The organism is Streptomyces sp. NPDC047000, from assembly GCF_040644295.1.
GTDB lineage: Bacteria > Actinomycetota > Actinomycetes > Streptomycetales > Streptomycetaceae > Streptomyces.
Window position 1 is genome coordinate 1 of sequence record NZ_JBEYWE010000019.1, and the last position, 115,343, is coordinate 115,343.

The 115,343-nt window shown below is 71.6% G+C and carries 92 protein-coding genes, 1 tRNA gene, 1 rRNA gene and 1 other RNA gene; 59 read left to right on the plus strand and 36 right to left on the minus strand.

The genetic code is table 11. The features are described from left to right. Positions 1-80 (plus strand): 5S ribosomal RNA (rrf, locus tag ABZ862_RS25965); the annotation flags it as partial. A 117-nt stretch (positions 81-197) separates the two neighbouring features. Here the strand turns inward: rrf and ABZ862_RS25970 are convergent. The 5 genes from ABZ862_RS25970 to ABZ862_RS25990 are packed head-to-tail and all read right to left on the minus strand — an operon-like array spanning position 198 to position 5,847. Then, entirely contained in the window at positions 198-1,508 is a 1,311-nt protein-coding gene (locus ABZ862_RS25970; protein WP_360962473.1) for a DUF58 domain-containing protein, read from the minus strand. Beyond that, positions 1,508-2,497: a MoxR family ATPase gene (locus tag ABZ862_RS25975; protein ID WP_360962476.1), complete on the minus strand. Its 990-nt coding sequence runs from the start codon at positions 2,495-2,497 to the stop codon at positions 1,508-1,510. Before ABZ862_RS25975 ends, ABZ862_RS25970 begins: the two co-directional genes overlap by 1 nt. Continuing rightward, a complete protein-coding gene (locus tag ABZ862_RS25980) occupies positions 2,497-3,720 on the minus strand; it encodes a DUF4350 domain-containing protein (protein ID WP_360962479.1) in 1,224 nt (407 codons plus the stop codon). Before ABZ862_RS25980 ends, ABZ862_RS25975 begins: the two co-directional genes overlap by 1 nt. Then, complete coding sequence (locus ABZ862_RS25985; RefSeq protein ID WP_360962482.1) at positions 3,717-4,508, minus strand: DUF4129 domain-containing protein; 792 nt, start codon at positions 4,506-4,508, stop codon at positions 3,717-3,719. The genes ABZ862_RS25980 and ABZ862_RS25985 overlap by 4 nt, the downstream gene beginning before the upstream one ends. A 4-nt stretch (positions 4,509-4,512) precedes the next feature. Continuing rightward, complete coding sequence (locus ABZ862_RS25990; RefSeq protein ID WP_360962485.1) at positions 4,513-5,847, minus strand: glycerophosphoryl diester phosphodiesterase membrane domain-containing protein; 1,335 nt, start codon at positions 5,845-5,847, stop codon at positions 4,513-4,515. A 141-nt stretch (positions 5,848-5,988) separates the two neighbouring features. Here ABZ862_RS25990 and mtnA point away from each other — a divergent pair, with 141 nt between their 5' ends. The 7 genes from mtnA to ABZ862_RS26025 all read left to right on the plus strand — a co-directional run bounded on the left by mtnA (position 5,989) and on the right by ABZ862_RS26025 (position 14,759). Next, positions 5,989-7,128, plus strand: a complete 1,140-nt coding sequence (gene mtnA, locus ABZ862_RS25995; RefSeq protein ID WP_360962487.1) for an S-methyl-5-thioribose-1-phosphate isomerase — start codon at positions 5,989-5,991, stop codon at positions 7,126-7,128. Positions 7,129-7,136: 8 nt separating this feature from the next. Continuing rightward, entirely contained in the window at positions 7,137-7,826 is a 690-nt protein-coding gene (gene mtrA / locus ABZ862_RS26000) for a two-component system response regulator MtrA (protein ID WP_360962489.1), read from the plus strand. A gap of 1 nt (position 7,827) precedes the next feature. Further along, positions 7,828-9,918: an MtrAB system histidine kinase MtrB gene (gene mtrB, locus ABZ862_RS26005; protein ID WP_360962492.1), complete on the plus strand. Its 2,091-nt coding sequence runs from the start codon at positions 7,828-7,830 to the stop codon at positions 9,916-9,918. Further along, positions 9,908-11,746, plus strand: a complete 1,839-nt coding sequence (locus tag ABZ862_RS26010) for an LpqB family beta-propeller domain-containing protein (RefSeq protein WP_360962495.1) — start codon at positions 9,908-9,910, stop codon at positions 11,744-11,746. The genes mtrB and ABZ862_RS26010 overlap by 11 nt, the downstream gene beginning before the upstream one ends. 101 nt (positions 11,747-11,847) lie before the next feature. Continuing rightward, positions 11,848-12,801 carry a phosphoribosyltransferase family protein gene (locus ABZ862_RS26015; protein ID WP_360962498.1) on the plus strand — a complete coding sequence of 318 codons (954 nt, stop codon included), beginning with the start codon at positions 11,848-11,850 and terminating at the stop codon, positions 12,799-12,801. A 314-nt stretch (positions 12,802-13,115) separates the two neighbouring features. Then, the gene (gene raiA / locus ABZ862_RS26020) at positions 13,116-13,805 is read left to right on the plus strand and encodes a ribosome-associated translation inhibitor RaiA (RefSeq protein ID WP_360962501.1); all 690 of its coding nucleotides are present in this window, start codon (positions 13,116-13,118) and stop codon (positions 13,803-13,805) included. 207 nt (positions 13,806-14,012) lie between these two features. Further along, positions 14,013-14,759 (plus strand): response regulator transcription factor, encoded by a 747-nt coding sequence (locus ABZ862_RS26025; RefSeq protein WP_360962504.1) that lies wholly within the window; start codon positions 14,013-14,015, stop codon positions 14,757-14,759. A gap of 29 nt (positions 14,760-14,788) precedes the next feature. Here ABZ862_RS26025 and ABZ862_RS26030 read toward each other — a convergent pair whose 3' ends face one another. Both ABZ862_RS26030 and ABZ862_RS26035 read right to left on the minus strand, forming a co-directional pair. Continuing rightward, positions 14,789-15,976 carry a crosslink repair DNA glycosylase YcaQ family protein gene (locus ABZ862_RS26030; protein WP_360962507.1) on the minus strand — a complete coding sequence of 396 codons (1,188 nt, stop codon included), beginning with the start codon at positions 15,974-15,976 and terminating at the stop codon, positions 14,789-14,791. Positions 15,977-16,096: 120 nt separating this feature from the next. Beyond that, the gene (locus ABZ862_RS26035) at positions 16,097-16,678 is read right to left on the minus strand and encodes a GNAT family N-acetyltransferase (protein WP_360962510.1); all 582 of its coding nucleotides are present in this window, start codon (positions 16,676-16,678) and stop codon (positions 16,097-16,099) included. 276 nt (positions 16,679-16,954) lie between these two features. Here ABZ862_RS26035 and secA point away from each other — a divergent pair, with 276 nt between their 5' ends. Further along, positions 16,955-19,771, plus strand: coding sequence for a preprotein translocase subunit SecA (gene secA, locus ABZ862_RS26040; RefSeq protein ID WP_360962513.1), 2,817 nt, complete (start codon positions 16,955-16,957; stop codon positions 19,769-19,771). 410 nt (positions 19,772-20,181) lie between these two features. Here the strand turns inward: secA and ABZ862_RS26045 are convergent, their stop codons facing one another. Then, positions 20,182-20,652, minus strand: coding sequence for an Rv3235 family protein (locus ABZ862_RS26045; protein ID WP_360962516.1), 471 nt, complete (start codon positions 20,650-20,652; stop codon positions 20,182-20,184). 308 nt (positions 20,653-20,960) lie between these two features. Here ABZ862_RS26045 and ABZ862_RS26050 point away from each other — a divergent pair, with 308 nt between their 5' ends. Both ABZ862_RS26050 and ABZ862_RS26055 read left to right on the plus strand, forming a co-directional pair. Beyond that, positions 20,961-21,476 (plus strand): hypothetical protein, encoded by a 516-nt coding sequence (locus ABZ862_RS26050; protein ID WP_360962518.1) that lies wholly within the window; start codon positions 20,961-20,963, stop codon positions 21,474-21,476. A 79-nt stretch (positions 21,477-21,555) separates the two neighbouring features. Continuing rightward, positions 21,556-22,221, plus strand: coding sequence for an HAD family hydrolase (locus ABZ862_RS26055; protein ID WP_360962521.1), 666 nt, complete (start codon positions 21,556-21,558; stop codon positions 22,219-22,221). Between the two features lie 46 nt (positions 22,222-22,267). Here ABZ862_RS26055 and ABZ862_RS26060 read toward each other — a convergent pair whose 3' ends face one another. Continuing rightward, positions 22,268-22,834: a DJ-1/PfpI family protein gene (locus ABZ862_RS26060; protein WP_360962524.1), complete on the minus strand. Its 567-nt coding sequence runs from the start codon at positions 22,832-22,834 to the stop codon at positions 22,268-22,270. 587 nt (positions 22,835-23,421) lie between these two features. Between ABZ862_RS26060 and ABZ862_RS26065 the strand changes: the two genes are divergently transcribed. Both ABZ862_RS26065 and ABZ862_RS26070 read left to right on the plus strand, forming a co-directional pair. Continuing rightward, positions 23,422-28,356, plus strand: coding sequence for an NAD-glutamate dehydrogenase (locus tag ABZ862_RS26065; protein ID WP_360962527.1), 4,935 nt, complete (start codon positions 23,422-23,424; stop codon positions 28,354-28,356). 143 nt (positions 28,357-28,499) lie between these two features. Next, on the plus strand, positions 28,500-29,018 hold the full coding sequence (locus ABZ862_RS26070) for a GtrA family protein (RefSeq protein WP_360962529.1): 519 nt from the start codon (positions 28,500-28,502) through the stop codon (positions 29,016-29,018). A gap of 55 nt (positions 29,019-29,073) precedes the next feature. Here ABZ862_RS26070 and ABZ862_RS26075 read toward each other — a convergent pair whose 3' ends face one another. After that, positions 29,074-29,907 (minus strand): ABC transporter ATP-binding protein, encoded by an 834-nt coding sequence (locus tag ABZ862_RS26075; RefSeq protein WP_360962532.1) that lies wholly within the window; start codon positions 29,905-29,907, stop codon positions 29,074-29,076. Next, on the minus strand, positions 29,900-30,820 hold the full coding sequence (locus ABZ862_RS26080; RefSeq protein ID WP_360962535.1) for an ABC transporter permease: 921 nt from the start codon (positions 30,818-30,820) through the stop codon (positions 29,900-29,902). The genes ABZ862_RS26075 and ABZ862_RS26080 overlap by 8 nt, the downstream gene beginning before the upstream one ends. A 209-nt stretch (positions 30,821-31,029) precedes the next feature. On the opposite strand from ABZ862_RS26080, the gene ABZ862_RS26085 reads away from it, so the two are divergent. Continuing rightward, positions 31,030-31,656 carry a TetR/AcrR family transcriptional regulator gene (locus tag ABZ862_RS26085; protein WP_360962538.1) on the plus strand — a complete coding sequence of 209 codons (627 nt, stop codon included), beginning with the start codon at positions 31,030-31,032 and terminating at the stop codon, positions 31,654-31,656. A 53-nt stretch (positions 31,657-31,709) separates the two neighbouring features. Here ABZ862_RS26085 and ABZ862_RS26090 read toward each other — a convergent pair whose 3' ends face one another. Then, positions 31,710-32,912: a glycosyltransferase 87 family protein gene (locus ABZ862_RS26090; RefSeq protein WP_360962848.1), complete on the minus strand. Its 1,203-nt coding sequence runs from the start codon at positions 32,910-32,912 to the stop codon at positions 31,710-31,712. A gap of 208 nt (positions 32,913-33,120) precedes the next feature. Between ABZ862_RS26090 and ABZ862_RS26095 the strand changes: the two genes are divergently transcribed. Beyond that, positions 33,121-35,286 carry a glycosyltransferase family 39 protein gene (locus ABZ862_RS26095; RefSeq protein WP_360962541.1) on the plus strand — a complete coding sequence of 722 codons (2,166 nt, stop codon included), beginning with the start codon at positions 33,121-33,123 and terminating at the stop codon, positions 35,284-35,286. Here ABZ862_RS26095 and ABZ862_RS26100 read toward each other — a convergent pair. After that, positions 35,234-35,731 (minus strand): MarR family transcriptional regulator, encoded by a 498-nt coding sequence (locus ABZ862_RS26100; protein ID WP_360962544.1) that lies wholly within the window; start codon positions 35,729-35,731, stop codon positions 35,234-35,236. The two genes, ABZ862_RS26095 and ABZ862_RS26100, sit on opposite strands and share 53 nt — an antisense overlap. Before the next feature lie 121 nt (positions 35,732-35,852). Here ABZ862_RS26100 and ABZ862_RS26105 point away from each other — a divergent pair, with 121 nt between their 5' ends. After that, complete coding sequence (locus ABZ862_RS26105) at positions 35,853-36,266, plus strand: organic hydroperoxide resistance protein (RefSeq protein ID WP_360962547.1); 414 nt, start codon at positions 35,853-35,855, stop codon at positions 36,264-36,266. 82 nt (positions 36,267-36,348) lie between these two features. Here the strand turns inward: ABZ862_RS26105 and ABZ862_RS26110 are convergent, their stop codons facing one another. From ABZ862_RS26110 to ABZ862_RS26135, 6 genes are all read right to left on the minus strand, one after another. Beyond that, positions 36,349-38,571 (minus strand): CDP-glycerol glycerophosphotransferase family protein, encoded by a 2,223-nt coding sequence (locus tag ABZ862_RS26110; RefSeq protein ID WP_360962550.1) that lies wholly within the window; start codon positions 38,569-38,571, stop codon positions 36,349-36,351. A gap of 11 nt (positions 38,572-38,582) precedes the next feature. Beyond that, on the minus strand, positions 38,583-40,781 hold the full coding sequence (locus tag ABZ862_RS26115; protein WP_360962553.1) for a CDP-glycerol glycerophosphotransferase family protein: 2,199 nt from the start codon (positions 40,779-40,781) through the stop codon (positions 38,583-38,585). Positions 40,782-41,098: 317 nt separating this feature from the next. Continuing rightward, positions 41,099-42,028 carry a carbohydrate ABC transporter permease gene (locus tag ABZ862_RS26120; RefSeq protein WP_360962556.1) on the minus strand — a complete coding sequence of 310 codons (930 nt, stop codon included), beginning with the start codon at positions 42,026-42,028 and terminating at the stop codon, positions 41,099-41,101. Further along, positions 42,025-43,383 (minus strand): sugar ABC transporter permease, encoded by a 1,359-nt coding sequence (locus ABZ862_RS26125; RefSeq protein WP_360962558.1) that lies wholly within the window; start codon positions 43,381-43,383, stop codon positions 42,025-42,027. The genes ABZ862_RS26120 and ABZ862_RS26125 overlap by 4 nt, the downstream gene beginning before the upstream one ends. 7 nt (positions 43,384-43,390) lie before the next feature. Beyond that, positions 43,391-44,812, minus strand: a complete 1,422-nt coding sequence (locus tag ABZ862_RS26130) for an ABC transporter substrate-binding protein (RefSeq protein WP_360962561.1) — start codon at positions 44,810-44,812, stop codon at positions 43,391-43,393. A gap of 426 nt (positions 44,813-45,238) precedes the next feature. Beyond that, the gene (locus tag ABZ862_RS26135) at positions 45,239-49,561 is read right to left on the minus strand and encodes an FHA domain-containing protein (protein ID WP_360962565.1); all 4,323 of its coding nucleotides are present in this window, start codon (positions 49,559-49,561) and stop codon (positions 45,239-45,241) included. 491 nt (positions 49,562-50,052) lie between these two features. Here ABZ862_RS26135 and ABZ862_RS26140 point away from each other — a divergent pair, with 491 nt between their 5' ends. The 4 genes from ABZ862_RS26140 to ABZ862_RS26155 all read left to right on the plus strand — a co-directional run bounded on the left by ABZ862_RS26140 (position 50,053) and on the right by ABZ862_RS26155 (position 55,739). After that, entirely contained in the window at positions 50,053-51,825 is a 1,773-nt protein-coding gene (locus tag ABZ862_RS26140) for a serine/threonine-protein kinase (RefSeq protein WP_360962851.1), read from the plus strand. Positions 51,826-52,010: 185 nt separating this feature from the next. Continuing rightward, on the plus strand, positions 52,011-53,255 hold the full coding sequence (locus ABZ862_RS26145; protein WP_360962568.1) for a serine/threonine-protein kinase: 1,245 nt from the start codon (positions 52,011-52,013) through the stop codon (positions 53,253-53,255). Positions 53,256-53,680: 425 nt separating this feature from the next. After that, on the plus strand, positions 53,681-54,787 hold the full coding sequence (prfB, locus tag ABZ862_RS26150) for a peptide chain release factor 2 (RefSeq protein ID WP_360962570.1): 1,107 nt from the start codon (positions 53,681-53,683) through the stop codon (positions 54,785-54,787). A 334-nt stretch (positions 54,788-55,121) separates the two neighbouring features. Continuing rightward, positions 55,122-55,739 carry a hypothetical protein gene (locus ABZ862_RS26155; protein WP_360962573.1) on the plus strand — a complete coding sequence of 206 codons (618 nt, stop codon included), beginning with the start codon at positions 55,122-55,124 and terminating at the stop codon, positions 55,737-55,739. 203 nt (positions 55,740-55,942) lie between these two features. Here ABZ862_RS26155 and ABZ862_RS26160 read toward each other — a convergent pair whose 3' ends face one another. After that, a complete protein-coding gene (locus ABZ862_RS26160) occupies positions 55,943-56,134 on the minus strand; it encodes a hypothetical protein (RefSeq protein ID WP_316753993.1) in 192 nt (63 codons plus the stop codon). 265 nt (positions 56,135-56,399) lie between these two features. On the opposite strand from ABZ862_RS26160, the gene ftsE reads away from it, so the two are divergent. From ftsE to ssrA, 5 genes are all read left to right on the plus strand, one after another. Continuing rightward, a complete protein-coding gene (gene ftsE, locus ABZ862_RS26165) occupies positions 56,400-57,089 on the plus strand; it encodes a cell division ATP-binding protein FtsE (protein WP_360962576.1) in 690 nt (229 codons plus the stop codon). A gap of 28 nt (positions 57,090-57,117) precedes the next feature. Continuing rightward, positions 57,118-58,035 (plus strand): permease-like cell division protein FtsX, encoded by a 918-nt coding sequence (ftsX, locus tag ABZ862_RS26170; RefSeq protein WP_360962579.1) that lies wholly within the window; start codon positions 57,118-57,120, stop codon positions 58,033-58,035. A gap of 68 nt (positions 58,036-58,103) precedes the next feature. After that, positions 58,104-59,321, plus strand: coding sequence for a S41 family peptidase (locus tag ABZ862_RS26175; RefSeq protein WP_360962582.1), 1,218 nt, complete (start codon positions 58,104-58,106; stop codon positions 59,319-59,321). 45 nt (positions 59,322-59,366) lie between these two features. Then, positions 59,367-59,846, plus strand: a complete 480-nt coding sequence (gene smpB / locus ABZ862_RS26180) for an SsrA-binding protein SmpB (RefSeq protein ID WP_360962585.1) — start codon at positions 59,367-59,369, stop codon at positions 59,844-59,846. Between the two features lie 132 nt (positions 59,847-59,978). Continuing rightward, positions 59,979-60,378, plus strand: a transfer-messenger RNA (tmRNA) gene (gene ssrA, locus ABZ862_RS26185). 123 nt (positions 60,379-60,501) lie between these two features. On the opposite strand, the gene ABZ862_RS26190 is transcribed toward ssrA, so the two are convergent. From ABZ862_RS26190 to ABZ862_RS26220, 7 genes are all read right to left on the minus strand, one after another. Then, entirely contained in the window at positions 60,502-60,756 is a 255-nt protein-coding gene (locus ABZ862_RS26190; RefSeq protein ID WP_360962588.1) for a hypothetical protein, read from the minus strand. Then, positions 60,753-61,109: a hypothetical protein gene (locus tag ABZ862_RS26195; protein WP_360962591.1), complete on the minus strand. Its 357-nt coding sequence runs from the start codon at positions 61,107-61,109 to the stop codon at positions 60,753-60,755. Before ABZ862_RS26195 ends, ABZ862_RS26190 begins: the two co-directional genes overlap by 4 nt. A gap of 187 nt (positions 61,110-61,296) precedes the next feature. Next, the gene (locus ABZ862_RS26200) at positions 61,297-62,307 is read right to left on the minus strand and encodes a LacI family DNA-binding transcriptional regulator (protein WP_360962594.1); all 1,011 of its coding nucleotides are present in this window, start codon (positions 62,305-62,307) and stop codon (positions 61,297-61,299) included. Next, a complete protein-coding gene (yicI, locus tag ABZ862_RS26205) occupies positions 62,307-64,556 on the minus strand; it encodes an alpha-xylosidase (RefSeq protein ID WP_360962597.1) in 2,250 nt (749 codons plus the stop codon). Before yicI ends, ABZ862_RS26200 begins: the two co-directional genes overlap by 1 nt. Before the next feature lie 11 nt (positions 64,557-64,567). After that, positions 64,568-65,392, minus strand: a complete 825-nt coding sequence (locus tag ABZ862_RS26210) for a carbohydrate ABC transporter permease (RefSeq protein WP_360962600.1) — start codon at positions 65,390-65,392, stop codon at positions 64,568-64,570. Then, a complete protein-coding gene (locus ABZ862_RS26215; RefSeq protein ID WP_360962603.1) occupies positions 65,389-66,357 on the minus strand; it encodes a sugar ABC transporter permease in 969 nt (322 codons plus the stop codon). The genes ABZ862_RS26210 and ABZ862_RS26215 overlap by 4 nt, the downstream gene beginning before the upstream one ends. Continuing rightward, on the minus strand, positions 66,354-67,649 hold the full coding sequence (locus tag ABZ862_RS26220; RefSeq protein WP_360962606.1) for an extracellular solute-binding protein: 1,296 nt from the start codon (positions 67,647-67,649) through the stop codon (positions 66,354-66,356). The genes ABZ862_RS26215 and ABZ862_RS26220 overlap by 4 nt, the downstream gene beginning before the upstream one ends. A 506-nt stretch (positions 67,650-68,155) precedes the next feature. Between ABZ862_RS26220 and ABZ862_RS26225 the strand changes: the two genes are divergently transcribed. Genes ABZ862_RS26225 through ABZ862_RS26240 form a run of 4 tightly spaced genes read left to right on the plus strand, consistent with a single transcriptional unit; the run spans position 68,156 to position 72,798 of the window. Continuing rightward, positions 68,156-69,067, plus strand: coding sequence for a hypothetical protein (locus ABZ862_RS26225; RefSeq protein ID WP_360962609.1), 912 nt, complete (start codon positions 68,156-68,158; stop codon positions 69,065-69,067). Then, a complete protein-coding gene (locus ABZ862_RS26230; RefSeq protein WP_360962612.1) occupies positions 69,067-71,298 on the plus strand; it encodes a glycosyltransferase in 2,232 nt (743 codons plus the stop codon). Before ABZ862_RS26225 ends, ABZ862_RS26230 begins: the two co-directional genes overlap by 1 nt. After that, on the plus strand, positions 71,295-72,461 hold the full coding sequence (locus tag ABZ862_RS26235; protein ID WP_360962615.1) for an acyltransferase: 1,167 nt from the start codon (positions 71,295-71,297) through the stop codon (positions 72,459-72,461). The genes ABZ862_RS26230 and ABZ862_RS26235 overlap by 4 nt, the downstream gene beginning before the upstream one ends. Positions 72,462-72,507: 46 nt before the next feature. Then, a complete protein-coding gene (locus tag ABZ862_RS26240) occupies positions 72,508-72,798 on the plus strand; it encodes a hypothetical protein (protein WP_360962618.1) in 291 nt (96 codons plus the stop codon). Positions 72,799-72,825: 27 nt separating this feature from the next. Here the strand turns inward: ABZ862_RS26240 and ABZ862_RS26245 are convergent, their stop codons facing one another. From ABZ862_RS26245 to ABZ862_RS26255, 3 genes are read right to left on the minus strand one after another with little or no spacing between them, the layout of a single operon-like run. Next, positions 72,826-73,020, minus strand: a complete 195-nt coding sequence (locus tag ABZ862_RS26245; protein WP_360962621.1) for a hypothetical protein — start codon at positions 73,018-73,020, stop codon at positions 72,826-72,828. Between the two features lie 24 nt (positions 73,021-73,044). Continuing rightward, positions 73,045-73,227: a DUF397 domain-containing protein gene (locus tag ABZ862_RS26250; protein ID WP_360962623.1), complete on the minus strand. Its 183-nt coding sequence runs from the start codon at positions 73,225-73,227 to the stop codon at positions 73,045-73,047. 11 nt (positions 73,228-73,238) lie between these two features. Continuing rightward, complete coding sequence (locus ABZ862_RS26255; RefSeq protein WP_360962854.1) at positions 73,239-74,093, minus strand: helix-turn-helix transcriptional regulator; 855 nt, start codon at positions 74,091-74,093, stop codon at positions 73,239-73,241. Between the two features lie 223 nt (positions 74,094-74,316). Between ABZ862_RS26255 and ABZ862_RS26260 the strand changes: the two genes are divergently transcribed. The 9 genes from ABZ862_RS26260 to ABZ862_RS26300 all read left to right on the plus strand — a co-directional run bounded on the left by ABZ862_RS26260 (position 74,317) and on the right by ABZ862_RS26300 (position 85,659). Beyond that, positions 74,317-74,778 (plus strand): ATP-binding protein, encoded by a 462-nt coding sequence (locus ABZ862_RS26260; RefSeq protein WP_360962626.1) that lies wholly within the window; start codon positions 74,317-74,319, stop codon positions 74,776-74,778. Positions 74,779-75,010: 232 nt separating this feature from the next. Next, positions 75,011-76,408 (plus strand): nitrate/nitrite transporter, encoded by a 1,398-nt coding sequence (locus tag ABZ862_RS26265; protein WP_360962629.1) that lies wholly within the window; start codon positions 75,011-75,013, stop codon positions 76,406-76,408. A 132-nt stretch (positions 76,409-76,540) separates the two neighbouring features. Continuing rightward, entirely contained in the window at positions 76,541-77,707 is a 1,167-nt protein-coding gene (locus tag ABZ862_RS26270) for a uroporphyrinogen-III synthase (protein ID WP_360962857.1), read from the plus strand. Positions 77,708-77,874: 167 nt separating this feature from the next. Continuing rightward, positions 77,875-78,501 (plus strand): CGNR zinc finger domain-containing protein, encoded by a 627-nt coding sequence (locus ABZ862_RS26275; protein ID WP_360962632.1) that lies wholly within the window; start codon positions 77,875-77,877, stop codon positions 78,499-78,501. A gap of 420 nt (positions 78,502-78,921) precedes the next feature. After that, positions 78,922-79,443 (plus strand): sigma-70 family RNA polymerase sigma factor, encoded by a 522-nt coding sequence (locus ABZ862_RS26280; RefSeq protein ID WP_010039908.1) that lies wholly within the window; start codon positions 78,922-78,924, stop codon positions 79,441-79,443. After that, entirely contained in the window at positions 79,440-80,252 is an 813-nt protein-coding gene (locus tag ABZ862_RS26285) for a zf-HC2 domain-containing protein (RefSeq protein WP_360962635.1), read from the plus strand. Before ABZ862_RS26280 ends, ABZ862_RS26285 begins: the two co-directional genes overlap by 4 nt. Positions 80,253-80,529: 277 nt before the next feature. Beyond that, positions 80,530-82,890: a UvrD-helicase domain-containing protein gene (locus ABZ862_RS26290; RefSeq protein ID WP_360962638.1), complete on the plus strand. Its 2,361-nt coding sequence runs from the start codon at positions 80,530-80,532 to the stop codon at positions 82,888-82,890. A 533-nt stretch (positions 82,891-83,423) separates the two neighbouring features. Next, entirely contained in the window at positions 83,424-84,893 is a 1,470-nt protein-coding gene (locus ABZ862_RS26295) for an NAD-dependent malic enzyme (RefSeq protein WP_360962641.1), read from the plus strand. A 484-nt stretch (positions 84,894-85,377) separates the two neighbouring features. Continuing rightward, entirely contained in the window at positions 85,378-85,659 is a 282-nt protein-coding gene (locus ABZ862_RS26300; RefSeq protein WP_360962644.1) for an HU family DNA-binding protein, read from the plus strand. 174 nt (positions 85,660-85,833) lie between these two features. Here the strand turns inward: ABZ862_RS26300 and murA are convergent, their stop codons facing one another. Continuing rightward, entirely contained in the window at positions 85,834-87,174 is a 1,341-nt protein-coding gene (gene murA, locus ABZ862_RS26305; protein ID WP_360962647.1) for a UDP-N-acetylglucosamine 1-carboxyvinyltransferase, read from the minus strand. A 248-nt stretch (positions 87,175-87,422) separates the two neighbouring features. On the opposite strand from murA, the gene ABZ862_RS26310 reads away from it, so the two are divergent. The 8 genes from ABZ862_RS26310 to ABZ862_RS26345 all read left to right on the plus strand — a co-directional run bounded on the left by ABZ862_RS26310 (position 87,423) and on the right by ABZ862_RS26345 (position 97,806). Beyond that, on the plus strand, positions 87,423-87,995 hold the full coding sequence (locus ABZ862_RS26310; RefSeq protein ID WP_360962650.1) for a YqgE/AlgH family protein: 573 nt from the start codon (positions 87,423-87,425) through the stop codon (positions 87,993-87,995). Positions 87,996-88,025: 30 nt separating this feature from the next. Then, positions 88,026-88,307 (plus strand): DUF3039 domain-containing protein, encoded by a 282-nt coding sequence (locus ABZ862_RS26315; RefSeq protein ID WP_360962653.1) that lies wholly within the window; start codon positions 88,026-88,028, stop codon positions 88,305-88,307. Positions 88,308-88,606: 299 nt separating this feature from the next. Continuing rightward, entirely contained in the window at positions 88,607-90,277 is a 1,671-nt protein-coding gene (locus ABZ862_RS26320) for a beta-N-acetylhexosaminidase (RefSeq protein WP_360962656.1), read from the plus strand. A gap of 526 nt (positions 90,278-90,803) precedes the next feature. Next, positions 90,804-91,697 carry an FAD binding domain-containing protein gene (locus ABZ862_RS26325; protein ID WP_360962659.1) on the plus strand — a complete coding sequence of 298 codons (894 nt, stop codon included), beginning with the start codon at positions 90,804-90,806 and terminating at the stop codon, positions 91,695-91,697. Next, positions 91,694-93,946, plus strand: coding sequence for a 2Fe-2S iron-sulfur cluster-binding protein (locus tag ABZ862_RS26330; RefSeq protein ID WP_360962662.1), 2,253 nt, complete (start codon positions 91,694-91,696; stop codon positions 93,944-93,946). The genes ABZ862_RS26325 and ABZ862_RS26330 overlap by 4 nt, the downstream gene beginning before the upstream one ends. 29 nt (positions 93,947-93,975) lie before the next feature. Then, positions 93,976-96,267, plus strand: a complete 2,292-nt coding sequence (locus ABZ862_RS26335; RefSeq protein WP_360962860.1) for a molybdopterin cofactor-binding domain-containing protein — start codon at positions 93,976-93,978, stop codon at positions 96,265-96,267. After that, positions 96,264-96,458 carry a hypothetical protein gene (locus ABZ862_RS26340; RefSeq protein ID WP_360962665.1) on the plus strand — a complete coding sequence of 65 codons (195 nt, stop codon included), beginning with the start codon at positions 96,264-96,266 and terminating at the stop codon, positions 96,456-96,458. Before ABZ862_RS26335 ends, ABZ862_RS26340 begins: the two co-directional genes overlap by 4 nt. Before the next feature lie 160 nt (positions 96,459-96,618). Next, a complete protein-coding gene (locus tag ABZ862_RS26345) occupies positions 96,619-97,806 on the plus strand; it encodes an SUKH-4 family immunity protein (protein WP_360962667.1) in 1,188 nt (395 codons plus the stop codon). A gap of 31 nt (positions 97,807-97,837) precedes the next feature. Here the strand turns inward: ABZ862_RS26345 and ABZ862_RS26350 are convergent, their stop codons facing one another. Then, on the minus strand, positions 97,838-99,187 hold the full coding sequence (locus ABZ862_RS26350) for a tetratricopeptide repeat protein (RefSeq protein ID WP_360962670.1): 1,350 nt from the start codon (positions 99,185-99,187) through the stop codon (positions 97,838-97,840). A gap of 150 nt (positions 99,188-99,337) precedes the next feature. Between ABZ862_RS26350 and ABZ862_RS26355 the strand changes: the two genes are divergently transcribed. From ABZ862_RS26355 to ABZ862_RS26365, 3 genes are all read left to right on the plus strand, one after another. Next, positions 99,338-99,565: a hypothetical protein gene (locus ABZ862_RS26355; RefSeq protein WP_360962673.1), complete on the plus strand. Its 228-nt coding sequence runs from the start codon at positions 99,338-99,340 to the stop codon at positions 99,563-99,565. Positions 99,566-99,957: 392 nt separating this feature from the next. Further along, positions 99,958-101,430 carry an asparagine synthase gene (locus tag ABZ862_RS26360; protein WP_360962675.1) on the plus strand — a complete coding sequence of 491 codons (1,473 nt, stop codon included), beginning with the start codon at positions 99,958-99,960 and terminating at the stop codon, positions 101,428-101,430. Continuing rightward, positions 101,427-102,170, plus strand: a complete 744-nt coding sequence (locus ABZ862_RS26365; protein WP_360962678.1) for a class I SAM-dependent methyltransferase — start codon at positions 101,427-101,429, stop codon at positions 102,168-102,170. Before ABZ862_RS26360 ends, ABZ862_RS26365 begins: the two co-directional genes overlap by 4 nt. 216 nt (positions 102,171-102,386) lie before the next feature. On the opposite strand, the gene ABZ862_RS26370 is transcribed toward ABZ862_RS26365, so the two are convergent. Continuing rightward, a complete protein-coding gene (locus ABZ862_RS26370) occupies positions 102,387-102,899 on the minus strand; it encodes a hypothetical protein (protein WP_360962681.1) in 513 nt (170 codons plus the stop codon). A gap of 310 nt (positions 102,900-103,209) precedes the next feature. Between ABZ862_RS26370 and ABZ862_RS26375 the strand changes: the two genes are divergently transcribed. Then, positions 103,210-103,743: a hypothetical protein gene (locus tag ABZ862_RS26375; protein ID WP_360962684.1), complete on the plus strand. Its 534-nt coding sequence runs from the start codon at positions 103,210-103,212 to the stop codon at positions 103,741-103,743. A 150-nt stretch (positions 103,744-103,893) separates the two neighbouring features. On the opposite strand, the gene ABZ862_RS26380 is transcribed toward ABZ862_RS26375, so the two are convergent. After that, positions 103,894-103,965: transfer RNA gene (locus ABZ862_RS26380), tRNA-Cys, on the minus strand. Between the two features lie 169 nt (positions 103,966-104,134). Here ABZ862_RS26380 and ABZ862_RS26385 point away from each other — a divergent pair. The 5 genes from ABZ862_RS26385 to ABZ862_RS26405 all read left to right on the plus strand — a co-directional run bounded on the left by ABZ862_RS26385 (position 104,135) and on the right by ABZ862_RS26405 (position 108,708). Further along, positions 104,135-104,335, plus strand: a complete 201-nt coding sequence (locus ABZ862_RS26385; RefSeq protein ID WP_360962686.1) for a CopG family transcriptional regulator — start codon at positions 104,135-104,137, stop codon at positions 104,333-104,335. A gap of 32 nt (positions 104,336-104,367) precedes the next feature. Then, positions 104,368-104,724: a type II toxin-antitoxin system death-on-curing family toxin gene (locus ABZ862_RS26390; RefSeq protein ID WP_360962863.1), complete on the plus strand. Its 357-nt coding sequence runs from the start codon at positions 104,368-104,370 to the stop codon at positions 104,722-104,724. 225 nt (positions 104,725-104,949) lie between these two features. Beyond that, positions 104,950-106,749: a DEAD/DEAH box helicase gene (locus ABZ862_RS26395; protein WP_360962689.1), complete on the plus strand. Its 1,800-nt coding sequence runs from the start codon at positions 104,950-104,952 to the stop codon at positions 106,747-106,749. Positions 106,750-107,057: 308 nt separating this feature from the next. Then, the gene (locus ABZ862_RS26400; RefSeq protein WP_360962691.1) at positions 107,058-107,699 is read left to right on the plus strand and encodes a helix-turn-helix domain-containing protein; all 642 of its coding nucleotides are present in this window, start codon (positions 107,058-107,060) and stop codon (positions 107,697-107,699) included. Positions 107,700-107,916: 217 nt separating this feature from the next. Continuing rightward, a complete protein-coding gene (locus ABZ862_RS26405; protein ID WP_360962694.1) occupies positions 107,917-108,708 on the plus strand; it encodes a S16 family serine protease in 792 nt (263 codons plus the stop codon). Positions 108,709-108,875: 167 nt separating this feature from the next. Here ABZ862_RS26405 and ABZ862_RS26410 read toward each other — a convergent pair whose 3' ends face one another. After that, positions 108,876-109,358 (minus strand): Lrp/AsnC family transcriptional regulator, encoded by a 483-nt coding sequence (locus ABZ862_RS26410; protein ID WP_360962697.1) that lies wholly within the window; start codon positions 109,356-109,358, stop codon positions 108,876-108,878. Positions 109,359-109,487: 129 nt separating this feature from the next. On the opposite strand from ABZ862_RS26410, the gene hppD reads away from it, so the two are divergent. From hppD to ABZ862_RS26430, 4 genes are all read left to right on the plus strand, one after another. Further along, the gene (gene hppD, locus ABZ862_RS26415) at positions 109,488-110,642 is read left to right on the plus strand and encodes a 4-hydroxyphenylpyruvate dioxygenase (RefSeq protein ID WP_360962700.1); all 1,155 of its coding nucleotides are present in this window, start codon (positions 109,488-109,490) and stop codon (positions 110,640-110,642) included. Between the two features lie 187 nt (positions 110,643-110,829). Then, complete coding sequence (locus ABZ862_RS26420) at positions 110,830-112,293, plus strand: FAD-linked oxidase C-terminal domain-containing protein (RefSeq protein ID WP_360962703.1); 1,464 nt, start codon at positions 110,830-110,832, stop codon at positions 112,291-112,293. A 168-nt stretch (positions 112,294-112,461) separates the two neighbouring features. Further along, complete coding sequence (locus ABZ862_RS26425; protein ID WP_360962705.1) at positions 112,462-113,994, plus strand: RDD family protein; 1,533 nt, start codon at positions 112,462-112,464, stop codon at positions 113,992-113,994. 135 nt (positions 113,995-114,129) lie between these two features. Next, positions 114,130-114,786: an RDD family protein gene (locus ABZ862_RS26430; protein ID WP_360962707.1), complete on the plus strand. Its 657-nt coding sequence runs from the start codon at positions 114,130-114,132 to the stop codon at positions 114,784-114,786. Between the two features lie 62 nt (positions 114,787-114,848). Here the strand turns inward: ABZ862_RS26430 and ABZ862_RS26435 are convergent, their stop codons facing one another. After that, entirely contained in the window at positions 114,849-115,136 is a 288-nt protein-coding gene (locus ABZ862_RS26435; RefSeq protein WP_360962710.1) for a hypothetical protein, read from the minus strand. Between the last annotated feature and the right edge of the window lie 207 nt (positions 115,137-115,343).

Consider the following 115,343-nt stretch of genomic DNA (forward strand, 5'->3'; position numbering starts at 1 on the left):
TTCCGAACCCGGAAGCTAAGCCTCACAGCGCCGATGGTACTGCAGGGGGGACCCTGTGGGAGAGTAGGACACCGCCGAACAATTCTTGAGAAAGGGGAAGCCCCCGCACCATGTGTGCGGGGGCTTTTCTGTTTCTCCGGCGACCTTTGCACGCTGGCCCCCTTTCTCGAGGGGGCCACGAGCCGCGCCTGGTTTCCCTACAGCCGGCCCGCCGCTTTCAGCGCCAGATACGCGTCCGCCAGTGCGGGTGCCAACTCGTCCGGGGTCGCGTCCACGACCGTGACTCCGTTCCTGCGGAGCTGCTCGGCCGTGCGGGCACGTTCCGTCTGCGCCCGGGCCGCCGCGGCGGCCTGATAAACCCCCTCGGTGTCGCCGCGGGACATGGCCATACGCGCGATGTAAGGGTCCGCCACGGAGGCCACCAGGACCGTATGACGCTGGGTGAGCTGCGGCAGAACCGGTAGCAGGCCCTCCTCGACCGGGGCCGCGTCGAGGCTCGTCAGCAGCACCAGCAGGGAGCGGCGCGGGGCCGAGCGCAGTGCGGTCGCGGCAAGGCCGCGGGCGTCGGTCTCCACCAGTTCGGGTTCCAGTGTGGCCATGGCCGCGACCAGTGACGGCAGTACGTCGCGGGCGGCGCGGCCCTGGACGAGGGCCCGCACCCGGCGGTCGTAGCCGAGGAGGTCCACGCGGTCGCCGGCGCGGGACGCCAGGGCCGCCAGGAGCAGGGCCGCGTCCATGGCGGCGTCGAGGCGCGGCACGTCGCCCACGCGGCCCGCGGAGGTGCGGCCGGTGTCGAGTACGAGCAGGATGTGCCGGTCGCGTTCGGGACGCCAGGTGCGGACGGCGACCGCGGAATGCCGGGCGGTGGCACGCCAGTCGATGGAACGGGTGTCGTCGCCGGGGACGTACTCGCGCAGGCTGTCGAACTCCGTGCCCTCACCGCGCTGGAGGAGACTGGTGCGGCCGTCGAGTTCGCGCAGGCGGGCCAGTTTGGCCGGCAGGTGCTTGCGGCTGGTGAAGGGCGGCAGGACACGGACGGTCCAGGGGACCCGGTGGGTGCCCTGGCGGGAGAAGAGACCCAGCGGGCCGTACGAGCGGACGGTCACGCGGTCGGCCTGGCGGTCGCCGCGGCGGGTGGGTCGCAGGACGGTCGTGAGGCGTCTGCGTTCGCCCGCCGGCACGGTCAGACGGTGCCGGGACGCCGTGATCTCCGTACCGGGTTCCCAGCTGCTGGGCGGCCAGGCGTCACGGACCCGGGCACGCAGCGGGCGCGGCGAGGGGTTGGCCAGGGTGAGGGTGACCTCCGCGCTCTCGCCCAGGCGCACGGAGGTGTCACCGGATCGGGTGAGAACGATCCGCCGTACGGGTGCGGCGAGCGCGAAGTCGCATGCGCAGGCGGCCGCCAGGGGTAGATCGACGGCGAGGAGGCCCGTCCAGCTGGGCCCCCACAGACCGACGGGGAGGGTGCCGAGGGCCGCGATGAGCGCGGCGCGTCCGGTGAGCGGCATCAGCGGGGGACCGGGACGTGGGCGAGGACCGCGTTGATGACGGAGTCGGCGGTCACGCCTTCCATCTCCGCCTCGGGCCGCAGCTGGACGCGGTGACGGAGGGTGGGAAGAGCCAGGGCCTTGACGTCGTCGGGGATGACGTAGTCGCGGCCGGTCAGCCAGGCCCACGCACGGGAGGTGGCGAGCAGCGCGGTGGCGCCGCGCGGGGACACTCCGAGGGTGAGGGACGGTGATTCGCGGGTGGCACGGCAGATGTCGACGACGTAGGCGGTGATCTCGGGGGAGACGGTGGTCTTGGCGACGGCGGCGCGGGCCGCGTCGAGGTCGGCCGGCGTGGCGACGGGGCGTACACCGGCGCCCTGGAGGTCGCGTGGATCGAAACCCTCGGCATGGCGGGTGAGGAGATCGATCTCGTCCTGACGGGAGGGCAGAGGGATCGTCAGCTTGAGCAGGAAACGGTCGAGTTGGGCTTCGGGAAGGGGGTAGGTGCCTTCGTACTCGACGGGGTTCTGAGTGGCGGCGACGAGGAAGGGCTCGGGGAGCGGGCGCGGGGTGCCGTCCACGGTCACCTGGCGTTCTTCCATGGCTTCGAGGAGGGACGACTGGGTCTTGGGCGGGGTGCGGTTGATCTCGTCGGCGAGCAGCAGGTTCGTGAAGACCGGGCCGGGCTGGAAGGAGAACTCGGCGCTGCGGGTGTCGTAGACGAGGGAGCCCGTCACGTCGCTCGGCATGAGGTCGGGGGTGAACTGCACCCGCTTGGTGTCGACTTCGAGTGCGGCGGCGAGGGTCCGGACCAGGAGGGTCTTGGCGACGCCGGGGACGCCTTCGAGAAGGACGTGTCCGCGGCACAGGAGGGCGACGACGAGGCCGGTGACGGCGGGGTCCTGGCCGACCACGGCCTTGGCGATCTCGGTGCGCAGGGCCTCCAGTGAGGCTCGGGCCCGGCCCGGGTCCCCGGAGTACGAGGCGTTGTCAGTGGTCGGGGCCATCATGGACGGCGTACCTCTCTTTCGAGGGCGTCGAGGCGGTCGGTGAGGACGACGAGGGCCGTGTCGTCACCGGGTGGAGGGCCGAAGAGGAGGGCGTGCAGGGCCGGTCCGTCGCCGTGGAGGTGGGCGGACAGGGCGGGGATCAGGGCCTCGGGCGTGTGCGCCTGGGCGACGGGGACGCCGACGAGAGGGGCGAGGCGGGTGCGGGTGGCGGCGCGCAGTACGGAGGCGGCGCGGTCGCGGGCGTCGGCCTTGCGGTAGAGGCGGGCACGGCCCTCGACGGTCTCGGAGGCACGGATCGCCACGGGGAGTTTCTCGGGCACGAGCGGGCCGAGCCTGCGGGCCCGCCACAGCGCGGCGAGTGCCGCCGCGACGAAGAGCTGGAGGGTTCCCCAGCGCCAGCCCGCGGGGAGCAGGCCGAGCAGGCCGCGCTGCCCCCGGGGGCCCGCGGCGGTGGTGTCGGAGAGCGAGGGGAGGTACCAGACGAGATGGCTTCGGGAACCGAGGAGTTGCAGGGCGAGGGAGGCGTTGCCCTGCTCGGCGAGACGCTTGTTGAAGAGGATGTCGGGCGCGCCGAGCACGATGGTGTCGCCGGATCCGGCGCCCGCCGGGATGCGCAGCAGGGTGGCCAGGCGCTGGCTCGGGTAGCAGGTGTCGGCGTCGAGGCGGGTGCTGGTGTAGCGCAGGCCGCCGGTGTCGGCGGGGCCCGCGCGCAGGGCCTCGGGCAGGCTGCAGCCGGGGGCGAGTCGCACCTTGGGGCTGATGGCGGGGTCCGCGGTGACTCCGGGGACGAGTTTCTCGACGGACCAGCTGCCGGGGGCGACGAGGACGGTACGGCCGCCGGTGTCGGCGGTCGCCGTGTACAGCCGGGCCTGCTGGCTCTTCGTCAGCAGATCGGGGACGGCGACGAGGAGCGTGGTGTCCGGTCCTGCCGCGGACCGTGCCTGGCCGAGTGTGGTGACCACGCGTGTGGAGACCCCGTGATCGGCGAGGAGTGCGGCGACGGCGTGGCTGCCGTAGGGGTCGGCGGAGCGCGGGTCGAGGGTGCCGTGCCGGGCGTCGGAGCGGATCGCGGCGATGACCACGCCGGCCACGGCGAGGAGGACGAGGGCGAGCGCGATGCCTCGCGAACGGGTCCACACCTGGCGTGCGGTGGGCGAGACCGAGGTGGTGGCCGGGGCGGGTGGAACGGCGGGCCCGGCCGTCGTCGTGGGGGCCGTCACCGGGGGCCTCCCCATCGGCCGCTGTCGGCTGCGGGACGGGCCGTGGCGGCGCTGCCGGCGTGGACGGGTCTGGTGCGTTCCAGGTCGTGGTCGAGTGCGGCGACGTGGCGGTACGCCTCCTCGCTCGCCCTGCGGCCGCCGTACGTCACGTCGTCGAACTCGCGGGCCGCGGCGCGCAGCCGGTCGGTGTGCGCGGGCAGGGCGCGGGCGGCGTCGGCGGCGGCCTCGTCGGCGGTGCGACCGGGGCGGACGTCGAGCAGGGCGCGTTCCTCGAGGGCGCGGACGACAGCGCGCATGCGTTCCTGCAGGGCGGGGTTCCAGTGGCCCTGGGCGGCGTGTGCCTCGGCGGCCGCCCGGTGTTCCGCGGCGGTGCGGGGGCGGTCGCCGAACAGGGCGGGGGCGGAGAGGGCCTGGCGGCGCGGGGTGCCGAGCCGCCACCAGAGGGCCACCACGACGGCCACGACGGCCAGGGCGATGACGGTCAGACCGACGGCTCCGCCCGGGGCGGCGGACGAGGCGGCGCCGAACAGTCTGCCGAGCCAGTCCCAGAAGGCGTTCAGGGCGCGCTCGTACAGGCTGGGGTCGTTCTCGTGGTACAGCCGCTTGGCCAGCTCGCGGCGGGCCGCCTTCTGCGCGGGGTCGCGCGGGACGGTCACGGGCGGTTCGGCGTCGGTGCGGGCCAGGGTCGGCAGGAGGGCGCCGGGGCCGTGCAGCAGGGCGTGTACGGCCGCGCCCGCCGGGTGCGGCAGTGCCGGGACCGCGGTGAGGACTCCCCCCGTCCAGCTCACGCGGTCAGCTCCCCGGGGCGGGCGTGGGGCCGTGGCCCTGGACACCGGCGGCGCGGGCCAGTTCGAGGTCGAGGGCCTCGCGGCGGATGCGCTGGTCGATGTAGAGCAGGACGACCACACCGGCCGTGAGCGGGAAGGTGATCATGGAGCCGATGACGGCGCCGATGCCGCTGATGACGAGGAACGTCCAGCTGACCTGGCTGCCGGTGTCCGTCAGGAAGCCCGTGATGCCGCCGCTGTTCAGCGCCATGCCGATGAAGGTGAAGGGCACGGCGATCACCGACGCCATGATGTTCGCGATGATCATGGCGAGCAGCTGGATGCCGAAGACCCGCCACCAGGAGCCGCGCACCAGCTTCACGGAGCGGCTCAGGGACTTGCGGATGCCCTGCTTCTCGAGCATCAGGGCGGGCGAGGCCAGCGAGAAGCGGATCATGATCCACAGCATGACGACGAAGGCCGCGAGGCCGCCCAGCACGGCGAGGACGGCGCCTGCGGGGCCGGACGCCGTGAAGGCCAGGACGACGCCGGGCGCGGTGCCGACGACGACCACGCCGGTGGCGATGAGGATCAGCAGGGCGATCAGGCCGAACAGCCTCACCACCTGGGGGCGGGCGTCGCGCCATGCCTCGCCCGTGGTCACCGGCTTGCCCAGCACGGCGCGGCTGGTGACGGCCGTCAGCAGGGCGGTGGCGATGACCGTGCCGATCAGGGTGATGATCCAGACGACGCCCAGGCCGGCGACGGTGTCGCCGAGGGCGCGGGCCGTCTCGTCGCTGGTGGCCTTCGGGTCGTCGAGTGCCGCGGTGCTCGTGAGGTCGTTCAGGACGAAGCCCTGGAACAGCACGACGATGGTGCGGGTGACGATCGCGACGGTGAGGGAGATGCCCAGGACCGTGCGCCAGTAGGTGCGCATGGTGGACACCGCGCCGTCGAGTATCTCGCCCACGCCGAGCGGGCGCAGCGGGATGACGCCGGGCTTGGCGGCGGGCGGCGGGCCGCCCCAGGGGACGCCGTAGCCGCCGGGCCGGCCGTAGCCGTACCCGCCGGGGCTTCCGGGACCGCCGTATCCGCCCGGGCCGCCGTACCCGCCGGGGGCTCCGGGGCCGCCCCAGCCCTGGCCGGGCGGTGGCGGGGGAGGTGTACGACCGGGGCCCGGGGCGCCTGCGGGTGCGGACCACTGGCCGGGCGGTGGCTGGTTGCCGGACCACTTGGCGCCGGTGCCGCCCGGGTCCCCGGAGGGTTCGCCGCCGGAGGGCCCGTCGGGGCGGGGCGCGCCGGGCTCCTGCCCGTCGGACGGGGCCGATCCGGGCGAGGCCCAGCCCGGAGTGTCGTTCATCGTCGCTCCTCCACGGTGCGCGTCCGGCGGGCGCCTTGGCTCGTTCGCAGCCATCGTGCCATGCGCAGGTCACAAGGTCAGTGGCCCCCGTATGGGCTGCGTACCTTCAATTGTCCGCCGGATCCGGGGCAGACTGACCGCATGGCTGATCAGTACGCGCGACCCGGCGACGACAACCGGCCCACCGAGATCCCCGTGATCCGCTGGGAGGAGCCACCCGAGGGCCCTGTGCTGGTCCTCCTGGACCAGACGAGACTGCCGGCGGAGGAGGTCGAGCTGGTGTGCACGGACGCGTCGGCGCTGGTCGACGCGATCCGCTCGCTCGCCGTGCGGGGCGCGCCCCTGCTCGGTATCGCCGGCGCCTACGGCGTCGCGCTCGCCGCCGCACGCGGCTTCGACGTGGACGAGGCGGCGAACGCGCTCGCGGCGGCGCGTCCCACCGCCGTGAACCTGTCCCACGGGGTACGCCGCGCCGAGGCCGCCTACCGGGCGGGGCTCGCGAAGACCGGGGACTCGAAGCTGTCGTCCGCGATGGCGCTGGCCGCCGCGCGGGCGCTGCACCAGGAGGACGCCGAGGCCAGCACCCGGATGGCGCAGCACGGGCTCGCCCTTCTCGACGAGCTGCTGCCCGGCGGCGGCCACCGTGTCCTGACTCACTGCAACACCGGCTCGCTGGTCTCCGGCGGCGAGGGCACGGCCTTCGCGGTGGCCCTCGCGGCGCACCGGCAGGGCAGGCTCAGGCGCCTCTGGGTGGACGAAACGCGTCCGTTGCTGCAAGGTGCTCGCCTGACGGCTTATGAGGCGGCACGCAGCGGCATGGCGTACACCCTGTTGACCGACGGTGCGGCGGGTTCGCTGTTCTCGGCCGGTGAGGTGGACGCGGTGCTCATCGGAGCGGACCGCATCGCGGCCGACGGTTCGGTGGCGAACAAGGTGGGGAGCTATCCGCTCGCGGTGCTCGCGCGGTACCACCATGTGCCGTTCATCGTCGTGGCACCCGTCACGACGGTGGATCCGCAGACGCCGGACGGGGCGTCCATCGAAGTGGAACAGCGCCCCGGATACGAGGTGACCGAGGTCACAGCACCCCAGGTGCCGGTGGCCGGAGCGGGAGGCGGGATTCCGGTGGCACCCCTGGGAACCCAGGCGTACAACCCGGCATTCGACGTGACACCGCCGGAGTTGGTGACGGCGATCGTCACCGAGGAAGGCGTCGTCTCGCCCGTGACGGCCGAGGGGCTTGCCACGCTGTGTGCCAGGTCACGCCAGGTAACGATTTAGCTAATGGGATGATGTCGTTTATGAAGGGACGAGTCCTTGTCGTCGACGACGACACGGCACTGGCCGAGATGCTCGGCATCGTGCTGCGTGGTGAAGGTTTCGAGCCGTCTTTCGTAGCCGACGGCGACAAGGCGCTGGCTGCGTTCCGTGAGGCCAAGCCCGATCTGGTACTGCTCGACCTGATGCTGCCCGGCCGGGACGGCATCGAGGTGTGCCGCCTGATCAGGGCGGAGTCCGGGGTGCCGATCGTGATGCTCACGGCCAAGAGCGACACGGTCGATGTCGTCGTGGGCCTGGAGTCGGGCGCCGACGACTACATCGTCAAGCCGTTCAAGCCGAAGGAGCTGGTCGCCCGGATCCGGGCGCGGCTGCGCAGGTCGGAGGAACCGGCACCCGAGCAGCTCACCATCGGTGACCTGGTCATCGACGTGGCCGGGCACTCCGTGAAACGGGAGGGGCACTCCATCGCGCTGACCCCGCTGGAGTTCGACCTGCTGGTCGCGCTGGCCCGCAAGCCGTGGCAGGTGTTCACCCGTGAGGTGCTCCTGGAACAGGTGTGGGGCTACCGGCACGCCGCCGACACCCGCCTGGTCAACGTGCACGTCCAGCGGCTGCGCTCCAAGGTCGAGAAGGACCCGGAGCGGCCGGAGATCGTGGTGACCGTCCGTGGCGTCGGCTACAAGGCGGGACCGAGCTGACATGTCCGGAGACAGCGCCGCTTCGGCTCCCGGCCGGCCCGGGGCCCGCGGGGAGCGGCCTGTCGGCCGGAAAAGGCCGGGCTCACGCCGGGGACGCCTCCTGGCGGGCGGGCTGCTGCAGGGCGGGGTGCAGGGCAGCCCGGTCCTGAGGCTGCTGCTGCGCTGGGTGCGCCGCCCGCTGCTGCCCGTCATGCGGCTGTGGCGGCGCAACATCCAGCTCAGGGTCGTCGCCACGACCCTGCTGATGTCGCTGGGCGTCGTCCTGCTGCTGGGTTTCGTCGTCATCGGCCAGGTGCGCAACGGACTGCTCGACGCCAAGGTCAAGGCGTCGCAGAGTCAGGCCACCGGTGGCTTCGGGGTGGCCAGGCAGAAGGCCGACGAGGCCGCCGCCGGGACCGGTGAGAACACCACGGCGTCGGACGGCAGCCGTCCCTCGCAGAACGTCATCCAGTGGATGAGCGATCTTGTCGAGTCGCTGTCCAGCGGTGGTCAGGGCGCCTTCGACGTGGTGACGCTGCCCGCGGGCGAGGACAGCGGCGGCGGGCGCGGACCGCGCGCCTCCGGCGGCGTCGACCCGAACGTCAGCGTGCCCGAGAACCTGCGCGAGCGGGTCGACCGGAACACGGTGGCCGCCCAGAGCTACACCCGCATCGTCTACAAGGACCAGGTCCAGGAGTCGCAGCCCGCCCTCGTCATCGGCAAGCAGGTCAACGACCCGAACGGCGACCCGTACCAGCTCTACTACCTCTTCCCGCTCACGCAGGAGGAGAAGTCGCTGAGCCTGGTCAAGACGACGCTGGCGACGGCCGGGCTGTTCGTCGTCGTCCTGCTCGGCGCCATCGCCTGGCTCGTGGTGCGCCAGGTGGTCACGCCGGTGCGGATGGCCGCCGGGATCGCGGAGCGGCTGTCCGCGGGGCGGCTGCAGGAACGCATGAAGGTCACCGGTGAGGACGACATCGCCCGGCTGGGCGAGGCGTTCAACAAGATGGCGCAGAACCTCCAGCTCAAGATCCAGCAGCTGGAGGACCTCTCCCGGATGCAGCGGCGCTTCGTGTCCGACGTGTCGCACGAGCTGCGCACGCCCCTGACCACCGTACGGATGGCCGCCGACGTCATCCACGAGGCGCGCGAGGACTTCGACCCCGTCACCGCGCGGTCCGCCGAGCTGCTCGCCGATCAGCTGGACCGGTTCGAGTCGCTGCTGGCCGATCTGCTGGAGATCAGCCGCTTCGACGCCGGTGCGGCGGCCCTGGAGGCCGAGCCGATAGACCTGCGGGAAGTCGTGCGCCGGGTCGTCAGCGGCGCCGAGCCGCTCGCCGAGCGCAAGGGCTCGCGCGTCCGGATCACGGGCGACCAGCAGCCCGTCGTCGCCGAGGCCGACGCCCGGCGCGTGGAGCGCGTGCTGCGCAACCTCGTCGTCAACGCCGTGGAGCACGGCGAGGGCAGGGACGTGGTCGTCCGGCTGGCCACCGCGGGCGGCGCCGTCGCCGTCGCGGTGCGCGACTACGGCGTCGGGCTCAAGCCCGGCGAGGCGACCCGCGTCTTCAGCCGCTTCTGGCGCGCCGACCCGGCCCGCGCCCGCACCACCGGCGGCACCGGCCTGGGGCTGTCGATCGCGCTCGAGGACGCCCGGCTGCACGGCGGCTGGCTCCAGGCATGGGGCGAGCCGGGCGGCGGCTCGCAGTTCCGGCTGACGCTGCCGCGCACCGCGGACGAGCCGCTGCGGGGCTCGCCGATACCGCTCGAACCCAAGGACTCGCGCCGCAACCGCGGCCTCGGCGACAAGCGCGCCACCGTGCCCGCCCAGCCCACCTCCGGACCGGTGCCGCCGCTGCCGCACGGGGCGACCATCGCACCGCGCCCGGTGCCCGGACAGGCGCCCGCCGCCGACCCGGCCGCGCTGCCCGGCAACGGAGGCGGGGCGCGCGTGGTGCCCAGGGCCGCCACGGGCGCCCGCCGCGCCGAGGGCACACCGGCGGCGGACATCACCACGGTGGACACGGCGGCAGCGGACCCGGCGGCCGCCCGCAGCGGCCCGGTCGCCGGACCGCGGGACTCGCATCGGCCAGGGGAGGCATTTCGTGGGCGCTGACCGCGACGGGGGCGCCCGGCGCAGCAGGCCCGGACGCGCCGTGGCCTGTGCCGCGTTCGGCGCCGTCCTGCTGGCCGGCTGCGCCTCGATGCCCGACAGCGGCGACCTGAGCGACGTGGCGTCCACGCCCAGACAGGACACCCAGGTGCGGGTCTTCGCCATGCCGCCCCGCGAGGACGCCCTGCCCGGGGAGATAGTGCAGGGCTTCCTGGAGGCGCTGACCAGCGACGACCCGCACTACGACACCGCGCGCAAGTACCTCACCGATGACGCCGCGCGCACCTGGCGGCCGGAGCGGTCCACGACCGTGCTGGAGACCGGGCCGAGCATCGAGCTCCAGCGCGGGTCGGGCGGCCGGGAGAACGCCGACAGCCTCACCTACTCGCTGTCCGGCACCAGCGTCGCCACGGTGGACGCCCAGCAGGCCTACTCACCGGCCGGCGGCCAGTACGGCAAGCCGGTGCACCTCGTCCGCGACACCAAGACCGACCAGTGGCGCATCGACGGACTGCCGCAGGGCATCGTCATGGCCAAGTCGGACTTCCAGCGCAACTACATGTCCGTGAACAAGTACTACTTCGCCTCGGACATCGCGGCCGGGGACCAGCCGGCGGCGGTGGCGGACCCCGTGTACGTGCGGGAACGCGTCGACCCGATGACACAGGTCGTGCGTTCTCTGCTGGCGGGGCCCACCACCTGGCTCGGCCCCGCGGTCCGCTCGAGCTTCCCCGCCGGCACGGAGCTGCGCAAGGGCGTCACGTCGCTGACGCCCGACGACCAGAACAGGCTGACGGTGCCGCTGGACGTGACGGCGAAGAAGGCCGGCGCCGCCCGGTGCACCGAGATGGCGACGCAGCTCCTGTTCACGCTGCAGACCCTGACGCCCACGGTCGACAGCGTCGAACTGGAGGCGGCGGACGGCTCCTCGCTGTGCACCCTGGGCGAGGGCGCGGCCGAAGGCGTCGCCGCGCACGGCTCCGCGAAACGCCCCGAGTACGTGTACTTCCTGGACGACAGGCACCGGCTGGTGCGCGTCCCGGCCGGCAGCAGCGCCACGACCCCCGAACCGGTGCCGGGCGCGCTGGGCGAGGGCGTCAAGCAGCTGGGGTCGGTGGCGGTCTCCCGGGACGAGCACACCGCGGCGGGCGTCTCCCTGGACGGCAGGTCGCTCTACGTCGCCTCGGTCGCGTCGAGCGGCTCGCTCGGCGAGCCGGTCCTGACCAGCGACGGCAAGACCGCGGACAACGCTCTGACCGCCCCCAGCTGGGACTCCCGCGGCGATCTGTGGGTCGCCGACCGCGATCCCGCCCATACCCGGCTGGTCCTGCTGGCGCAGGGCGCCGGCCAGCCGCTCGTGGTGCGCACACCGCAGCTCGACGGCAGGATCGCGGCACTGCGGGTGGCCGCCGACGGCACGCGGATCGCGCTCGTCGTGGAGAAGGACGGCAAGCGTTCCCTCCTCGTCGGCCGGATCCAGCGGCTGGAGGCCGGACCGGGCAAGCAGCCCGTCGTCTCGGTCCTCGGCCTGCGGTCCGTCGCCCCCGGCCTGGAGGACGTCACGGCCATGTCGTGGGCCGGGGACGGCCGGCTCGTCGTGGCCGGGCACGAGCAGGGCGGCCTGCAGCAGATGCGGTACGTCCAGGTCGACGGCTCCGTGCCGGAGGGCCAGGCACCCGCCGCGCTGACCGGGGTGAAGCAGATCGCCGCGTCCGAGGACGACCGGATGCCGCTGGTCGCCTACTCGGAGGACGGCATCGTCAGGCTGCCGTCGGGGACGCAGTGGCAGAAGCTGGTGAAGTCGGGTTCCGGGCCGGTCTATCCGGGGTGACGGCCGTGCCGGGTGAGGCCCGGGACACCCCGTGGTGAGTTGTCCACAGCACGTTGTCCACAGGGGTGGCCGACCGGTTCCGGCAGAGGCACAGTGGGGTGATGCGGGCGTGGTGGCAGGACCTCACCGACCTGGTGCTTCCGGCTGATTGCGGCGGCTGCGGAAGGCCCCGCGCGGTGCTCTGCCCGCAGTGCCGCCGGGCGCTGACCGGGCCGGCTCCGAGCCGGGTGCGGCCGGTGCCGGAGCCACCGGGGCTGCCCGTGGTGTGCGCGGCGGCGCCCTACGAGGACACCGTGCGCGCGGTTCTCCTCGCCCACAAGGAACGTGGCGCGCTGGCCCTCGCGCACCCTCTGGGCGCGGCGCTCGCGGGCTCCGTGCGCGCGGTGCTCCAGGAGGTGCGGGACGGGCGAGGTGTGCTGCTGGAGGGGCCAGGACGGGTGTCGACGGGGCGTCAGGGGCGCCCGGCGGGTCCCCGCGCGGCGGTACTGCTGGTGCCGGTGCCCTCCGCACGCGGTGCGGTACGGGCCCGGGGCCACGACCCGGTGCGGCGGATCGCGCTCGCGGCGGCGGCCGAGCTGCGGCGGACCGGGACCCCGGCCCGCATGCTCGCGGTGCTGCGGCAGCGCCGGGCGGTGGCCGACCAGTCCGGACTCGGCTCCCGGCAGCGACTGGCCAATCTCGCCGGTGCGCTCGAGGCGGTGCCGGGCGGTCGGCTGCCGGCCGGGGCCCGGGTGGTCCTCGTCGACGACCTGCTGACCACCGGGGCCACGCTGGCGGAGGCGGCGCGGGCACTGCGGACGGCGCCGCGGGCCGACGGGGCGAGTGACGTGAGAGACGTGGGCGACGGGGCGACGGCTGTGTACGCGGCGCCGCTCAGGGAAGGCATGGAGGAACGAAGAGACGGATCGGGGGGAGTGGCGAACGGGGCACGGGGAGCGAAGGGGAACCGCGTGTACGACGCACCGGAAAGGGCGGGTGCGAACAGCGCCGTCCGTCCGGTTACGGCCGCCGTGGTGGCGGCCCCTCCGGATTCCTTCGAAATCCTTTGGAACTGACCGCTGAGGCGGGTCGTTGCAGGTAATGAGAGGGCCAATTCGGCGAAACGGAGGTACTGCTCGATAGAGGGTGACGACATCCCTCCGGGCGAGATATGTTCAGGTTGTGGGGGAAAGGCGCAGGCCATACCCCTCATATCCGAATGCCGTGCGGAGTTTTCCGAATCACTCGCGGTGGCGGGATGGAGATCCCGTCCGTGGGGGAGGAGGAGGTGGAAGGTCACCGAGTCCAAGGTTCCGGGGCTCACCGGAGCCGGGTGCGAAAGGGAGATGCTCCGCCGCTGGGGCGGGGCTATCCGGGAACGGAGTTCTGCGTGGACATCGTCGTCAAGGGCCACAAGACCGAGGTGCCCGAGCGGTTCCGCAAGCACGTGGTCGAGAAGCTGAAGCTGGAGAAGATCCAGAAGCTCGATGGCAAGGTGATCAGCCTCGACGTCGAGGTGTCCAAGGAGCCCAACCCCCGACAGGCCGACCGTTCCGACCGAGTGGAGATCACGCTCCGCTCCCGTGGCCCGGTGATCCGGGCGGAGGCAGCGGCCAGCGATCCGTACGCGGCCCTCGACCTGGCGGCAGAGAAGCTGGAGGCCCGGCTGCGCAAGCAGCACGACAAGCGTTACTCGCGCCGCGGACGCCGTATCTCGGCCGCCGAGGTCCCCGACCACGTCCCGGGCGCGGCCACGCTCGACGTCAACGGCGACATCGTGGGGGAGGAGGACCAGGGCGCGGTACCCACGAAGCGGATCGGCTCGCTGGAGGTGCAGGGCGAAGGCCCGCTGGTGGTCCGGGAGAAGACCCACGTCGCGGCCCCGATGACCCTCGACCAGGCCCTGTACGAGATGGAACTGGTGGGGCACGACTTCTATCTGTTCGTCGACTCCGAGACGAAGGAACCCAGCGTCGTCTACCGGCGGCACGCGTACGACTACGGCGTGATCCACCTGCGGACCGACACCATGATCACCGAGGCACCCTCCCCCGACGCGGGCGGTTCCCTGGGCGGCTGACCCGCACCCGGTCGGCAGAGCCGAGGCGGTGCCCCTGGAGCGTGTGTGCGCCCCCAGGGGCACCGGTGTGCCACCACTTCACCCTCGCGTCGGCACCGTCCTGCCGCGCGGGCATGGAATCATGGCCGTGCGGTCCAATCGGTGGGCCGCTGCCTTGGGTTGGCGATGGCGCAGGACCGCAGGCCACAGCCTTCAGGGGGAGGAACGATGGCGGACAGCTTCGGACCGATGCAGGAGGGGAATGCCGGCGGCGTCGGCACGGGCCCGGACCCGGGTGCGAACACCTCACGCAAGGAGCCGATCAGAGTCCTTGTCGTCGACGACCACGCCCTCTTCCGCCGTGGTCTGGAGATCGTGCTGGCCGCCGAGGAGGACATCCAGGTCGTCGGTGAGGCCGGCGACGGCGCCGAGGCCGTCGACAAGGCGGCCGACCTGCTGCCCGACATCGTCCTGATGGACGTGCGGATGCCCAAGCGGGGCGGTATCGAGGCGTGCACCTCCATCAAGGAGGTGGCACCCAGCGCCAAGATCATCATTCTGACGATCAGCGACGAGGAGGCCGACCTCTACGACGCGATCAAGGCGGGTGCGACCGGCTACCTCCTCAAGGAGATCTCCACCGACGAGGTCGCCACCGCGATCCGCGCGGTCGCCGACGGGCAGTCGCAGATCAGCCCCTCCATGGCCTCGAAGCTGCTCACCGAGTTCAAGTCGATGATCCAGCGGACCGACGAACGGCGGCTGGTGCCCGCGCCGCGCCTGACGGACCGTGAGCTGGAGGTCCTCAAGCTCGTCGCCACGGGGATGAACAACCGGGACATCGCCAAGGAGCTGTACATCTCCGAGAACACCGTGAAGAACCATGTGCGCAACATCCTGGAGAAGCTGCAGCTGCACTCCAGGATGGAGGCGGTGGTCTACGCGATGCGGGAGAAGATCCTCGAGATCCGCTGAGCGGGCGTGGCCGGCGGTCCGGGCGGGTCTCAGAGCAGGGCGGCCAGGGCCGCGGCGAGAGGGGCGCGCAGTTCCGGGGCGTCCACCCGTTCCAGCCGTACGTCCGTGCAGTCCACCCAGCCCGCCGCCTCGGCCAGCGCCTGGGCCGCCGCCGGGACCGCCTTCGGGCCCGCCAGGCTGATCTGCCGGGCGACCAGGACACGGCCCTCCCGCGCCGGGTCCACCCGGCCCACCAGCTGCCCGCCGGCGAGGATCGGCATGGCGAAGTAGCCGTGTATGCGCTTGACCTTCGGGACGTACGCCTCCAGGCGGTGGGTGAAACCGAAGATCCGCTCCGTGCGTGCCCGTTCCCAGATCAGCGAGTCGAAGGGGGACAGCAGCGTGGTGCGGTGACGGCCACGGGGCACGGTCTCCAGGGCCGCCGGGTCGGCCCAGGCGGGCTTGTCCCAGCCCTCGACCGCGACCGGGACAAGACCCGAGTCGGCGATCACCGCGTCGAACTCCTCGCGTCTGAGCCGGTGGTAGTCGGCGATGTCCGCGCGCGTGCCGACGCCCAGCGACCGACCGGCCAGGCCCACCAGTCTGCGCAGACACTCCCTGTCGTCCAGATCGTCGTGCAGCAGCCCGGCGGGGATCGCGCGCTCGGCCAGGTCGTACACCCGCTTCCAGCCGCGGCGCTCCACGCACACCACCTCGCCGTACATCAGCGCCCGTTCGGCCGCGACCTTGGTGCCGGACCAGTCCCACCACGCGCTCGTCCGCTTCGCGCCGCCCAGTTCCGTCGCGGTGAGCGGGCCTTCGGCTCGGAGCTGCTTGATCACCTGTTCGTAGGCGCCGGCCGGGAGGTCGTGGCCCCAGTGCGGGTGAGCGCGGTAGGCGCGGCGGCGGAAGGCGAAGTGCGGCCACTCCTCGACGGGCAGCACACAGGCGGCGTGGGACCAGTACTCGAACGCGTGCGCGTCCTTCCAGTAGGCGTGCTCGACCGTGGTGCGGCCCACCGCGCCGAGGCGGGCGTAGGGGACGAGCTCGTGGGAGCGGGCGAGGACGGAGATGGTGTCGAGCTGGACCGCGCCGAGGTGGCGGAGGACACCGCGGACGCCTGCGCGGCGGGCGGGGGCGGAGGTGCCGGTTCCGAGGAAGCCCTGGGCTCTCAGGACGAGGCGGCGGGCCTCCGCTGCGGAGAGGGCGGTCTGCGGGCGGGGGGCGGCGGGTGTCATGGGCGCACGATAGGCGGTGCCACTGACAGCGGGGGGTGGTTCGGGGGTTCGCGCGGGTGCGGGGGCCGGTGGGCGGAGGTTCGCCCCCGGATTCCTGTCGGCCCTGGACGGGTCTCGTCCTCAGGCGCCGGGCGGGCTTTTCGGGGGGAGGTAGGGGGAGGGGGACGGGAGGGACAGGTCCGAGGGGAGGAGGCCGGCCACCCAGCAGTCCCTGCGGGTGCCCGCGTTGGTGACGGCCGAGCGGAGGGTGCCTTCGAAGGTGAAGCCGGTGCGCTCGGCGACCTTGCGGGAGGCCTGGTTGCCGACCTCGGCACGCCATTCGACGCGATCGAACGACAATTCGGTGAAGGCCCATCGGGTGACCGCCGTGACGGCCTCGGCGGTGTAGCCGTGACCGCGGTGCTCCTTCGTGGCCCAGAAGCCGATCTCCGCGGTGTTCAGGGGATGCCGGGTGAGGCCGATCATGGCCGCCAGTTCCCCTTGCGGCAGGAAGACGCCGAAGGTGAACACGGAGCCGTTCGCCCAGCCGTCCGGGACGAACTGCCCCGTGAAGCTCCGCGCGTGCTCGGCGAGGTAGGGCGACGGGACGGTGGTCCAGCGCTGGATGTCCGGGTCCTGGGCCGCGGCGTACACGGCCCCGGTGTCCTGCGCGCCGACGGTGCGCAGCAGGAGACGGCTTGTGCTGAGAGTGACGGGCTCCATCGGCCGATTCTGCGCGGTGGCGGGTGCGTGTGCCACCGTTTTTCGCCGACTGTGAGCGGATGGTCACGTTTCGCGCCATCTCCGTCCGCGGATCGCGGCACCATCCGGTACCCCCGGCCGTTGTCCATGCGGAGCGCCGATCGAGCGGCGGCCCCGTAGCAGTCGTCACGGCGGGCCTCCCGGCGTGGCCGTGTCCTCGCATACGATGGCCGTTGCTCAACAAGTCCACCGGAAACCCGACCGTCCCAGGCCCGACCGGCAAGGAGACAAGCCCCCGTGTCCGTCCTCTCGAAGATCATGCGTGCAGGCGAAGGCAAGATCCTGCGCAAGCTGCACCGCATCGCGGACCAGGTCAGCTCCATCGAAGAGGACTTCGTCGACCTCTCCGACGCCGAGCTGCGGGCCCTCACCGATGAGTACAAGGAGCGTTACGCCGCCGGCGAGAGCCTGGACGACCTGCTCCCCGAGGCGTTCGCCACCGTCCGTGAGGCGGCCAAACGTGTCCTGGGTCAGCGGCACTACGACGTTCAGATGATGGGCGGCGCCGCGCTCCACCTCGGCTATGTCGCCGAGATGAAGACCGGTGAGGGCAAGACCCTCGTCGGTACGCTGCCGGCCTATCTGAACGCGCTGTCCGGGGACGGCGTCCACATCGTCACGGTCAACGACTACCTGGCCGAGCGCGACTCCGAGATGATGGGCCGCGTCCACAAGTTCCTGGGCCTGGAGGTCGGCTGCATCCTCGCCAACATGACCCCGGCCCAGCGCCGTGAGCAGTACGCCTGCGACATCACGTACGGCACGAACAACGAGTTCGGCTTCGACTATCTGCGCGACAACATGGCCTGGTCGCAGGACGAGCTCGTGCAGCGCGGCCACAACTTCGCCATCGTCGACGAGGTCGACTCCATCCTGGTCGACGAGGCCCGTACGCCGCTGATCATCTCCGGCCCGGCCGACCAGGCCACCAAGTGGTACGGCGACTTCGCCAAGCTGGTCCTGCGCCTCAAGCGCGGTGAGGCGGGCAACCCGCTCAAGGGCCTGGAGGAGACCGGCGACTACGAGGTCGACGAGAAGAAGCGCACCGTCGCCATCCACGAGCCCGGCGTCACCAAGGTCGAGGACTGGCTGGGCATCGACAACCTCTACGAGTCGGTCAACACCCCGCTCGTCGGATATCTGAACAACGCCATCAAGGCCAAGGAACTCTTCAAGCGCGACAAGGACTACGTCGTCCTCGACGGCGAGGTCATGATCGTCGACGAGCACACCGGCCGTATCCTCGCCGGCCGCCGCTACAACGAGGGCATGCACCAGGCGATCGAGGCGAAGGAAGGGGTGGACATCAAGGACGAGAACCAGACGCTCGCCACGATCACCCTGCAGAACTTCTTCCGCCTCTACAACAAGCTCTCCGGCATGACCGGTACGGCGATGACCGAGGCCGCCGAGTTCCACCAGATCTACAAGCTCGGTGTGGTGCCCATCCCGACCAACAAGCCGATGGTCCGCAAGGACCAGTCCGACCTGATCTACCGCACCGAGGTCGCGAAGTTCGAGGCGGTCGTCGACGACATCGCCGAGAAGCACGAGAAGGGCCAGCCGATCCTGGTCGGCACCACCTCGGTCGAGAAGTCCGAGTACCTCTCGCAGCAGCTCAGCAAGCGCGGCGTCCAGCACGAGGTGCTCAACGCCAAGCACCACGAACGTGAGGCGCAGATCGTCGCCCAGGCCGGCCGCCGGGGCGCCGTGACCGTGGCGACCAACATGGCCGGCCGTGGCACCGACATCAAGCTCGGCGGCAACCCCGACGACCTCGCCGAGGCGGAGCTGCGCCAGCGCGGCCTCGACCCCGAGGAGCACATCGAGGAGTGGGCCCAGTACCTGCCCGCTGCTCTGGAGCGTGCCGAGAAGGCGGTGAAGGCCGAGTTCGAGGAGGTCAAGGATCTCGGTGGCCTCTACGTCCTGGGCACCGAGCGGCACGAGTCGCGGCGTATCGACAACCAGCTCCGCGGTCGCTCCGGCCGTCAGGGCGACCCCGGCGAGTCGCGTTTCTACCTCTCCCTGGGTGACGACCTGATGCGGCTGTTCAAGGCCCAGATGGTCGAGCGCGTGATGTCCATGGCGAACGTCCCGGACGACGTGCCGATCGAGAACAAGATGGTCACGCGCGCGATCGCGTCCGCCCAGTCACAGGTCGAGCAGCAGAACTTCGAGATCCGCAAGAACGTCCTCAAGTACGACGAGGTCCTCAACCGCCAGCGCGAGGTCATCTACGGCGAGCGCCGCCGCGTCCTGGAGGGCGAGGACCTCCAGGAACAGATCCAGCACTTCATGGACGACACGATCGACGCCTACATCGGCGCCGAGACCGCCGAGGGCTTCCCCGAGGACTGGGACCTCGACCGGCTGTGGGGCGCGTTCCGGCAGCTCTACCCGGTGAAGGTCACCGTCGAGGAGCTGGAGGACGCGGCCGGCGACCGGGCCGGTCTGACCGCCGAGTTCATCTCCGAGTCCATCAAGGACGACATCCGCGAGCAGTACGAGTCGCGTGAGACACAGCTCGGCTCCGAGATCATGCGCGAGCTGGAACGCCGGGTCGTGCTGTCGGTCCTGGACCGCAAGTGGCGCGAGCACCTCTACGAGATGGACTACCTCCAGGAGGGCATCGGCCTGCGCGCCATGGCCCAGAAGGACCCGCTGATCGAGTACCAGCGCGAGGGCTTCGACATGTTCACCGCCATGATGGAGGGCATCAAGGAGGAGTCCGTCGGCTATCTGTTCAACCTGGAGGTCCAGGTCGAGCAGCAGGTCGAGGAGGTCCCCGTGGAGGAGGCCAAGCCGGTGGCCGACCTCGAGAAGCACGACGCGGTGCCCGCGCAGGCCGGGGCCCGGCCGGAGATCCGCGCCAAGGGGCTCGACGCCCCGCAGCGGCGGAACCTGCACTTCTCGGCGCCGACCGTGGACGGCGAGGGCGGCACCGTCGAGGGCGAGTTCGACGCGGACGACGAGCCGGTGCGCTCCGAGGCGGACGGGCTCACCCGGGCGGAGCGGCGGAAGCAGGCGAAGGCGGGACGGCGGCGGCGCAAGTAACCCGCCGGCGTCCGCTCGTCCCGGAAGGGCCGTGCCCCCACTGTGGTGGGGCGCGGCCCTTCCGCGTGCGCGGGCCCGCCAGTGGGCTCGGCCGCCCGGACTGTGGCCGTCAGGCCCGGCGGGGGGCGGCCGGGCGCGGGCGGCGGCCCCGTGTGTCCGGCGGGGGCGGGTTGTCGCCCCCGCCGCCCCTTCCCGTCCCGTCCCAGGGGCTGCGCCCCTGACCCCGCCGGGGCTGCGGCGCATGGCCTCGTTCGGCGGACCGGGGTTCGCGTACCGGCGGTGGAGTCTCCGGCTGTGCCGGGACCCGCGGCTCCGCGCCGGGCGCGCGCCACGGGTCCCGGCACGGGCGGCCCGCCGGGCGTGCCCGGCCCGCCCGGTTCGGGTGCTTCGGGTGGTTGGTGTCGGGTGGGTCACTCGTCCTGGTCGCGGGGTGGGCGGGGGCCGCCGAGTTCCACCGCGGTGCAGCGCCAGCGGAGGTCCGGGCCCCGTTCCAGCCGGAACGCCATGGCGCGGACCTGGTCACCCGCGCCGATGCGGGCGAACGCCTCGACGGCGCCCCGGCGCGGTACGAAGTAGCCGATGTCGCGGACGACGGGCAGGGTGCCGCGAGTGGTGCGCAGGGTGCCGCGTTCCGCGAGGCGGGCGAGGTCGTCGTAGGCGTGGCCCGCGGTGTGCCGGAGCATCCAGTGCACGGGCCGCCGGCCGCTCAGTACGGCGAGGAGACGGTCGGCGAAGAGGTCGGTGGGGCGTGGGGCCGGCGAGGGCCGCAGGACGGCCGGTCCGGCCGCCGGACGGTGGCCGCCGCCGGGACGGCGCTGGTCGCGGCGGGACGGTGGACGCTGGGCCGGGCGCTGCGCCGCTCTGGTCATGACCTTGTTCATGGCTCCCCGTGACGGACGGCCCGGCGCGTACCGGGCGGTAACTTTCTGTTGCGGACCTTGTACGGGCTCCGGCCGGGCGGCGGCAAGCAGCGCCGCGTCCGTGTCGGGCGGCGGAAAAGTTCCTCTGTGAGGGTGAGCGGGGCGGGCGGAAGCCTGTGGCGGCGGGCCGGTGAGGGGTGAGCTGCCGGGGCCGGGGTTGACGCGTCCCGGGTGCCTGTCAGCGACTCGAAAGAGGACATCCGCACGTATCCTGAAGACCCCTCAGGGCCCGCTGGAAGGGCCGACGAACGACTACGGAGAGCGGCAGCATGCGCGTCTACGTCCCCCTGACCCTTCCCCGTCTCGCCGACGCGTACAAGACGGGCGAGCTGGGCACCGGGCCGTTCGTCGCGTACGCCGTCACCCCCGGGCTGCGCGAGTGGTACCTGTCCGACGACATCGAGGAACTGGAGTACGCGGCACTGAACCGGGCGGCCCTCGCGTCGCTGCGGCTGCTCGCGGCCGACCCGGACGCGGAGCGGCGCCGGGTCGTCGTCGCCGCGGACGTGCCCGACGGCGCCGCGGTCGCCGACCCCGACCGCGCCCTCGACCCGGCGGCGCTCGGCGAGGTGCGGGTCTCCGGGACCGTACGGCTGGCCCGGGCGGCGGCCGTGCACGCGGACTCCGGTGACGCCGAGGAGGACGTGGCCGCGGCGGCCGGGGCGCTGGCGGCGGCGGACGCCGGGGACGACGACGCCCAGTTCGTCGTGGACGGCGCCGAGGACCACGAACTGCTGTGGTACGCGACGCAGGAGATCCCGAACCTGGTGGGCCTCGGCGCCTGAGAACGCCGAGCGGGGCCGCAAAACCCTTCCCACCTGCGGGGTCTCCTCATTGTCAGTGGTGGCCGGTACGGTTCTGTGCATGGGGAAGCACAAGGCCACGCACATCGTGTGGGACTGGAACGGCACGCTGTTCCACGACAACGAGGCGATCATCGGGGCGACGAACGCGGCGTTCGCCGAGCTCGGCCTGGCCCCGCTCACGCTGGAGCAGTACCGGGCGCTGTACTGCGTGCCCGTGCCGAAGTTCTACGAGCGGCTGATGGGAAGGCTGCCCACGCGGGACGAGTGGGAGCTGATGGACGGCGTCTTCCACCGCCACTACACGGAGCACCGCACCCGGTGCGCGCTGACCGACGGGGCGGAGGAACTGCTCGCCGGATGGCGGTCGGCGGGGCACAGCCAGTCGATCCTCAGCATGTATGTGCATGACGAACTCGTCCCGCTGGTCCAGGGCTTCGGGATCGAGCCGCACTTCATACGCGTCGACGGGCGCACCGGCCCCTCCGGCGGCAGCAAGGCCGAGCACATGGTGCGCCACCTCGGGGCACTGGCGGAGGTGGCGCCGTCCCGCACCGTGGTGATCGGCGACGCCGCCGACGACGCGCTGGCCGCCCGGCACGTGGGTGCGCGGGCCGTGCTCTACACGGGCGGTTCCCACAGCCGGGCCAGCCTGGAGGAGACCGGTGCTCCGGTGGTGGACACCCTGGCGGAAGCGGTCGAGGAGGCCCAGCGCCTCGCGGCGTGAGCGCCGGGCCTCGGGAGCGGGCGCGGGGACGGCTACAGCGGCAGGTTCAGCTCACCGGCGCCTTCGTCCGGAGCACGGTGAGGAACTCCCGCATCCACGCCGGGTGGTCCGGCCAGGCACGGGAGGAGACCAGGGTGCCGTCGACGACCGCCTCGGTGTCCTGGAACGTGGCCCCGGCGGCCTGCATGTCGAGTTCCAGTGCCGGGTAGGCGGTGACCCGACGGCCGCGCAGGCTGTCGGTCGCGGCGGTGAGCAGCGGGCCGTGGCAGATCTGCGCGACCGGCTTGTCGGTGTCGAAGAAGGATTTGAGGATCTTGCGCAGTTCGGGATCGTTACGCAGATACTCCGGCGCACGTCCGCCGGGGATGACGACGGCGGCGTAGTCCCCGGGTTCGACCTCCGAGAACGCCAGGTCGGCCTCCCAGGTGTAGCCGGGCTTCTCGGTGTACGTGTCGAAACCGGGCTCGAAGTCGTGGACGACGAACTGGAGTTTCTTGCGGGCGGGCGCCGCGATGTGGACCTCGTAGCCCTCCTCGCGGAGCCGCTGGTAGGGGTACAGCACCTCCAGCGACTCGGCCGCGTCACCGGTGACGATGAGGATCTTCGCTGTCATGACGAGTCGTTCTCCTCGGACGGGCGTGAACTGTCATGTGCAACCTGCCCTGCCGGATACGTCGGCGCAACCCCGTCCGTCTCTGTGCGAAGTGTCAAAGTCCGACCCCCGGTTTTGTACACATACGGCTCATGACGGGCCGGGGGTGGGGGGCGCTAGCCTGGGTGACGTGATCAGTGCGATAGGTCGCGGGGGCAGCGCCGCCCCGGCTCCGCGCCCGGTCACGGAGTACCTCCGTGACCGGGCGGCGATCGCTGGTCCTCGCGGGCGGCCCAGAACCGCACGGATCCCCCGGACGGAGACCCCGGCGGTCGCCCGGACGGAGACCTCGGCGGTCTCCCCGACGGGGTTCCCGCAGGTTCCGCGGGCGCCGGACGGAGTCCCGGCGGCTGCGGACGCGGCCGGACGGAGAGCAGCGTCACACCCGTCGGACAGGCCGACATTGGCCGATAACCCCCCGCCCCTCTCACCCCGCGGCATAGCGTCGGAGCAGACCGGACACCACGCGCCGCCGCGTCACGCCACAGGGGAAGAGACCGTACTTCTTTCTACGTCACGCAACGGCGCGCGACAGGAGCCAGAGGACAATGCAGACCAAGCTGGACGAAGCCAAGGCCGAGCTGCTCGAGAGGGCCGCCCGGGTAGCTGAGAACAGCCCGGTCGGGGGCCACCTACCGACCGGGACGACGAGCGGGGACCTCCCGGACCAGGACACCGTGCTCGCGTTCCTCCAGCGCTACTACCTGCACACCGCCCCGGAGGACCTCGCGGGCCGCGAACCGGAGGACCTCTTCGGCGCCGCCTTCTCCCACTACCGGCTGGCCGAGAACCGTCCCCAGGGCACCGCGAGCGTGCGGGTTCACACCCCGACGGTCGACGAGAACGGCTGGATGTGCAGCCACTCCGTCGTCGAGGTCGTCACCGACGACATGCCCTTCCTGGTGGACTCCGTCACCAACGAGCTGACCCGCCAGGGCCGCGGCATCCACGTCGTCATCCACCCGCAGATCACCGCCCGCCGCGACGTCACCGGCAAGCTGATCGAGATCCTCCCCGAAGCGCCCGCCGGCGCCCTCCCGCACGACACGCACAACGAGTCGTGGATCCACGTCGAGATCGACCGCGAGACCGACCGCGCGGACCTCAAGCAGATCACCGCCGATCTGCTGCGCGTCCTGTCCGACGTCCGTGAGGCCGTCGAGGACTGGGAGAAGATGCACCTCGCGGCCTCCCGCCTCGCCGAGGGCCTGCCCGACGAGCCGCTTCCCGCCGATCTGCGCGAGCAGGACGTCGAGGAGGCCCGCGAGCTGCTGCGCTGGCTCGCCGACGAACACTTCACCTTCCTCGGCTACCGCGAGTACCGGCTGCGCGAGGACGACTCCCTGGCCGCCGTCCCCGGCACCGGGCTCGGCATACTGCGCTCGGACCCGCATCACGGTGGCGACGACAACCATCCGGTCAGCCCGTCCTTCGAGCGGCTGCCCGCCGACGCGCGCGCCAAGGCCCGCGAGCACAAGCTGCTCGTGCTGACCAAGGCCAACAGCCGTGCCACCGTGCACCGGCCCTCGTACCTGGACTACATCGGCGTCAAGAAGTTCGACGCGAACGGCGACGTCGTCGGCGAGCGCCGCTTCCTCGGCCTGTTCTCCTCGTCCGCCTACACCGACTCCGTGCGCCGGGTGCCCGTGGTGCGCCGCAAGGTCGACGAGGTGCTGCGCGGCGCGGGCTTCGCACCGCACAGCCACGACGGGCGCGACCTGCTGCAGATCCTGGAGACGTACCCGCGCGACGAGCTGTTCCAGACCCCGGCCGACGAACTGCGCTCCATCGTCACGTCCGTGCTCTACCTCCAGGAACGCCGCCGGCTGCGCCTGTACCTGCGCCAGGACGAATACGGCCGCTACTACTCGGCGCTCGTCTACCTTCCCCGCGACCGCTACACCACCGGTGTGCGGCTGCGGATCATCGACATCCTCAAGGAGGAACTGGGCGGCGTCAGCGTCGACTTCACCGCCTGGAACACCGAGTCGATCCTGTCCCGGCTGCACTTCGTCGTACGGGTCGCGCCGGGCACCGAGCTGCCGGAGCTCAGCGACGGCGACAAGGAGCGCATCGAGGCCCGCCTGGTGGCGGCGGCCCGCTCCTGGGCGGACGGCTTCGCCGAGGCACTGAACGCCGAGTGCGGCGAGGAACGGGCCGCCGAGCTGCTGCGCCGCTACGGCAGCGCCTTCCCCGAGGGCTACAAGGCCGACCACAGCCCGCGCGCGGCGGTCGCCGACCTCGTCCACCTGGAGTCGCTCGACGCCGACAGCAGCTTCGCCCTCAGCCTCTACGAGCCGGTCGGCGCCGCACCCGACGAGCGCCGCTTCAAGATCTACCGCAAGGGCGAGGCCGTCTCGCTGTCCGAGGTCCTGCCGGTCCTCAGCCGGCTCGGTGTCGAGGTCGTCGACGAGCGGCCGTACGAACTGCGCTGCGCGGACCGCAGCATGTCGTGGATCTACGACTTCGGGCTCCGCATCCCGGCGTCGCTGTGCGGCCCCGGCGGCGACTTCCTGGGCGACGACGGCCGCGAACGCTTCCAGGAGGCGTTCAGCGCGACCTGGACCGGCGAGGCGGAGAACGACGGCTTCAACGCCCTGGTGCTGGGTGCCGGGCTGACCTGGCGGCAGGCGATGGTGCTGCGCGCGTACGCCAAGTACCTGCGCCAGGCCGGTTCCACCTTCAGCCAGGACTACATGGAGGACACCCTCCGGCACAACGTCCACACCACCCGGCTGCTGGTCTCCCTCTTCGAGGCGCGGATGGCGCCGGAGCGCCAGCGGGCCGGGCACGAGCTGGTCGACGCCCTGCTGGAGGAGGCCGAAGCCGCGCTCGACCAGGTGGCCAGCCTCGACGAGGACCGCATCCTGCGGTCCTTCCTGACCGTCATCAAGGCGACGCTGCGCACGAACTTCTTCCAGCGGACCGAGGGCGGCACGCCGCACGGCTACGTGTCGATGAAGTTCGACCCGCGGGCCATCCCCGACCTGCCCGCGCCGCGCCCGGCGTTCGAGATCTGGGTGTACTCCCCGCGTGTGGAGGGCGTGCACCTCCGGTTCGGCAAGGTCGCGCGCGGCGGGCTGCGCTGGTCCGACCGGCGTGAGGACTTCCGCACCGAGATCCTCGGCCTGGTCAAGGCGCAGATGGTGAAGAACACGGTGATCGTGCCGGTCGGCGCGAAGGGCGGCTTCGTCGCCAAGCAGCTGCCCGACCCGGCCGTGGACCGCGACGCGTGGCTGGCCGAGGGCGTCGCCTGCTACAGGACGTTCATCTCCGCGTTGCTCGACATCACCGACAACATGGCGGGCGGCGAGGTCGTGCCGCCCACGGACGTCGTACGGCACGACGAGGACGACACCTATCTGGTGGTCGCCGCCGACAAGGGCACGGCGACGTTCTCCGACATCGCCAACGAGGTCGCGCAGGCGTACGACTTCTGGCTCGGTGACGCCTTCGCGTCCGGTGGCTCCGCGGGCTACGACCACAAGGGCATGGGCATCACCGCCCGCGGCGCCTGGGAGTCGGTCAAGCGGCACTTCCGCGAGCTGGACGTCGACACGCAGAGCGAGAACTTCACGGTCGTCGGCATCGGCGACATGTCCGGCGACGTGTTCGGCAACGGCATGCTGCTGTCCGAGCACATCCGCCTGGTCGCCGCCTTCGACCACCGGCACATCTTCGTCGACCCGGACCCGGACGCCGCCACCTCGTACGCCGAACGGCGCCGCCTGTTCGCACTCAACCGCTCCAGCTGGGCCGACTACGACACGGGCCTGCTGTCGCCCGGCGGCGGGGTGTTCCCCCGCACCGCCAAGGCCATCACGATCAACGCGCACATCCGCGACGCCCTCGGCATCGAGTCCGGGGTGACCAAGCTGACCCCGGCCGACCTGATGCGCGCCATCCTGCACGCTCCGGTCGACCTGCTGTGGAACGGCGGCATCGGCACCTATGTGAAGGCCGCCGCGGAGAGCAACGCCGATGTCGGCGACAAGGCCAACGACGCGATCCGTGTCGACGGCGCCGACCTGCGCGTCAAGGTCGTCGGCGAGGGCGGCAACCTGGGCCTGACCCAGCTGGGCCGTATCGAGTTCGCGCTGCACGGCGGCCGGATCAACACCGACGCCATCGACAACAGCGCGGGCGTGGACACCTCCGACCACGAGGTGAACATCAAGATCCTGCTCAACGGTCTGGTCACCGAGGGCGACATGACCGTCAAGCAGCGCAACCGGCTCCTCGCCGAGATGACCGACGAGGTGGGCGGCCTGGTCCTGCGCAACAACTACGCGCAGAACACGGCGATCGCGAACGCGCTGGCCCAGTCCAAGGACATGCTCCACGCCCAGCAGCGCTTCATGCGCCACCTGGTGCGCGAGGGACACCTCGACCGGGCGCTGGAGTTCCTGCCCACCGACCGCCAGATCCGGGAGCGGCTCGGCACCGGTCAGGGCCTGACCGGGCCGGAGACGGCCGTCCTGCTGGCGTACACGAAGATCACCGTCGCCGACGAGCTGCTGGCGACCTCGCTGCCCGAGGACCCGTATCTGCGCGGCCTGCTGTACGCGTACTTCCCGACCGCGCTGCGCGAGCGGTTCGCGGAGCAGATCGACCACCATCCGCTGCGCCGTGAGATCACCACGACCGTCCTGGTCAACGACACGGTCAACACGGGCGGAACGACGTATCTGCACCGGCTGCGCGAGGAGACCGGCGCGTCGCTGGAGGAGATCGTGCGGGCGCAGACCGTGGCGCGTGTGATCTTCCGCTCGGCCCCGGTGTGGGACGCGGTCGAGGCGCTGGACACCAAGGTGGACGCGGTGGTCCAGACCCGTATCCGGCTGCACTCGCGCCGGCTGGTCGAGCGCGGCACCCGCTGGCTGCTCAACAACCGGCCGCAGCCGCTGCAACTGGGCGAGACGGTGGAGTTCTTCTCCGAGCGGGTCGAGCAGGTCTGGGCGCAGCTGGAGAAGCTGCTGCGCGGCACGGACCTGGAGTGGTACCGGGGCATCCACGACGTCATGGAGGCCGCCGGTGTCCCCGACGAGCTGGCCACCCGGATCGCCGGGTTCTCCTCGGCGTTCCCGACGCTGGACATCGTCTCGGTGGCCGACCGCACGGGCAAGGACCCGCTGGATGTCGCGGAGGTCTACTACGACCTGGCCGACCGTCTCGGCATCACCCGGCTGATGGACCGTGTCAGCGAGCTGCCGCGCGCCGACCGCTGGCAGTCCATGGCCCGCGCGGCGATCCGTGAGGACCTCTACGCGGTCCACGCGGCGGTCACGGCGGACGTGCTCGCCGCCGGCAACGGGACCTCGACGCCCGAGCAGCGCTTCGAGGAGTGGGAGCGCAACAACGCGGCGATCCTCGGGCGGGCCCGCAGCACGCTGGAGGAGATCCAGACGTCGGAGGCGTTCGACCTGGCCAACCTGTCGGTCGCGATGCGCACGATGCGTACGCTGCTGCGGTCGCACGCGTAGCCGTACGGCGGTGGGCGCAGGGCGCCCCGGGACCCGCGCCGCGGGCCCGGGGCGCTCGCGTTTCTCTGCCCGGGTACGGATTTCTTGCCGCTCCCCGAAGCGAATCGGGTGAGGGACTTACCTTCGCCCGGTACACGGGAGGGATGAACGTCACCGAACGGCCCCATGCCACCCCGACCGACCGCCACCCGGAACCGGAGACGGAGCCGAATCCGGAGCCGGAACTGGAGCCGGAGGCGGAAACCGAACCGGTGGTTTCCGCTGCGGGCCGGAGCGTCGTCCTGGAGGCCGTGAAATTCGGCCTGGTCGGCGGCAGCGGCGTGGCGGTGAATTTCCTGGCGTTCAATGTCCTGCTGCACGGACTGCACTGGCCGGCGATGGTCGCGACGGTGCTGGCCAGCATCGTCGCCATGGTCACCAATTACCTGGGGTTCCGCTATTTCACCTACCGCGACCGGGCCTCGCGCACCCGGCGGCAGATAGCCCTGTTCTTCGTGTTCAGCGTGGTGGGTGTGGTGATGGAAAGCGCCCTGTTCTACGTCGGATATCACGGCCTCGGTATGCGGGGGCCGCTGGAGTCCAACGTGGACAAGGCGCTCTCGATCGTGCTGGCGTCGGCTTTCCGCTTCGCGGTCTACCGGACGTGGGTCTTCCGCCGCTGAGGCGGGACGCGCGGCCCGCCGGGACAGGTCCCGGGGCCGCGGGCCGGCCGCAGTACTAGGCGGCGGCCGTCCTGGGCTTGGCCTTGGCCGCCTTGTCCTTGTCGGGACCGCCGGTGAAGGCCTCGTACGCCTCCAGGACCTCGTCCGTGGGGCCGTCCATGCGCAGCACACCGCGCTCCAGCCACAGGACCCGGTCGCAGGTGTCGCGGATCGACTTGTTGTTGTGGCTGACGAGGAACACCGTGCCGGCCCGTTCGCGCAGCTGCATGATGCGCTCCTCGGAGCGCTTCTGGAACTGCCGGTCGCCGGTGGCGAGGGCCTCGTCGATGAGCAGGACGTCGTGGTCCTTGGCGGCGGCGATGGAGAACCGCAGCCGGGCCGCCATGCCGGAGGAGTAGGTCCGCATCGGGAGGGTGATGAAGTCGCCCTTCTCCTGGATGCCGGAGAAATCGACGATGTCCTGGTAGCGCTCCTTCACCTCCTCGCGGGACATGCCCATCGCCAGTCCGCCGAGGTGGACGTTGCGCTCCCCGGTGAGGTCGCTCATCAGGGCCGCGTTGACGCCGAGGAGCGAGGGCTGGCCATGGGTGTAGATGTGGCCGTTCTCGACGGGCAGCAGGCCCGCGACGGCCTTGAGCAGGGTGGACTTGCCGGAGCCGTTGGTGCCGATGAGGCCGACCGCCTCGCCCTTGTAGGCGACGAAGGAGACGTTCTTGACCGCGTGCACCTTGCGGGTGCCGGCGGCCTTCTCGGCCTGCTTGCGGTGCAGCATGCGGTTGAGGGCCGCGGTGGCGGAGCCCCGTCCGGAGCCGGTGCCGTTGATCCGGTAGACGATGTCGACGCCGCTGGCGACGACGGTGGGGATCCTGGTGTCGGTGTTGTCAGCCACGGCCGTACGTCTCCTCAGCCTTCCAGAAGTAGATGAAGCCGCCGATGCCCGCGAGCAGCGCCCACGCGGCGGCCGCCGGCCACACGTGGGGAGGGAGCTGGCTGGAGTGGAAGCTGTCGATCAGCGAGTAGCGCATCAGGTCGATGTAGACCGCGCCCGGGTTGAGCTGGAGCGCGAGCGTCACGTAGTGCGGCAGGTTGTCCGCCTTGGTGAGCTTGTCGATGCTCCACATGACACCGGACACGTACATCCAGGTGCGCAGGATGAACGGCATCAGCTGGGCGATGTCCGGGGTCTTGGACCCCATCCGGGCCATGATCATGGAGACGCCCGCGTTGAACATGAACTGCAGGACCAGGGTCGGGACCACCAGCAGCCAGGAGACGGCGAGCGGCACGCCGAAGCAGAGCAGGATCACGACGAGCGCGGCCATCGAGAACAGCAGCTGCTGGAGCTGCTGGATCGCGAAGGAGATGGGCAGCGCGGCGCGCGGGAAGTGCAGTGCCCGGACGAGGCCCAGGTTGCCGGCGATGGCCCGGGTGCCCGCCATGATCGAGCTCTGGGTGAACGTCCAGACGAACACGCCGGTGACCAGGAACGGGATGTAGTCCGGCACGGACCGCTTGGTGCCGAGCAGGACACCGAAGATGAAGTAGTACACCGCCGCGTTCAGCAGCGGGGTCATGATCTGCCAGATCTGACCGAGCTTCGCCTCGCTGTACTGGGCGGTGAGCTTGGCGGTGGCGAAGGCGGTGATGAAGTGACGGCGTGCCCACAGCTGCCGGACGTACTCGGGGAGGGTGGGGCGTGCGCCGCTGACCGTGAGCTCGTACCGCGCGGCGAGGGCCGCGAGTTCCGCTTCGTCGGCCGGTGCCGCCACGGTGGAGGGCGGTGTGTGAAGGACCTGGCTCACATCCGCTGCTTTCGCTCGGGGTGGGGGAGGGAGCGGCCCTCGGGGGCGCCGGGTGCCGCGCGCCGACGCCGACCTCGTCACCCGTTGTTTGCCAACGCTTTCCCACGCGTTTGCTTACGTCGGAACGGGACCGTATCGTCGCAACGTGAGAGTAGGCCGTTATGGCGCCGGAACGCAACCGTATCGTCGTAACGCCCTATGCTTGACCCATGACGACGAACGCCGACGGCCCCCAGACGCGTCCTCGCCGCCGTGCCCCCGCCGGGGCGGCCGTACTCCGGGAGGACGTGACCGAGGCCATCCAGGCGGCGGTCTTCGAGGAACTCGCCTCCGCCGGCTATGCCCGGATGTCCATCGAGGGCATCGCCCGCCGGGCCGGGGTCGGCAAGACGGCCGTCTACCGCCGCTGGCGCTCCAAACAGCACCTGGTCCTCGACCTGGTGTCCGCCATAGCCGTGCAGGGGCTGCCCGCGCCGGACACCGGCTCGCTGGAGGGCGACCTGCGGCTGCTGTACGAGGTGACCTCGCGCGCCCTGCGCCACCCCGTGGCGTCGCAGATCATCCCCGACCTGCAGGCCGAGGCGGCCCGCAATCCCGACATCGCGGAAGCCATGCAGAAGGCTTTGCGCGAGGGCCAGGACGGTGTGGCCAGCGGGATCGTCAAGGCGGCCGCCGCCCGCGGCGAGATCTCCGCCGGTCTCGACGAGGACCTCGCCCTGGACCTGATCTCCGGCCCGCTCTACTGGCGCTCGGTGGTCATCCGCAACCCCAAGCTCCCCAAGGGCTATCTGGCCTCCCTGGCCCGCGCGACGGCGGCGGCGCTGAAGGCGCTCTGAGCCCGGAGGAGCCGAGCCGAGCCCGGCCCGGGTCGCCCCGGGCCGGGCTCGGCTCAGGCGACCGGACCGCTGCGGGCCGCCGGGACGGCCGGTACGGGCGGACGTGTCCCGGGCACGGAGCGCGGCAAGGGCGGCGCGGGCCGCGTGGAACGCCACAGCCGCGTGAAGGACAGGACGGCCGCCACGCCCAGCAGCCCGTTGCGCAGCAGTATCAGCGTGCTGCCGGTCCAGTCGCAGACGATCACGTCGCGGTACAGCACCGGGTAGATCACCGTGCTCACCGCCGTCGCGGCCGCGATCAGCGCCGTCACCGGGCGCAGCGCGGTGTGCCGCGACGTCAGGCACACCGCGGCCAGTCCCAGCAGCCAGATCATGTACTGCGGGCTGATCACCCTGCTGGTGACGGTGAACAGCAGGACGGCCGTCAGGGCGGCGTCGTACGGCGTCGCCGCGGTCCAGCGCCTGGCCCGCAGCCGCCACAGCAGCAGCACCCCGAACGCCACTCCCGTCAGGACGAGCGACACGCCGGCCACCGCGCCGACATACCGTCCGGTGAACTCCATGGCGCCGAACTGATAGCGCACCCCGCCGTGCCACCCGGCGTGTCGCGCGAGGCTCAGGACCGTGCCCCCGAACGACTCGATCTGGACGCCCCGGCCGCCCTGTTGCAGCACGAAGGAGAGCGGATGGCTGAACGAGAGGGCGAGGACGGCGAAAGACACGGTGCCCGTCAGCGCGGCCCACGTCCACGCGCGCCGTGTCGTCCTTCCGCGCTCCAGGCCCAGCAGCACCAGGACCGGCCACACCTTTATCAGGCTGCCCAGTGCCGCGAACACCCCGCTCGCGCGCGGGGAGCGGGCGAGCACCAGCAGGGAGAGGACGGCGAACGCCGTGACCTGCACGTCGTAGCGGGTGAACGGGAGGTGCAGCAGCAGGGGCAGGCAGCAGATCCAGTAGACGGCGCCGTGCCGGCTGCGGCCGGGACGGCTCCCCGTGCGCGCGAGGGCGACCGTGACGGCCGCGTCCGCGGCGAGCGCGAGGACCACGAACGCCTGGAAGTACGTCAGGCCCGGCAGCAGACCGGGCGCCAGCAGCACCAGGCCCGCGCCCGGCGGGTACTGCCACAGCGGGTCGTGCGCGGGGAAGGCACCGTGCGTGAGGACGCCGTACCAGCGGAAGTACAGGCCGTACACCTCGCGCGCCACATGACCGCCGCCGAACACGGGGAGATCGTCGTGCAGCAGGATCCACAGCATCAGGGCGCGGGTGGCCAGCCAGGCGGCACCGAGGAACAGCGCGGGCGAAAGGGGGGTCGGGGGGCGCGTCGGACGGCTCGCCAGGCCGTGTGTCCGACGGCGTGTCAGGGGCCTCATCACCAACGAGCCTAAGCCGGGTGGATGGCGTATCGGCGTATATACGCCATCAATACATCCTAAAGAAGAGCTAATTCCTGAAAATCGGACCATGCAGAGCAGTTGGGAACCGAGCCGGATCCGTCGTGCCGTGGCCGTGACGGTGCCCGCCGCCGTGATGCTCGTACTGGGGCTGTGGGGCCTGGACCGCGGCGGCATATGGCGCGACGAGGCCGTCACCTTCCAGGTCGCCCGCCGCTCGGTGCCGCAGATCTGGCGGCTGCTGCACTCGGTCGACGCCGTGCACGGCCTGTACTACCTGCTCATGCACGCCGTCCTCGCCGTCCGCGCCGGCGAGGTCCCGCTGCGGCTGCCGTCGGTGTGCGCGGCGGCCGTGACCGCCGGACTGATCGCCGCACTCGGCACCCGGCTGGCCCGGCCGCGTGTCGGCCTGTGGGCCGGGCTGCTGTACGCGGTCACCCCGATGGCCGACCACTACGCGCAGGAGGGCCGCTCCTACGCCCTGGTCGCGGCCGGGGCCACCGGCGCGACGCTGCTGCTCGTACGGGCGGTGAGCGGCGGCGGCCGGTCCTGGTGGCCGTACGGTGTGCTCGTCGGCGTCACCTGCTGGCTGCACGAGTTCGCGGTGCTGCTCCTCCTCGCGCACGCGATGACGCTCGCGCTCGCCCGGACGCCGTGGCCGGTGTGGCGCGGGTGGGCCGTGGCCGCGGGCACCGCCGCCCTGACGCTCGTCCCCCTCGTCCTGGTGTCCCGGACGCAGTCGGCCCAGCTCGCCTGGGTGCGCGAACCGGATCCGGCCACCGCCGAATGGCTGGTGCGGGAGTTCCTCGGCCAGTCCGACCCGGTCTACCGGATCTGTCTGGTCCTCGCCGTGCTGGGAGCGGCCGGCGTCCTGGGCCGCCGGGGCGAGCCGACCGCCGCCGGGGTGGCCCTCCCGCTGCTGCTGGTGCCGCCGGCCGTCCTGATGACGGCGTCCCTGGCCACCCCGCTGTACGTGGACCGCTACGTCCTGTACGCCCTCGCCGGCGCCCCCCTGCTCACCGCGCTCGGCGCGGACCGCCTGACCCGGCTCCCGTACCGGCGGTCCCCCCGCGACTCCCCCCGCGCAGACTCGCGCGTCGTCCCGGGCCTTCGGCCTCCGGCGCGCCCGCGCAGCCTCGTCCGGCCACCGCTGCCCCCGCCGGTCACGGTGCCCGGGGCACGCGGCGCCAGGCGGCCGATCCGGATCACCGTGCCGTGGCCGGAGCGCCGTTTCCCGCGCAGCCGCTCGCGTGCCGTGCCGGACCGTCGCCCGCCGACCGGTCCGGCCCGTGCGCCGGAGATGTCGCCGGGGGCGCCGTCGGTGGTGTCCGGGCTCGGGGTGCGCCGGGTGAAGGGGCTGGTCGGTGCCGCCGGGCGCCGGCTGCGCCACTGCCTGCCGCGCACCCGCTCGCGCGTCGTCCCGGACCGCCGTTCCCCGGCCCCTCCGCCCCGTCTTCCCGGCGTGCTGCCGCCGGTCACCGTCCTCGGCCCGCTCCGCACGGAGCGACCGGTCAGGTCCACCGGGTCCGACGGGTCCGACGGGTCCGCGGACCGGTGGCCGCGCCGCCCTCCGCGCGACCCAGCCCCCCGCTTCCCGGGCGGGCCGGCCGGCCCACGCCCCCGCCGTCCGGGCGTTCCCGCGAACTCACCCCCGGGCCCTCGCCCCGGCCCGCCCGCGCCCCGCCGCTCCGGCACCGTCCGCTCCCGCGTCGTCGCCGCTGCCGGGGTGCTGGCCGTCGGCGCCGTCCTCGTCGTCCAGCTCCCCGTCCTGCGGGCCGACCGTCTCGCGGCCACCCGGCCCGACGACCTGGCCCTGGTCGCCGCGCTCGCCGGGCGGGAACTGCGGCCCGGGGACCCGGTGCTGTTCCTGCCCTCCCACGCCCGCGGCACGGCCCTGGCGTATCCGGCCGGGTTCCGCGGCACGCGTGACGTGGCGCTGGCGGGGCCCGCGGCCGGTTCGGGGACGCTCTACGGCCGTGAGACGGGCGAGCGGACCCTGCGCCGCCGGCTTGCCGGGCTGCGGCAGGTCTGGGTGGTCGCCGAGCGGCGGGTCCTGGACGCCCCGGGCTATCCGGGCGATCCGGCCGAGCGGGCCAAACTGACCGTGGTGGAGGAGCAGTTCACCCTCCGCGAGGAATCCGTACGGGGTGCGGTGGCCCTGCGCCTCTACACGCGCCGCCCGCCTATCCGCACTCCGGCGTCTCCCGCAGCGCCGCCGCGTCCAGCGCCCTGGTGAGGGAGTCGAGCCGTTCCTTCAGGTCGCCGACCTCAGCGGCCGGCACCCCGGTCGCGGCGACGATCCGCCCCGGCACCTCGAGCGCCCGCTCCCGCAGCGCCGCCCCCTGTGCGGTCAGCCGCACCTCCACCGACCGTTCGTCCCGCGCGCTGCGCTCCCGCCGTACGAGCCCCGCCGCCTCCAGCCGCTTGACCAGCGGGGACAGCGTGCCGGAGTCGAGACGCAGCCGCTCGCCCAGCTTCTTCACGGGCAGGTCGCCGTCCTCCCACAGCACCATCATCACCAGGTACTGCGGATAGGTGAGGCCGAGGTCCTTGAGGATCACCCGGTAGACGCCGTTGAAGGCGCGGGCCGCGGCGTGCAGGGAGAAGCAGATCTGGAGGTCCAGACGGAGCCAGTCCTCCCGCTGGTCCTGCTCGGCGGCGGTGGGCGGGGTCGCGTTCATGCCCTCCAGGGTACCCCGGTGGGCGACATTCAGTTGTGCACAATTGAATTGTGTGCTCTACTCATGGTCGTGAGGCGGCCGGAGAGGCCGCCGCAACGTGACTCGAGAGGGATGGTTCTCCATGGACGCGCTCTACACCGCTGTCGCCACCGCCACCCACGGCCGTGAGGGCCGTGCCGTCTCCTCCGACGGCCGGATCGACCTCCCGCTGGCCATGCCGGTGGAACTGGGCGGCAACGGCCAGGGCAGCAACCCCGAGCAGCTGTTCGCCGCCGGTTACGCCGCCTGCTTCGGCAGCGCCCTCGGCCTCGTCGGCCGCGCGGCGAAGGTGGACGTCAGCGATGCCGCGGTGACCGCCGAGGTCGGCATAGGCAAGCAGGGCGAGGGCTTCGGTCTGAAGGTGACGCTGCGCGTGGAACTGCCCGGATCCGTGGACGAGGCGACGGGCCGCAAGCTGGTCGAGCAGGCCCACCAGGTCTGCCCCTACTCCAACGCCACCCGCGGCAACATCGACGTCGACCTCGTCGTGGAGTGACGCACGGCGAATGGCGCACGGCGGGTGGCGGCCGGTGGATGACGGCTGGGAGCGGCCGGGAGCGGCCGGTTCCTCCGGGACGTCACCCCGCCGCGAGCAGCCCCTCCCGCCCCGCCGCCGCACCGGGCGCCCCGGCGGCCCCGGGCGCGGACGGCGACGGCTCGCCGAGCAGCAGCGTCCGGACGACCCGCTCGGCGGCCCGTCCGTCGTCGAACTCGCAGAACCGCGCCCGGAAGGCCGCCCGCAGCCGCGCCGACTCCTCGTCCCGCCAGGCCCCCGAGGCGAACAGCCACCGCAGCTCCCGGTCGGAGCGGGACACATGCCCCGGCGGCTCGGCCGTCACGTCGAAGTAGGCGCCCCGGCTCGCGGTGAAGGTGGCCCAGTCGTCGGCGTGGATCACGACGGGCCGGTCCAGGTTGGCGTAGTCGAACATCAGGGCCGAGTAGTCGGTGATCAGCGCGTCGGAGGCGAGCATGACCTCCTCGACGTGCGGTTCGTCCGTCGCGTCGACGAGGACACCGCGCCGGTGCAGTTCGGCGAGGCCCATCCCCCGCGCGGGACCGGTCGCCAGTGAGGGATGCAGCCGCACCACGAGCGTGTGGCCCTCGCCCAGCGAGGCGGCGAGGGCGGTCAGGTCGACGCGCTCGCAGTGGCCGCCACGGACATGGTCGCGCCGGGTCGGGGCGTACAGCACGACGGTGTGGTCCTCCGGGATGCCGTACCGGAAGCGGAACGCGGCACCGTCCGCGTCCGAGGCGTTCACCAGCACGTCGTTCCGGGGGCTCCCGGTGCGCGCGGACGCGAAGTGGCAGGGGTAGGCCCGTTCCCACACCACCTCGGAGTGCCGGTTGGCGACCAGGCTGTGGTCCCAGCGGTCGGCGCGGCGCAGCATCTGCGGCACGTCGACGCCGTAGCGGCCGCCCGGTTTGTCCAGCAGATCGGCCGCCATGTACTTCAGCGGGGTGCCCTGGTGGGTGTGGATGTAGACGCTGCCGGGGCGTTTGGCCAGGGTGCCGGGCCAGTTGACGTTGTTGACGAAGTACGTGGCGCGCGCGGTGACCTCGTGGAAGCGGCGCGAGCCGAGCAGGACGTGCTCGGTGCCGGACGGCAGCAGGGCCGCCTGCCCGGCGTCCTCCACCACCCACACCCCGCGCAGCCGCGGCGCGAACTCCCGCTGTGCGCGGTAGACGGCCGCCGGGTCGCCGAGCATGCCGCGGTGCGAGAACGCGGAGTAGACGACGAGGTGGTCGTCCAGCGGACGCAGTGCGTGCAGCGTCGACCAGCCCCGTCCGGTGCGCCCGGCGACCGACCGTCCCACGGCCCCGGCGCCCCGTCCGAGCCCCCGGCCGGCCCGCCGGACCTGCCGGCCGGCGCGGTACGCGGTCCAGCCCGCGGTCAGCAGTCGCAGTTCACCGTCCACGCGCGCGCCGTCGGGCCGTCGTTCGCGGAACATCCGTGCCGTGCGCCGGAAGAACTCGTGCCGGTCGGCGGGCGGCAGCCGGTCCGGTTTGGCGAGGATGTCGAGGCAGTGCTCGCCCATCTTGCGGTGCAGGTACGGCAGCCAGCCCGTGAGTTCCGGGTGGGAGTCCACGAACGTGAAGACCCGCTCGTACTGGTCGTGGATGTCGAAGTGCTTGCGGCTGGTGGTGGACAGGATGTTGCCCTGTCTGCGCTGGCGGTAGGCGAGGCAGATCCGGTCGAGCACGGCGATCCGTCCCGCGCTGAGCATCACCGGGAACGTCCAGGGGGTGTCCTCGTAGTAGCCCGGCGGGAAGGCGAAGCCGTTCTCCGTGACGAAGTCCCGCCGGTACACCTTGTTCCACACCACCATCAACAGGTCGAGGATCCGGGGGTGTTCGGCGGTGGTGAAGGTGCCGTCGCCGGCCTCCGCGAGCACCTCGGCGAGGGCGTTGCGGCGGGTGCCGCCCCACCAGTAGGTGCGGGCGTAGTCGAAGACCAGCACGTCCGGGTCGCCGCTCTCCTCCAGCCGGGCGGCGACGGCGGCGAGGGCGCCGGGAACGAGGGTGTCGTCGCTGTCGAGGAAGAGGAGGAAGTCGCCGGTTGCACGGGCGAGTCCGGCGTTGCGGGCGCGGCCGAGGCCGACGTTCTCCGCGAGGTGCAGCACCGTGACGCGCGGGTCGCGGGCGGCGTACTCGTCGAGGATCGCGCCGGAGCCGTCCGGGGAGCGGTCGTCGACGGCGATCACCTCGATGTCGGCGAACGACTGTTCCAGCACCGAGTCGAGGCACTCGCGCAGGAAGCCCTGCACCTTGAAGCAGGGCACGATGACGCTGATGCGGGGCACGGGTCGGCTCCTCAGGGGGCGGAGGTCGCGGCGGCGGGGGCGGGCACGCGCTCGGCGAGCGGCACCAGGGGCGGCAGGGCCTCCGGCGGCTCGCCCAGCAGCACCCTGCGTACGACCCGTTCGGCGGCCCGGCCGTCGTCGAACTCGCAGAAGCGGGCGCGGAAGGCGGCCCTCAGCCGGGCCGGTTCCGCTCCTGCGTACGAGCCGTCGCGGAACACGGCGGCCAGTTCGTCCGGGGTTCTGGCCACGGCGCCCGGGGGAGCGGCCAGGAGGTCGAAGTAGACGCCGCGGGTGTCCCGGTAGACCTCCCAGTCGTCGGCGTACACCACGATCGGCCGGTCCAGGCAGGCGTAGTCGAACATGATCGACGAGTAGTCGGTGACCAGTGCGTCCGCGGCCAGGCAGACGTCCTCGGCGGAAGGATGGGCGGTGACGTCGATGATCCGGCCGGTGGCCCGTTCCAGGGGGCCGCGGTCGTAGAAGTAGTGGGCGCGCAGCAGGACCACGACGTCGTCCCCGGCCGCCCGGCAGAACGCCTCCAGGTCGAGGCCGGTCTCGAAGCCGGTGCGGTGGTCGCGGTGGGTGGGGGCGTAGAGGACGGCGGTCGCGCCCTCGGGGACGCCGAGTCCGCGCCGGACGCGGGCCACGTCGGCGGCGGTCGCCGTGCAGTACACGTCGTTGCGCGGGTAGCCGTACTCCAGCGCCTCCCAGGAGCCGGGGAAGGCGCGTTCCCACATCTGGGTGGAGTGGCTGTTGGAGGAGAGGTTGTAGTCCCAGCGGTCCACGCGGCTCAGCAGTCTGGTGAAGCTGCCGGTCTGCGCGGCGACCACGGGGTACGTCGACTGGTCGACGCCCATCTTCTTCAGCGGTGTGCCGTGCTGTGTCTGGAGGTGGACGCTGCCGGGGCGTTTGACGACACCTTCGGCGAAGTTGGCGTTGTTCACGAGGTACGTGGCGCGGGCCAGCACCTCCCAGTAGCGGCGGCTGCCGATCAGCGCGTACTCGACGCCGTCCGGCAGGGTGTGTTCCCGGCCGGGCTCGACGAGGAACACCGACCGGATGTGCGGGGCGAGTTCACGGGCCTTGGCGTGGATCGCGGCCGGGTTGCAGGTGTAACCGCGGCCCCAGTAGGCGCAGTAGACGGCCAGGTCCGGATCCAGCGGGCGGCGCAGATCGCGGGCGTAGCGCAGCCGGGTGCGCAGCATGTGCGGGCGGGGTACGGCCCCGGCCGTCCGGACCGCCGTCCGGTTGACGCCCCGGAGGGCGCGGAAGGCGCCGTGGGCGCCCCGGGCCAGCAGCCGGTGCTGCACGCCGAGGCTGCCGCCGGGCGTCCGGTACCCGGCCGGACGGTGCCGGCGGTACAGGCGGGCGGCCCGGCGGAAGAAGGCGCGGCGGCCGGACGGCTGCCGCCCGGGGCGGGCGGCCGACCGCAGCACCAGGGCGAACAGCTGGGTGAACAGGGCGTACGACTGCTCGGGCGTCGCCTGCCGTTCGGCGGCCCGGGTCAGCACCAGGTCCACCTGGTCGAGCAGGTCGTGCTGGTGCGGTCCGGGCGCGTTGAGCCGGCTGCCCTGCCGCCGCAGCCGGTGCCGTACGAGGACCGAGCGCAGCACGGCGATCCGCCCCGCGTGCAGGGTCACCAGGCCGCCCCAGCCGGTGTCGGTGAAGTGGCCGTCGGGAAAGGTGAGGTGATGCTCGGTGAGGAAGTCGCGGCGGTAGGCGGCGCTCCACGCCGGGACGGGCACGCCGGTGAGGGACGGCACCCGCTCCGGGGCGAAGGCGCCGTCGGGGGCGGCGTCCGGCAGCAGCGGCGGCCGGGTCGGCTCGCCCTCCCACCAGGGCACCCGCTCGTGCTCGGCGTAGAGGACGTCGACGTCGCCCGTCCGCGCGAGGCGGGTCTCCAGCGCGGTGAGCGCGCCGGGTGCCAGCAGGTCGTCGCCGTCGAGGAACAGCACGTAGGTGCCGGTCGCCGCCCGCAGGCCCGCGTTGCGTGCCCCGCTCAGGCCCGCGGCGGGCGGTGAGTGCACCGGGGTCACCCGGGAGTCCCGCCCGGCGTGACCGGCCGCCACGTCGTCGGCGGGGCAGCCGGGGGCGTCGGTCACGGGGATCAGCTGGAGGTCGTCGCAGGACTGGCCGAGGACCGAGTCCAGTGCCTGGGACAGCCGCCCGGCGGCCCCGTGGGACGGGACGATGATGCTGAAGCGGGGCATTCTGCTCTCTCGGTCGGACGGCGCGGGGACACGGCGCGGGCACCGGGGAAGCGGGCACGCGGCGCGGGCACGCGGCGTCGTACGGCGTGGACGGGCGACGGGTGTCGTACGGCGTGGACCGACGGCGGACGACGGTCGGCGTGGAACACGTGACGGACGTCGGTCGGCGCGGGCGTACGACGGCCCGTCCTCCTGGAAAACGGCCGGTGGTGTGATCTGGTTACGGTCGTTCTCCCGGCCGCGCGCAGGACGGTCGGCGAACGCGAGGAGGCGGGCCGCCGTCGGCCCGCCTCCTCGAACAGGTATGCGCCGGAACGCTACTTGACCGCCCCGGCCATCACACCGGACACGAACTGCCGCTGGAACGCGAAGAACACGGCCAGCGGGATCACCATCGAGATGAACGCGCCGGGCGCCAGGACGTCGATGTTGTTGCCGAACTGCCGTACCTGCGTCTGCAGGGCGACCGTGATCGGCTGGGTGCTCGACTTGGTGAACACCAGCGCGACCAGCATGTCGTTCCACACCCACAGGAACTGGAAGATGCCGAGGCTGGCGATCGCCGGACCGCCCAGCGGCATCACGACCCGGGTGAACAGCCGCAGTTCACCCGCGCCGTCGAGCCGGGCCGCCTCCAGCAGTTCGCGGGGGATCTCGGCGAAGAAGTTCCGCAGCAGGAACACCGCGAACGGCAGACCGAACCCGGTGTGGAACAGCACCACCCCGAAGATCGTGCCGAACAGCCCGATCCTGCCGAAGAGTTCCGCGATCGGGATGAGCGCCACCTGCACCGGCACGACCAGCAGCCCGACCACGCCCAGGAACCACCAGTCACGGCCCGGGAACTCCATCCACGCGAACGCGTAGCCCGCGAGGGAGCCGATCACGACGACGAGCAGGGTCGCCGGGACCGTGATCAGCAGCGTGTTCACCAGGGAACTCGTGATGTCGCTGTTCTCCAGGAGCTTCGTGTAGCTGCCGAAGGTGAGCTGCGAGGGCTCGCTGAACACCTTCCACCAGTCGCTCGCGCTCATGTCCTCCGGCGTGCGCAGCGAGGACAGCAGCAGCCCGATCGTGGGGACCAGCCAGAACAGGCCGACCAGGATCAGGAAGACGCGGACCAGTCCGCCGCTCAGCAGACCCGTCAGCCGCTCCCCGAGCGAGGGCCCGCGCCCGGCCGCGGCGGCCCGTGCGCCGGCCCGTGCGCCGGCCGGCTCGGTGACGCTCTCGGCGTGCGCCGTCGTCATCGCCGTACCTCCCGCCTGAGTCTGCGGATGTTGAACAGCATCACCGGGATGACGAGCAGCAGCAGGAACACCGCGATCGCGCTCGCGATGCCCGGCTGGTCCTCGGCGAAGCCCTTCCGGTACAGCTCCAGCGCCAGCACGTCGGCGTCGTCCTGGGAGGAGCCCGGGGCGATGATGAAGACCAGGTCGAAGATCTTCAGCACATTGATCATGAGGGTGACGGTGACGACCGCGAGGACCGGCGCGAGCAGCGGGACGGTGATCCTCCGGAACACCTGCCACTCGTTGGCGCCGTCCACCCGCGCGGCCTCCAGCAGCTCCCTCGGCATGCCCGCGAGGCCCGCCGCGATCAGCACCATCGCGAAGCCCGCCCACATCCAGACGTAGCTGCCGATGATCGCCGGGGTGACCAGGGACGGGCCCAGCCAGTTCACGCCGTTGTACGGCTCCCTGAAGTTGCCCGCCGGGAGCCTGAGCCGCGCCCCGTCGGCGGTGGCGGGCAGCGTGAACGTGCCGTCGTCCGCCGCCTTCGCCGACGCCACCACCTTGCCGTCCCGCACCGCCTCGACGCGCATCCCGGGGTAGCCCAGCTCGGCCGGGTCCGGCACGCCCAGCCTGCCGACGCCCCTGCCGCGGGTGAAGTCCTGCCAGGTGGTGCCGGTGATCTTGCCCGGTTCGGGCCGGCCCGCGACGGCCTTCTTCGCGCCGTCGGGCATCCGGTCCGGCGCGACCCCCACCAGCGGCAGGGTGACGGTCTGCCCGGTGTGCACCGCGGCCGACGTGACGAACCCGCCGTGGTCGGGCTTCAGCGGCGACTGCCGGCCCGGATGGGCGTTCGGGAACGACGACGACCGGACGAACGTGTCGTGGACGCCCACCCACACCGCGTTCGCGACGCCCTTGTCCGGGTCCTGGTCGTAGACCAGCCGGAAGATGATGCCGGCGGCGAGCATCGAGATCGCCATCGGCATGAAGACGATCAGCTTGAACGCCGTGCCCCAGCGGACCCGTTCGGTCAGCACCGCGAAGACCAGGCCGAGCGCGGTGGAGACGGCGGGCGCCACGATCACCCAGATGATGTTGTTCTTCAGGGCGGTGCGGATGCCGTCGTCCGTGAACAGGGCCTTGTAGTTGTCGAATCCGGCGAAACCGTGCCCGGAGGAGTCGTAGAGGCTGCGGACGACCGAGTACCCGATCGGGTAGACCACGAGCGCGCCGAGCAGGACCAGGGCGGGCAGCAGGAACAGCACCGCCACGGACCTGCGGGTGCCGGTGACGCTCCGGCTCTTCGGGTACCGCGGTGACTTGGGCGCGGCGGGGGCGGCTCCCGCCCCCGCCGCCGTGGCCGGCGTCATCCCCCGATCAGCTCCCGCCGCCGTACGCCGCCGCCGCGTCCTTCTCCAGTTTCGCCTGCGCGCCCGCCACGTCCGACGGGTTCTTCAGGAAGTCCTGGAGGTCCTTCCACTCGCCCTTGCCGGGCGTGCCGCCGAACGCCTGCGGCGCCTGGTCGGACATGTCGAAGCGGAAGTCGTCACCGGACGCGATCAGCGACTTGGCGATCGTGCGCTGCACCTCGTTCGGGTACGCGGAGTCCGGCACGTTCTTGTTGGGGGAGAGATAGCCGCCCAGCTTCGCCTGGATCGTCGCCGCGTCCGGGGAGGCCAGGAAGGTGGCCAGCGCCTGCGCCGCCTTGGAGTCCTTCAGGATCACCGCCGCGTCACCGCCCGAGACCACCGGCGCGCTCGAACCCACCGCCGGGAACGGGAACACCTTCGCGTCCGTGCCCACCTTCGCCTTGGTCTCGGCGATGTTGACCTGCACGAAGTCGCCCTCGTAGACCATCGCCGCCTTCGGCTGGTCGCCACCGGTGAAGGTCTGGGTCACCGACTTCGGGAACTCCGTCTGCAACGCGCCGTCCTGACCGCCCGCCACATAGTCCTTCTTGCCCCAGATCTGCGCCAGCGTCGTCAGCGCCTGCTTCACCGACGGGTCCGTCCACTTGATCTTGTGCTGGGCGAGCCGGTCGTACTTCTCCGGGCCCGCCTGCGACAGGTACACGTTCTCGAACCAGTCCGTCAGCGGCCAGCCGTCCGCGCCGGCCACCGAGAACGGGGTGACGCCCGAGTCGTACACCGCCTGCGCGGCCGTCATCAGCTCCTGCCAGGTCTTCGGCTCCTTGGCGCCCGCGTTCTCGAAGACCTTCGCGTTGTACCAGACCAGCGACTTGTTCGCGGCCTTGTAATACACGCCGTACTGCTTGCCGCCGACCTTGCCGATGTCCTGCCAGCCCTGCGAGTAGTTCTTCGCCAGTTCCGCCTGCGCCTCGGCGCCCAGCGGCTTGGCCCACTTCTTGTCCACGGCCTGCTTGATGGCCCCGGGCTGGGGGAGCAGCGCCACGTCCGGCGGCTGACCGCCCGCGATCTTCGAACCGAGGAAGTTGATGATCGGGTCCTGCGCGGGCACGAAGGTGACCTTGGCGCCCGTGCGCTTCTCGAACTCCGCGAGGACCTGCTTGAAGTTCTTCTGCTCCTGACCGGTCCAGACGGCGGCCACCTCGAGGCTCGCCCCCTTCAACTGGGGAAGGGTGACGGTGCTGCCCGCCGTCGTGGCCCCGGCGGTGCTCTTGCCGCCGTCGCTCTTCTTGCCGTCGCCGCCGCCGCACGCGGTGAGCGAGAGCGCCAGGGCCCCCACGGTGACGGCTGCCGCGGTCCTGGCGGTCCGGGTGGTCCTGGCGGTCCGGATCGTGCTGCTGCTCGTGCTCGTTCTGGTGCTCGTGCTGCGCATCACTGCCCCGTTCTTCGTTCCTCGTTGAACGTCGAGCGCTGTCCCGTGCGATCTGGTCTACGCCCGTCCGTGTGAGGGCGGCAAGAGTGCCTGCCTCGGCAAACGGGTGATCGTGACCGCGTCGTGACGTGCCGTCACAGGCAACCGGGTGAGGGCTGCGGGGGTGTTGGGTGGGGCTTGTGGGGGTGTTGGGCGGGGGTTGCGCGGGCGGTCGTACGGGGCGTGCGGGGCGTGCGGGTGCGGGGCGGCGGCCCTGTCGCCGCGGTACGGGAGTTCTCGTACCGCGGTCGGCCGCGGGGAGGCCGTTTCTGCTCCGGGCTCCTCGCGCGGGGGTATCGGTGGGTGGGCAGTGGGTGGAGGCGTCCGGGTCGGCCTCCGGGCGGGTGTGGGTGGAGGTGCCCGGGTGTGCGGGCAGGTGACGGGGGCTCAGAGGAGGGACGGGACCTCGGCTGCCGTGACCGAACGGGCCGCCCGTTCCAGGGCACTCGCCAGCAGGGCCAGGTCCGTCGGGCCGTTGCCCAGTTCGCGGACCTGGCGGCGGGCCGGCGGGTCACCCATGCGCTGCCACTCCAACGCCACCACCGTGGGACGCAGGGTGGCGGTACGGGGTATGCGGCCCGTGACCCGGCCGCCCTGGAAAGCGGTCACCCGGCCGTCGGGGAACGTCAGCCGGCCGCGCCCCGGGGCCGGTTCGTCACCGGGCTCCCCGCTCCGGGGATCGGCGTCGGCGGTTCGTTGTGCGGGTGGCGTGTCGAGCGTGACGCGGAGCGTGGCCCGGTGCGCCGGTTCGGTGTCCGCCGCACGGCTGCCGGGGCCCGTCGCCACGACCAGGTGCACGCCGAGCCGTTCGCCCTCCCGGGCCACCGCGTCCAGCGCCCGCAGCACCGAGCCCGCCGCGGGCCGCCCGGGCGACCCCAGTGCCGGGGAGACCAGCGCGTCCAGGTCGTCCACGACCACCACGAGCCGGGGCAGCGGTGGCGCGGCCTCGGTCTGCCGGGCGGCGGAGGGCGGCCGCAGGCGGAGGGTGGTGCTCGGCGGGCTCTCCAGATCGCCGTTGGCAGGGGAGACGGAGGCGGAGGCCGAGGTGTTGGCGGACGCGGAGACGTAGGCGGACGCGGAGGCCGACCCCGGGGCGGCCGTGCCGGTGGCGCGGCCGCCCGCCGTGCGCTGCGGGACGATGCGGCCCGTCGGTTCGGAGCGGGTCCGCGTGTGCGTGTGCCACTCGGCGAAGTCGGCCCGGCCCAGCAGCTCGGCCCGCCGCTTCAGCTCGGCGGCCAGCGACTGCGCGAACTCCCGCATCCGCACCGGGTCGTCGGCGGTCAGATGGGTGGTGGCGTGCGGCACCTCGGTGCACACGCCCAGACCGTCGCCGGGACCGGCCGCCCCGTGGGCCCCGGGGGCCGCGTGCGGGCCGTGCAGACCGTGGGGGCCGTGCGTGCCGCCCTGGCCGCCGGACGTGCCGGTGCCGTCGCGGCCGTCTCGGCGGTCACGGCCGTCGACGAGGACGATGCCGAGCCGGTCGGGGCGCTCGGCCGACGCGAGCGAGGCCACCACGGCCCGCAGCAGCTCCGTCCGGCCGCTGCCAGGGGGCCCCTCTATCAGCAGATGCGGGCCGTCGGCCACGAGATCGGCGACCAGCGGGCCGCGCGGTCCGGCACCGAGTACGGCGCGGGCCCGGCCGCCGGGTGAGCCGGTGTCGTCGGCCGCGTCCGCCCAGCGTGCCATCAGCGAGGCCGGGGTGGCCCTGGCCAGGCCCAGCTCGTCCAGCAGCCGGGCCGACGGCGGCAGCGGAGCCGACACGCCCGTGTGCGGCCCGCCCTGGGCGGCATCGGTGCGCAGCGGCGCGAGAGCCCGCGCGAACCGCTCGGCCCAGGCGGACGACACCGCGTCCACGGCGGCCACGGTGCCGGGCCCCACGGGCGCGCCGTGCGCCACACGCATCAGGCGCAGCGCGGTCGCCACGTCACCGCCGAGCAGCGCGACGGCCCCGCAGACGCGGAAGGGCGCCGACACCGCGCAGGCCGCCGTGTACGTCTCCGTCACCGGGGAGGCGAACGAGGCCGGGTCGGTCTCCGCGAGGCACAGCACATGGATCCCGGCCGCGGGCCCCTCCAGCGCCAGCCGCGCCACCGCCTCCCGCAGATCGGCGCCACCGGGGTCACCGTCCACGACGACCACGCTGTACGGGCCGGGGAAGGCCTCCACCGGCGTGCCCGGCGTGTCGTGCCCGCCCCGCGTGTCGTGCGCATCACGCGGTTCGTGCGGGTCATGCGTGCCGTGTGTACGGCGTGCCGTGGGGTCGTCCAGCCGGCGCAGGAGTTCGGCCGTGCGGGCCATGGCCTGTTCACGGTCGTAGGCGACCAGGAGACGGCAGTCCTGCCCGCGGGCCGGACGCAGATGGGGCAGCCAGCCGAGCCAGGACCACTCGTCGGTGCGCTCCTCGACCGGGCGGGCCCGGTCCGTGCTGAGCAGCACCACCTCCAGTACCTCGGGGGAGTGCAGCGCGGTGAGCTGGGCCAGCACCGAGCGGGCCAGCCCGGCCAGCCGGGGACGCGGCCCGGCCAGGCCCAGCGCACCGGCCTCGCGCAGCGCGGCGGTCACCGGTACGGCGGGCAGCAGACCGGCACCGTCGGGAGCCGTACGGTCGGCCGTGCCCAGCCGCACCGTCAGAGCCTCGGGATGCCCGGCCCCGCGCTCCCACAGCCGTGGGCCGGGGCCCAGCGCCGTCAGCAGCAACGCCGCCGGGTCCGGCCAGGTCTCCGGCTGCTGCGCCCGTACGGCGTCACCCGGGGCGGCACCGGCTCCGGCGCCGCCCGTCTCGTGCGGCTGCGCCCCCTTGCCTCCGGCCAGCCTCCGCGCCCAGGCGGACAGGCCGCCTCGCTTGCGAGCGGTGTGCGAGGCGTCGGCGGTGGGGTGGGGGACGGGACCGGGGGCCGGGGCGGGACCGCCGTCCCCGCTCGCGTCGGACGGCCCGGTGGCGTGAGCCACGGGCGGATTGCCCGCGGCCGTGGGCGCACCGGGGACACCCCGGCCACGCGCACGAAGGTCCGCGCCGGGGCCGGTCCGGTCGTCGAACGGGCGGGTGCCTGCCTCGGTGCCGGGTGTGCCGTGCCGGTGCGCCGGGCCGGTGTGGGCGCCCGGGGCGTGACGGTCGTACGCGCGGGTGTCCGCGTCGGGAGAGGCGGGGTCGTCGTACAGGTGGGTGCCGGGGCCGGCGCCGGGGGTGCCGTGGTGGTGTGCCGTGCCGGTGGGTGTGCCGGGGCCGGTGCGGTCGTACGCGCGGGGGTCCGTGGCGGGGGTGCGGCCGTGGAGCGGACCCGCCGGACCCGCGCTGCCCTGTGCGGTCTCCCGGCCGGGTGTCCGGACCGCCTCCCCGGCATCCCCGCCCGCAGCCCGTCGGCGTTGCGCGCGGGTGCCCTCGTCCTCCCCCAGGACACCCGGGGCGTACGCCTCGCCGGCCCGTCCCCCGGGGCGGCTGCCCGTGCCCTGGTCGTCACCGGCCGTGCCCCGGGTCCGCGCGCGCGGGTCGTCCTCGGGGGCCGCGCCGCGCCCGAACGGTCCCGGCTCTTCCGCCGTGGTCCACCGGCCCTGCGCAGGGGTGTCCCGGCCGCCGCCGATGGCTTCCGCCCCGGGGACGCCCGTACCGCGCCCGCCGCCCGTCCGGGGCCCGGGCAGGCCGGCCGCCCTCGTGGCCCCGCCGCGCCGCTCGCCGTCCGCCGCGCCCGCACTTCCCCGGCCGTCCCCGCTCCCGGCACGCGGGAAGTGACCCCGCCCCGGGACCACGGGAGGTTCCCCGGGGCCGTGACCCGGGGCGCCCCGGCCCGCCTGGCCGTAGCCCTGGTGGATGCCGTCCGCCGGAGCGGCCGCGGCGGGGTCCACCGGAGCGGCCGGTGCGGCCGACTGGTGCGGCACGCGCGCGTGGGCGCCGGGGACGGGGCCGGTGCCGCCCTGTCCGGACGCCGTGGCAGCCGCAGAGCCTGCCGGTGCCGCCGCCGTTGCCGCCGCCGTTGCCGCTGGGCCCGCCGCAGGCGTCACCGTCCCGGCTCCCGTCCCGGCTCCCGGCCCGGTCGTCAGACGGACGTGGCCCTCGCCGTCCGGGGCCGTCGCCGCGCGGGCGCCGGGGCCGCCGGCCGGGGCGAGGCGCAGGGCCGACTCCCCCAGACGGAGCAGCGCGCCCGGCGGGAAGCGGACCTCCTGGGGGCCCACGCGGACGCCGCCCAGCAGAGTGCCGTTGGTGGAGTCCAGGTCGGCGACCGAGACCCGGCCGTCCGCTTCGACGGTGATCGCGCAGTGCAGGCGGGAGACGTCCGGGTCGTCCAGGGGCACCTCCGCGTCGGCGGAGCGGCCGACGCGGATCCGGCCGCCGTGCAGCAGATGCACCCCGCCCGCGTCCGGGCCGGCCACGACATGCAGCTGCGCCGGCGCGTCGTCCGTCTCGGGATGCGCCTCCGGTTCGCCGGGTGCTCCGAGGAACAGCACCGCCCCGTCGGTCAGCGGGGGCTCGCCGAGCGTGCGGCGCCTGCCGTCCAGCCGCTCCGCGCCCGCGTACAGCACGACCGCGCCGCCGCTCTCCCGGCCGCGCTCGTGCGCTCCGCCCCAGTCGCCCGCGACCGCCGCCGCCAGCGCCGACGCCACATCGGCCAGCGCGGTCCCGGACGGCGCCGTGACCAGCACGTCGCGGCGCGCGGCGCGCCCCCGCTGCTGCGGGGCGGGGCCCAGCGGGTCTACGACGGTCAGCCGGATCTGCATCGGCGCAGAGATCCCTTCCGCACGGGCGCCCACGGGCTCCGGGACGAGGACGCGTGCGGTTCCCCACCGCACCGCGGACCACCCCCGGCACCGCACGCGGGCACGTCGGCCAGCAGTACACCCGCATCCTCCCACCCGCCACTGACAGCCCGCCCGCCACCCGGCACCAAGTGATCTTGAATGGTCGGCTCTGCCCGCAAAAGTGCCGCGGAACCGGCACGCGGACGACCGCTTGAGATCGGCCACGTCCGGGTGCGGCAACCGAGGGACCGGGGCGAGCGTCTTTCCTTCGAACATGTCCGCCGTGCCGTGCGTTCAGGACAGTGGAGAACGGACCGGAACCGGAACGGCCCGCCGGCACCGGACCGGAGTCCCCGCCCGCACCGCCCCGCCGGTGCCGCACGGGACGCACAGTCGGACGACAGGCCGTCTCCGGGGCCTCCGGCACTACAGTGGGTCGGAACGTGAACCAGCAGCAGGGAGCGCATGACGTGCGGCCGGTAGGCAGCAAGTACTTCCTCGAGGAGCCGCTCGGACGCGGCGCCACCGGGACCGTCTGGCGTGCACGCCAGAGGGAGACGGCGGGTGCCGAGGCCGCCGTGCCCGGCCAGCCCGGTGAGATGGTCGCGATCAAGGTCCTCAAGGAGGAGCTCGCGAGCGACCCGGACATCGTGATGCGGTTCCTGCGCGAGCGTTCCGTGCTGCTCCGCCTCACCCACCCGAACATCGTCCGGGTGCGCGACCTGGTGGTGGAGGGCGATCTGCTGGCGCTGGTCATGGACCTCGTCGACGGCCCCGACCTGCACCGCTATCTGCGTGAGAACGGCCCGTTCTCCCCGGTGGGCGCCGCACTGATCACCGCGCAGGTCGCCGACGCGCTCGCCGCCAGCCACACCGACGGGGTCGTCCACCGGGATCTGAAACCGGCCAATGTGCTGCTGAGGCAGAACGGCGGCGAGATGCACCCGATGCTGACCGACTTCGGCATCGCCCGGCTCGCCGACTCGCCCGGTCTCACCCGCACCCAGGAGTTCGTCGGCACGCCCGCCTACGTGGCGCCGGAGTCCGCCGAGGGCCGCCCGCAGACCTCCGCCGTCGACATCTACGGCGCCGGGATCCTGCTGTACGAGCTGGTCACCGGCCGCCCCCCGTTCGCCGGGAGCACCGCTCTGGAGGTGCTGCACCAGCACCTGAGCGCCGAGCCGCGCCGCCCCTCCACGGTCCCCGAGCCGCTGTGGACGGTCATAGAGCGCTGCCTGCGCAAGAACCCCGCCGAGCGGCCCAGCGCCGAGAACCTCGCCCGTGGCCTGCGTGTCGTCGCCGAGGGCATCGGGGTGCACGCCAACAGCATGCAGATCGCCGCCGCGGACGGCGTCGCCGCCCTGCTGGCCCCCGACCCGGCCCCCGCCGCCGTACCGGGCGCGCCCGGCGCCTTCGACCCGCACACCCAGGTACTGGGCCACGCGGGCGGGAACGCGGGGGCGTACGACCCGAACGCCGCGACCAGCGTGCTGCCGCAGACCGGCCCCCCGCCGGGCGCCGCCGACCCGACGACCGTCCTGCCGCACACCGGCGCCGCCGACCCCACCACGGTCATGCCGCCCGTGCCGCCCGGCCCGCCGGGCGGGGACGGGCAGCAGCCCGAGCAGCCGCATCCCTGGCAGACCCAGTTGCGTGCCGCCCGCGACCGCAACGAGCAGACCCAGATCCAGTACCTCGACCCCGGCGAGGACCCGCTGCGCCGCCGTCCGCAGCGCCAGGTGGCCCGCCCCGACCAGCAGCCGCGCCAGGCGCCGCCGCAGGCCCAGGGGCGCCAGGTGCAGCGTCCGCCGCAACGGCAGCAGCAGCGCCACCAGCAGGGCCAGGGCCACCAGCAGGGGCAGGGTTACCAGCAGGGCCAGGGCTACGGCTATCCGGCGCAGCAGGCACCGTCCCAGCCGCAGCATCACGCCCCGCCGCAGCAGCCGAGGTCCCCGCAGCGGTACGCTCCGCCGGCGCAGCCCGAGACCCGGCGGCCCGCCCGCGAGCCCCGGCCGCCGAGGCAGCGCAGCGCGAACCCGATGAAGATTCCCGGTCTGGGCTGCCTGAAGGGCTGCCTGGTCACGATCCTCATCCTGTTCGTCGCGAGCTGGCTGATCTGGGAGCTGACCCCGTTGCAGCACTGGATCGGCACCGGCAAGGGCTACTGGGCCCAGCTGAGCGACTGGGTCCGGTCCACGGGCCACTGGATCAAGGAGATCGGTTCGAAGACAGGCGGGAACTAGCCACCTCCGGCGGTCACGTCCCCCTCGTTCCGTTCCCGGCCGTCCCGTTCCGGTGCTCAGGTGCGCGCGACTCGCGGCGGGTCTGGGGATTTGTCGATACCTGGCGGGTGATTTCCGCCTCTGTGGTGAAGGCCGGTTCGTCGGACGCGTAGTTTTGTCGGCAACACGCGTCTGTAGGAGCAGTCTTGGGACGGAAGATCGGCAGCCGGTACACCGCGCACCAGATCCTGGGGCGGGGCAGCGCCGGCACGGTGTGGCTGGGTGAGGGGCCCGACGGGCCTGTCGCGATCAAGCTGCTGCGTGAGGACCTCTCGTCCGACCAGGAGCTCGTCGGACGCTTCGTCCAGGAGCGCACGGCCCTGCTGGGCCTGGAACACCCCCACGTCGTGTCGGTACGCGACCTCGTCGTCGACGGCAACGACCTCGCGCTCGTCATGGACCTCGTCCGGGGCACCGACCTGCGCACCCGCCTGGAGCGCGAACGGCGCCTCGCCCCCGAGGCCGCGGTGGCGATCGTCGCCGACGTCGCGGACGGTCTCGCCGCCGCGCACGCCGCCGGGGTCGTGCACCGCGACGTGAAGCCCGAGAACGTCCTCCTCGACATGCAGGGCCCGCTCGGCCCCGGCGGCTCCCACCGTGCCCTGCTCACCGACTTCGGTGTGGCGAAACTCATCGACGCCCCGAAGCGCAGCAAGGCCACGAAGATCATCGGAACACCTGACTATCTGGCCCCGGAGATCGTCGAGGGACTCCCGCCGCGGGCCTCCGTCGACATCTACGCCCTGGCCACGGTGCTGTACGAGCTGCTCGCGGGCTTCACCCCGTTCGGCGGAGGACACCCGGGCGCCGTGCTGCGCCGCCATGTCACGGAGCGCGTGGTCCCGCTGCCCGGCATCCCGGACGAGCTGTGGCAGCTGATGGTGCAGTGCCTCGCCAAGGCCCCGGCCTCCCGGCTGCGGGCCTCCGAGCTGGGCGAGCGCCTGCGGGAACTGCTGCCCATGCTGGCGGGGATGCCTCCGCTGGACGTCGACGAGCCCGACGCCGACCCCGAGGAGGAGCCGGAGGCGCAGACCGACGCCCGGCCCGCGGCCCCGGCGCCGCCTGCGGGGGCACGGCGGGGCGCGGTACCGCTGGTGCCGGGCGCCAGGCCGGACTCCAACCGGGACACGCACACGTCGATGCGGGTGCCCGCGCCGGACGAACTTGCGGGGGGCGCCCGGGGGACGGCACGGGCACCGCGCACCTCCGGCGCCCCGCGGCCGGGTTCGGCGGCCCGCCATCGCGCTGCCGCGCGGCGGCGACGGCTCGTCCTGGGGGCGGTGGGGGTGGCCCTCGCCGCGGCGATAGGCGTGGGCGCGTGGCTGGCCACGTCCGGCGGCGACGACGATGCTCCGCAGGACACGAACCACTCGGCACCGTCCACTCCGTGACGTCGGACTGAGACGAAGGGGGCGCCCCCCGACCCCGCGGCCGAGCTGAACGGACACCACCCCTCGTACCCCGCCCCAGGGGTGCGGCCCCCTTGCCCCCCGCCCCAGTGGCTCCGCTTCCCGGACACTCGACCTGTGCCCACCTGCCACCCGACTCGGTGGAAGCGAAGGGGCACCCCTGAGAGGGCACCCCTCCAGCCCACCGAGTCGGGTGGGTGGGTGGGAAAGCCGGGGGCGGAGCCCCCGGGGTCGCTACGGCCGGGGCGGAGCCCGGGGGCGGGGGCGGAGCCCCGGCCTTCGCTCGGAGGGGGCGCAGCCCCCGGGACCGGGGCGGAGCCCCGGGGTGGGAGGGGGCGGAGCCCCCGGACCCGGCGTCCCGGGACGGGACGCCCTCGCTTCACGGCGCAGCCGTTAGGCTTAAGAGCGTGGCAGTCGTCGATGTATCCGAAGAGCTGAAGTCCCTCTCCTCGACCATGGAGTCGATCGAGGCCGTTCTGGACCTCGAGAAGATGAGGGCAGACATCGCCGTGCTCGAGGAGCAGGCGGCCGCGCCGTCCCTGTGGGACAACCCTGACGAGGCGCAGAAGATCACCAGCAAGCTCTCCCACCTCCAGGCGGAGGTCAGGAAGGCGGAGACCCTGCGCGGCCGGATCGACGACCTGGGCGTGCTCTTCGAGCTCGCCGAGGCCGAGGACGACCTGGACACCCGCACGGAGGCCGACGCGGAGCTCGTCGCGGTGCGCAAGGCGCTGGACGAGATGGAGGTCCGGACGCTGCTCAGCGGGGAGTACGACTCCCGTGAGGCGCTCGTCAACATCCGCGCCGAGGCGGGCGGCGTCGACGCCGCCGACTTCGCGGAGAAGCTCCAGCGCATGTACCTGCGCTGGGCCGAGCAGCGCGGCTACAAGACGGAGATCTACGAGACGTCGTACGCCGAGGAGGCCGGCATCAAGTCGACCACCTTCGCCGTGCAGGTCCCGTACGCCTACGGCACGCTCTCCGTCGAGCAGGGCACCCACCGCCTGGTCCGGATCTCGCCCTACGACAACCAGGGCCGCCGTCAGACGTCCTTCGCGGGTGTCGAGGTGCTGCCCGTGGTCGAGCAGTCGGACCACGTGGAGATCGACGAGTCCGAGCTGCGTATCGACGTCTACCGCTCCTCCGGTCCCGGCGGCCAGGGAGTCAACACGACCGACTCCGCCGTCCGCATCACCCACCTGCCCACCGGCATCGTGGTCTCCTGCCAGAACGAGCGCTCGCAGATCCAGAACAAGGCGACCGCGATGAACGTCCTCCAGGCCAAGCTGCTCGAGCGGCGCCGCCAGGAGGAGCAGGCCAAGATGGACGCGCTCAAGGGTGACGGCGGCAACTCCTGGGGCAACCAGATGCGTTCGTACGTCCTGCACCCGTACCAGATGGTCAAGGACCTGCGCACGGACTACGAGGTCGGTAACCCCGAGGCCGTGTTCAACGGTGAGATCGACGGTTTCCTCGAGGCCGGAATTCGCTGGCGCAAGCAGCAGGAGAAGTAGCCTCCACAGCAGCCCTGTCCGGCACCTCACCGGACCATAGCTTTGTCGACATGACAACTGCCGCCCAACTGTTCTCCAGTGGGCGGCAGTTGTCATTCGTGTGAGTCCTGCATCACATTTACAGAACTCAACTCCCTGCAAACGAACCTGAAGTGGGGCATCCCGTTCGCAATGGCCTTGACGGTGCCATGAAAAGTGGGAAAGGTGAAGGATGGCATGCGTATCTCTGGGGCGCATGTGAACCGGGGTACTTTGCAAGCGCAGTTGCCGTCCCCGTCGATCACGGCCCCGGGCGCCGCCTCATTGACGATGAGCTACTGGGGGTAGCAACCAGATGACCAAGAAGACGCGGATCCGGGTCGCCCGTGTGGCCGCCGGCGTCGTGATCGCCGCAGGCGCCTCGCTGACCGCCGCCGGCGCGGCCTCCGCCCTCGACGCGAGCGGGACGACGGAGAGCGGCACCGGCACGGCCACCGTGCTCGACGACCCCACCGACGCGACGGAGATTCCCACCGCCCCGGAGACGTCGGCGGCGCCCACCGAGCAGCCGACGGAGGTGCCGACGCAGCCCACCGAGGCGCCCACCCAGCCCACCGAGCAGCCCACCCAGCCCACCGATGAGCCCACGGAGCCCACGGAGGAGCCGACCGAGCCCACCGACGCGCCCACGGACAGCACCGGGCCGACCACTCCCGGCAACGGCAGCGGTGGCGGCAACAACGCCAACCCCGACGGCGGCTCCGGCGACTCCGCCCAGGAAGCGGGTACCTCTGCCCTCACCGACACCGGCACGGACACCGCGACCCAGGGCGGCGGTGACAAGCTCGCCGAGACCGGTGCCGGTCAGACCGCGTTCCTGCTGATCGGCGCCGCGACGATGATCGCCGGCGGTATCGGCTTCCGGGTGCTCCCGCGCCTGATGAGCGGCCGTAACGGCAGTGCCGCGGCCTGACCCGGTCGCGAGCCGGCCGCACGGACCCGCGGGCCCGTGCGGCGCGGAGGACCGCGGAGAACGACAGAACGGCGGGAGGCCCGGAGCGACACGCTCCGGGCCTCCCGCACCTCACGACTCACATCCGCCGCACCCGGCATCACCCGGCGCCGCGCGGCTCCTGCCGCGTACCAGGCCGGTTCCGCACCGGTCCTGCGCCGGTCCTACGCCGTCTGGTGCGCCAACAGCGCCACCGCGGCGATCAGTACCGCCAGCAGCGCGATCAGCGCCATCGGGTTCAGTCCCGCGAGGAAGTTCTCCTGCTGCAACCGCTCGCGGTTGGCGCGGCACACAGGGCACCGGCCCTCGTTCACGGGCGCCGCGCAGTTCGCGCACACCAACCGGTCGTACGTCATGCGCTCGCCCTCCTTGCACCGGCCATCACTGAAACCAACGTTCCCGCAACCGGGAATGTTCCCTTTCCACTGTCCCAGATTCCGCGGCCCCCGGGGCGCCGACCGCCGCAGCCGCCCGATCGGCCGCTCCGCAGCCGTTCCGTGGGACACCCATCGCCGGTACAAAAACACACAAGCCGCTCGCAACCCGTACCGGCGCCTGCACGGCCGCACCAGGTTGCCGTATGGTCACGCTCATCTACCCCCGGCGACCCGTGGTGCATCCGTGATCCGATTCGACAATGTCTCCAAGGTCTACCCCAAACAGACCCGCCCCGCACTCAGGGATGTCTCCCTGGAGGTGGAGAAGGGCGAGTTCGTGTTCCTCGTGGGGTCCTCCGGCTCCGGGAAGTCCACTTTCCTGCGGCTGGTGCTCCGTGAGGAGCGGTGCAGCCATGGCCAGGTGCACGTTCTGGGCAAGGACCTCGCGCGTCTCTCCAACTGGAAGGTGCCGCAGATGCGCCGCCAGTTGGGGACGGTGTTCCAGGACTTCCGGCTCCTGCCGAACAAGACGGTCGCGGAGAACGTCGCGTTCGCGCAGGAGGTCATCGGCAAGTCGAAGGGCGAGATCCGCAAGTCCGTGCCGCAGGTGCTCGACCTCGTCGGGCTCGGCGGCAAGGAGGAGCGCAGACCCGGTGAGCTGTCCGGTGGTGAGCAGCAGCGTGTCGCCATCGCGCGCGCCTTCGTGAACCGGCCCAAGCTGCTGATCGCCGACGAGCCCACCGGCAACCTCGACCCGCAGACCTCCGTCGGCATCATGAAGCTGCTCGACCGGATCAACAGGACCGGTACGACCGTGGTGATGGCGACGCACGACCAGAACATCGTGGACCAGATGCGCAAGCGCGTCATCGAGCTGGAGCAGGGCCGCCTCGTCCGCGACCAGGCGCGCGGCGTCTACGGCTACCAGCACTGACGGTCCCGGAAAGGCTTAACCAGACGCCATGCGCGCCCAGTTCGTTCTGTCCGAGATCGGTGTCGGTCTCCGTCGCAACCTGACGATGACGTTCGCCGTCGTCGTCTCCGTCGCCCTGTCCCTGGCGCTCTTCGGCGGCTCGCTCCTCATGAGCGACCAGGTCAGCACCATGAAGGGCTACTGGTACGACAAGGTCAACGTCTCGATCTTCCTCTGCAACAAGAGCGACTCCGAGTCCGACCCCAACTGCGCCAAGGGCGCGGTCACCCAGGACCAGCAGAAGCAGATCCTCTCCGACCTGAAGAAGATGTCGGTCGTCCAGAAGGTGACGTTCGAGTCCCAGGACCAGGCGTACAAGCACTACAAGGAGCAGTTCGGCGACTCCCCGCTGGCCAGCTCCCTCACGCCGGACCAGATGCAGGAGTCGTACCGGATCAAGCTCAAGGACCCGCAGAAGTACCAGGTGATCGCGACCGCGTTCAACGGGCGCGACGGGGTCCAGTCCGTGCAGGACCAGAAGGGCATCCTGGACAACCTCTTCGGCCTGCTGAACGGCATGAACTGGGCCGCGCGCGCCGTGATGGCCCTGATGCTGGTGGTCGCCCTGATGCTCATCGTCAACACGGTGCGTGTCTCCGCGTTCAGCCGTCGGCGTGAGACCGGCATCATGCGCCTGGTCGGTGCCTCCGGCTTCTACATCCAGGCGCCGTTCATCATGGAGGCGGCCGTCGCCGGGCTGATCGGCGGCACGGTGGCGTGCGGATTCCTGGTGATCGCGCGGTACTTCATCATCGATCACGGTCTCGCCCTGTCCCAGAAGCTGAACCTGATCAATTTCATCGGCTGGGACGCCGTCCTGACCAAGCTGCCGCTCATCCTCGCCACCAGCCTTCTGATGCCGGCTCTGGCCGCTTTCTTCGCCCTGCGCAAGTACCTGAAGGTGTGACGCACGCCAAGAGGGCCGTACGGTGAACCCGCCGTGCGGCCCTCCGGCGTTGTCCTAGACTCACGGCCATGTCAGGCTGTCGCGATCTGTTCTGCCGGCCCCGCCGTCACCGCCGCGGGGCCGCCCTGACATTGCTCTTCGCGAGCGTCCTGGTGACCGGGGCCGCCACCGGGGCCTTCCCCGACGCGCGGGACGCGGACCGGACCGGCGGCGGGCCCGCGCCCGACACGGCCCCTGCCGCCTCCCGGCAGGAGGACGTCGAGAAGGCCGCCGCCGAGGCGATGGCCGACGGCACGTCCCCCATGGAGGCCGCCGAGCGTGCCGTGAGCCGCAGCGGGGACCGCTGGGGAGCCGTCTACTCCCAGGGCGACTACGAGGAGTTCCAGGAGGCCCTGGACGGCCGGTACACCGGCGTCGGCCTGGAGGCGCGGCGCGAGCGGGACGGCCGTATCGAGGTGACGAAGGTGCGCTCCGGGTCACCGGCGGCCGAGGCCGGTATCCGCAAGGGCGACCGGCTGTACAGCGTCGACGGCGCGAAGGTGGACGGCCGGCCGGTCACGGAGGTGGTCTCCTTACTGCGCGGTGACGCGCAGGACGCCCCTGCCGGCACCACCGTCACCCTGGGTCTGCGGCGCGGCACGCGCGCGTGGACCGAGACCCTGCGCCGGGCCAGCCTGTCCACCGACTCCGTGACCGTGCGCAAGCTGCCCGACGGCGTCACCGTCATCAGGATCGCCGCCTTCACCAAGGGCGTGGGCGGCGTCGTCCGCACCGCCGTACGGCAGGCCCCGGAGGACGCCGGGATCATCCTCGACCTGCGCGGCAACTCCGGCGGCCTGGTCTCCGAGGCCGTCACCACCGCCTCCGCCTTCCTCGACGGCGGCCTCGTGGCCACGTACGACGTGGACGGCGAGCAGCGCGCCCTGCACGCCGGCGCGGGCGGCGACACCGAGCGGCCCCTCGTCACCCTCGTCGACGGCGGCACGATGAGCGCGGCCGAGATGCTCACCGGCGCCCTCCAGGACCGGGGCCGCGCGATCGTGGTGGGCTCCCGCACCTTCGGCAAGGGCTCCGTCCAGATGCCGAGCGAACTGCCCGACGGCTCCGTCGCCGAACTCACCGTGGGCCACTACCACACCCCCTCCGGCCGCTCCGTCGACGGCCACGGCATCACCCCGGACCTCGTGGACGACCAGGTCGACCAGTCGGACCAGGCGGCGGTGGCGAAGGCGGAGACGGTCCTGAGCGGCCTGGGCGAGCAGGCGGCCACGGAACCCGGACCGTAATGGGTTCCCGTTCGCCCCGCCCATGGTGCGAAAATGGTCCGCACTATGGCTAAGGAAAAAGGGCGCAAGCTGATCGCGCAGAACAAGAAGGCGCGGCACGACTACCACATCCTCGACACCTATGAGGCCGGTCTGGTCCTCACCGGTACCGAGGTGAAGTCCCTGCGCCAGGGCCGCGCCTCCCTCGTCGACGGCTTCGTGCAGCTCGACGGCAACGAGGCGTGGCTGCACAACGTGCACGTGCCCGAGTACAGCCAGGGCACCTGGACCAACCACAGCGCCCGCCGCAAGCGCAAGCTGCTGCTGCACCGCGCGGAGATCGAGAAGCTGGAGTCGAAGTCCCAGGAGACGGGGCACACGATCGTGCCCCTCGCCCTGTACTTCAAGGACGGCCGGGCCAAGGTCGAGATCGCGCTGGCGAGGGGCAAGAAGGAGTACGACAAGCGGCAGACCCTGCGCGAGAAGCAGGACCGCCGCGAGACGGAGCGCGCGGTGTCGGCGGTACGCCGCCAGCAGCGCGCGTAGGCCGGGCCGGCGGGGCGGGGAATACAGTGGCACCCCGCCTGGTTGATCCCGTACGATGAAGGTGAGCACGGAAACCGGACGTAGGCGACGTACGCGACGCAGGCGCCCGGGTGCACATTGAAAAATCAACATGGGGATGATCGGTTTCGACAGCGGCTGTCGAAGCAGGGGAAGCGTGTCGAGGAAGCGGCCATGATCTCGTAAACCACAGGCCGAAAAAATAATCGCCAATTCCAAGCGATCCATCTCCCAGGGCGAGCTCGCCCTCGCTGCCTGATCCAGGTAGCGAGTTGCGGCTCTCCTAACTAAGGGAGTGTCAGCCCGGGAGTGTTCCCGACCCGGATCCTGGCATCATCAAGGGGACTCAACCTCTATCCCGGTCACGGGGTGAAGAGGGAAACTCACAGTGACTGAGCCCGTCGGAGACTTGTCCGCGTGATCTCCGGGGCCGAGAAAAGCACAGCGGACTGCACACGGAGAAGCCCTGATTCCACACCGTTGGACGCGGGTTCGATTCCCGCCATCTCCACCACCCCATGTGACCCCCGGCCGGCGATACCCTCGCCGCCCGGGGGTTTCTGTATGCGCCGCCGCGAAGGCGGTGGTGGGCCAGATCCGCGACTTCACCGGCGTACCCGGCACCGAGCGGGGCACGTCAGAGGAAAGTCACCTGCATGATGTACAGCCGTCCGTGCCGGGGCACGATCAGGTAGTTGAAGAAGCCTCCGGGCACATGGGCGAAGCCGCCTCTCGGGCCCTCTCCCTGATATGTGGTGCCGTCGAGGTAGAACGCTGCCGCAGCGCGGACCATCTCATCGGCCTTCTTCTCCACCTCTGCCAGAAAGGCGGGAGGCGCGCCACCGGCAACGTGCTCTTCGTCCGGGTCGTCGTACTCCCATGCCCAGGTCACGCGGTCACCGCCTGCTGGGCCTCCGCCTCGACGGCTGCCAGGTCGCTCATGCCGGATCGGAAGGCGGGGTCGTCCTTGCTGTCCGTGCTGTGTACCGCCGTGAGGGCGGCACGGTAGCGGGCGGACAGGTCAGGACGTCGCTCGATCTCGACCTGGGCCTGCCAGTGGGTGAGCCAGTGCTGCAGGTGACCGATCCGGCCGTCCGCGATGGCGGCGGTTATGGCCTGCTCCTTGTGCCGTTCCATGTCACCGAGTCGGTGCGGGGCGACGCGGGCGAGGGCGACACGGACGGACTCCGGCGTTCGCTCCGGCCGAGGAATCAGACTCTCCCCATGATCAGGCTGGGTGGTCATGCGAGGCTCCTTCACGGTGTGCTCCCTGCGCCCACCGTACCGGCGGGGCCGGACGTGGTGTCCCGGATACCCGGCGGTCTCACACGGTCGTGGGATCTCAGCGCAGCGTGAACGTCGACGGGCGTACATCCTTGCCCAGGACCAGGTATACGTCCCCGTCGGCCGCTCCCGTCTCAGGGAGGTGTTCTCACGGCACGTTGCGTGGTGCCGTGCTTGCTCGTTCCGTGAGCTTCGGGGTGAGCAGCGTCGCGTCCGGTACGGTCCTGCCGTTCAGTTTCTGCATCAGCAGCTCCACCGCCCGCTCGCCGACCTCGGCGGTGGGCAGCGCGACGGAGGACACCGGGACGCGCAGGGACGCGGCGAGGTCGTCCGGGCAGATCGCCGTCACCGACAGGTCCTCGGGTATCCGCAGACCGAGTTCCACGAACGCCTCGGTCAGCGGTTTGAGGATCGCCTCGTTGTGGACCACGACGCCCGTCAGCGCCGGTTTCTCCCGGAGCAGCTGCTCCGCGACCCGGCGGGCCGCGGCCGGACCCGCCTCGCAGGGGTGCACCGAGGAGGACATCCCGTTGCGGGCGGCGGCGGCCGTGAAGCCCTGGACCACCCGCTGGGCGAACGCGGTCTCCCGCACGTACACCTCCGGCGGCGAGCCGACCAGCGCGACGACCCGGTGCCCGAGTCCGGCGAGCCGCTCCACGCACAGCTCGCCGGCCGCCTTGAAGTCGAGGTCGATGCAGGTCACGCCCTCGGCGTCGCCCGGGAAGCCGATCATCACCGACGGCCGCTCCAGCGAGCGCAGCAGCGGCACCCGCGGGTCACGGAGCTGGACGTCCATCACGATCAGGGCGTCCACCAGGGCCGTGTCGGCGACCCGGCGCAGTCCGTCCTCGCCCTCCTCCTGGGTGAGGAGGAGGACGTCGTGGTCGTACCTGCGGGCCGTGGTGACCACGGACACCGCGAACTGCATGACCACCGGGACGTGGATACCCGTTCGTAAAGGGACGACCAGGGCCAGGACGTTGGACCGGCTGCTCGCCAGGGCGCGGGCCCCGGCGTGCGGCCGGTAGCCCAGCTCGCGGATGGAGTTCTCGATCCGGCGCCTGGTCTCCTCCGAGATCGGCCGTTTGCCGCTCAGTGCGTAGGAGACGGTGCTGGGGGAGACACCCGCGTGCCGGGCCACGTCGGTGATCTTGACCATCAGTCCAGCTCCACCGTCAGGAACCCGGTCCCGGCGGCCGCCCGCGCGGTCCGCTCGCCGGCGGCGAGCGCCCACGGCTTCGACGGGTCGCTGCACGACGCCCGCAGCGTGTCACCCTCGCGGACGACGGTGAAGACGACGTCGCCGACCGGCACCGTCACCTGCGCCCCGCGCTCGAGACCGAACGCCCGCAGCGTGACACCGTCGGCGAAGTCGTAGTCGGGCCGGTCCTCCACCGCGCCGACCGGGATCACCGCGCCCGGCCTGACCAGCAGCGGGACGCTGAGGTAGCCGTGCGTCTCGTGTACCCAGCGCGGCCCGGTGACCGTCTCGCCGCTGAGGTAGTGCGTCCAGGTGCCCTCGGGCACGTAGTAGCGCACGTCGCCCTCGTCGTTGAACACCGGCGCGACCAGCAGGTCGGAGCCGAGCATGTACTGCCGTTCCAGGTGCGCGCACCCGGGGTCGTCGGGGAACTCCAGCACCATGGCCCGCATCATCGGGGTGCCCTCGGTGTGGGCGGTGAGGGCGGCCTGGTGGAGGTAGGGCATGAGGCCTAGCTTGAGGCGGGTGAACTTCCGCAGGACGTCCACGGCCTCCTCGTCGAACAGCCACGGCACCCGGTAGGAGGCGCTGCCGTGCAGCCGGCTGTGCGAGGACAGCAAGCCGAACGCGATCCACCGCTTGAACACCGCGGCGGTCGGCGTGCCTTCGAAGCCGCCGATGTCGTGGCTCCAGTAACCGAACCCGGACAGACCGAGGGACAGGCCGCCGCGCAGCGACTCGGCCATCGACTCGTACGTCGCCTCGCAGTCGCCGCCCCAGTGCACCGGGAACTGCTGCCCGCCGGCCGTCGCGGACCGGGCGAACACCACGGCCTCGCCCTCGCCGCGGTGTTCGCGCAGCAGGTCGAAGACGGTCTGGTTGTAGATCTGGGCGTAGTAGTTGTGCATGCGCTCCGGGTCGGAGCCGTCGTGCCAGGCGACGTCGACGGGGACGCGCTCGCCGAAGTCGGTCTTGAAGCAGTCGACGCCCATGTCCAGCAGCGCCTTCAGCTTGCCCGCGTACCACTCACGCGCGGCCGGGCTGGTGAAGTCGACCAGCGCCATGCCGGGCTGCCACAGGTCCCACTGCCACACACTGCCGTCGGGCCGCTTCAGCAGATGGCCGAGCGCCTTGCCCTCCGCGAACAGCGGCGAGCGCTGCGCGATGTACGGGTTGATCCACACGCAGACGTGCAGGCCCCGTTCCTTGAGCCGGGCGAGCATGCCGGCCGGGTCGGGGAAGACCCGCGGATCCCACTCGAAGTCGCACCAGTTGTACTCGCGCATCCAGAAGCAGTCGAAGTGGAACACGGACAGCGGCAGTTCGCGCTCCCGCATGCCCTCGATGAACGAGGTCACCGTCTCCTCGTCGTAGGACGTGGTGAACGACGTCGTCAGCCACAGCCCGAAGGACCAGTCCGGCGGCAGCGCCGGACGCCCGGTCAGGGCGGTGTACTTGCGCAGGATCTCCTTGGGCGTGGGCCCGTAGATGACGTAGTACGTCAGCTGCTGCGTCTCCGCGCTGAACTGCACCCGGGAGACGGTCTCCGAGCCGACCTCGAAGGACACCTTGCCGGGGTGGTCGACGAAGACGCCGTAGCCCGCGTCGGTGAGGTAGAACGGAACGTTTTTGTAGGCCTGTTCGGTGGCGGTGCCGCCGTCGGCGTTCCAGATGTCCACGACCTGGCCGTTCTTGACCAGGGGGCCGAACCGTTCGCCGAGGCCGTACACGGAGCTGCCGACGCCCAGGTTGAGCTGCTCGCGCAGGAAGTGCGCGCCGGAGGCGTCCCGCATGATGCCCATGCTCTTGGGGCCGCTGGAGGTGAGCGTGCGGCCGCCCGCGAGGAAGTCGACCTGCCAGTTCCCGGTGCGTGCGAGCCGTACCGACAGCGCCCCGGAGGTGAGCGTCGCGGACTCGTCGTCGTAGGACGTCTGCGTGCTGAACTCCTCCTTCCGCACCTCGAAATGCGGGCCGCGGGGCTGCTCGCCGTCGAAGTGGGTGAAGGTGAGGCCGATGACGTCGGGCAGCGGTGCGTGCGCGCGGAGGGTCACGACCGGTCCCTTCAGCAGATCGCCGCGGTGGCGGATGGGCTGGGTCGGCGCGAGGATCTCCAGCGCGCCGTCCGTGGCCGTGACGTCGAGGACCTGGACCGGGTGGGCCGCGGTGACGCCCTCGCGCAGCAGCCAGTAGCCGTCGGTGAACTTCACGTGGGGGGTCCTTACTTCACTGCACCTACGGCGATGCCGCGGGTGAGGGTCCGTTGGAAGACGAGGAAGAAGACGATCGCCGGGAGGACACCGAGCAGTGCGGCCGCGTTGGTCATCGTGGCGTCCATCAGACGCTGGCCCTGGAGGACACCGAGGGCCACCGACACCGTCTGGTTGTCGTTGGAGATCAGCATGACCAGCGGGAGCAGGAACTCGTTCCACGTCCAGATGAAGAAGAAGACCATCAGCACGCCGAGCGTGGGCCGGCTGACCGGGACGATGACCCGCCACAGGATCTGCCAGGAGTTCGCGCCGTCGATCCGGGCCGCCTCGATGATGGCGGGCGGGAACTGACCGAGCACGGAGGAGAGCAGATACGTGCCGAACGCCGCCTGGATCACCGTGAACACGATGATGACGCTGAGCCGGGTGTCGTAGATCCCGGCTTCCTTGCACAGGTAGTACACCGGGTAGACGAGCGCTTCCTGCGGCAGCATGTTGGCCAGCACGAAGAAGGCGAGGAACCAGGTGCGGCCCTTGATGCGGCCGACGCCGATGGCGTACGCGTTCAGGACCGACAGACCGACCGCGAGGATCGCCACGCTGCCGCTGATCAGCACCGAGTTGAACAGCTTCTGCCCGTAGTCGACGCGCTGCCAGAAGTCCTTGAGACCGTCGAGGTAGAGGCCCTTGGGCAGGCTGAGCGGACCGTTCGCGGAGTACTCCGCCGGTGACTTGATCGCGTTGAGCGCGACGATCAGGAACGGAAGGATCATGAACACGGCCCCGATGCACAGGGCCAGCAGCACCGGCGTCCGGCGCAGTTTCGCCATCATTTGCGCACCCCCTGCTCCGCGTCCTCGGCGCGGGTCTGAAGTTTCAGCCCGAGCACGGCCAGGGCGAGGATGATCACGGTCAGCACGGTGGAGATCGCCGCGCCGTAGCCGACCTGGGTCTTTTCGAAGAAGGTGGCGAAGGAGAAGTACGACGGCACGTTGGTCGCCCCTCCGGGTCCGCCCTTGGTGAGGACGTAGACCGCGCCGAACACCTTGAGGGCGGCGATGGTGCACCAGGTCAGGACGACGTAGATCTCGGAGCGGATCTGCGGCAGCGTGACGTGCCAGAAGCGGCCCCACCAGCCGGCGCCGTCCAGCTCGGCGGCCTCGTGCAGTGCGGGGTCGACGCGCTGCAGACCGGCCATGAAGATGACCAGCGGGAAGCCGAGCTGCACCCAGACCATCACGGCCATGACGCTGTAGAGCGCGATGTCGGGGTCGCCCAGCCAGTCCTGCTGCCAGGAGCCGAGGCCGACGGCCTTGAGGAGGGCGTTGAGGGAACCGTTGTCCGGGGCGAGGATCCAGCTCCAGACGATGCCCGCGACGGCGATCGGGAGGACCTGCGGAAGGTAGAAGCAGGCCCGCAGCACCGCGGTGATCTTGCTGCCGAAGTGCTTGCCGATGTAGTCGAACAGGGCGGCGGCGAGGACGAGTCCGACCACCGTCGGGATACCGGCCATCGCGACGACCATGAACATGCTGTGCCGGAACGACGCCCAGAAGTCGCTGTCGCTCATCAGCTCGCGGTAGTTGGCGAGCCCGGTCCACTTCGGGGTGCCCACACCCTGCCAGTCGGTGAAACCGACATAGGTGTTCATCAGGAACGGGACGACGATCACGACCGTGAAGGCGATCACGCCGGGCAGCAGGTACAACGGGTAGGGAGAACGGGGGCGGCGGGGGCCGGCCCCGGCGGGCTTGCGCCCGCCGGAGACCTGTCCGCCGTGTTCGGCGGCGTGCGTCATTTCTGCGGTACGCCCTTGTCGTACGCCTTCTGCAGGTTGCTGAGGTACGCCTCCGGCTTCTCACTGCCGGTGATCAGCTTCTGCGTCTCGGACACCAGGACGTCGTAGAAGCCGGCGACCGGCCAGTCCGGGTAGAAGGCCAGACCGTCCTTCTTGGACAGGTCGTTGAAGTTCGAGATCAGCGCCTGGGACTGCGGGTCGGTGATCGCGGCGGGGTCCGCCGCGACCGGCACACCACCCTTGTTGCCGAGCAGGTTCTGGATCTTCTTCGACATGGTGATGTCGATGAAGTCGTAGGCGAGCTGCTTGTTCTTGGCGCCCTTGGGGACGACCCACAGGTTGCCGCCGGAGCCCAGCGTCAGGTTCGTGCCCGGGAACAGGGAGGAGTCCCACTTGAACTTGGCGTCGGTCTGGAAGCGGCCGAACCACCAGCTGCCGGAGAACAGGATCGGCGACTTGCCCTGCAGCCAGGACACGCCCGCGTCCTCGGCCTTGGTGCTGCTGGAGGTCTTGCTGATGTAGCCCTTCTTCACCCAGTCGGCGAAGGTCTTGGCGGCGTAGCTCCAGGCGGCGTCGTGGAAGTTGTTCTTGCCCTTGTACAGCTCGTACTTGTCGACCCACGTACGGTCGGCCTTGGTGAGGGCGAGCTGGTACAGGTACTGCTGCGCCATGTACTCGGCGCCGGCGTTGGCGAGCGGGGTGACACCCTTGGCGACGAACTTGTCCATGGCCGCGGTCAGTTCGTCGAACGTCTTCGGCTCGGCGATGTTGTACTTCTTGAACAGGTCCGTGTTGTAGAAGGCCATCGTGTACTCGGCGTAGTTGGGTACGCCGTACCACTTGCCGGACCCCATCACGCCGTTGGCGTCGTACTGGCTGGTGGTCTTCACACCGTTGCTGAGCTCGGTGTCCCAGCCGCGCTTGGTGGCCTCCGCCGTCAGGTCGGTGAGCAGTCCCTGCTTGGAGAGCAGACCCGCGGTGGCGTTGCCCTTGTTGTACTCCATCAGGTCGGGCGCGTCGGAGCTGTTGAGCACCATCGGCGCCGTCTTCTGGATCTGTTCGAAGCCCTTCTCCTCGAACTTCACCGTGACCCCCGGGTGGGTCTTCTTGAACTCCTTGATGGCGGCGTTCCAGGCAACGCCCATCGCGCTGTCCGGGCCCTCGTAATGCCAGAGCTTCAGGGTCTTGCCATCGGACGAACCGCTGTCCGAGCTGCTGCCGCAGGAGGTCAGGAGCAACGACCCGGAAAGGATCACTGCCGCAGCCACCACACGCCGTCGTGTCGTCAACATCCCGTTCCTCCAGGGAGGGAAGTTCAGATGGGGGTATGCGAGGCGTCGCACGTCGCTCATCGAATCGATTCGATGAGCGACGTCGAAGCGCTTCGACACCGGAAGGTATGTGGGGGCTGTGTGGGCGTCAATGGGCGAAGCGGGATTCAGGGCGATCGAACAATAAACGTTACGGACGCCGTTCGATGGGTCGAACCGTTCGATGGGTTCGACGAGGTTTCGATGAGGTTCGGTGTGGTTCGGTCCGAATCTGGTCCGGCCCGAACATCTCGGTTTCGTGTCCTGTATCCACAGGGGACTTGTTCCGGCCATCTCTGTCTTTCGGCATGAGCATGGCGGAACGTCCAAATTTGATACGCCTCGAACGCGAATCACTCGTGTGGGCTACATTTCTCCCCTGAGCACAATGTGATAAACGGGACGCTTGGACCGGGTGAGGGGTCTGGTTCGCGGCGTGTGCTCGGTGCCGGATGCGTACCTGAACGGTCCTGTAGGGGGAAGTGCACGTGAAAGAGTGGCGAGAACACGCCCAACCCGAACGGCCCGACATCGCATCCGCGGTGCGGGGGTCGCGGGTGACCTGGGGCGACGGCGAACCGGCGGCCGTCCCGGACAGCGGCCGGACGGGCCTGCTGGACCGCGAACGGGAAACCTGGGAGTTCCAGGACCCGGACCGGGACCCGGATGCGGACGCGGACGCGGACCGGGATGTGAAGGTGAAGTCGGCCCCGGACCCGGACGCGCAGGTGCCCACGCCTGCTCCTGCTCATGTGTCCGCGCCGGTGCACAGTCCGGCCGAGATCACCGTTCAGCTGGCCACCGTCGCGGAGAACACCGACCGGCCCGTCTTCGTCGACGTGTCCGGGCGCCGCAGCCGCAGGTTCCGGCGCATCGGGATAGTCATCGGGCTCGCCTGCGCGGTGTACGCCGTGGTCATCGCCGTCACCCTGGTGTCCGGAAGCTCCGACGCGCCCTGGCTGCCCGTGCCGGGGCAGGACGACGAAGCGCCCGCCGGCCAGGTCGACTCCTCGCCGCTGCCCTCCGAGTCGGCGGCCCGGCACTCCGGCGGCAGCGGCTCCCCGTCGGCCACCGCCCCGGCGGCGGGCGGCGGCACCGCGGCCGCGAGCGCAGCCCCGTCCGACGCCGCCGGCGCCGCGGTCCCCGGCGCCGGATCCAGCGCGTCGGCCGACCCCGGGCCGACCGCCACCCGAACCACCAAGGCGCCCGGAACCGTGACAGGGACCAAAACCGCCAAGCCGACCTCGCCCGCGTCGTCCCCGGCGGCCGGTTCCGGCTCGCCGGACGCCGCCGCGTCGACCGGTGCCGAGTCCCCGGCGCCGTCCGCCTCCGCCGATCCCGCCTCCGGACTCTCCGTCAACTCCCTGCCCGCCCCGTCGTCTCCGGAGTACCTCCCCTGATGGCCCTCCGCGCCCGCCGCAACCGGCCCGCGTCCGCAGCCACCAGCCCCCTCCCGGGCACCCCCGCTCCCGGTTCTCCCGGCAGCCCTTCGCGCCGCCGCGTGCCGCTACGGCTGCTGCTCCCCGTGCTCGTCCTCGTCGCCCTGACGGCGATGCTGATGCTGCGCGGCTACGTCCACAGCGAGATCCTCGCCGACCACCGCATCCGCGGCGAGGCCGCCGTCACCGAGGTGCCCGACAAGATCCTCGAGGGCGGCCCGGTGATCGACACCCGCAGCGGCCGTACCGCGAGCCTCGAGATCCCCGACCACCGGCTCGTCCTCACCTTCGACGACGGCCCGGACCCGGAATGGACCCCCAAGGTCCTGGACGTGCTCAAGGAACACCACGCGCACGCCGTCTTCTTCGTCACCGGCACCATGACCTCCCGCTATCCGGACCTGGTCAGGCGCATGATCGACGAGGGCCACGAGGTCGGCCTGCACACCTTCAACCACCCCGACCTCTCCTACCAGTCGGACAGCCGCATCGACTGGGAACTGTCCACCAACCAGCTCGCCATCACCGGCGCGGCGGGCGTCCGCACCTCCCTCTTCCGGCCGCCGTACTCCTCCTTCGCCGACGCGATGGACGACAAGTCCTGGCCGGTCACCGAACACATCGGCGCCCGCGGCTACATCACCGTCCTCAACAACACCGACAGCGAGGACTGGCGCAAGCCGGGCGTCGACGAGATCATCCGCCGCGCCACCCCGCAGCACGGCAAGGGCGCGATCGTGCTGATGCACGACTCCGGCGGCGACCGCCACCAGACCGTCCAGGCACTGGACCGCTTCCTGCCCGAACTCCAGTCCCAGGGATACGAGTTCCAGAACCTCACCGAGGCCCTCGGCGCCCGCAGCGCGCTCACCCCGGTCACCGGGGTCGATTTGTGGAAGGGCAAGGCGTGGATCTTCCTGGTCCAGGCCTCCGACGACGTCACCGACGTCCTGGTGGGCGGCCTCGCGGTGGTCGGCGTCGCGGTCATGGGCCGTTTCCTGCTCATGCTCCTGCTGTCCGCCGCGCACGCCCGCCGCGTACGGCGCCGTGACTTCGCGTGGGGACCGCCGGTCACCGAGCCGGTGACGGTGCTGGTCCCGGCGTACAACGAGGCCAAGTGCATCGAGAACACGGTGCGTTCACTGATGGCGAGCGAGCACCCCGTCGAGGTGATCGTCGTCGACGACGGTTCCTCCGACGGCACCGCCCGCATCGTCGAGGACATGCTCCTGCCCAACGTCCGCGTCGTCCGCCAGCTCAACGCGGGCAAGCCGGCCGCCCTCAACCGCGGTCTGCGCAACGCCCGTCACGACCTGATCGTGATGATGGACGGCGACACGGTCTTCGAACCGGCCACCGTCCGCGAACTCGTCCAGCCCTTCGGCGACCCGAAGGTCGGCGCGGTCGCCGGCAACGCCAAGGTGGGCAACCGGGATTCGCTGATCGGCGCGTGGCAGCACATCGAGTACGTGATGGGCTTCAACCTCGACCGCCGTATGTACGACGTCCTGCGCTGCATGCCGACCATCCCCGGCGCGGTCGGCGCCTTCCGCCGGTCCGCCCTGGAACGGGTCGGCGGCATGAGCGACGACACCCTCGCCGAGGACACCGACATCACGATGGCCCTGCACCGCGACGGCTGGCGGGTCGTCTACGCGGAGAAGGCCCGCGCCTGGACCGAGGCCCCGGAGTCGGTGCAGCAGCTGTGGTCGCAGCGCTACCGCTGGTCCTACGGCACGATGCAGGCGATCTGGAAGCACCGGCGGGCACTGCTGGACCGGGGCCCCTCGGGCCGCTTCGGCCGGGTCGGCCTGCCCCTGGTCTCGCTCTTCATGGTCGTGGCACCGCTGCTGGCGCCCCTGATCGACGTCTTCCTCCTCTACGGCCTGATCTTCGGCCCGACGCAGAAGACCGTCGTGGCCTGGCTGGGCGTCCTCGCCGTCCAGGCGGTCTGCGCGGCGTACGCCTTCCGCCTCGACCGCGAACGCATGACCCATCTGATCTCCCTCCCGCTCCAGCAACTCCTCTACCGGCAGCTGATGTACGTCGTCCTCCTCCAGTCCTGGATCACCGCGCTGACCGGCGGCCGCCTGCGCTGGCAGAAGCTGCGCCGCACGGGCGTCGTCGAAGCGCCGGGAGGCCCGGCGCGGTCCGGCACCACCTCCGGCATCGAAGGGAGCCCGGCGGCATGAGCGCGACCGTGTCCACCGCCGGTCCCACCCCGCTGACCCGCCCCTCGGGCCGGGACCGCTACCTGGACCTGCTCCGCTCCATCGCCCTGGTCCGCGTGGTGGTCTACCACCTGATGGGCTGGGCGTGGCTGACGGTCCTGTTCCCCTCCATGGGCGTGATGTTCGCCCTGGCGGGCTCGCTGATGGCCCGCTCCCTCAAGCGCCCGGCACTCAGCGTGATCCGGGGCCGGATCCGCCGGCTCCTCCCACCCCTCTGGGCGTTCAGCGCGGTGGTGCTGACGCTGATGTTCGCGGGCGGCTGGAACCCGGTGAAGGACCCCGACCTCGGCGGCGGCTGGGGCGTCGTGGACCTCGTCAACTACGTGATCCCGATCGGCGCCCCGCCGTACCCTTGGAGCCTGGGCTCCAAGTCCGGCCTGCTGGAGAACACCTGGGCGGTACAGGCGGCCGGCCCGCTGTGGTACCTGCGGGCCTACCTGTGGTTCGTGATCGCCTCCCCGCTCCTGCTGTGGGCCTTCCGCCGAGCCCCCTGGCCGACCCTGCTGGCCCCCCTGGCCCTGACCGCCGTCGTCGGCACCGGAGTCGTGACCATCCCCGGCGAAACCGGCAACGCCGTCAGCGACTTCGCGGTCTACGGCGGCTGCTGGGTCCTGGGCTTCGCCCACCACGAGGGCCTGCTGCAACGCGTCCCGCGCTACCTGGCCGTCTCCGGCGCGGCCCTGCTGATGGCCTTCGGCCTGTGGTGGGCGTCCGGTCACCTGGGACCCGACGGCTGGGACCTGAACGACATCCCCCTCGCCCAGGCGACCTGGTCCTTCGGGTTCGTCGTGATCCTCCTCCAGTACTCCCCGTCCTGGCAGGAACTCCCCGGCCGCCTGCGCCGCTTCGACCGCCCGATCACCCTCTCCAACAACCGCGCGGTCACGATCTACCTGTGGCACAACATGCTCATCATGGCCACGGTCCCGATCATCGACCGCGCGTACGACCTGCCGTTCATGCAGTCGGACTCGGCGGTCGCGGCCCTGGACTCCTCCTACACGCTGTGGATGTTCCTCCTGGTCTGGCCCCTGATCGCCCTCGCCGTCCTGACCTTCGGATGGATAGAGGACCTCGCCGCAAAACGCCGGCCCCGACTGTGGCCGGACGGACGGAAGCGCTGACGGTACGCGCCGGCTGCCCGGCGGGCCCTGTGCTAGGGAATGGGGTATGACGACTTCCCTGATGCAGCCCGTCGAAGGCCGGGCCCTGCTGGCCGGTGAGACCGTGATCAGCACGGCGAGCGTGATCTGGTGGACGGCCCTGCTGTGGGCGCACCGCAACGTGCTGTACGTCCTCCCGGCCGCCGCCGCGCTGATCGCGGCGGTGCTGCTGTCGCTGGTGCTGACGTGGGTCAGGTGGCAGCGGCACCGGTGGCTGGCGGGCGCGGATCTGTTGCTGGTCCTCGTGCGGGGGGTCGCCGCGATGACACTGTCTCTGGCGGTGGCCGGAGGGCTCTGAAGCACGGAGGCCGAGCCGCGCGGTGCGTCATCCGCGGCCCGGCGCCGCCGTCCGGTACGGGCGGAAGAACGCGCGGAGTTCCTCCGCGTACGGCTCGGGCTCCTCGTACGGCGCGGCGTGGCCGCCGTGCGCGGGGCCGGTGATGCGCACGACGTTCGTGCGCTCCAGCCATACCCTCGGCGGGCGGACGATGCCGCCCCGGAAGAGCGATGGGTCCGGCATGTCACGCGTGCCGCGCGGCGTGGATCAGCGATCCGGGCGGGTCACGTGGGCGATGAAGCCCGACCAGACGGTGGCGGAGAAGGCCAGGCGGGGACCCGCGGGGATCTTGGAGTCGCGGACGCGGACAGAGGCGGAGGCGGGGGCTATCTCGACGCAGTTCGACCCGTCGGGGCTGTACGTGGATTTCCGCCAGGCGAGTATGTGCACGTTTCCTCTCCTCAAAGGCTGCGCTTGATCTTGTCGATGATTTGTCGTGATTCGGAAGGTTCGAGGGCGCAGGACTCCATCCGGTCCAATACGGTCCGGTACTTGGCCAACTGGGCCTCTGCGTCGAGGAACTCGCAGCCACCGTGATGAGTGTCCAGCTGGACGGTGTCGAGTTGAGGAACCGGGCCGACCGCGTAGTCGAAGGACTGGCCGTTGCCGGGAAAGTGTGGTGAGGCGAAGGGGATCACGCGGATGGTGATGTTGTCCTGCTCGCCGAGTTCCAGAAGGTGCGCCAGTTGAGCACGGGCGATGTCCGAACCTCCGTACCGCATGTGCAGAGCCGCTTCATGCAGCAGCGCTGTGTAGGGGAGCGGAGTTGAACCGTGCAGCGTCTCCTGCCGCTTGATGCGGTACGAGAGGCGGTGTTCGAGCTCGTACGGGCGGAAGGGTGGAACAGCCTCTCGCAGCATGGCGCGGGCGTGATCCGTGGTCTGCAGGAGAGCGGGGATATGCATGCAGAGGGCTACTCGCAACGCGAGGGCATGATGCTCAAGTTCAGCGAGGTCGATCAACCCGACGGGCAAGTAATCGCGGTAGCTGTCCCACCAGCCACGAGTGCGGCCGCCGGTCATCAAGGCGAGGGCTTCGACCAGGGCCGGGTCGCCGCTACTGTACGCCCGGGCCAGAGTGCGGACGCGATCGGCGCCGACTGCATAACGGCCGGCTTCAATGCCGCTGATCTGGGCCTGTTTGAGGCCCAGTAGTTCCGCGGCGGCGGTCGCGGTCAGCCCCGAGCGCTCCCGGAGCTTACGCAGCTCGGTGCCAAGGCGTTGCTGGCGCAGCGTGGGGGACGGACTGGGTGGCACTGAACCCTCTTTCGTCATCCGTTCTCCTGCGAATCACTCACAGGAGGGAATTGTCGGCCATCACGCCTGTTTGACGTTAAGTATCACATCGCGCGGTCTATGGTGAGTCGCACGCCGCTCAACTCCACGCAGCCGCAGGCCGGAAGCGCACCTCGCAAGGCAAAGCCACCGCCTGGAGCAGCCGTTGAGCGCAGCCACGTCCCTTCCTGCCCGGAGGTCAACCATGGTCACCGTAGCCCCGCCCCACACCTGGGCGTACGCCCTCCGAATCCCGCATGACCCGCGAGCCGCACGTGTCGCACGTATGACCGTACGGGCCGCCCTCACCAGCCACGGGCGAGGTGAAGTCCTGGACGTCGTCGAACTGTTGACCTCCGAGCTGGTCACCAACGCCTACCGCCACACCGACGGCCCCGCCTCCCTCCGCCTGACCGCCCTCGACGACGGACGGCTGCGGGTCGGCGTCTGGGACGGGCACCCCTATGTCCCCGCCCCCTTCGGCGGCCAGACCCGGGGCCGTGTCCCGGATGCCCGGGCCGAGGGTGGCCGTGGGCTGTTCCTCGTCGAGCGGTACGCCGACTCCTGGGGCGGCTGGTCCCTGGGGAACGACCCGCTCGGCCGGTGCGGAGGCAAGCTGCTGTGGTTCGAGGTGGGCGGAGCTGAGGCAGGTGAGTGCGGAGAGTAGTCGCGGTTACGCTCCGCTTAGCCCAACTCCAGTCAGGCTAACTGGAGTGAGGCTAGATGCAGCGCTCGCCCGGTGCCTGTCCCCCGGACCTCTCACCCCCGCCCCCCGCAGGGTGAGAGCAACGTTCCCTTCCGGTCACTCACAGGCACAGGGTGGAAACGCCGCCTCCCTACCGTCGGGACTCGTACCGCTCCCACCAGACCCCGGACCTGCCCCGGAGCCAGGAGGCGTCATGACAGCCCCGAGTACGACCCCGACCCGCGCCACCGCACCGCCGCCCCGCGAGAAGAGCCGCTGGATCCAGCACTGGGACCCCGAGGACGAGGCCTTCTGGAACGCGGGCGGTGAGAAGATCGCCCGCCGTAACCTCGCCTTCTCGGTGTTCTCCGAGCACATCGGCTTCTCGGTCTGGACCCTCTGGTCCGTGCTCGTGCTCTTCATGGGCCCGGAGTACGGGCTCACCCCCGCCGACAAGTTCCTGCTCACCTCGATGGTCACCCTGGTCGGCGCGGTCGTTCGGGTGCCCTACACCTTCGCGGTCGCCGTGTTCGGCGGGCGGAACTGGACCATCGTCTCCGCCGGACTGCTCCTCGTACCGACCGTCGCCGCGTTCACGGTCATGAAGCCGGGGACGTCCTTCGACACCTTCCTCCTCGTCGGGCTGCTCGCCGGGGTCGGCGGTGGCAACTTCGCCTCCTCCATGACCAACATCAACGCCTTCTTCCCGCTGAGGAAGAAGGGGTGGGCCCTCGGGCTCAACGCCGGGGGCGGCAACATCGGGGTGCCGGTCATCCAACTCGTCGCCCTCGCCGTCATCGGCGCGAGCGGCGGGCCGCGGGTGCTGCTGGGGATCTACATCCCGCTCATCGTCGTGGCCGCCGTGCTCGCCGCGGTCTTCATGGACAACCTCGCCTCCGTGAAGAACGACACGGGCGCGGCCAGGGACGCCGCCCGGGACGGGCACACCTGGATCATGTCCTTCCTGTACGTGGGCACCTTCGGGTCCTTCATCGGATACAGCTTCGCCTTCGGGCAGGTGCTCACCAACCAGTTCGGGCGTACGCCGCTCCAGGCCGCCTACCTCACCTTCATCGGCCCGCTGCTCGGCTCCCTCGTCCGGCCCGTCGGCGGTTGGCTCGCCGACCGCTACGGCGGTGCCCGCATCACCCTCTGGAACTACGTCGGCATGGCCGCCGCCACCGCCGTCCTCGTCGTCGCCAGCATGCAGAAGTCGCTGCCGCTGTTCGTGTCCGTCTTCGTGGTGCTGTTCGCGCTCAGCGGGCTCGGGAACGGGTCCACGTACAAGATGATCCCCGGGATCTTCCAGACCAAGGCCCTCGCCAAGGGGCTGGAGGGGGACGAGGCGATCGCCCACGGGCGGCGGCTGTCCGGGGCCTCCATGGGCCTCATCGGGGCCGTCGGCGCACTCGGCGGCGTCGGCATCAACCTCGCCTTCCGGCAGTCCTTCCTCTCCTACGGCTCCGGCACCGGCGCCTTCGTCGCCTTCCTCGCCTTCTACGCCGCCTGCTTCGCCGTCACCTGGGCCGTATACCTTCGCCGCCCGGCCGCCGAAACGCGGGCCGCTGCGACCGCAGAGGCAAAGCCGCAGCTCAGCTATGCCGAGGTGTGACGTAACACAGCCGACACTCAACCGAACCGAGCCTGTCACGCACCGTTGGCAGGCTCGATCGGCATGCAGCCGCGACCACGCGAGCAGCCGCCACCACGTGACTCGACTGCGGGACGAGACCTCATGTACGACATGCACGACGAGAAGCAACTGCCTGAGCAGCAGACCGGCCACGGCCCCCTCGCCGGGTTCACCGTCGGTGTCACCGCCGCGCGCCGCGCCGACGAGCTCGGCGCCCTGCTCCAGCGGCGCGGCGCCGCCGTGCTGCACGCGCCCGCCCTGCGGATCGTGCCGCTCGCCGACGACAGTGAACTCCTCGCCGCCACCAAGGAGATCATCGACCGGGCCCCCGACATCGTGGTCGCCACCACGGCCATCGGGTTCCGCGGGTGGGTCGAGGCGGCCGAGGGGTGGGGGATCGGCGGCGACCTGCTGGACCGGCTCGGCGGCGTGGAGCTGCTCGCCCGCGGGCCCAAGGTCAAAGGGGCGATCCGGGCCGCCGGGCTGACGGAGGAGTGGTCGCCGTCGAGCGAGTCCATGGCGGAGGTGCTCGACCGGCTGCTCGACGAGGGCGTCGACGGACGCCGTATCGCCGTCCAGCTGCACGGCGAACCACTGCCCGGCTTCGTCGAGGCGCTGCGCGCCGCCGGTGCCGAGATCCTCTCCGTGCCGGTGTACCGGTGGATGCCGCCCGAGGACATCACCCCCGTCGACCGGCTGCTCGACGCCACCGTCTCCCGCGGTCTCGACGCCGTCACCTTCACCAGCGCCCCCGCCGCCGCCTCCCTGCTGTCCCGGGCCGAACAGCGCGGACTGCTGACGGAGTTGCTCGGCGCCCTGCACCACGACGTGCTGTCCGCGTGCGTCGGTCCCGTCACCGCGCTGCCGCTCCAGGCCCACGGCATCGACACGGTCCAGCCCGAACGGTTCCGGCTCGGCCCCCTGGTGCAGCTGCTCTGCAAGGAACTTCCCGGGCGCGCGCGGGCGTTGCCCATCGCCGGACACCGGGTGGAGATCCGCGGGCACGCCGTGCTGGTCGACGGCGGGCTGCGGCCCGTACCGCCCGCCGGCATGGCGTTGCTGCGGGCGCTCTCACGCCGGCCCGGCTGGGTGGTCGCCCGTGCCGAACTGCTGCGCGCCCTGCCCGGTGCCGGGCGTGACGAGCACGCCGTGGAGACCGCCATGGCCCGCCTCCGTACCGCCCTCGGCACCCCGAAGCTCATCCAGACCGTCGTCAAACGCGGCTACCGTCTCGCCCTCGACCCGTCCGCAGACACCAAGTACGCCGCCGACGTCTGACCTCCCGGGCACGGGCCGCCGCACGAGCGGCCGTCGCACGGGCGGCCCTCCCGCAAGAGGCCGTCCCGCAAGAGGCCGTCGTACGAGGGGTACCGGCCGCGCCGTGGGGAAGGCAAGGTAAGGGGACGATTCCGGGTGGTTCCCGACTCCTAGGCGGTGACAGGCACATGGCGCTGGGTACGGCCTCGGCCACGGCCCCGTACGAGATGCGGTTCGACGCCGGGCGGATCTGCCTGGACCTCCTCTCCACCGCGCATCCCGTCGAACGCCTCGACTCCCTGGCCGCGTTGGGCACCTGGATCACCGGATCCGGTCTCGTGCCCCCGGGCACCCCGCTGACCCGCGCCGACGCCTCCTGGCTCACCGGCTTCCGCGAACTGCGTTCGCACGTACGCCGCTTGGTGCGGCGCGCCGTCACCGGACCGGCGGAGTCCGACGGGAACCGGGCCGGGAACCGGCCCTACGACATCGCCCTCGCCCGGGTCAACGACATCGCCCGCGTCGCACCCCCGGCCCCGCGCGCCGTACAGCAGCGGGACGGCACCCTCGTCAGGGAGTTGGACGGCTCTCCGGAATGCCACGCGCTGCTCGCCGTGATCGCCCGGGACGCCGTGGACCTGCTCACCGACCCCGTCGCCCGCGCCTGCATCCGGCAGTGCGAGGGCGAGGCCTGCCCCATCGTGTACGTCGACACCTCGCGCGGGCGGCGCCGGCGCTGGTGCTCCAGCGAGGTCTGCGGCAACCGGGAGCGGGTGGCCCGCCACCGCCGCCGCGCCGCCCTCGCCCGCGCCTGAGGGACCGCGGCCGGGCGTCGCCACGGAGGTGCGCCCCGGCGCGCTCCGGCGCACCCGGAGCGCGCCCACACCCGCCGTGTGTGTCCCGTATGCCGCATCTGTGAAACCATCGACACGCCGCCGCCCGTTCACAGCCCACGTGATTTGGGCAACACCCCAATGGTCCCTGTGTCCCGGCGGACCGTCCCGGCGATCTTGACGCTGTGTCGGAAATGTAAAGATCGGGCGGGGGGAATGTGACCGCATGTCCCGCTCGTCACGTCACCCCACAGAAAACTGTCACCTCACGTTGAACACCGCCGAGTCCGCGTCCGTACCCCACGGCGAGCGACCGACTGGGGGAACCCCCGGACATCGGAGGTGGGCGTGCGCAAGGATTCCGTCGTGGCCAATGAACGTGGATCGAGGGCCCGACATCGCATGTCCCAGCCCTCGGAACCCGACGAGGAGCTGATGCGTGCCCTGTATCGAGAGCACGCCGGACCCCTCCTTGCGTATGTCCTCCGTCTGGTCGCCGGTGATCGGCAGCGAGCAGAGGACGTTGTGCAGGAGACCCTCATCCGTGCCTGGAAGAACGCCGGCCAGCTCAATCGAGCGACCGGATCGGTACGCCCCTGGCTGGTGACGGTCGCCCGGCGCATCGTCATCGACGGCCACCGCAGCCGGCAGGCCCGGCCGCAGGAGGTCGATCCGTCGCCGCTGGAGGTCATCCCCGCGGAGGACGAGATCGACAAGGCGCTGTGGCTGATGACGCTGTCCGACGCTCTCGACGACCTGACCCCGGCCCACCGGGAGGTGCTCGTCGAGACGTACTTCAAGGGGCGTACCGTCAACGAGGCGGCGGAGACCCTGGGCATCCCGAGTGGAACCGTCCGTTCCAGGGTGTTCTACGCCCTGCGGTCGATGAAGCTGGCCCTGGAGGAGCGGGGGGTGACGGCATGAGCGTTTACGGGGGATTCGGAACGGGTGGTTCGGGTATGTCTGGTGCCATGCAGGGAACTCCGGCCCCGAACGAGCACGAAACCGTCGGCGCCTACGCACTCGGCATCCTCGACGACGTCGAGGCGACCGCGTTCGAAGCACATCTCGCGGGCTGCGACTGGTGTGCCCGCCAGCTCGACGATCTCGCCGGGATGGAGCCGATGCTGGCCGCGCTCGCGGACCTGCCGGGCTCCGGGAGCACCCCCGCCCTCGGGGAGTCCCTGTCCGCCAAACCCAGTCCGCGCCTGGTGGAACGGCTGGTCGACGAGGTCTCCGAGACCCGCGCGCAGAAGCGCCGCAGAGCGTTCTACATGATCGCCGCGTCGGCCGTGCTGATCGTCGGCGGGCCCCTCGCGGTCGTCGCCGCGAACGGCGGCTCCGACAGCGGCACGTCCAACCAGGCCGCGTCCCCCGCCCAGGCGGCGTTCCGGACCATGAGCGACAAGGTCACCGCGACGGACTCCACGACGCACGTCACGGCGACCGTCGCCGTCGCGGCGAAGAAGTGGGGCACCGACACCGTCCTCCAGCTCAAGAACGTCACGGGCCCGGAGAAGTGCTCGCTGATCGCCGTCGGCAAGAACGGCGAACGCGAGACCGTCACCTCCTGGTCGGTGCCGAACTGGGGCTACGGCCTCGCGAACGCCAAGACCGAGGAGGCCAAGAACCCCCTCTACGTCCACGGCGGCGCGGCGTTCGCACCCAACCAGATCGATCACTTCGAGGTCATGACCTTCAGCGGCAAGAAGCTCGTCGAGGTCAACGCCTGACACGGATCCCGTCGCGCGACGCCCGGCCGTACGACCACCGTACGGCCGGGACCCACCGCTGCCCGCGCAACCCCCGTACCACTGCCGTACGGCTGCCGTGAGGCCACCGTGCGGCTGCTCCGTGGCCGACGTGATCGATGCGATCGATGTGAGCGACGCGATGGACGCGATCAGGGCGTAGCCGACGCGTAGTCGACGCGTAGCCGTCGACACATAGCCTCCGCGGGCTCCCTTCGCGTACGGTTGACGGCTGCCCAGCACGTCAGAAGGGGGCCCGGTGGCCGCTCAGGCTCAACAGGAAACCGCGGTCGGCTCGGACCACGACACCGTCGGTGAAACCGGCGGAATCGGCGGCGCCGACACCGCCGATTCCGCCGAATCCGCCGATTCCGTACGGGACCGAGAGATCAGCATCGAACAGGCACACCTCGACCGGGTGTACCAGCGCCTCGAGGAGAAGATCCACGAGGCCGAGTTCCTCATGCACGACGCGGCCCAGCGCGGCCACGTCAACACGCCGGGTGCGCTCGCGGAGCGGGACGCGCTCGTCTTCCGGGCGGGCATCCACCTCAACCGGCTCAACAACGAGTACGAGGACTTCCTCTTCGGCCGCATCGACCTGCTCCTCGGCAAGGACGGCAAGAAGGGCCCCGACGGCGCCTACACCGCCGTCGAACCCGCCGAGGGCACCGTGCGCGACGACAACACCGCCGACATCGCCGAGACCCTGCACATCGGCCGCATCGGCGTGCTCGACGCGGAGTTCGCGCCGCTCGTCATCGACTGGCGGGCGCCCGCCGCCGCGCCGTTCTACCGCTCCACCCCGGTCAGTCCCGGGCGTGTCGTGCGCCGCCGGGTCATCCGCTCCAAGGGGCACCGGGTGCTCGGCGTCGAGGACGACCTCATGCGTCCCGAACTGACCGCCCGCCTCGACGGCCGCGAACTGGCCGCCGTCGGCGACGGCGCCCTGATGGCCGCCCTCGGCCGGGCCCGCAGCCACACCATGCGCGACATCGTCGCCTCCATCCAGGCCGAGCAGGACCTCGTCATCCGGGCCCCCGCCGCCTCCGTCACCTACGTCGAGGGCGGCCCCGGCACCGGCAAGACCGCCGTCGCCCTGCACCGCGCCGCCTACCTCCTCTACCAGGACCGGCGCCGCTACGCCGGCGGCATCCTGATCGTCTCCCCGACCCCCCTCCTGGTCGCCTACACCGAGGGCGTCCTGCCGTCGCTCGGCGAGGAGGGACAGGTCGCCATCCGGGCGATCGGCTCCCTCGTGGACGGCGCCGAGGCCGAGCTGTACGACTCCCCGGCCACCGCCCGCGCCAAGGGCTCCCTGCGGATGCTCAAGGTGCTGCGCAAGGCCGCGCGCGGTGCCCTGGAGTCGAACGGCTCGCCGGAGCGGCTGCGGGTCGTCGCCTTCGGGCGCCGTATCGAGCTCGAGTCCGCCGAACTGGACCGCATCCGCCACATCGCCCTCAGCGGCACCGCCCCCGTCAACCTGCTGCGCCCCCGCGCCCGCCGTCTCCTCCTCGACGCCCTGTGGGAGAGGTCCGGCGCCGGTGCCCGGCACACCGACCCGCAGCTCGCCGCCGAACTGCGCTCCTCCTTCGACGAGGACGTCACCGACGAGGACTCCTTCACCGAGTTCCTCGACGTCTGGTGGCCCGAGCTGACCCCGCACGCCGTCCTCACCGCCATGGCCGACGAACGGCGCCTGGGCCGCTGGTCGCGCCGCGTCCTCAACCCCGGCGAGGTACGCCGGGTCGCCCGCTCGCTGCGCCGCGCCGGCCACTCCGTGCACGACATCGCGATGCTCGACGAGCTCCACGCGCTGCTCGGCACCCCGGCCCGCCCGCGCCGCAACCGCGAGATCGACCCGCTCGACCAGCTCACCGGGCTGGAGGAACTGATGCCGGTGCGCGAGGAGACCCAGCGCGAGCGGGCCGAGCGGCTGGCGCAGGAACGCACCGAGTACGCGCATGTCATCGTCGACGAGGCCCAGGACCTCACCCCGATGCAGTGGCGCATGGTCGGCCGCCGCGGCCGGCACGCCACCTGGACGGTCGTCGGCGACCCCGCCCAGTCCTCCTGGTCCGACCCCGACGAGTCCGCCGAGGCCCGCGACGAGGCCCTCGGCACCCGGCCGCGCCGCCGCTTCACTCTCACCGTCAACTACCGCAACCCCGCCGAGATCGCCGAGCTCTCCGCCCGGGTCCTGGCCCTCGCCATGCCCGGTGCCGAGCCCCCGTCGGCGGTCCGCTCCACCGGCGTACGGCCACGGTTCGCCGTGGTGCGCGACACGCTCGGGCAGACCGTGCGGGCGGAGGCGGAGCGGCTGCTCGGCCTCGTCGACGGCACCGTCGGCGTCGTCGTCGCCATGCAGCGCCGCGAGGAGGCCGCCCGCTGGCTCGCCGGGTTGGGGGACCGGGTGGTCGCCCTCGGCAGCCTGGAGGCCAAGGGCCTGGAGTACGACGCCACGATCGTCGTCTCGCCCGCCGAGATCGCCGACGAGAGCCCGGCCGGGCTGCGGGTCCTCTACGTCGCCCTGACCCGCGCGACGCAGCAGCTCACGGTCGTCTCGGCGGCCCGGGACGAACCGGACGCCGAGGGGGTGCCGGACCTGCTCAGGGACTGACCTCCCGTGGCCGGACGGGAGGCCGCCCGAGAAGGTTTCTGTGAAGTGGGCCGCACGGGAATGGTCTCGCGGCATCTCTTTGTTAGCCTGGGTACGGCACCGGCTCGATCCAAGCCCCCGGGCCCAACCTTCGTCGCTACGAGCGACCACTTGCCGCGAGGCGAGCATGGCGGGTCGGTGTCATGAACGCCGGAGAGGTCCGCGTCACCCCGTGACGCGGACCTCTTCCGTTTCCCTCCGCGTCGCGGGTGCTGCGGCTTGTTGCCCGGCTCGTTGCCCGGCCTGTTTCCTCTTGCCGTTTCCTCGAGCACCTCTGGGGTTTCCCCGGAACTTGCGGCGAACAATACGTTCGCAACCCGACCCGGCTTACTCCTACCGCGCGGTAGGTGCGACGATCGGACCGCACGCCGCCGTGAACCCGCCGTGACCCCACCGGTGGACCCGGCGAGGCAGGACGGCACCCGGCGGCAGGCAGCGGCGAGCGAAACGCCGCGAACCCGGCAGCATCACGGTGAAAGCAGAGGAAGTCGGCCATGGCAACGGCGCCCAGCGTCTCCTACTCGATGACGATCCGGCTGGAGGTGCCCGCGAGCGGAACCGCCGTCTCGCAGCTCACCACCGCCGTGGAGTCCTCCGGAGGCTCGGTGACCGGCCTCGACGTCACCGCCTCCGGTCACGAGAAGCTCCGTATCGACGTCACCATCGCGGCCACCTCGACCGCGCACGCCGACGAGATCGTCGGCAGGCTCCGCGACATCGAGGGCATCACCCTCGGCAAGGTCTCGGACCGTACGTTCCTGATGCACCTCGGCGGCAAGATCGAGATGGCGTCGAAGCACCCCATCCGCAACCGTGACGACCTCTCCATGATCTACACCCCGGGCGTGGCCCGGGTGTGCATGGCGATCGCCGCCAACCCCGAGGACGCCCGCCGCCTCACCATCAAGCGCAACTCCGTCGCGGTCGTGACGGACGGTTCCGCCGTGCTGGGCCTCGGCAACATCGGCCCCAAGGCCGCGCTGCCCGTCATGGAGGGCAAGGCGGCCCTCTTCAAGCGGTTCGCCGGCATCGACGCCTGGCCGCTGTGCCTGGACACCCAGGACACCGACGCCATCGTCGAGATCGTCAAGGCGATCGCCCCCGGGTTCGCCGGCATCAACCTGGAGGACATCTCCGCGCCGCGCTGCTTCGAGATCGAGGCCCGGCTGCGCGAGGCCCTCGACATCCCGGTCTTCCACGACGACCAGCACGGCACCGCGATCGTCGTCCTCGCCGCCCTCACCAACGCGCTGCGCGTCACCGGCAAGTCCATCGACGGCATCCGCGTCGTGATGTCCGGCGCGGGCGCGGCCGGCACGGCCATCCTCAAGCTGCTGCTCGCGGCGGGCGTCAAGGACGCCGTCGTCGCCGACATTCACGGCGTCGTGCACTCCGGCCGCGCGGACCTGGTGGACGCCGCACCGGACTCGCCGCTGTGCTGGATCGCGGACAACACCAACCGCGAGGGCCTGACGGGCACCCTCAAGGAGGCCGTGCGCGGCGCCGACGTGTTCATCGGCGTGTCCGCCCCGAACGTCCTCGACGGCACCGACGTGGCCGCCATGGCCGAGGACGCCATCGTGTTCGCGCTCGCCAACCCCGACCCCGAGGTCGACCCGGCCGTCGCCCGCCAGACGGCGGCGGTCGTGGCCACCGGCCGCTCCGACTTCCCGAACCAGATCAACAACGTGCTGGTCTTCCCCGGTGTCTTCCGCGGCCTGCTGGACGCCCAGTCCCGCACCGTCGACACCGGGATGATGCTCGCGGCCGCGAAGGCCCTCGCCGCCGTGGTGACCGAGGACGAGCTGAACGCGAACTACATCGTGCCGAGCGTCTTCAACGACAAGGTCGCGGGCACGGTCGCCGGCGCGGTGCGGGACGCCGCCCGGGCGTCCGGCGCGTCGGCCGCGGCGGGCGCGGCGGGCGCCGCAGGTTCGGCGGGGACGGCGGGCGCGGCCTCGTAGCCGTGGAACGGGTGGCGCCGGGGACGGACGGGTCCTGGACGCCTCCGGGGCGGGCCAGGTGTCATGACGGCGGAGCGGGGCAGTCGTAGCGGCAGGCAGCCGGTGCGCCGCCCCGGTACGGCCCCACGCGGCCGTGCCGGGGCCCGTCCGACCCGCACGAGGTTGTGCGGGGTCTGTGAGGAGGGACACGGCGGCCTCCGCCCCGGCGCGTCGCGGGACGTCCCGCCGCCCGGCGCCCTCTAGGGTGACGGCCGAGCGGGCGCTTTTCGCACGGCTCATCAGGGCGGCTGCCCGGACCCCCCGGGGCGGCCCGGATTGGCTCCCCAGGGTGGTCTCACGACTCCTGCGGGTGGCCGGATTGGCATTACCGCCGCAGGTGGGGGCAGGATGCGTCCCTGGGCGCGAGCGCATCGGCTTCGCTGTGCCAGTTGCGGCTCCGTCGCGCGGCACGTCCCAACGGCAAGAAGAACACGGGAGTAACAACATGAACCGCAGTGAGCTGGTGGCCGCGCTGGCCGACCGCGCCGAGGTGACCCGGAAGGACGCGGACGCCGTGCTGGCCGCGTTCGCCGAGGTCGTCGGCGACATCGTCTCCAAGGGCGACGAGAAGGTCACCATCCCCGGCTTCCTGACCTTCGAGCGCACCCACCGCGCCGCCCGCACCGCGCGCAACCCGCAGACCGGCGACCCGATCCAGATCCCGGCCGGCTACAGCGTGAAGGTCTCCGCGGGCTCCAAGCTCAAGGAAGCCGCCAAGGGCGCGTGATCCCGCCGTCCGCACGCCCTGGGACGGCGTACGGACGTGAGAGACACCAGGTGACACGAGAGTGGGGCGGCCCCCGGACCTCCGGGGGCCGCCCCACTGCCGTGCGACGGCGTGCCGGTGGCCGGACACGTTCCCGCCGGACCCGGCGGACCCCCGGCCGGGGCGGGCGAGTCCTCAGCCGAGCGCCTTGCCCGGCAGTTCGACCTTCGCGCCCAGCTCCACCAGCTTGTCCATGAAGTTCTCGTAGCCCCGGTTGATCAGGTCGATGCCGTGCACCCGGGAGGTGCCCTGCGCGGCGAGGGCCGCGATGAGGTACGAGAAACCACCGCGCAGGTCGGGGATGACCAGATCGGCGCCCTGGAGCTTCGTCGGGCCCGACACGACCGCCGAATGGAGGAAGTTGCGCTGGCCGAAGCGGCAGGCGGAACTGCCCAGGCACTCGCGGTAGAGCTGGATGTGGGCGCCCATCTGGTTGAGCGCGGAGGTGAAGCCCAGCCGGGACTCGTAGACCGTCTCGTGGATGATCGACAGACCGGTGGCCTGCGTCAGGGCGACCACCAGCGGCTGCTGCCAGTCGGTCTGGAAGCCCGGGTGCACGTCCGTCTCCAGCGCGATGGACTTCAGCTGCCCGCCGGGGTGCCAGAAACGGATGCCCTCGTCGTCGATCTCGAAGGCGCCGCCGACCTTCCGGTAGGTGTTGAGGAAGGTCATCATCGAGCGCTGCTGCGCGCCGCGCACATAGATGTCGCCCTCGGTCGCGAGCGCCGCCGAGGCCCAGGACGCGGCCTCCAGACGGTCCGGCAGGGCAGCGTGGTTGTAGCCGTGCAGCTGCTCGACACCGGTGATGCGGATGGTGCGGTCGGTGTCCATCGCGATGATCGCGCCCATTTTCTGCAGGACGCAGATCAGGTCCTCGATCTCGGGCTCCACGGCCGCGTTCGCCAGCTCCGTGACACCCTCGGCCAGCACCGCCGTCAGCAGCACCTGCTCGGTCGTACCGACCGACGGATACGGCAGCTGTATCTTCGTACCGCGCAGCCCCTTCGGGGCCTCCAGGTACTGGCCGCCCTCACGCTTCTCGATGGTCGCGCCGAACTGGCGCAGCACGTCGAAGTGGAAGTCGATCGGCCGGCCGCCGATGTCGCAGCCGCCCAGGCCCGGGATGAACGCGTGGCCGATACGGTGCAGCAGCGGGCCGCAGAACAGGATCGGGATGCGCGACGAACCCGCGTGGGCATCGATGTCAGCGACATTCGCGCTCTCCACATGGGTCGGGTCCAGCACCAGCTCGCCGGGTTCCTCACCCGGACGCACCGTCACCCCGTGCAACTGCAGCAGACCGCGTACGACCCGGACGTCACGAATGTCCGGCACGTTGCGCAACCGACTCGGCTCACTGCCCAGCAGAGCGGCGACCATGGCCTTCGGTACGAGGTTCTTCGCACCGCGGACACGGATCTCGCCCTGCAGCGGGGTGCCGCCGTGGACAAGCAGGACATCGTCGTTGACGGTCATGGATCTCGCGTTCCGTGGAGTGTGTCAGGGGCCGGAGACAGAGTAATCGCCGTAGGCCCCCCTGCCATAAGCCCGACCGACACCAAGCTGCGTCATAGCTGTGTCACAACACGAACCGTGCCCTATCGGGCACAACGGGTCACCGGCGCCCCCGTGCGCGCGCTCTGCACCGGTGCGCCCTGACCTGCTCTCGCTCCCGTATCCGCTTTGCCTCCCGCACGGCGGGAAGATGGGGGATCATGTCTGGCATGACCGAGGTGTCCTCGCTCACAGGGCGGTTGCTCGTGGCAACGCCCGCCCTGGCGGACCCGAACTTCGACCGCGCGGTGGTGCTCCTCCTCGACCACGACGAGGAAGGCTCCCTCGGTGTCGTGCTCAACCGGCCGACCCCCGTCGACGTCGGCGACATCCTGGAGGGCTGGGCGGAGCTGACCGGCGAACCCGGCGTGGTCTTCCAGGGAGGTCCCGTCTCCCTGGACTCGGCGCTCGGCGTGGCCGTCGTCCCCGGGGGCGGCGCCGGAGAGGGCGCACCGCTGGGCTGGCGCCGGGTGCACGGCGCGATCGGCCTCGTCGACCTGGAGGCACCTCCGGAACTCCTCGCCTCGGCGCTGGGCTCGCTGCGCATCTTCGCCGGCTACGCGGGCTGGGGCCCGGGGCAGCTGGAGGACGAGCTCGACGACGGCGCCTGGTACGTCGTCGAGTCAGAGCCGGGTGACGTGTCCTCACCGGAGCCGGAGAGACTGTGGCGCGAGGTGCTGCGCCGCCAGCGCAACGAACTGGCCATGGTCGCCACGTATCCGGACGACCCTTCGCTCAACTGACGAGTGTGACCTTCAGTACCCTTGGCGCTTATGAGCACTCTTGAGCCCGAGCGCGGGACTGGTACGGGAACCCTCGTTGAGCCGACGCCGCAGGTGTCCCACGGTGACGGGGACCACGAGCGCTTCGCCCACTACGTCCAGAAGGACAAGATCATGGCGAGCGCCCTCGACGGGACCCCCGTCGTGGCGCTCTGCGGCAAGGTCTGGGTGCCGGGCCGCGACCCCAAGAAGTACCCGGTGTGCCCGATGTGCAAGGAGATCTACGACTCCATGGGCAGCGGCGACGAGGGCGGCGACGGCAAGAAGAAGTGACCGCCCGGCCCCCGGCCGGCGGGCCCCCGGAGCGCGGCGCGCCGCGCCACGGGGGCCTTTCCCCTGCCTGCCGCCCGCTGCCTGCCGGGCGCCGTCCTCTGCCGGCCGCCCCCTGAGCGGTGCCGCCGAGTGCTCCCGACTGGTGTCGGCCCCGCCCGGTGACGGGCGTCGGGCGTCGCCCGCGGTCCCGCCCGGCGGACCGCCCCCGGATCACGGCCCTGCCGCGGTCGGCCGCGGCTGACTCCGGCCATGTTCCGGCCATGTTCTGACCACGCTCTGATCATCCGAGGACGGACGCGGTGGACCTCATCCCGAAGCCCCGGCACATGACCTGCGACCCTGCCGGCGGCGCCCGGTTCACGCTCGACGCGGACACCGTCCTGGCCGCAGGACCGGGGACGGGCGGGGCGGCGCGGTGGCTGCGCGCCACGCTGGGCGCCGCGACGGGGCTCGACCTCCCGCCGGCCGGGACGCGGACGGGGGACAGCGGTCCGGGAGGCGGGCACGGGGCAACGGGGGAGGGGCGCAACGCCGTACGGCTGGACGTCGACCCCCGGGCGGGTCTCGGCGCGGAGGGCTACGAGCTGTCCGTCACCCCGCACGGCGTACGCCTCACCGGCGCCGACCCCGCCGGGCTCTTCCGGGGTGCCCAGACCCTGCGCCAGCTGCTCGGCCCCGACGCCTTCCGCCGCGCCCCGCTGCCCGGACGGACCTGGTCGCTGCCGGCGGCCGAGATCCGCGACGCGCCCCGCTTCCGCTGGCGGGGCCTGCTGCTCGACGTGGCCCGGCACTTCATGCCGAAGGACGGCGTGCTGCGCCTGCTCGATCTGATGGCCGCGCACAAACTCAACGTCCTGCACCTCCACCTGACCGACGACCAGGGCTGGCGCATCGAGATCGAGCGGTACCCGGAACTCACCCGGACCGGCGCCTGGCGCTCCCGCTCCCGATTCGGCCACCGCGCCTCACCGCTGTGGGAGGAGAGGCCCCACGGCGGCTTCTACACGCGGGACGACATCCGGGAGATCGTCTCCTACGCCGCCGAACGGCACATCACGGTCGTCCCCGAGATCGACGTGCCCGGCCATTCCCAGGCGGCCGTCGCCGCGTACCCCGAACTCGGCAACACCGACGTCGTCGACACCTCCGCCCTCTCCGTCTGGGACGACTGGGGGATCTCCCCCAACGTCCTCGCCCCCACCGACACCACCCTGCGCTTCTACGAAGGGGTGTTCGAGGAGGTGCTCGAGCTGTTCCCCTCCGAGTTCGTGCACATCGGGGGCGACGAATGCCCGAAGGACCAGTGGCGGCGTTCCCCGGCGGCCCAGGCGCGCATCCGGGACCTCGGTCTCGACGGCGAGGACGGCCTCCAGGCATGGTTCACGGGTCACTTCGCCGGCTGGCTCGCCGCGCGCGGGCGCAGACTGATCGGCTGGGACGAGATCCTGGAAGGCGGCCTGCCCGACGGCGCCGCCGTCTCGTCCTGGCGCGGATACGCCGGCGGCATCGCGGCGGCACGCGCGGGACACGACGTCGTCATGTGCCCCGAGCAGTACGTGTACCTGGACCACCGCCAGGACGGGGGCCCCGACGAACCCGTGCCGATCGGCTACGTGCGCACCCTGGAGGACGTCTACCGGTTCGAGCCCGTGCCGCCCGGGCTCGACCGGGCGCACGCCCGCCGGGTCCTGGGCACGCAGGCCAACATGTGGACCGAGGTGACCGAGGACGCCGCGCGCGTGGACTACCAGACCTTCCCGCGGCTCGTCGCCCTCGCCGAGGTGGCGTGGAGCGACCTGCCGGCCCCTCAGGAACGGGATTTCGCCGACTTCGAGCGGCGGATGGCCACCCACTACCGGCGCCTCGACGCCCTCGGCGTCGCCTACCGGCCACCCGCGGGCCCGTTGCCGTGGCAGCGGCGGCCGGGGGTGCTGGGCCGGCCGCGGGAAGGGGCACCGCCGGACGCGTAGCCGGGCACACCCGTGACCCCGGCGCACGCCCCGCGCGGGCACCGCAGGGGACACACCGACCCGCGGCACACCGCCGCGCCCTCCCCCCCCGCACACAGCCCCGCGGCACGCCGCGGCACACGGTGGCGCGACGACACGCCGACCTGCGACACGGCCGGCGCAAGACATGGCAAAACTCTCGTGACGAGCACATTGCGCGCGTGTCCGCACCGGACGCGCGCGACACGCGCGGCATGCGACACACGCCGCGCGCACCCCGCGCGTGCCGCACACGTCGTGCACGGAACGCGCACAGCGCACGGCGGGGAAAACGCGGCAGGATCACCGAAGAGTGGCAATTCACATGGACCGGGAACGCCGACCGAAATCAGGCCATCCTGCTGGTGAGACGGCGAAAGCCGCCTAGTGGACCTGTGTCTTCGGGGCCCCCGAAGATGTGCCAGAGTTGCCACGTCCGCCCTGTCAGCACGTACCGTACGGCAACACAGGTGGGACCATGTGGGGCAGCGGGAAGGGGCAGCCGGTTTTGACCACGCACGCACCGCAGGCGGCGCAGTCCGTCACGCTGCCCACGACACTCGACGAGGCGGTGGCGGCGCTCGCCGCCCTGCCCACGGCGGTACCCGTGGCAGGCGGCACCGACCTCATGACAGCCGTCAACTCCGGGCAGCTCAGGCCCGCCGCGCTGGTCGGCCTCGGCCGGATCAGCGAGATCCGCGGCTGGCAGTACCAGGACGGCCACGCACTGCTCGGCGCCGGCCTCACGCACGCGCGCATGGGCCGCCCCGACTTCGCCGCCCTGATCCCCGCACTCGCCGCGGCCGCGCGCGCCGCGGGCCCCCCGCACATCCGCAACGCGGGCACCCTGGGCGGCAACATCGCCTCCGCCGCCCCCACCGGCGACGCGCTCCCCGTGCTGGCCGCGCTGGAGGCGACCCTGGTCATCGCGGGCCCGGCCGGCGCCCGCCGGGAGATCCCGGTGTCGCATCTGCTGGCCGGCGTGGAGATGCTGCGCGGCGGCGAACTCATCGCCTACGTGCGCGTACCGCTGCTGCACGCGCCCCAGGTCTTCCTGAAGGCGACCGGCCGCACCGGGCCCGGACGGGCCGTGGCCTCCGTCGCCCTCGTCCTCGACCCCGCCCGGCGCGGCGTCAGATGCGCCGTGGGCGCGATAGCGCCGATGCCGCTGCGCCCGCTGGACGCCGAGCACTGGGTCGCCCAGCTCATCGACTGGGACAACAACCGCGCGATCGTCCCGGAGGCACTGGCCGCCTTCGGCGAGTACGTCGCCGCCGCCTGCATCCCCGACCCGGCCCCCGCCGAGGACGGCACCGTGCAGCAGCTGCCGCCGGCCGTACTGCACCTGCGGCGCACCGTCGCCGCGCTGGCCCGACGAGCACTGGGGAGGGCGCTGTCGTGACCGACGACCAGCACGGAGAGGGCACCCCGCCCCGCAGCGCGGGCCGTTGGGACCCGCTGCCGCAGGGCGACTACGACGACGGCGCCACCGCCTTCGTGAAGCTGCCCGAGGGCGGTATCGACGCCCTCCTGGCCGCCAACAGCCCGCTCGCCGCGCCGGGGCACGGCTATGTCCCGCCGCGGATAGCGGCCACGCCCCCGGAGGACGGCGCCGGACCGGCCGTGGGCGACGCCTGGTCGGTGCCGCCGGGCGGCGCGGAGTGGCCCGACCCCAACGCGGTGCCCCAGGGCACCCCGGACGACCGGTTCACGTACAACCCGGCGACCACCCAGCAGTGGGACTTCGGCGACACCGGTGGGACGGAGACCGGGCAGACACCGGTACCGGGCACCGGCCCGCATGTCCCGGGACAGTGGTCGATCCCGGTCGCCGGGGGCGACCTTCCGGACGAATCGGGCGAGTTCACCGCGTCGTCCCTCGTCGAGCAGTGGGGCGGCACACCCCCGGCCACCCTGCCCGGCGGCGCGGCGGCCCCCTGGGCGCCCCAGCAGCCGGCGGCCCCCGGCTGGGACCGCCCCACCCCGGGTGACGGCCCGTCGGCCCACGACGCCGCCGCGACGGCCTACACCCGCGATCCGGCTCACCCGAACGGGACGGACGGCCGCGGCTACCCGGCGGCCCCCTCCGGCACCGACGGACGGGGCTTCCGGCCCGACGGACAGCACGGCGGCGGGCAGCACGGCGACGGGCAGCACAGCGACGGCCGAGGCCACCCCGTCGCCGGTGACGGGACCGACGGCCGCGGCTACCGGGCCGACGGGCACGTGACGGACGGCCGGGGATACCCGGTCGCCGGTGACCCCGGCACCGACGGCCGCGGTTACCCGGCCGTGGACGACAGGACCGACGGACACGGTTACCCGGCCGTGGACGACAGGACCGACGGACACGGTTACCCGGCCCCGGCTGACGGTACCGACGGACACGGTTACCCGGCCCCGGCTGACGGTACCGACGGCCGCGGCTACCCGGCGGCCCACGCCCCGGCCCCCGCGCCCTCCGACGCCCCGGTCCGGGAGTTCGACGCCCCCCGAGCGGCCGAAGCACCCGCGCCCGAAGCGCACGCCTCACCGGCGGAGCACGCCGCCCCCGCAGAGCCCGCCCGCGGCCCCGCGGCGCCCGGGAGCGAGCCCGGGGCCCCGGAACCCGCCGACGGCGCCCAGCAGGCCGCGGAAGCCGCTGACGGGCCCGGCGGGCACACCGCCGGAGAGACCGCCGCGTCCGGCACCGACGGCCTGCCCGGCTCACCGGACCCGGCCGGGACGGACCGTGCCGGCACCGCGCCGGAGGACCGGGAACCGTCCGCCCTCCCGCAGGACGAGCACCCGCTCGCCTCCTTCACCCTGAGCGTCAACGGCGTGGACCGCCCCGTCAGCGACGCATGGATCGGCGAGTCGCTGCTCTACGTGCTGCGCGAGCGCCTCGGCCTCGCGGGCGCCAAGGACGGCTGCTCGGAGGGCGAGTGCGGTGCCTGCAACGTGCAGGTCGACGGCCGCCTGGTCGCCTCCTGCCTGGTGCCCGCCGTCACCGCGGCCGGCAGCGAGGTCCGTACCGTCGAGGGCCTGGCCGTGGACGGGCAGCCGTCGGACGTGCAGCGGGCGCTCGCCGAGTGCGGCGCCGTGCAGTGCGGCTTCTGCGTGCCCGGCATGGCGATGACCGTGCACGACCTCCTGGAGGGCAACCCGGCGCCCACCGAACTGGAGGCCCGCCAGGCGCTGTCCGGCAACCTGTGCCGCTGCTCCGGCTACCGGGGCGTCCTGGACGCCGTCAGGACCGTCGTCGCCGAACGTGAGGCGCACGCCACCGCCGAGGCGGCTGAGACGGACGGCACCGAGGCCCGTATCCCCCATCAGGCGGGTCCGGGCGCGGGCGGCGTGCACCACTCGGTGTTCGACACGCCCGGCTTCGACACGCCGGGCCACACCGCGCAGCAGCAGTCCCAGGACCAGGACCAGGACCCGGTGGACCAGCAGCCCCAGGCGGACCGGGCACAGCAGTACGACGAGCGGCAGCCGTACGACCAGGGGCAGCCGTACGAGCAGCCCTATGACGAGCAGCACGGGCAGCACGACCAGTACGACCAGTCGTACGAGACGCAGTACGACACGCAGTACGACCAGCGGCAGTACGACCAGTCGTACGAGCAGCCGTACGACCGGTCCCACGGACAGGACGGAGGCCCGGCGTGAGCCACGACGCAGCCACCGCCGTCCCCGAGATCCCCGGCCCCGCTCCCGCCCCCGCCGCGGCCCCCGAGCTGCCGCCGCACGGACTGGGCGTCTCCCTGCCCGCGGCCGACACGCGCGCGAAGACCGAGGGCACCTTCCCGTACGCCGCCGACCTGTGGGCCGAGGGTCTGCTGTGGGCGGCCGTCCTGCGCTCCCCGCACCCGCACGCCCGCATCGTGTCCGTCGACACCACCCACGCGCGCGACATGCCGGGCGTACGCGCCGTCATCACGCACGAGGACGTACCCGGCAGCCCGCTGTACGGCCGCGGCACGCCCGACCGGCCGGTCTTCGCCTCCGAGGTGGTGCGCCACCACGGCGAGCCCATCGCCGCCGTCGCCGCCGACCACCCCGACACCGCGCGCATGGCCGCCGCCGCCGTCATCGTCGAGTACGAGGTGCTCGACCCGGTGACCGACCCCGAGCAGTCCTTCGCGGCGGAGCCGCTCCACCCGGACGGCAATCTGATCCGGCACATCCCGCTGCGCCACGGCGACCCCGACACGGCCGGCGAGATCGTCGTCGAGGGCCTCTACCGCATCGGCCGCCAGGACCCCGCCCCCATAGGGGCCGAGGCCGGACTCGCCGTGCCGCGCCCCGACGGCGGCGTGGAGCTGTACCTGGCCTCCACCGACCCGCACGCCGACCGCGACATGCTGGCCGCCTGCTACGGCCTCGAACCCGACCGCGTCAAGGTCGTCGTCACCGGCGTGCCCGGCGCCACCGCCGACCGCGAGGACCAGAGCTTCCAGCTCCCCCTCGGCCTCCTCGCGCTGCGCACCGGCTGCCCGGTGAAACTGACCGCCACGCGCGAGGAGTCCTTCCTCGGCCACGTCCACCGCCACCCCACCCTGCTGCGCTACCGCCACCACGCGGACGCCGAGGGGCGGCTGGTCAAGGTCGAGGCGCAGATCCTGCTCGACGCGGGTCCCTACGCGGACACCTCCTCCGAGGCCCTGGCCGCGGCCGTCTCCTTCGCCTGCGGCCCGTACGTCGTCCCGCACGCCTTCATCGAGGGCTGGGCGGTACGCACCAACAACCCGCCCTCCGGCCATGTGCGCGGCGAGGGCGCCATGCAGGTCTGCGCCGCCTACGAGGCGCAGATGGACAAACTCGCGAAGAAGCTCGGCGTCGACCCGGCGGAGCTGCGCCTGCGCAACGCCCTGGCGACCGGTGACGTCCTGCCGACCGGCCAGACGGTGACCTGCCCCGCGCCGGTGGCGGAACTGCTCCAGGCCGTCCAGGAATTCCCCCTCCCGCCGCTGCCCAAGGACACGCCCGAGGAGGACTGGCTGCTGCCCGGCGGCCCCGAGGGCGCGGGCGAGCCGGGCGCGGTGCGGCGCGGCGTCGGCTACGGCCTCGGCATGGTGCACATGCTGGGCGCGGAGGGCGCCGACGAGGTCTCGACGGCGACCGTGCGGGTCCAGGACGGCGTCGCGACGGTGCTGTGCGCGGCCGTGGAGACCGGACAGGGTTTCGCGACGCTGGCCCGGCAGATCGTCCAGGAGACCCTGGGCGTCGACGAGGTCCACGTCGCGCCCGTCGACACCGACCAGCCCCCGGCCGGCGCGGGCTGCCGGGGCCGGCACACCTGGGTGTCGGGCGGCGCGGTGGAACGGGCCGCCAAGATGGTCCGCCACCAGCTCCTCCAGCCCCTGGCCCACAAGTTCGGCATGTCGACCGAGCTGCTCCAGATCACCGACGGCAAGATCACCTCGTACGACGGTGTCCTGTCGACCACCGTGACGGAGGCGCTGGACGGCAAGGAGCTGTGGGCCACCGCCCAGTGCCGCCCGCACCCCACGGAGCCCCTGGACGGGGCGGGCCAGGGCGACGCCTTCGTCGGCCTCGCCTTCTGCGCGGTCCGCGCCGTCGTCGACGTCGACATCGAACTCGGCTCGGTACGGGTCGTGGAGCTGGCGGTCGCCCAGGACGTCGGCCGCGTCCTCAACCCGGCCCAGCTGGCGGCGCGCATCGAGGCGGGCGTCACCCAGGGCGTGGGCATCGCCCTCACCGAGAACCTGCGCACCCCGCGCGGCCTGATCCGGCACCCCGACCTCACCGGGTACTCCCTGCCGACGGCACTGGACGCGCCCGACATCCGGATCGTGCAGCTGATCGAGGAACGGGACGTGGTGGCCCCGTTCGGTGCCAAGGCGGTCAGCGCGGTGCCGGTGGTGACGTCCCCGGCGGCGATCGCCTCCGCGGTGCGCGCCGCGACCGGACGTCCCGTCAACCGCCTCCCGATCCGCCCGCAGGCCGCGGTGGTGACGGACCGGTGAGCCGGGAACCCGGACCGGTGACCCCGGAGGATCCCGCGACGCGGCGCCAGGCGCCCCCGCGCCAGGACCCGCCCCGCTACGACCCGGACCGCTACGAACCCCCGCCCGGCGTGGGCAAGCTGCTGATCTGGATGGCGATCGTGGCGCTGGCGGCGCTCGCGGTGGTCCTGGGCGGCGTGTACTTCAGCTGACGGGCTCCCGCCGTCCGCTCCCGCCGTCCGGCCCCGCCGCCGGCTCCGGGGGCGTTGTCAGTGGTGCCGCGTAGTGTGCGGGGCAGTGGGAGCGACGGGCGGGAACGCCTGCCGCACCCGCCGACGTGTACGTGAACCACCACGCACGGGGGAGCCAGCGATGCCCACGCTCGAGGCAACGGCCGACGACGCGGCGATGATCATCCTGACCGAGGCCGACCTCGGTCCCTACGTCACGCACGCCCCGACGCGCGACTGGCTGACCGGGCCCGGACTCCCGCCCGAGATCGACCTGCTGACGTTCGCCGCGCTGCGCACCGACGGGCTGCGCACGGTGGCGGACGTGACCGCGGCCCCCGACCTGCTGGACCGCGCGCTGCGGGACCGTCTGGTGATAGGCGGTCTGATCGCCGCGGACGGCGCGACGTCGGAGTCGATCCTCCTCGACGGCACGACCGGCGAGATCTCCACGACGTACTTCTTCCAGGACCGCCCGGACCTGATGGACGAGCTCCCGCTCGCCCCGTCCCTGGAGATCCTGCTCCGCTTCGCCGCCGTGACGGAGGAACTGGCCACGCTGCGCGGCCGTTTCGCGCAGTACGCGACGGACCGCGGCCCCCAGGCGGTGGTGGCGGCCTCCCGCGCGCTCCTCTCCCTCTTCGAGGAGGACACGGACGGCGAGGTCCCGCCGTACTGGCGCATGGCGGCCCTGATCCGCCCCCTGTCCCTGATAGCGGGCCCGGGCACCCACTCGGGCCTCACCCTGGACCTCCCGCTGCGCCTGCTGGACGAGGAGTTCGGGGCGGGCGAGATCGTCCGCTTCGAGGACGTCGACTTCCCGGCCGCGCTCACCCACGAGCCGACCCGCCGCTTCCTGCGCGAGGTGGGCCTGCCGGAGGACGGCACGTGGTTCACCCTGGACACGGACGTCCCGCTGCCGACCCTGGCCGAGTACGAGCCGGCGGACCTCGGCACGGCGATCGAACTCCCGGAGAACGCCGACCGGTTGATAGACCTGGGCTACCTCCTGGAGGACACCTGCCTGGTGGTGGACGGCACGACGGGCGAGGTCCTGTGCTGGAGCACCCCGGACGCGGCCCTGCGCCCCCTGAACGCCGACCTCTCCACCCTCGCCTACACCCTCTGGCTGATCCACCGCGAGAAGGCCCTGGACAGCCGGCACGGCCTGACCGAGGCCTACGAACAACTCGCGGACACCCTGACCCGGACCCTGGCCGCCCTCGACCCGACCGCCTGCGCCCCCACCCCCCGCACCCCCACGGACGACGGCCTCCGCTACTGGCCCCAGGCTTTCGAGGACCAGGCAGGCGGAGGCCTGTACCCGTGAACCCGGCCGACGGCCCCGACGACGCCCGGGCTCACCCCGCCGACGCGACGGCCGACGACGGAATGACGGCCCGCGCCCGGTCATGGAGGTCGCGAGCCGTCGCGTTCTTCAGATGAGGGCGGAGGAGTCCGGCCATCGCCCTCATCCGGTTGTCGGCGCGGCCGGACTGGACCTTCGGGTAGTCGTCGAGAGCCTGGTGCCAGGTCGTGCAGGCTGCTTCCAGATGACCGAGTTCCAACTGCCTCTCGGCGAGCAGGCCACGACGTTCGACCCGGGTCCGCCGGAACAGGCTGGGCCGGAGCTGGTCCGCACGCTGCATGGCATCGATGGCCCCCGCCTTGTCGCCCAGTTCGTAACGCACCTGACTGATGTGGTAATTGAGCGACGACGGGTCGTAAGAGCCGAACGCCCGCCCTCGTGATTCGGCACGGTCCATGGCTGCTTCAGCCGCCCTGATGTGGCGCAGCGCGTCGGTGCGATCCCCGGTCTGTGCGGCGGCGTGCGCCTGCTGACCCGAGATGAAGGCCAGCATCCGAGGCCCGGCCTGCGGAGACGCGGCAGCTGCTGCGTCAGCCAGCTCCCTGGCCTTCGCCGCGTGACGGAGATCGACGGCCTGGACACTCATCCCCCGCAGGGTGGTGCAGTACGTCAGATGGTCCTCGGCGGCACCGGCCAACTCCAGAGCCTTGACGTAGTAGCGCTGTGCGAGACCGTGCAGCCCCTCGTCGACTGCCATGAATCCGGTCAGGTACAGCAGATCCGAGGCGGCGGACAGTATGGCTCTGCGTACCTCCTCGGATGCGGCGGCGCGCAGATAAGGGGCCACCGTGTTGACCATGAACGAGGCTGCCATGGGGCGAGCGTGGCGACCGCCGAACTCGTCGTCCAGTTCCGAGATGCGCTCGGTCATGGCGACGATCGTGTCCACCTCGTTCCTGCCGATACGCGTCGCGCGGCCGGAACGAACGGCCTCCGCACGTCCGACGACGTCGGGCCAGCCGGGGATGGTGACCGCGACGGAGAACAGACCGACACCGAGAACACTGCGACGGGACGGATCCATATCCAGCCTCCCCAGGTCGATCACTTCCTCAACGGTATCGGCAGCCTGGGCGAAGCGATCGCGCGGAACGGGCAACCCGGTCTCGACGTGAGTGACCGGGCGCCCGAGGCGGCGGGAAAGAGCTTCGAGGATGCATGCCCGTACCGGGCTGCGTGGGACGGTTCCAGTGAGCCAGTGGCTCACTGCGGACTCGTCGTAGCGCAGAGGGATTCCGGTTTCGGTACCGATGCGGTTCACGGCCCGCGCGAACTGCCTGTGGGTCCAGCGGCTTTCCGTGAGCAGACGTCCGAGCGCCGTATTCGGTTCACGCTTGGCCATGACCGCAACTCCCCGCGTCTCGTGAACTTTCAAGGCTTTCACGTCCCGGTGCTGCGACAACGGTACCGCTGTCCGTGTTCGTGCGGTTGCGTAGAGATAGCAAGAGGGGCGGCGAGACCAGAGCGCAGCCTGCGTCCCAGGGACTGGTGGATGAGAAGCAGAGCACGGGCCGAACTGGCCCGGATGATCGAGGAGCGGGGGCAGGACGGGATGCTGAGGATCGACACCTACGAGGACGCGGACCTCGCGCCGGGGTCGGTCCGACTCGCTCCGTGCCGCTGTCCGCTGCACCTGCCCTCTCCTCCCGAAGACGGTGCGTCGAAACTGAGCGCTGCGGTGCGGGAGGCCAATGAGCGCAGCCGCGGAGAGCGGCTGTGAGACGGCCGGCCCCAACCACCCTCACCTGACTCCTTCCCCGCGACATGCTCAGGCTTCATGCCTGGCGTGGGGAAGGGCCTGCCGCTCGGAGCGGTGGGCAACCCCGTCCGGCCACCTTCTTCGCAAGGGTCCGGTGGCCGGACGGTCAGCTCCGCAGCACCAGCCGCGGAGTCCGCTTCAACCGTAAAGGAGAACGACATGAACGTGGACGACCTGTTCACGGGTGACCTGGTCATCGGCATTCCGACCGTCGAGGCCGCGCTGATGGACAAGATGCCGGGTGGTGGCGACAACAACGGCGACCACTGCTGCAGGTGATCCGTAGCTGACGCCGGGCGGGGCGGGGCCGGGAACGGCCTCGCCCCGTCGTACGACATCCGAAAGGAACGGACATGCTGTCGATGCATCTGCGCCTGGCCGACTTGGATGATCCCAAGTGGGTCGCTCAGGAAGGCCGCTGGACAACCGGTGGGAGCTGGATCGAGCCGGTGAAGGTATCCACGCTCGTCACGGAGATCAACGACGACCGAGCACCGTATGTGACGATGAGGGTCAAGGAGTGCACGGGCGACGAGGCCGACTTCGTAGAGCTCGCCATGCGGCCGGGGGAACTTCGCGTATCAGTGGGGGCCTTCGGCACAGCCCCGCTCTATCTCTTCGAACGAAGTGCCGAGTTGCATGCCTCATGGGACATGACCGCACTCCGATCCTTTTCGGAGCCCGAACGACTGCTGCCGCACATCGTCGCCCGCACACTGACGAGACGGCACCGCTACACGGCTGACACGCTGTTCGACGGTATGCACCGTCTCACCGAGCGCGCATCGGCCACGTTCACCGCATCGGGCCTCACCGTCCACTACCCGGACCCCGCCGAGCATGTGCTCGAGCCGCGTGAGCTGAGGCCCGGCGTCGATCCGCTGGCCGCTCTGGACGAGTTGCTGACCGATGTGATCTGCCGGGCGCCCACGGTGACCGGATGCGTGGGTGTCGAACTCTCCGGGGGCGCGGATTCCGGAAACGTGGCCTTGGCCGTCAGGAAAGCCCGTTTCACCGAAGTCCACAGCTTCGGCCTTCTGGTGGGAGGCCGGACCGGCAGGCAGCAGTGCGAACGGCGCCGGGCTTTCGTGGAGTACTGCGGCTTCCAGGACAACGCGGTCCCCGCTCTGCGGTACGCGCCGTTCTGTCCGGGGGGTGTACGTGCCGTGCGCAGGCCGCACGATCCGGCCGGAGCCTTCTACCAGGAGGCATTCGATGTCGTACGCGAACGTGCGGCGGCCCTGCGGTGCGAGGTTGTGTTCACCGGCAGTGGCGGGGACGAGATCAACGCACACCATTCACGCACGCTGTCCGAACTGCCGGAACAGGGAACCGTACCGTGGCTCGGGGCCAAGGCGGTCCGAGCGCTCGTCGATGTCAACGAGAACCTCGCGCCCATTCCGGTGCTGCCCCTGCCGACCCTGATGGCGTTCGGGATGCACAACCCCGGATACCTCCGAGCGGGTATCTGGCCGGTGAGCCCGCTCGCGCACCCGCGGGTCGTCCGTTTCATGGAGCAGCTGCCTCACGAACACAAGCGCGGGAAATCGCTGTTCCGTGAACGGATCAGGCAGGCGGGCCTGCCCGAACGGGTGGCCGCGCCGACCGAACCGGAGAACTTCCTGGCCGTCCTGGAGAAGGGGCTGCGGTCCTACGGCCTGGCTGTGCTGGACAGCATGGTGAAGGAGTCGATCCTGGTTGACCTCGGCTATGTTGACGGCAAGGCTCTCGCCCAGGCGCGCAGGGATGCCGATACGGCTCCTGCCGTCCCTGACCTGTTGTGTGATCTTCTCGCCCTGGAGGTCGGTCTGAGAAGCCTCATGTGACCAGCCCCGATACGAAAGCCGGCCAGGTGGAAGCCGTCAACATCCTGTACCGCGACCCGTCGCTCTACGACGCGGTGCAGTCCGACAGCACCGCCGCCGCGATGTGCCGGCGCCTGATCGAGGCGCACCACCCGGATGCGCGGACGCTGATCGACTTCGGGTGCGGCACCGCACGGGACCTTGAGATCCTGGCCAAGCGTTTCGAATGCATCGGGGTGGACGTTCACCCAGGCATGGTCGACTACGCCCGCCGGACCCGTCCGGGGCTGGACGTCCGCACCGGCGACATGCGCACCGTACGGCTCGGCACACACGTGGACGTGCTGACCTGTCTGGGTAACACACTGGCTTACGCGCACAGCAACGACGACATCAGCCACGTCTTCGACACCTTCGCCCGTCACGCCCGGCCGGGCACGCTGCTGGTGCTCTGCTCACCGGTCGCCCCGCTCACCGGCACCGGGCCGACCGTCTCGACGCTGGAAACCCCTTGGGGACCGGCGACGGTCACCATCCACCACGGGTGGGACCTGCGGACCCAGATCAACACCACGTACCGTCACTGGTCCTTCCCCTCGGGCGAGGAAGCCCGGGACGAGATCCCCAGACGGGTTCTGTTCCCCCGCGAACTGGAGCAGTACGCGCAGAATGCCGGCTTCGAGGTGCTGGACATGCTTGATGCCGTAGGACCAGAGTTGACAGGCCCCACCGCGTACACGGTGGCGCGCCGCACATCGTGAAGCAGGCTGCGACGCAGTCGGCGAAACAGCTGTGGGGGCAGTCATCGCGGCGTCATGCGTTCCGTGCCCCGCGCCCGGGACCGTCACCGGAGAACCTCACCGGCCGCACTCCGCAGAGCTTCCGTACCTGGGCCGAGGGGCGCGGCAACTGTCGCGCCCCAGACATGCGCAAACGCGGGCGTGCGGCCTCAGGGGAAACGGCTTTTCGTTGTTCAGCTATTCCTCGGTGCCGAAGGAGCATCCGTACGTGCCGTTGTCGTACGTCAGCCGTTCCGGCAGGAGTTCACCGCAGTTCGGACAGGTGGGGAGATCCGGAGGATTGACGCGGAGAATCGCAGCGTCCTTCAAGGTGAACACCGACAGCACCGCATCCTTGCCGTGTTCTTTGATCCCCTGCTGCAGGAACTCGAAAGCTCCGTAGATCTGCCCGCAGTCGCATTCGATGCGACTGGACCGGAACGTGCCGATGTCCTCGATACCGAGATCCGAGGCGATCCTTGCCTTCTCCTCGCTCGATACCGTCCTGATGCCGGTCTTCTTTACTCGGTCAGGCGTCCAGTACCAAGCCCGGACAGCCTTTGCCTGCGGGATGGAGAGGTAGAACGATGCCGACTTGCCACTGACGATTGCCTCCCTGACGATGCTCACGATCGTGCAGTCGTCCGTAGAGACAACGGCTCTCCTGCTGCCTGCAACTCTCTCGATGTCATTCAGTGCGGTTTTTTCCATGGATGCAGATTTGTTGTGCGCGACCCGTATCGCCAGGCGGCACGCTGAGGCTCCGCCCGATCGGCTCAGAGACTCGTGACTCAAGGTCGAAGAGGCCGCCAGTCGCCGCGTCGGCCGGACGACACGCTTCGCAGTCATCCGCACCGGCCAGATAACCGACTCGTCCTGTTGGCCCCTGCCCGTCGATGGAGTTACTGCACTGCAGTGCGGCAACATCTTGGGCAAGTTTTGGAGTGCGAAGGTCCCGGCAGGGTTGGCGAGACGTCCGTGCCGGACGCACTTCCCAGGTTCACTCGCCCGGAACGCCGCAGTGGCGTTGGCAGGGTATGTGCTTGACGATCTGCATATGAAAAATGCTGCATGGGATAAGGCGGTCACGTCAGTACAGACGCTGTTTCCCGACCCGGCCCCCGACCCGTCTCCCGATCCATCCCCGGCTCAGTCGACACTGGAGACAACATCTCACGACATTATTTGGGGAATGCTTGTCGTTTTCGCGGCTGGGGTCCTCATTGTTGCGTTTCTGGCGTTGGCGAGTCGGAAAAAGGGAGGGGGTGACGAATCCAAGGAGTTGTCTGAGCAGATTCGCGCTTTGGGTGGGCTTCTTGCTGTTATCGCGGCTGATGGGGCTGTTATTATTGCCGCAGTTTGGGCGGTGGGGCATTTTGGGAATAATGCCGACAGTAATGTCGCGGTTCTATCGGCAGGTTTCAGTGCTGTAACTGCCATCACGACTGCGTATCTCAGTATCAAAGCGATCAGCAACACAGCAAGAACCGCTATGCACCATGCTCAGCAGCGGCGTGATGACAATCCTAATCCAGCAGGTGGCGGCTTGCCCTGATGGTGCCATGCGGCGCGCTGGGCCGATCGTGATCCTTGGTCTGCAAGGTGCCGAGAGGAGGATGCTGAGACGGGAAATGAGACGAACGACTGGAGGGCGGTACCCCCGAAGGGGTACCGCCCTTTCTTTTTTGCCTGGTCAAGGCCGCAGAGGCCATGGCGGGATTCGAACCCACGTAACTCGCTTTGCAGGCGAGCCCCTGAACCACTCGGGCACACGGCCGTTCACCGGCCCGTTGTTCCGGACCCGGTGGAACGACCGTACGGCCGCCACCTCACAGGGCTCAAGAGGATCCTGGGGGCTGCAATACGACTGCCACACGGCGTTCATGAAGGGGGACCGGAAGAGTCGGTGGTGCCACTTTGACCCCATCGGGTGGGACCGTTCCGGTATGGCGATGAATCTGCGTCTTCGTGACGACCAGACGGAAGCACTGAAGCTGCGCGCAGAGGAGGAAGGGGTCAGTATGCACGCCATACTCCTGCGAGCAGTGGACGACCACCTCGCGAGGACTGCCCACGAGGCCCTGGTCCGGAAGGCCGCCAAGGAGCAGACCGCCAGGTGGGCCGAACTGTTGGAGCGGCTCAAGTGACCACCCGCATCTGCCTGTCGGCCTAGGACGTCCTGGGAATCGCCGCGCACGCCCTCGGCGATCAGGAGGTCGTCCTCCGGGACGCCGGACTGCTGGAGTCGGCCGTGCACCGGCCCTCCGCCGCCATGTTCGGGCAGGAGGCGTATGCCGATCTCCACGACAAGGCCGCCGCGCTTCTGCAGTCGCTGCTGATCAATCACCCTCTCGTCGACGGCAACAAGCGCACCGCCTGGGTCTCCTGTGTCGTTTTTCTGGCCATGAATGGCGTACAGCTCCGGCCGGACATCGACGCAGCCGAGCGCCTGGTCATCGCCGTGGCGAGCGGGAGGTCGGAGGAGGCCAAGGTGATCGGTGACGGGTTGCGGGAGTTGGTGGAGGGGGCGGTGTGACCTCTGTCCCACCCGGGAGGGAGGTCGTGCCGTCCGTCCCTTGACAGGGAACCGGCGCCGGTAGGGTGGCCCGGTTGTCCTACGCAGCCGGGAGCGCACCGGGCCGGAACCGGCACCGGAGCCGGGTCCGGGCCCAGGGGCCGGTGCCCCAGGGGTCGGTGTCCGGGGCCGTTCGTGCCTCGTCCCCGCGCCGCCCGAGCCCGCCCGACCCCCGCTACGGAGACCGTGACTACCACCGCCGCTTCCTCCACCCACTCCCACCACCTCTCCCCGGCGTTCCCGGGGCGCGCCCCGTGGGGTACCGCCAACAGGCTGCGCGCTTGGCAGCAGGGGGCGATGGAGAAGTACGTCCAGGAGCAGCCGCGTGACTTCCTCGCCGTCGCCACGCCCGGTGCCGGCAAGACGACCTTCGCGCTCACGCTCGCCTCCTGGCTGCTGCACCACCACGTCGTGCAGCAGATCACCGTCGTCGCGCCCACCGAGCATCTGAAGAAGCAGTGGGCCGAGGCCGCCGCCCGGATCGGCATCCGGCTCGACCCCGAGTACAGCGCCGGGCCGCTCAGCAAGGAATACCAGGGCATCGCCGTCACCTACGCCGGTGTCGGCGTCCGGCCCATGCTGCACCGCAACCGCGTCGAGCAGCGCAAGACCCTCGTCATCCTCGACGAGATCCACCACGCCGGTGACTCCAAGTCCTGGGGCGAGGCGTGCCTGGAGGCCTTCGAGCCCGCCACCCGGCGCCTCGCTCTCACCGGTACGCCGTTCCGCTCCGACACCAACCCCATCCCCTTCGTGACGTACGAGGAGGGGCAGGACGGTATCCGGCGGTCCTCCGCCGACTACACCTACGGGTACGGGAACGCCCTGGCCGACCATGTCGTCCGTCCGGTGATCTTCCTGTCCTACTCCGGCAACATGCGCTGGCGGACCAAGGCCGGGGACGAGATCGCCGCCCGGCTCGGCGAGCCCATGACCAAGGACGCCGTCAGCCAGGCCTGGCGCACCGCCCTCGACCCCCGCGGCGAGTGGATGCCCAGCGTGCTGCGCGCCGCCGACCAGCGGCTCACCGAGGTCAGGAAGGGCATCCCGGACGCCGGTGCCCTCGTCATCGCCTCCGACCAGGACTCCGCCCGCGCCTACGCCAAGCTCATCCGGGAGATCACCGGCAGCCCCGCCACCGTCGTCCTCTCCGACGACGGCGGCGCGTCGAAGAGGATCGACGACTTCAGCGACAGCACCGACCGGTGGATGGTCGCCGTGCGCATGGTGTCCGAGGGCGTCGACGTGCCCCGGCTCGCCGTCGGGGTGTACGCCACCACCATCTCCACCCCGCTCTTCTTCGCCCAGGCCGTAGGGCGTTTCGTGAGGTCCCGGCGGCGCGGCGAGACGGCCTCCGTGTTCCTCCCCACCATCCCCGACCTGCTCACCTTCGCCAACGAGATGGAGGTCGAGCGCGACCACGCCCTCGACAAGCCGAAGAAGGAGGGCGAGGAGGACCCCTACGCCGAGTCCGAGAAGGAGATGGAGGAGGCGAACAAGGAGCAGGACGAGGACACCGGCGAGCAGGACATGCTGCCCTTCGAGGCGCTGGAGTCCGACGCCGTCTTCGACCGCGTCCTCTACGACGGCGCCGAGTTCGGCATGCAGGCCCACCCGGGCAGCGAGGAGGAGCAGGACTACCTCGGCATCCCGGGGCTGCTCGAACCGGACCAGGTGCAGCTGCTGCTTCAGAAGCGGCAGGCCCGCCAGATCGCGCACAGCCGCCGCAAGCCCGACAGCGACGCCGACCTCCTCGAACTGCCCGCCGAACGGCGTCCCGTGGTCAGCCACAAGGAGATGATGGAGCTGCGCAAGCAGCTCAACACGATGGTCGGCGCCTACGTCCACCAGAGCGGCAAACCGCACGGTGTCATCCACACCGAGCTGCGCCGCGTCTGCGGCGGGCCGCCCAGCGCCGAGGCCACCGCCGGACAGCTCCGGCAGCGCATCGCCAAGGTGCAGGAATGGGCCACCCGGATGCGCTGAGCCCGGGGCGGGGGGATGCAGGGAGGGCGTTTCGTGACGGAAGGTCCGTATTCCGTACGCCGCTCCATGCCCGCCCTTGACCGGATTCTGGACGGAGGCTTCCGCTGAGCGGACCGGGTCGCTACTGTCACGCTACGCACACGCCCCGTGGCAGCGCCGCCGCGGAGCGCAGCCGTGAAGCGACTGGGCCCGGACCGCAGCCGGGCCGTCCTGCCGATCGGCGGCCTCTGAAGCGCGTCGGCGACGGGACTCGGCGACGCATTCCCCGCGAGGAGGCCGTCGACCTCACCACTGAAGGAGTGGGCGTCGTGACCGCGGAGACCTCCCAGACGCTCGACCGGGGACTCAAAGTCCTCAAACTGCTGGCCGACACCGACCACGGGCTGACCGTCACCGAGCTATCCACCAGACTGGGCGTCAACCGGACCGTGGTGTACCGGTTGCTCGCCACCCTCGAACAGCACGCGCTCGTACGACGTGACCTGGGCGGTCGCGCCCGGGTCGGGCTCGGCGTGCTGCGGCTCGGTCGCCAGGTGCATCCGCTGGTACGGGAGGCCGCGCTCCCCGCGCTGCGCTCACTGGCCGAGGACATCGGGGCGACCGCGCACCTCACGCTCGTCGACGGGGCGGAAGCCCTGGCGGTCGCGGTGGTGGAGCCGTCGTGGACGGACTACCACGTCGCCTACCGCGCCGGGTTCCGCCACCCGCTGGACAGGGGCGCGGCCGGCCGGGCCATCCTCGCCGCCCGCCGCCAGCCGCTCGCCGACCCCGGATACACCCTCACCCAGGGCGAGCTGGAGGCCGGGGCCAGCGCGGCGGCGGCACCGCTGCTCGGCGTCACCGGCGTCGAGGGCAGCGTCGGCGTGGTCATGCTGGCGGACGCGGTACCGGAACGGGTGGGCCCGAGGGTGGTGGACGCGGCCCGCGAGGTCGCGGAGGCGCTGCGCTGAGCTGCGAGGCGTGTGAGGCGTACGGTGCCTCTGGGGTGCACGGTGCCTCCGGGGGCGTACGGTGCCTGCGGGCGCACGGAAACAAGGGCGCCGGGGCGCACGCCCCCGGTCCGGCGGGCCTACGCCCCCGGGCCACCCGGCCCGCGCCCCCGGCCGCCGGGCGTGCGGCCGGGCACCGGCGCCCGGCCGTGCTCCTTCGCCACGTTAGATTGACCCCGTGCTCTCTCGCCTCACGCGCCTCCAGGCCGTCGCCGTCTGCGCCCTGCCCGTCGTCGCCCTGCTCGCGACGGCGGTCTTCGCACCGCTGCCGTTCGCGGTGGCGCAGCCCGGTATGACGGCCGACGTGCTCGGCGAGAACAAGGACACCCCGGTCATCACGATCTCCGGCGCGCCGACCCGCACCACCCGCGGCCAGCTGCGGATGACGACGATCGAGGCGACCGGACCCGACGCGGACGTCCACCTGGGCGATGTCGTCGACGGCTGGTTCCGCACCGACCGCGCCGTGCTGCCCCGTGACTCGGTCTACCCCAGCGGCGACAGTGTCAAGGAGATCGAGAAGCACAACACCGCGCAGATGAAGGAGTCCCAGGACGCCGCGACCGAGGCCGCGCTGAGGTATCTGCACCTGAGCGACAAGAACGTCAAGGTCACCCTGAGGCTCGCCGACGTCGGCGGCCCCAGCGCGGGCCTGCTGTTCACGCTCGGGATCATCGACAAGCTGGACGGCGACGGCAGCGGCGGCGACCTCACCGGCGGCCGTACCGTCGCCGGTACCGGCACCATCACCGCCGACGGCACGGTGGGCGCGGTCGGCGGCGTGGCCCTGAAGACCCAGGCCGCCCGCCGGGACGGCGCCACCGTCTTCCTGGTCCCGAAGGCGGAATGCGGCGACGCCGGGTCGGAACTGCCCAAGGGGCTGCGCCTGGTCCCGGTGACGACCCTCAAGAGCGCCGTCGACGCCCTGGACGCGCTGGAGAAGGGCAGGAGCGGCATCCCCAGCTGCTAGTGCCGCGGCAGGCAATGTTCGCCCCGTCGCGGCGTCCGGCACGCACTCTCGCCGCACCGGCCGAAAGCCCAAGTACATCCAGTACGAGGACTTCCGGCCGGCACACCGAGAGCACGCACCGGACGCCGCTCCTTCACGGGCAAACATTGCCTGCCGCGGCACTAGAGCTAGGAATCGTCCGGCAAGCCCTCCGCCGCCTGCCGTACCAGCGGGATGATCCGCAGGGGTACCGGGTTCTCCATGACGATCGCCGTCGACGCCCGCACGATGCCGTCGATGGCGACCACCCGGTCGATGACCCGCTGGAGGTCGGCGTTGGAGCGGGCGACCAGCCGGCCCAGCATGTCGCCGCTGCCCGTGGTGGTGTGCAGTTCCAGGACCTCCGGCACGGACGCGAGATGGTCCCGTACGTCCTGGCCCTGGCCCTGCCGGATCTGCAGGGTGGCGAACGCGGTGACCGGGTAGCCGAGCGCCGCCGGGTCGACCTGGGGGCCGAAACCGCTGATCACCCCGCTCGACCGCAGACGGTCGAGCCGTGCCTGCGCCGTACCGCGGGCCACCCCCAGCCGCCGGGACATCTCCAGCACACCGATCCTCGGTTCCTGCGCCAGCAGCACGATGATCCGTCCGTCGAGGTCGTCGATCGCCACAGCGGCCTCCTTGCGATGCGATGGTCATCCTGTACGGACACCATGCCCCGAGCCGAGGCCGGCTGGGCAGATTGTCCAGCAGAAAAGCAAACTGTTGCGCACCTTGCCCGCCGGCGTGACCCTGCCCCTATGACGCAGACCACATCCCGCCCTTCTGCCACGCCCGCGACCGCCCGGCAGGCCGACCCCTTCCCGGTCAAGGGAATGGACGCGGTCGTCTTCGCCGTGGGCAACGCCAAACAGGCCGCGCACTACTACTCGACCGCCTTCGGCATGACCCTCGTCGCCTACTCCGGACCGGAGAACGGCAGCCGGGAGACCGCGAGCTACGTCCTCGAGAACGGCTCCGCCCGGTTCGTGTTCACCTCCGTCGTCAAGCCCGCCACCACCTGGGGCCACTTCCTCGCCGGGCACGTCGCCGAGCACGGCGACGGCGTGGTCGACCTGGCCCTGGAGGTCCCGGACGCCCGTGCCGCGTACGCCTACGCCGTCGAGCACGGCGCCCGCTCCGTGGCCGAGCCGTACGAGCTGAAGGACGAGTACGGCACCGTCGTCCTCGCCGCGATCGCGACGTACGGCGAGACCCGCCACACGCTCGTCGAGCGGACCGGCTACGAGGGCCCCTACCTGCCCGGGTACGTCGCCGCCGCCCCGATCGTCGAGCCGCCCGCGCAGCGCACGTTCCAGGCCGTCGACCACTGCGTCGGCAACGTCGAGCTCGGCCGTATGGACGAATGGGTCGGCTTCTACAACAGGGTCATGGGCTTCACCAACATGAAGGAGTTCGTCGGCGACGACATCGCCACCGAGTACAGCGCCCTCATGTCCAAGGTCGTCGCCGACGGCACCCTCAAGGTGAAGTTCCCCATCAACGAGCCCGCCCTGGCGAAGAAGAAGTCGCAGATCGACGAGTACCTGGAGTTCTACGGCGGCGCGGGCGTCCAGCACATCGCGCTGAACACCGGCGACATCGTGCGCACCGTCCGCACCATGCGCGCGGCCGGGGTCGAGTTCCTCGGCACCCCGGACACCTACTACGACACCCTCGGCGAATGGGCCGGCGACACCCGGGTCCCGCTGGAGACGCTGCGCGAGCTGAAGATCCTCGTGGACCGCGACGAGGACGGCTATCTGCTCCAGATCTTCACCAAGCCGGTCCAGGACCGGCCGACCGTCTTCTTCGAGATCATCGAGCGGCACGGCTCCATGGGCTTCGGCAAGGGCAACTTCAAGGCCCTGTTCGAGGCGATCGAGCGGGAGCAGGAGCGGCGCGGGAATCTCTGACGGGAAAGGCGGAGGGCGGAGAGCCGGAGGGCGGAGGGCCGGAGGGCGGAGAGCCGGAGGGCGGAGGGCCGGAGAGCGGAGGGCCGGAGAGCGGAGGGCCGGGGAAGGGGCCGCCGACCGGTGTCTTTCCCGGCGGCCCGCCGGGCGCGGGGTTCACAGGGGCACCCTGCGGTGGGAACCTCGGATCATGAGCCGTATCGAAGCCAGCCCGGACGACGACGTCCGCGCCGCGGGCGATGTCAGCGCACCCGGTTCCCAGGCCCCACCCGGTGCACCGGCCGCGCCCGCCGACCTCGTCGGCCGGCTGCGGGCCGGTCTGCCCGCCGAGGCCGTCCTCACCGACCCCGACGTCGCCCGCTCCTACGCCCACGACATGGCGAGCTTCTGCTCCTCCGGTACTCCCGCCGTGGTCGTCCTGCCCCGTACCGTCGAACAGGTGCAGCACGTCATGCGCACCGCCACCGAGCTGCGCGTGCCGGTCGTCCCGCAGGGCGCCCGCACCGGCCTGTCGGGCGCCGCCAACGCCTCCGACGGCTCCATCGTGCTGTCCCTGACCAAGATGGACCGCATCCTGGAGATCAACCCCGTCGACCGCGTCGCCGTCGTCGAACCCGGCGTCGTCAACGCCGCGCTCTCCCGCGCCGTCGGCGAGCACGGACTCTCCTACCCGCCGGATCCCTCCAGCTGGGAGACGTGCACGATCGGCGGCAACATCGGCACCGCGTCCGGCGGCCTGTGCTGCGTCAAGTACGGGGTCACCGCCGAGTACGTCCTCGGTCTGGACGTCGTCCTCGCCGACGGACGGCTCATGACCACCGGCCGCCGCACCGCCAAGGGCGTCGCCGGATACGACCTCACCCGGCTGTTCGTCGGCTCCGAGGGCTCCCTCGGCGTCGTCGTCAGGGCCGTCCTCGGGCTGCGGCCCAGACCGCCGGAACAACTGGTGCTGGCCGCGGAGTTCCCCTCGGCCGCCACCGCCTGCGACGCCGTGTGCCGGATCATGGCGGGCGGACATGTGCCGTCCCTCCTCGAACTGATGGACCGTACGACGGTCAAAGCCGTCAACGATCTCGCCCGCATGGGACTGCCCGAGACCACCGAGGCGCTGCTGCTCGCCGCCTTCGACACCCCGGACCCCGCCGCCGACCTCGCCGCCGTCGGCGCGCTGTGCGAGGCCGCCGGAGCCACCCAGGTCGTCCCCGCCGACGACGCCGCCGAGTCCGAACTCCTGCTCCAGGCACGCCGGATGTCCCTCACGGCACTGGAGGCGGTCAAGGGCACCACGATGATCGACGACGTGTGCGTGCCGCGCTCCCGGCTGGGTGAACTCCTCGAAGGCGTCGAGCGGATCGCGGACCGGCACCGGCTCACCATCGGGGTCTGCGCCCACGCCGGCGACGGCAACACCCATCCCACCGTCTGCTTCGACGCCCAGGACCCCGACGAGTCACGGCGCGCCCGGGAGTCCTTCGACGAGATCATGGCCCTCGGCCTCGAACTCGGCGGCACCATCACCGGCGAGCACGGTGTCGGCGTGCTGAAGAAGGAGTGGCTGGCGCGGGAGATCGGCCCGGTCGGGATCGAGATGCAGCGGCAGATCAAGCAGGTCTTCGATCCGCTGGGCATCCTCAACCCCGGCAAGCTGTTCTGAACGGCGCGCGGTACGCGGGTTCGGAGAGGTTTCTTCCGAACGTGTGACGTTGGCGCACATCGTTGCCCGGAACGGGGCGGGTACGGCCCGAGTGTCGGTGGTCGTGGCCTTGTTCTGGTAGATGTGGACCCTCCCAGACGACCCCCGAGCAGATACGGGACGACGGACATGAGCGCCCCAACCCCGGCCCCCGGCGACGACCGGCCCCGCGACGGGTATTACCCGGACCCGTCCATCCCCGGATACGTCCGGTACTGGAACGGCGCCGCGTGGGTGCCGGGCACCAGCCGGCCCGCGCCCCAGGACGGCGCACCGCTCGACCCGCCCCCCGGCCGCCTCCCGGCCCAGGCCCCGGCCCCGGCGCCCGGTTCCGTGCCGCCGTCCGCTTCCGTGCCGGGCCCCGCCGCGCCCCCGGTCGAGGAGACCGGCCCGCACTTCTTCGACGAGGACCCGCAGCCGGATCCCGCCCGGCCCGCCGAACCGCAGCCCCTGCTCCCCGGCCAGCAGGGGCCGTACGGCAGTCGTCCCGAGCCCGCCTCGGCCTGGGGCGCCGACCGGTCCCGGCAGTCCGGCTTCGGCGGTGACCAGGACCGCCGGGTGTCCTGGGGCACGCCGAGCGGTCCCGACCCGAGGGTGCCCACCGTCCCACCGGCCCAGCCGGAGGGGCACGCCGCGTACACCGACGGTACGGCCGGCATCCCGCCCGCCGAGGCCGACGGCGCGCAGGGCGAGCCGGGCACGTTCGTCTTCCGCAGACCCACGGCGGGATCCGGGGGCACGGCCGGTACCGGCACCCCGGGCGGTCCGGGCGCTCCGCCCGGTCCGGCGGGTCCGGGCTTCGGCGCCGGAAAGGCCGCGGCGGCCCGCGCGGCGGCGAAGGCCCAGGCCGGTCAGGCGCAGCCCCCGGCACAGCAGACGGGTGCCGAACCGGACGTCCAGCCGCGCCAGGGTCCCCAGGCACAGCCCCCCGCCCCTGCCCCCGGCCCCGCCACCCCGTACGTCCCACCGCAGCAATCCGCGTCCGTGTCCGCGTCCCCGACCGCGCCGCCGGCCGCCCCCATGGCCCCCTTCACCCCCCTGACCGGCGGTGCCGGTGGCGGTCAGGCGTCCTGGGCCCAGCAGGTGCACCAGCTCGCCGGAGCGGACGACGGCCGCCCCGTCGCGCCCTGGAAACCGCCGGTCGACGATCCCTTCCTCGCCATCGTCCGGCGCCAGGCGGCGATCCGCCCGGCAGGCCTCGGCAGGCGGCTGGCCGCCCGGCTGATCGACTCGGTGCTCCTGCTGGCCGTCACCGGTGCCGCCGCCGTGCCCCTCGGCAGCCGCGCCCTGGACCACGTCCAGACGAAGATCGACGAGGCCAGGCTCTCCGGCCGTACGGTCACCGTCTGGCTGCTGGACGGCACGACCTCCGCCTGTCTGGCCGCCGTACTCGGCGTACTGCTCCTGTTCGGCGTGCTCTACGAGGTGCTGCCCACCGCCCGCTGGGGCCGCACCCTGGGCAAGAAGCTGTGCGGTCTGGAGGTACGGGACATCGAGGCCCACGAGCCGCCCGGCTTCGGCGCCTCCCTGCGCCGCTGGCTCGTGTACACGGTGCCGGGGCTGCTCGGCATCGGCGTGGTGGGCGTCGCGTGGTGTCTGTTCGACCGCCCGTGGCACCAGTGCTGGCACGACAAGGCGGCCCATACCTTCGTCGCGGACTGACCGGACCGGACCGGACCGACCGGATCGGCCGGGCCGGACGCACCGGACGCGGCAGACGGAAGGACGACGAGAACCGGTACCCCTTACGGCCCTCTGCCGGATGCGGCGCGGAGACGTTCGCGGTCCACTCGGGCCATGAGCAGTGAACCGCCCCCCGGCTCCGGTCAGCAGCCGCCCGGAGACGACCCGTTCCGGAAACAGCCACCCCCGCACGGCGGTGCGCCACCACCCCCCGGAGGAGGCCCGTACGGTCCTGGCGGCGGCTCGTACGGTGCGGGCGGCGGTGGTCCGTACGGTCCCGGGGGCGGCCCCTACGGCGGTCACCCGGCCGATCCGCTCGCCGGTATGCCCCCGCTCGCCGACAGCGGCAGGCGCACCCTCGCGCGCATCATCGACATGGTCATCGTGGGGATCGTGGTGGCGCTGCTGTCGTGGGTCTTCGGGGTGGCCGAGTACATGGTCAACGCCGGGAACGTCCAGTTCGGGAAGTCCTTCGCGCAGGAGACCATCGCCGCCGTGCTCTACATCGCGTACGACACGGTGCTGATCAGCCGGACCGGCCAGACCCTGGGCAAGAAGTGGCTGGGGATGCGCGTGGCCAACCTGTCCGACGGCGCCACGCCCTCCGTGCAGACGTGTCTGGCCCGCGCGGCGGTGCTGTGGATCCCGTTCGCCTTCTGCTGTGCCTGCGTCTGGACGGCGATCGCGGGCGGCTGGAGCTTCTTCGACAAGCCCTACAAGCAGGGTCTGCACGACAAGGCGGCGAGGACGGTGGTGGTCAGCACCGGCTGAACCGACCGGGCCCGGTGACCGGGCCTGTGACCGGCCCGGTCGTGATGCGGGGCAGGTCCGTCTCAGGACGCCGTGGTCTCCCGTACCGGCTGGACGACCACGGAGGGAGCCTCGGCCGGTGCCGCGGGCACCCGCTCCGGCACGGGGACGGGGGAGGGAGCCGGGGCCGCGCCGCGCGGGCGAGGGGCCGGGACCGTCATGGCGACCAGCACTCCCAGCGCGAGGGCGACGAACGCGACGACCGTGACGCCGATGCCCGAACTCGTCTGTGACAGCAGCAGCATGGCGAGCGTCGAGAGGATCACGGTGCAGGAACCGTAGGCGAGCTGTGCGGCAGTCGGACGAGGCATGGCAATCGTGTCCTCGGAAGGTGACGGGGGGTAAGACGGGAGAGCGGCCTGGCTTTCCACCGACCCAGTTGCGTTCCGTCTTTGGACTCTATTCGCCTGGATGCCCGAGGGGAACGGCCGGTAAGCGTGACCTAACCCACGGTACCGGTGCACAGGGGGCGCACGGATTCACGGAGTCCATCCAGTGGACGGCACCACGCGCCGGTT

Excerpts from the sequence above, each read along its gene's own strand:
- ABZ862_RS26030 (WP_360962507.1), bottom strand. The coding sequence starts at position 15,976 with ATGACACCCGCCGCCCCCCGCCCGCAGACCGCCCTCTCCGCAGCGGAG.
- ABZ862_RS26090 (WP_360962848.1), bottom strand. The coding sequence starts at position 32,912 with ATGCTGTGGATCCTGCTGCACGACGATCTCCCCGTGTTCGGCGGCGGT.
- ABZ862_RS26160 (WP_316753993.1), bottom strand. The coding sequence starts at position 56,134 with ATGACGTACGACCGGTTGGTGTGCGCGAACTGCGCGGCGCCCGTGAAC.
- ABZ862_RS26355 (WP_360962673.1), top strand. The coding sequence starts at position 99,338 with ATGAGAAGCAGAGCACGGGCCGAACTGGCCCGGATGATCGAGGAGCGG.
- ABZ862_RS26215 (WP_360962603.1), bottom strand. The coding sequence starts at position 66,357 with ATGACGCACGCCGCCGAACACGGCGGACAGGTCTCCGGCGGGCGCAAG.
- ABZ862_RS26240 (WP_360962618.1), top strand. The coding sequence starts at position 72,508 with ATGACGACTTCCCTGATGCAGCCCGTCGAAGGCCGGGCCCTGCTGGCC.
- ABZ862_RS25970 (WP_360962473.1), bottom strand. The coding sequence starts at position 1,508 with ATGCCGCTCACCGGACGCGCCGCGCTCATCGCGGCCCTCGGCACCCTC.
- ABZ862_RS26270 (WP_360962857.1), top strand. The coding sequence starts at position 76,541 with ATGCACGACGAGAAGCAACTGCCTGAGCAGCAGACCGGCCACGGCCCC.
- ABZ862_RS26230 (WP_360962612.1), top strand. The coding sequence starts at position 69,067 with ATGGCCCTCCGCGCCCGCCGCAACCGGCCCGCGTCCGCAGCCACCAGC.
- hppD (WP_360962700.1), top strand. The coding sequence starts at position 109,488 with ATGACGCAGACCACATCCCGCCCTTCTGCCACGCCCGCGACCGCCCGG.
- ABZ862_RS25990 (WP_360962485.1), bottom strand. The coding sequence starts at position 5,847 with ATGAACGACACTCCGGGCTGGGCCTCGCCCGGATCGGCCCCGTCCGAC.
- mtnA (WP_360962487.1), top strand. The coding sequence starts at position 5,989 with ATGGCTGATCAGTACGCGCGACCCGGCGACGACAACCGGCCCACCGAG.
- ABZ862_RS26050 (WP_360962518.1), top strand. The coding sequence starts at position 20,961 with ATGCGCGTCTACGTCCCCCTGACCCTTCCCCGTCTCGCCGACGCGTAC.
- ABZ862_RS26300 (WP_360962644.1), top strand. The coding sequence starts at position 85,378 with ATGAACCGCAGTGAGCTGGTGGCCGCGCTGGCCGACCGCGCCGAGGTG.
- ABZ862_RS26065 (WP_360962527.1), top strand. The coding sequence starts at position 23,422 with ATGCAGACCAAGCTGGACGAAGCCAAGGCCGAGCTGCTCGAGAGGGCC.
- ABZ862_RS26195 (WP_360962591.1), bottom strand. The coding sequence starts at position 61,109 with ATGACCACCCAGCCTGATCATGGGGAGAGTCTGATTCCTCGGCCGGAG.
- ABZ862_RS26425 (WP_360962705.1), top strand. The coding sequence starts at position 112,462 with ATGAGCGCCCCAACCCCGGCCCCCGGCGACGACCGGCCCCGCGACGGG.
- ABZ862_RS26035 (WP_360962510.1), bottom strand. The coding sequence starts at position 16,678 with ATGGAGCCCGTCACTCTCAGCACAAGCCGTCTCCTGCTGCGCACCGTC.
- ABZ862_RS26420 (WP_360962703.1), top strand. The coding sequence starts at position 110,830 with ATGAGCCGTATCGAAGCCAGCCCGGACGACGACGTCCGCGCCGCGGGC.
- ABZ862_RS26345 (WP_360962667.1), top strand. The coding sequence starts at position 96,619 with ATGCCCACGCTCGAGGCAACGGCCGACGACGCGGCGATGATCATCCTG.
- ABZ862_RS26430 (WP_360962707.1), top strand. The coding sequence starts at position 114,130 with ATGAGCAGTGAACCGCCCCCCGGCTCCGGTCAGCAGCCGCCCGGAGAC.
- ABZ862_RS26280 (WP_010039908.1), top strand. The coding sequence starts at position 78,922 with ATGTCCCAGCCCTCGGAACCCGACGAGGAGCTGATGCGTGCCCTGTAT.
- ABZ862_RS25975 (WP_360962476.1), bottom strand. The coding sequence starts at position 2,497 with ATGGCCCCGACCACTGACAACGCCTCGTACTCCGGGGACCCGGGCCGG.
- smpB (WP_360962585.1), top strand. The coding sequence starts at position 59,367 with ATGGCTAAGGAAAAAGGGCGCAAGCTGATCGCGCAGAACAAGAAGGCG.
- ABZ862_RS26220 (WP_360962606.1), bottom strand. The coding sequence starts at position 67,649 with ATGTTGACGACACGACGGCGTGTGGTGGCTGCGGCAGTGATCCTTTCC.
- ABZ862_RS26260 (WP_360962626.1), top strand. The coding sequence starts at position 74,317 with ATGGTCACCGTAGCCCCGCCCCACACCTGGGCGTACGCCCTCCGAATC.
- ABZ862_RS26015 (WP_360962498.1), top strand. The coding sequence starts at position 11,848 with ATGCGGGCGTGGTGGCAGGACCTCACCGACCTGGTGCTTCCGGCTGAT.
- ABZ862_RS26100 (WP_360962544.1), bottom strand. The coding sequence starts at position 35,731 with ATGAACGCGACCCCGCCCACCGCCGCCGAGCAGGACCAGCGGGAGGAC.
- ABZ862_RS26045 (WP_360962516.1), bottom strand. The coding sequence starts at position 20,652 with ATGAACAAGGTCATGACCAGAGCGGCGCAGCGCCCGGCCCAGCGTCCA.
- murA (WP_360962647.1), bottom strand. The coding sequence starts at position 87,174 with ATGACCGTCAACGACGATGTCCTGCTTGTCCACGGCGGCACCCCGCTG.
- ABZ862_RS26295 (WP_360962641.1), top strand. The coding sequence starts at position 83,424 with ATGGCAACGGCGCCCAGCGTCTCCTACTCGATGACGATCCGGCTGGAG.
- ABZ862_RS26200 (WP_360962594.1), bottom strand. The coding sequence starts at position 62,307 with ATGGTCAAGATCACCGACGTGGCCCGGCACGCGGGTGTCTCCCCCAGC.
- ftsX (WP_360962579.1), top strand. The coding sequence starts at position 57,118 with ATGCGCGCCCAGTTCGTTCTGTCCGAGATCGGTGTCGGTCTCCGTCGC.
- ABZ862_RS26120 (WP_360962556.1), bottom strand. The coding sequence starts at position 42,028 with ATGACGACGGCGCACGCCGAGAGCGTCACCGAGCCGGCCGGCGCACGG.
- ABZ862_RS26130 (WP_360962561.1), bottom strand. The coding sequence starts at position 44,812 with ATGCGCAGCACGAGCACCAGAACGAGCACGAGCAGCAGCACGATCCGG.
- ABZ862_RS26435 (WP_360962710.1), bottom strand. The coding sequence starts at position 115,136 with ATGCCTCGTCCGACTGCCGCACAGCTCGCCTACGGTTCCTGCACCGTG.
- ABZ862_RS26285 (WP_360962635.1), top strand. The coding sequence starts at position 79,440 with ATGAGCGTTTACGGGGGATTCGGAACGGGTGGTTCGGGTATGTCTGGT.
- ABZ862_RS26370 (WP_360962681.1), bottom strand. The coding sequence starts at position 102,899 with ATGGAAAAAACCGCACTGAATGACATCGAGAGAGTTGCAGGCAGCAGG.
- ABZ862_RS26070 (WP_360962529.1), top strand. The coding sequence starts at position 28,500 with ATGAACGTCACCGAACGGCCCCATGCCACCCCGACCGACCGCCACCCG.
- ABZ862_RS26135 (WP_360962565.1), bottom strand. The coding sequence starts at position 49,561 with ATGCAGATCCGGCTGACCGTCGTAGACCCGCTGGGCCCCGCCCCGCAG.
- ABZ862_RS26265 (WP_360962629.1), top strand. The coding sequence starts at position 75,011 with ATGACAGCCCCGAGTACGACCCCGACCCGCGCCACCGCACCGCCGCCC.
- ABZ862_RS26350 (WP_360962670.1), bottom strand. The coding sequence starts at position 99,187 with ATGGCCAAGCGTGAACCGAATACGGCGCTCGGACGTCTGCTCACGGAA.
- ABZ862_RS26105 (WP_360962547.1), top strand. The coding sequence starts at position 35,853 with ATGGACGCGCTCTACACCGCTGTCGCCACCGCCACCCACGGCCGTGAG.
- ABZ862_RS26315 (WP_360962653.1), top strand. The coding sequence starts at position 88,026 with ATGAGCACTCTTGAGCCCGAGCGCGGGACTGGTACGGGAACCCTCGTT.
- ABZ862_RS26360 (WP_360962675.1), top strand. The coding sequence starts at position 99,958 with ATGCTGTCGATGCATCTGCGCCTGGCCGACTTGGATGATCCCAAGTGG.
- ABZ862_RS26125 (WP_360962558.1), bottom strand. The coding sequence starts at position 43,383 with ATGACGCCGGCCACGGCGGCGGGGGCGGGAGCCGCCCCCGCCGCGCCC.
- mtrB (WP_360962492.1), top strand. The coding sequence starts at position 7,828 with ATGTCCGGAGACAGCGCCGCTTCGGCTCCCGGCCGGCCCGGGGCCCGC.
- ABZ862_RS26175 (WP_360962582.1), top strand. The coding sequence starts at position 58,104 with ATGTCAGGCTGTCGCGATCTGTTCTGCCGGCCCCGCCGTCACCGCCGC.
- ABZ862_RS26060 (WP_360962524.1), bottom strand. The coding sequence starts at position 22,834 with ATGACAGCGAAGATCCTCATCGTCACCGGTGACGCGGCCGAGTCGCTG.
- ABZ862_RS26155 (WP_360962573.1), top strand. The coding sequence starts at position 55,122 with ATGACCAAGAAGACGCGGATCCGGGTCGCCCGTGTGGCCGCCGGCGTC.
- ABZ862_RS26085 (WP_360962538.1), top strand. The coding sequence starts at position 31,030 with ATGACGACGAACGCCGACGGCCCCCAGACGCGTCCTCGCCGCCGTGCC.
- ABZ862_RS26025 (WP_360962504.1), top strand. The coding sequence starts at position 14,013 with ATGGCGGACAGCTTCGGACCGATGCAGGAGGGGAATGCCGGCGGCGTC.
- ABZ862_RS26275 (WP_360962632.1), top strand. The coding sequence starts at position 77,875 with ATGGCGCTGGGTACGGCCTCGGCCACGGCCCCGTACGAGATGCGGTTC.
- ABZ862_RS26385 (WP_360962686.1), top strand. The coding sequence starts at position 104,135 with ATGGCGATGAATCTGCGTCTTCGTGACGACCAGACGGAAGCACTGAAG.
- mtrA (WP_360962489.1), top strand. The coding sequence starts at position 7,137 with ATGATGTCGTTTATGAAGGGACGAGTCCTTGTCGTCGACGACGACACG.
- ABZ862_RS26210 (WP_360962600.1), bottom strand. The coding sequence starts at position 65,392 with ATGATGGCGAAACTGCGCCGGACGCCGGTGCTGCTGGCCCTGTGCATC.
- ABZ862_RS26245 (WP_360962621.1), bottom strand. The coding sequence starts at position 73,020 with ATGCCGGACCCATCGCTCTTCCGGGGCGGCATCGTCCGCCCGCCGAGG.
- ABZ862_RS26095 (WP_360962541.1), top strand. The coding sequence starts at position 33,121 with ATGCAGAGCAGTTGGGAACCGAGCCGGATCCGTCGTGCCGTGGCCGTG.
- ABZ862_RS26235 (WP_360962615.1), top strand. The coding sequence starts at position 71,295 with ATGAGCGCGACCGTGTCCACCGCCGGTCCCACCCCGCTGACCCGCCCC.
- ABZ862_RS26055 (WP_360962521.1), top strand. The coding sequence starts at position 21,556 with ATGGGGAAGCACAAGGCCACGCACATCGTGTGGGACTGGAACGGCACG.
- ABZ862_RS26310 (WP_360962650.1), top strand. The coding sequence starts at position 87,423 with ATGACCGAGGTGTCCTCGCTCACAGGGCGGTTGCTCGTGGCAACGCCC.
- ABZ862_RS26115 (WP_360962553.1), bottom strand. The coding sequence starts at position 40,781 with ATGCCCCGCTTCAGCATCATCGTCCCGTCCCACGGGGCCGCCGGGCGG.